Annotated in this window: 112 protein-coding genes and 1 other RNA gene (2 of these 113 running past the window's edge); 53 read left to right on the forward strand and 60 right to left on the reverse strand. The window is 36.7% G+C overall.

What is annotated here, in order from left to right:
• Positions 1–1,031, forward strand: partial view of a phosphoglycerate dehydrogenase gene (gene serA / locus SJY44_RS10145; protein WP_298925480.1) — the 3' portion only. 862 nt of this gene lie to the left of the window's left edge; the window shows 1,031 of its 1,893 coding nt (coding positions 863–1,893); its start codon lies beyond the left edge, outside the window; the stop codon is at positions 1,029–1,031.
• A gap of 221 nt (positions 1,032–1,252) precedes the next feature.
• Positions 1,253–2,086 (forward strand): type IV pili methyl-accepting chemotaxis transducer N-terminal domain-containing protein, encoded by an 834-nt coding sequence (locus tag SJY44_RS10150; protein ID WP_396589628.1) that lies wholly within the window; start codon positions 1,253–1,255, stop codon positions 2,084–2,086.
• On the opposite strand, the gene rlmH is transcribed toward SJY44_RS10150, so the two are convergent.
• Positions 2,052–2,525 carry a 23S rRNA (pseudouridine(1915)-N(3))-methyltransferase RlmH gene (gene rlmH / locus SJY44_RS10155; protein WP_298925486.1) on the reverse strand — a complete coding sequence of 158 codons (474 nt, stop codon included), beginning with the start codon at positions 2,523–2,525 and terminating at the stop codon, positions 2,052–2,054. The two genes, SJY44_RS10150 and rlmH, sit on opposite strands and share 35 nt — an antisense overlap.
• An 89-nt stretch (positions 2,526–2,614) precedes the next feature.
• Here rlmH and nadC point away from each other — a divergent pair, with 89 nt between their 5' ends.
• From nadC to priA, 4 genes are read left to right on the forward strand one after another with little or no spacing between them, the layout of a single operon-like run.
• Entirely contained in the window at positions 2,615–3,472 is an 858-nt protein-coding gene (gene nadC, locus SJY44_RS10160; RefSeq protein WP_396589629.1) for a carboxylating nicotinate-nucleotide diphosphorylase, read from the forward strand.
• Positions 3,472–4,449 carry a YihY/virulence factor BrkB family protein gene (locus tag SJY44_RS10165; protein WP_396589630.1) on the forward strand — a complete coding sequence of 326 codons (978 nt, stop codon included), beginning with the start codon at positions 3,472–3,474 and terminating at the stop codon, positions 4,447–4,449. Before nadC ends, SJY44_RS10165 begins: the two co-directional genes overlap by 1 nt.
• Complete coding sequence (locus SJY44_RS10170) at positions 4,427–4,876, forward strand: DUF2147 domain-containing protein (protein ID WP_298925493.1); 450 nt, start codon at positions 4,427–4,429, stop codon at positions 4,874–4,876. The genes SJY44_RS10165 and SJY44_RS10170 overlap by 23 nt, the downstream gene beginning before the upstream one ends.
• Positions 4,877–4,888: 12 nt before the next feature.
• Positions 4,889–7,345 (forward strand): primosomal protein N', encoded by a 2,457-nt coding sequence (gene priA, locus SJY44_RS10175; protein ID WP_396589631.1) that lies wholly within the window; start codon positions 4,889–4,891, stop codon positions 7,343–7,345.
• Here the strand turns inward: priA and SJY44_RS10180 are convergent, their stop codons facing one another.
• Positions 7,346–8,038, reverse strand: a complete 693-nt coding sequence (locus tag SJY44_RS10180; RefSeq protein WP_147744139.1) for a LytTR family DNA-binding domain-containing protein — start codon at positions 8,036–8,038, stop codon at positions 7,346–7,348.
• A gap of 236 nt (positions 8,039–8,274) precedes the next feature.
• On the opposite strand from SJY44_RS10180, the gene rpsF reads away from it, so the two are divergent.
• From rpsF to SJY44_RS10205, 5 genes are all read left to right on the forward strand, one after another.
• Positions 8,275–8,613, forward strand: coding sequence for a 30S ribosomal protein S6 (gene rpsF / locus SJY44_RS10185; RefSeq protein WP_055392374.1), 339 nt, complete (start codon positions 8,275–8,277; stop codon positions 8,611–8,613).
• Positions 8,614–8,617: 4 nt separating this feature from the next.
• Positions 8,618–8,914 (forward strand): 30S ribosomal protein S18, encoded by a 297-nt coding sequence (gene rpsR, locus SJY44_RS10190; protein WP_055392375.1) that lies wholly within the window; start codon positions 8,618–8,620, stop codon positions 8,912–8,914.
• A gap of 13 nt (positions 8,915–8,927) precedes the next feature.
• Positions 8,928–9,380 (forward strand): 50S ribosomal protein L9, encoded by a 453-nt coding sequence (gene rplI / locus SJY44_RS10195; RefSeq protein WP_396589632.1) that lies wholly within the window; start codon positions 8,928–8,930, stop codon positions 9,378–9,380.
• 98 nt (positions 9,381–9,478) lie between these two features.
• The gene (locus SJY44_RS10200; RefSeq protein ID WP_396589633.1) at positions 9,479–12,640 is read left to right on the forward strand and encodes a carboxypeptidase regulatory-like domain-containing protein; all 3,162 of its coding nucleotides are present in this window, start codon (positions 9,479–9,481) and stop codon (positions 12,638–12,640) included.
• Positions 12,641–12,785: 145 nt separating this feature from the next.
• Positions 12,786–13,256, forward strand: coding sequence for a DUF6495 family protein (locus tag SJY44_RS10205; protein ID WP_396592089.1), 471 nt, complete (start codon positions 12,786–12,788; stop codon positions 13,254–13,256).
• Positions 13,257–13,358: 102 nt separating this feature from the next.
• On the opposite strand, the gene SJY44_RS10210 is transcribed toward SJY44_RS10205, so the two are convergent.
• Entirely contained in the window at positions 13,359–13,997 is a 639-nt protein-coding gene (locus SJY44_RS10210) for a hypothetical protein (protein ID WP_396589634.1), read from the reverse strand.
• Between the two features lie 318 nt (positions 13,998–14,315).
• Between SJY44_RS10210 and hisS the strand changes: the two genes are divergently transcribed.
• Positions 14,316–15,698 (forward strand): histidine--tRNA ligase, encoded by a 1,383-nt coding sequence (gene hisS / locus SJY44_RS10215; protein WP_396589635.1) that lies wholly within the window; start codon positions 14,316–14,318, stop codon positions 15,696–15,698.
• 48 nt (positions 15,699–15,746) lie between these two features.
• Here hisS and SJY44_RS10220 read toward each other — a convergent pair whose 3' ends face one another.
• Together SJY44_RS10220 and SJY44_RS10225 are read right to left on the reverse strand one after the other, a co-directional pair.
• Positions 15,747–16,298: an NUDIX domain-containing protein gene (locus SJY44_RS10220; RefSeq protein ID WP_396589636.1), complete on the reverse strand. Its 552-nt coding sequence runs from the start codon at positions 16,296–16,298 to the stop codon at positions 15,747–15,749.
• Positions 16,299–16,439: 141 nt separating this feature from the next.
• Positions 16,440–17,528: a M42 family metallopeptidase gene (locus SJY44_RS10225; protein WP_396589637.1), complete on the reverse strand. Its 1,089-nt coding sequence runs from the start codon at positions 17,526–17,528 to the stop codon at positions 16,440–16,442.
• A 102-nt stretch (positions 17,529–17,630) separates the two neighbouring features.
• On the opposite strand from SJY44_RS10225, the gene SJY44_RS10230 reads away from it, so the two are divergent.
• Positions 17,631–18,311, forward strand: coding sequence for a DUF4294 domain-containing protein (locus SJY44_RS10230; RefSeq protein ID WP_298925526.1), 681 nt, complete (start codon positions 17,631–17,633; stop codon positions 18,309–18,311).
• Here the strand turns inward: SJY44_RS10230 and SJY44_RS10235 are convergent.
• Positions 18,308–18,541, reverse strand: a complete 234-nt coding sequence (locus tag SJY44_RS10235) for a DUF6095 family protein (RefSeq protein WP_298925529.1) — start codon at positions 18,539–18,541, stop codon at positions 18,308–18,310. The two genes, SJY44_RS10230 and SJY44_RS10235, sit on opposite strands and share 4 nt — an antisense overlap.
• Positions 18,542–18,600: 59 nt before the next feature.
• On the opposite strand from SJY44_RS10235, the gene SJY44_RS10240 reads away from it, so the two are divergent.
• A complete protein-coding gene (locus tag SJY44_RS10240) occupies positions 18,601–19,923 on the forward strand; it encodes a GntP family permease (RefSeq protein WP_396589638.1) in 1,323 nt (440 codons plus the stop codon).
• 18 nt (positions 19,924–19,941) lie between these two features.
• On the opposite strand, the gene SJY44_RS10245 is transcribed toward SJY44_RS10240, so the two are convergent.
• From SJY44_RS10245 to SJY44_RS10295, 11 genes are all read right to left on the reverse strand, one after another.
• Entirely contained in the window at positions 19,942–22,341 is a 2,400-nt protein-coding gene (locus SJY44_RS10245; RefSeq protein WP_396589639.1) for a carboxypeptidase-like regulatory domain-containing protein, read from the reverse strand.
• A 53-nt stretch (positions 22,342–22,394) separates the two neighbouring features.
• Complete coding sequence (locus SJY44_RS10250) at positions 22,395–23,204, reverse strand: DUF4249 family protein (RefSeq protein ID WP_396589640.1); 810 nt, start codon at positions 23,202–23,204, stop codon at positions 22,395–22,397.
• Between the two features lie 90 nt (positions 23,205–23,294).
• Entirely contained in the window at positions 23,295–25,517 is a 2,223-nt protein-coding gene (locus SJY44_RS10255) for an NADP-dependent isocitrate dehydrogenase (protein ID WP_396589641.1), read from the reverse strand.
• Between the two features lie 628 nt (positions 25,518–26,145).
• Positions 26,146–26,496, reverse strand: a complete 351-nt coding sequence (gene rplS, locus SJY44_RS10260; protein ID WP_147744152.1) for a 50S ribosomal protein L19 — start codon at positions 26,494–26,496, stop codon at positions 26,146–26,148.
• A gap of 126 nt (positions 26,497–26,622) precedes the next feature.
• The gene (locus tag SJY44_RS10265; RefSeq protein WP_298925549.1) at positions 26,623–26,946 is read right to left on the reverse strand and encodes a hypothetical protein; all 324 of its coding nucleotides are present in this window, start codon (positions 26,944–26,946) and stop codon (positions 26,623–26,625) included.
• 1 nt (position 26,947) lies between these two features.
• Positions 26,948–27,622, reverse strand: a complete 675-nt coding sequence (gene trmD, locus SJY44_RS10270) for a tRNA (guanosine(37)-N1)-methyltransferase TrmD (protein ID WP_298925552.1) — start codon at positions 27,620–27,622, stop codon at positions 26,948–26,950.
• A 31-nt stretch (positions 27,623–27,653) separates the two neighbouring features.
• A complete protein-coding gene (locus SJY44_RS10275) occupies positions 27,654–28,103 on the reverse strand; it encodes a GNAT family N-acetyltransferase (protein ID WP_396589642.1) in 450 nt (149 codons plus the stop codon).
• A 13-nt stretch (positions 28,104–28,116) separates the two neighbouring features.
• Complete coding sequence (locus tag SJY44_RS10280; RefSeq protein WP_396589643.1) at positions 28,117–30,534, reverse strand: TonB-dependent receptor domain-containing protein; 2,418 nt, start codon at positions 30,532–30,534, stop codon at positions 28,117–28,119.
• 155 nt (positions 30,535–30,689) lie between these two features.
• Positions 30,690–31,295 carry a tRNA (guanine-N1)-methyltransferase gene (locus SJY44_RS10285; RefSeq protein WP_298925561.1) on the reverse strand — a complete coding sequence of 202 codons (606 nt, stop codon included), beginning with the start codon at positions 31,293–31,295 and terminating at the stop codon, positions 30,690–30,692.
• A 109-nt stretch (positions 31,296–31,404) separates the two neighbouring features.
• On the reverse strand, positions 31,405–32,853 hold the full coding sequence (locus SJY44_RS10290) for a glyceraldehyde-3-phosphate dehydrogenase (protein WP_298925564.1): 1,449 nt from the start codon (positions 32,851–32,853) through the stop codon (positions 31,405–31,407).
• Positions 32,854–32,983: 130 nt separating this feature from the next.
• Positions 32,984–34,375 (reverse strand): S1C family serine protease, encoded by a 1,392-nt coding sequence (locus SJY44_RS10295; protein WP_396589644.1) that lies wholly within the window; start codon positions 34,373–34,375, stop codon positions 32,984–32,986.
• 133 nt (positions 34,376–34,508) lie between these two features.
• On the opposite strand from SJY44_RS10295, the gene dapF reads away from it, so the two are divergent.
• The 4 genes from dapF (at position 34,509) to SJY44_RS10315 (ending at position 37,646) form a co-directional block, all read left to right on the forward strand.
• On the forward strand, positions 34,509–35,282 hold the full coding sequence (gene dapF, locus SJY44_RS10300) for a diaminopimelate epimerase (protein ID WP_396589645.1): 774 nt from the start codon (positions 34,509–34,511) through the stop codon (positions 35,280–35,282).
• On the forward strand, positions 35,276–35,809 hold the full coding sequence (locus tag SJY44_RS10305) for a GNAT family N-acetyltransferase (RefSeq protein WP_396589646.1): 534 nt from the start codon (positions 35,276–35,278) through the stop codon (positions 35,807–35,809). Before dapF ends, SJY44_RS10305 begins: the two co-directional genes overlap by 7 nt.
• Positions 35,799–36,842 carry an endolytic transglycosylase MltG gene (gene mltG, locus SJY44_RS10310; protein ID WP_396589647.1) on the forward strand — a complete coding sequence of 348 codons (1,044 nt, stop codon included), beginning with the start codon at positions 35,799–35,801 and terminating at the stop codon, positions 36,840–36,842. The genes SJY44_RS10305 and mltG overlap by 11 nt, the downstream gene beginning before the upstream one ends.
• Before the next feature lie 159 nt (positions 36,843–37,001).
• On the forward strand, positions 37,002–37,646 hold the full coding sequence (locus SJY44_RS10315) for a hypothetical protein (RefSeq protein WP_396589648.1): 645 nt from the start codon (positions 37,002–37,004) through the stop codon (positions 37,644–37,646).
• A gap of 50 nt (positions 37,647–37,696) precedes the next feature.
• Here the strand turns inward: SJY44_RS10315 and SJY44_RS10320 are convergent, their stop codons facing one another.
• From SJY44_RS10320 to dnaA, 3 genes are read right to left on the reverse strand one after another with little or no spacing between them, the layout of a single operon-like run.
• Positions 37,697–38,425, reverse strand: coding sequence for an SAM-dependent methyltransferase (locus tag SJY44_RS10320; protein ID WP_396589649.1), 729 nt, complete (start codon positions 38,423–38,425; stop codon positions 37,697–37,699).
• Between the two features lie 4 nt (positions 38,426–38,429).
• Entirely contained in the window at positions 38,430–38,882 is a 453-nt protein-coding gene (locus SJY44_RS10325) for a low molecular weight protein-tyrosine-phosphatase (RefSeq protein WP_396589650.1), read from the reverse strand.
• Positions 38,883–38,895: 13 nt separating this feature from the next.
• On the reverse strand, positions 38,896–40,320 hold the full coding sequence (gene dnaA, locus SJY44_RS10330; protein WP_298925589.1) for a chromosomal replication initiator protein DnaA: 1,425 nt from the start codon (positions 40,318–40,320) through the stop codon (positions 38,896–38,898).
• Positions 40,321–40,525: 205 nt separating this feature from the next.
• Between dnaA and SJY44_RS10335 the strand changes: the two genes are divergently transcribed.
• Positions 40,526–40,924 (forward strand): thioesterase family protein, encoded by a 399-nt coding sequence (locus SJY44_RS10335; RefSeq protein ID WP_298925592.1) that lies wholly within the window; start codon positions 40,526–40,528, stop codon positions 40,922–40,924.
• On the opposite strand, the gene SJY44_RS10340 is transcribed toward SJY44_RS10335, so the two are convergent.
• From SJY44_RS10340 to ribD, 4 genes are read right to left on the reverse strand one after another with little or no spacing between them, the layout of a single operon-like run.
• The gene (locus SJY44_RS10340) at positions 40,921–41,532 is read right to left on the reverse strand and encodes an IMPACT family protein (protein ID WP_396589651.1); all 612 of its coding nucleotides are present in this window, start codon (positions 41,530–41,532) and stop codon (positions 40,921–40,923) included. The genes SJY44_RS10335 and SJY44_RS10340 overlap by 4 nt on opposite strands.
• Positions 41,532–42,395, reverse strand: coding sequence for an EamA family transporter (locus SJY44_RS10345; RefSeq protein ID WP_396589652.1), 864 nt, complete (start codon positions 42,393–42,395; stop codon positions 41,532–41,534). The genes SJY44_RS10340 and SJY44_RS10345 overlap by 1 nt, the downstream gene beginning before the upstream one ends.
• Positions 42,395–42,997 (reverse strand): HAD family hydrolase, encoded by a 603-nt coding sequence (locus SJY44_RS10350; RefSeq protein ID WP_396589653.1) that lies wholly within the window; start codon positions 42,995–42,997, stop codon positions 42,395–42,397. Before SJY44_RS10350 ends, SJY44_RS10345 begins: the two co-directional genes overlap by 1 nt.
• Positions 42,990–44,042 carry a bifunctional diaminohydroxyphosphoribosylaminopyrimidine deaminase/5-amino-6-(5-phosphoribosylamino)uracil reductase RibD gene (gene ribD, locus SJY44_RS10355; RefSeq protein ID WP_396589654.1) on the reverse strand — a complete coding sequence of 351 codons (1,053 nt, stop codon included), beginning with the start codon at positions 44,040–44,042 and terminating at the stop codon, positions 42,990–42,992. The genes SJY44_RS10350 and ribD overlap by 8 nt, the downstream gene beginning before the upstream one ends.
• Before the next feature lie 29 nt (positions 44,043–44,071).
• Between ribD and SJY44_RS10360 the strand changes: the two genes are divergently transcribed.
• The 5 genes from SJY44_RS10360 to SJY44_RS10380 are packed head-to-tail and all read left to right on the forward strand — an operon-like array spanning position 44,072 to position 48,293.
• A complete protein-coding gene (locus SJY44_RS10360) occupies positions 44,072–44,557 on the forward strand; it encodes a GNAT family N-acetyltransferase (RefSeq protein WP_396589655.1) in 486 nt (161 codons plus the stop codon).
• Between the two features lies 1 nt (position 44,558).
• Positions 44,559–45,413: a peptide chain release factor N(5)-glutamine methyltransferase gene (gene prmC, locus SJY44_RS10365; RefSeq protein WP_396589656.1), complete on the forward strand. Its 855-nt coding sequence runs from the start codon at positions 44,559–44,561 to the stop codon at positions 45,411–45,413.
• A gap of 1 nt (position 45,414) precedes the next feature.
• Positions 45,415–45,996, forward strand: coding sequence for a TIGR00730 family Rossman fold protein (locus SJY44_RS10370; RefSeq protein WP_298925613.1), 582 nt, complete (start codon positions 45,415–45,417; stop codon positions 45,994–45,996).
• The gene (gene ligA / locus SJY44_RS10375) at positions 45,997–47,994 is read left to right on the forward strand and encodes an NAD-dependent DNA ligase LigA (RefSeq protein ID WP_396589657.1); all 1,998 of its coding nucleotides are present in this window, start codon (positions 45,997–45,999) and stop codon (positions 47,992–47,994) included.
• Entirely contained in the window at positions 47,994–48,293 is a 300-nt protein-coding gene (locus SJY44_RS10380; RefSeq protein ID WP_396589658.1) for a hypothetical protein, read from the forward strand. The genes ligA and SJY44_RS10380 overlap by 1 nt, the downstream gene beginning before the upstream one ends.
• Here the strand turns inward: SJY44_RS10380 and SJY44_RS10385 are convergent.
• The 3 genes from SJY44_RS10385 to SJY44_RS10395 form a co-directional block, all read right to left on the reverse strand.
• On the reverse strand, positions 48,290–49,804 hold the full coding sequence (locus tag SJY44_RS10385; protein ID WP_396589659.1) for a ComEC/Rec2 family competence protein: 1,515 nt from the start codon (positions 49,802–49,804) through the stop codon (positions 48,290–48,292). The genes SJY44_RS10380 and SJY44_RS10385 overlap by 4 nt on opposite strands.
• A 191-nt stretch (positions 49,805–49,995) precedes the next feature.
• Positions 49,996–50,907 (reverse strand): bifunctional metallophosphatase/5'-nucleotidase, encoded by a 912-nt coding sequence (locus tag SJY44_RS10390; RefSeq protein ID WP_396589660.1) that lies wholly within the window; start codon positions 50,905–50,907, stop codon positions 49,996–49,998.
• Positions 50,908–51,675 carry a 5'-nucleotidase C-terminal domain-containing protein gene (locus SJY44_RS10395; protein WP_396589661.1) on the reverse strand — a complete coding sequence of 256 codons (768 nt, stop codon included), beginning with the start codon at positions 51,673–51,675 and terminating at the stop codon, positions 50,908–50,910.
• 62 nt (positions 51,676–51,737) lie between these two features.
• Between SJY44_RS10395 and SJY44_RS10400 the strand changes: the two genes are divergently transcribed.
• The 13 genes from SJY44_RS10400 (at position 51,738) to SJY44_RS10460 (ending at position 64,121) form a co-directional block, all read left to right on the forward strand.
• Positions 51,738–52,271 (forward strand): DUF6913 domain-containing protein, encoded by a 534-nt coding sequence (locus SJY44_RS10400; protein ID WP_298925630.1) that lies wholly within the window; start codon positions 51,738–51,740, stop codon positions 52,269–52,271.
• Positions 52,271–53,161 carry a 4-hydroxy-tetrahydrodipicolinate synthase gene (gene dapA / locus SJY44_RS10405; protein ID WP_396589662.1) on the forward strand — a complete coding sequence of 297 codons (891 nt, stop codon included), beginning with the start codon at positions 52,271–52,273 and terminating at the stop codon, positions 53,159–53,161. The genes SJY44_RS10400 and dapA overlap by 1 nt, the downstream gene beginning before the upstream one ends.
• A 106-nt stretch (positions 53,162–53,267) precedes the next feature.
• Positions 53,268–54,095 carry an outer membrane protein assembly factor BamD gene (locus tag SJY44_RS10410; protein ID WP_298925637.1) on the forward strand — a complete coding sequence of 276 codons (828 nt, stop codon included), beginning with the start codon at positions 53,268–53,270 and terminating at the stop codon, positions 54,093–54,095.
• Positions 54,096–54,115: 20 nt separating this feature from the next.
• Positions 54,116–54,442: a DNA-directed RNA polymerase subunit omega gene (locus SJY44_RS10415; protein WP_298925640.1), complete on the forward strand. Its 327-nt coding sequence runs from the start codon at positions 54,116–54,118 to the stop codon at positions 54,440–54,442.
• Between the two features lie 3 nt (positions 54,443–54,445).
• On the forward strand, positions 54,446–55,651 hold the full coding sequence (gene coaBC, locus SJY44_RS10420) for a bifunctional phosphopantothenoylcysteine decarboxylase/phosphopantothenate--cysteine ligase CoaBC (RefSeq protein WP_396589663.1): 1,206 nt from the start codon (positions 54,446–54,448) through the stop codon (positions 55,649–55,651).
• Complete coding sequence (locus SJY44_RS10425) at positions 55,644–56,534, forward strand: DUF4835 family protein (protein WP_396589664.1); 891 nt, start codon at positions 55,644–55,646, stop codon at positions 56,532–56,534. The genes coaBC and SJY44_RS10425 overlap by 8 nt, the downstream gene beginning before the upstream one ends.
• A gap of 46 nt (positions 56,535–56,580) precedes the next feature.
• On the forward strand, positions 56,581–58,233 hold the full coding sequence (gene recN / locus SJY44_RS10430) for a DNA repair protein RecN (protein WP_396589665.1): 1,653 nt from the start codon (positions 56,581–56,583) through the stop codon (positions 58,231–58,233).
• Positions 58,234–58,323: 90 nt separating this feature from the next.
• Complete coding sequence (locus SJY44_RS10435) at positions 58,324–59,136, forward strand: enoyl-ACP reductase (protein WP_396589666.1); 813 nt, start codon at positions 58,324–58,326, stop codon at positions 59,134–59,136.
• Positions 59,137–59,191: 55 nt separating this feature from the next.
• On the forward strand, positions 59,192–60,199 hold the full coding sequence (locus SJY44_RS10440) for a glycosyltransferase (RefSeq protein ID WP_396589667.1): 1,008 nt from the start codon (positions 59,192–59,194) through the stop codon (positions 60,197–60,199).
• 3 nt (positions 60,200–60,202) lie between these two features.
• Positions 60,203–61,159: a hypothetical protein gene (locus SJY44_RS10445; protein ID WP_396589668.1), complete on the forward strand. Its 957-nt coding sequence runs from the start codon at positions 60,203–60,205 to the stop codon at positions 61,157–61,159.
• Positions 61,156–61,743, forward strand: coding sequence for a dephospho-CoA kinase (gene coaE / locus SJY44_RS10450; RefSeq protein ID WP_299167289.1), 588 nt, complete (start codon positions 61,156–61,158; stop codon positions 61,741–61,743). Before SJY44_RS10445 ends, coaE begins: the two co-directional genes overlap by 4 nt.
• A 77-nt stretch (positions 61,744–61,820) precedes the next feature.
• A complete protein-coding gene (locus SJY44_RS10455; RefSeq protein WP_298925665.1) occupies positions 61,821–63,401 on the forward strand; it encodes a HAMP domain-containing sensor histidine kinase in 1,581 nt (526 codons plus the stop codon).
• Positions 63,402–63,407: 6 nt separating this feature from the next.
• A complete protein-coding gene (locus SJY44_RS10460) occupies positions 63,408–64,121 on the forward strand; it encodes a response regulator transcription factor (protein WP_298925668.1) in 714 nt (237 codons plus the stop codon).
• 52 nt (positions 64,122–64,173) lie between these two features.
• Here SJY44_RS10460 and SJY44_RS10465 read toward each other — a convergent pair whose 3' ends face one another.
• The 10 genes from SJY44_RS10465 to SJY44_RS10510 all read right to left on the reverse strand — a co-directional run bounded on the left by SJY44_RS10465 (position 64,174) and on the right by SJY44_RS10510 (position 75,286).
• On the reverse strand, positions 64,174–65,511 hold the full coding sequence (locus SJY44_RS10465) for a GntP family permease (protein WP_396589669.1): 1,338 nt from the start codon (positions 65,509–65,511) through the stop codon (positions 64,174–64,176).
• 174 nt (positions 65,512–65,685) lie between these two features.
• Positions 65,686–67,734 carry a M13 family metallopeptidase gene (locus SJY44_RS10470; RefSeq protein ID WP_396589670.1) on the reverse strand — a complete coding sequence of 683 codons (2,049 nt, stop codon included), beginning with the start codon at positions 67,732–67,734 and terminating at the stop codon, positions 65,686–65,688.
• Positions 67,735–67,866: 132 nt separating this feature from the next.
• Positions 67,867–68,370 carry a gluconokinase gene (locus SJY44_RS10475; protein ID WP_396589671.1) on the reverse strand — a complete coding sequence of 168 codons (504 nt, stop codon included), beginning with the start codon at positions 68,368–68,370 and terminating at the stop codon, positions 67,867–67,869.
• On the reverse strand, positions 68,363–69,286 hold the full coding sequence (miaA, locus tag SJY44_RS10480) for a tRNA (adenosine(37)-N6)-dimethylallyltransferase MiaA (RefSeq protein ID WP_396589672.1): 924 nt from the start codon (positions 69,284–69,286) through the stop codon (positions 68,363–68,365). The genes SJY44_RS10475 and miaA overlap by 8 nt, the downstream gene beginning before the upstream one ends.
• A complete protein-coding gene (locus SJY44_RS10485) occupies positions 69,283–70,122 on the reverse strand; it encodes an ion transporter (protein WP_298925679.1) in 840 nt (279 codons plus the stop codon). The genes miaA and SJY44_RS10485 overlap by 4 nt, the downstream gene beginning before the upstream one ends.
• Entirely contained in the window at positions 70,119–71,480 is a 1,362-nt protein-coding gene (locus tag SJY44_RS10490; RefSeq protein WP_396589673.1) for an exonuclease domain-containing protein, read from the reverse strand. Before SJY44_RS10490 ends, SJY44_RS10485 begins: the two co-directional genes overlap by 4 nt.
• Before the next feature lie 23 nt (positions 71,481–71,503).
• Entirely contained in the window at positions 71,504–72,163 is a 660-nt protein-coding gene (locus SJY44_RS10495) for a YggS family pyridoxal phosphate-dependent enzyme (protein WP_396589674.1), read from the reverse strand.
• A 23-nt stretch (positions 72,164–72,186) separates the two neighbouring features.
• Entirely contained in the window at positions 72,187–73,422 is a 1,236-nt protein-coding gene (locus tag SJY44_RS10500) for a DUF1015 domain-containing protein (RefSeq protein WP_298925688.1), read from the reverse strand.
• 6 nt (positions 73,423–73,428) lie between these two features.
• A complete protein-coding gene (locus SJY44_RS10505) occupies positions 73,429–74,316 on the reverse strand; it encodes a 3-hydroxyacyl-CoA dehydrogenase family protein (RefSeq protein WP_396589675.1) in 888 nt (295 codons plus the stop codon).
• A gap of 4 nt (positions 74,317–74,320) precedes the next feature.
• Positions 74,321–75,286, reverse strand: a complete 966-nt coding sequence (locus SJY44_RS10510) for a Gfo/Idh/MocA family protein (RefSeq protein WP_396589676.1) — start codon at positions 75,284–75,286, stop codon at positions 74,321–74,323.
• A gap of 115 nt (positions 75,287–75,401) precedes the next feature.
• Between SJY44_RS10510 and SJY44_RS10515 the strand changes: the two genes are divergently transcribed.
• Complete coding sequence (locus tag SJY44_RS10515; RefSeq protein WP_396589677.1) at positions 75,402–76,043, forward strand: protein-L-isoaspartate(D-aspartate) O-methyltransferase; 642 nt, start codon at positions 75,402–75,404, stop codon at positions 76,041–76,043.
• A 38-nt stretch (positions 76,044–76,081) separates the two neighbouring features.
• Positions 76,082–76,486 (forward strand): hypothetical protein, encoded by a 405-nt coding sequence (locus tag SJY44_RS10520; RefSeq protein WP_298925697.1) that lies wholly within the window; start codon positions 76,082–76,084, stop codon positions 76,484–76,486.
• 56 nt (positions 76,487–76,542) lie between these two features.
• Here the strand turns inward: SJY44_RS10520 and smpB are convergent, their stop codons facing one another.
• Positions 76,543–77,004: an SsrA-binding protein SmpB gene (gene smpB, locus SJY44_RS10525; protein ID WP_298925700.1), complete on the reverse strand. Its 462-nt coding sequence runs from the start codon at positions 77,002–77,004 to the stop codon at positions 76,543–76,545.
• Positions 77,005–77,084: 80 nt separating this feature from the next.
• Between smpB and SJY44_RS10530 the strand changes: the two genes are divergently transcribed.
• A complete protein-coding gene (locus SJY44_RS10530; RefSeq protein ID WP_396589678.1) occupies positions 77,085–77,828 on the forward strand; it encodes a DUF6503 family protein in 744 nt (247 codons plus the stop codon).
• On the opposite strand, the gene SJY44_RS10535 is transcribed toward SJY44_RS10530, so the two are convergent.
• Positions 77,825–78,358 carry a phosphoglycerate mutase family protein gene (locus SJY44_RS10535; protein WP_298925706.1) on the reverse strand — a complete coding sequence of 178 codons (534 nt, stop codon included), beginning with the start codon at positions 78,356–78,358 and terminating at the stop codon, positions 77,825–77,827. The genes SJY44_RS10530 and SJY44_RS10535 overlap by 4 nt on opposite strands.
• Positions 78,359–78,433: 75 nt before the next feature.
• Between SJY44_RS10535 and SJY44_RS10540 the strand changes: the two genes are divergently transcribed.
• A complete protein-coding gene (locus tag SJY44_RS10540; protein WP_396589679.1) occupies positions 78,434–79,921 on the forward strand; it encodes a PorP/SprF family type IX secretion system membrane protein in 1,488 nt (495 codons plus the stop codon).
• Between the two features lie 9 nt (positions 79,922–79,930).
• Here the strand turns inward: SJY44_RS10540 and SJY44_RS10545 are convergent, their stop codons facing one another.
• The gene (locus SJY44_RS10545; RefSeq protein WP_396589680.1) at positions 79,931–80,527 is read right to left on the reverse strand and encodes a TetR/AcrR family transcriptional regulator; all 597 of its coding nucleotides are present in this window, start codon (positions 80,525–80,527) and stop codon (positions 79,931–79,933) included.
• A gap of 122 nt (positions 80,528–80,649) precedes the next feature.
• Positions 80,650–83,250: an ATP-dependent chaperone ClpB gene (clpB, locus tag SJY44_RS10550; RefSeq protein ID WP_396589681.1), complete on the reverse strand. Its 2,601-nt coding sequence runs from the start codon at positions 83,248–83,250 to the stop codon at positions 80,650–80,652.
• 147 nt (positions 83,251–83,397) lie between these two features.
• Here clpB and ytxJ point away from each other — a divergent pair, with 147 nt between their 5' ends.
• Positions 83,398–83,787, forward strand: a complete 390-nt coding sequence (ytxJ, locus tag SJY44_RS10555) for a bacillithiol system redox-active protein YtxJ (RefSeq protein ID WP_298925718.1) — start codon at positions 83,398–83,400, stop codon at positions 83,785–83,787.
• A gap of 90 nt (positions 83,788–83,877) precedes the next feature.
• On the opposite strand, the gene SJY44_RS10560 is transcribed toward ytxJ, so the two are convergent.
• Positions 83,878–85,083: a hypothetical protein gene (locus SJY44_RS10560; RefSeq protein WP_298925721.1), complete on the reverse strand. Its 1,206-nt coding sequence runs from the start codon at positions 85,081–85,083 to the stop codon at positions 83,878–83,880.
• 248 nt (positions 85,084–85,331) lie between these two features.
• Here SJY44_RS10560 and glyA point away from each other — a divergent pair, with 248 nt between their 5' ends.
• Positions 85,332–86,606: a serine hydroxymethyltransferase gene (gene glyA / locus SJY44_RS10565; RefSeq protein WP_298925724.1), complete on the forward strand. Its 1,275-nt coding sequence runs from the start codon at positions 85,332–85,334 to the stop codon at positions 86,604–86,606.
• A gap of 45 nt (positions 86,607–86,651) precedes the next feature.
• On the opposite strand, the gene SJY44_RS10570 is transcribed toward glyA, so the two are convergent.
• The 8 genes from SJY44_RS10570 to SJY44_RS10605 form a co-directional block, all read right to left on the reverse strand.
• On the reverse strand, positions 86,652–87,308 hold the full coding sequence (locus tag SJY44_RS10570) for a hypothetical protein (RefSeq protein WP_298925726.1): 657 nt from the start codon (positions 87,306–87,308) through the stop codon (positions 86,652–86,654).
• Between the two features lie 175 nt (positions 87,309–87,483).
• Entirely contained in the window at positions 87,484–88,152 is a 669-nt protein-coding gene (locus SJY44_RS10575; protein ID WP_298925729.1) for a histidine kinase, read from the reverse strand.
• A 24-nt stretch (positions 88,153–88,176) separates the two neighbouring features.
• Positions 88,177–90,198: a sensor histidine kinase gene (locus tag SJY44_RS10580; RefSeq protein WP_396589682.1), complete on the reverse strand. Its 2,022-nt coding sequence runs from the start codon at positions 90,196–90,198 to the stop codon at positions 88,177–88,179.
• Positions 90,199–90,624: 426 nt separating this feature from the next.
• On the reverse strand, positions 90,625–90,783 hold the full coding sequence (locus tag SJY44_RS10585; protein ID WP_298925735.1) for a hypothetical protein: 159 nt from the start codon (positions 90,781–90,783) through the stop codon (positions 90,625–90,627).
• 139 nt (positions 90,784–90,922) lie between these two features.
• A complete protein-coding gene (locus SJY44_RS10590; protein WP_298925738.1) occupies positions 90,923–91,657 on the reverse strand; it encodes a LytTR family DNA-binding domain-containing protein in 735 nt (244 codons plus the stop codon).
• A 129-nt stretch (positions 91,658–91,786) separates the two neighbouring features.
• The gene (locus SJY44_RS10595) at positions 91,787–93,343 is read right to left on the reverse strand and encodes a hypothetical protein (RefSeq protein WP_396589683.1); all 1,557 of its coding nucleotides are present in this window, start codon (positions 93,341–93,343) and stop codon (positions 91,787–91,789) included.
• The gene (locus tag SJY44_RS10600) at positions 93,340–93,735 is read right to left on the reverse strand and encodes an acyl-CoA thioesterase (protein WP_396589684.1); all 396 of its coding nucleotides are present in this window, start codon (positions 93,733–93,735) and stop codon (positions 93,340–93,342) included. The genes SJY44_RS10595 and SJY44_RS10600 overlap by 4 nt, the downstream gene beginning before the upstream one ends.
• Positions 93,735–94,784 (reverse strand): glutaminyl-peptide cyclotransferase, encoded by a 1,050-nt coding sequence (locus SJY44_RS10605; RefSeq protein WP_396589685.1) that lies wholly within the window; start codon positions 94,782–94,784, stop codon positions 93,735–93,737. Before SJY44_RS10605 ends, SJY44_RS10600 begins: the two co-directional genes overlap by 1 nt.
• Before the next feature lie 96 nt (positions 94,785–94,880).
• Here SJY44_RS10605 and ffs point away from each other — a divergent pair.
• From ffs to fsa, 4 genes are all read left to right on the forward strand, one after another.
• An RNA gene (gene ffs, locus SJY44_RS10610) (signal recognition particle sRNA small type) lies at positions 94,881–94,979 on the forward strand.
• A gap of 59 nt (positions 94,980–95,038) precedes the next feature.
• The gene (locus tag SJY44_RS10615) at positions 95,039–95,848 is read left to right on the forward strand and encodes an SDR family oxidoreductase (protein ID WP_396589686.1); all 810 of its coding nucleotides are present in this window, start codon (positions 95,039–95,041) and stop codon (positions 95,846–95,848) included.
• 33 nt (positions 95,849–95,881) lie between these two features.
• Complete coding sequence (locus tag SJY44_RS10620; protein ID WP_396589687.1) at positions 95,882–96,298, forward strand: hypothetical protein; 417 nt, start codon at positions 95,882–95,884, stop codon at positions 96,296–96,298.
• A 108-nt stretch (positions 96,299–96,406) separates the two neighbouring features.
• Positions 96,407–97,063 (forward strand): fructose-6-phosphate aldolase, encoded by a 657-nt coding sequence (gene fsa, locus SJY44_RS10625; protein WP_298925755.1) that lies wholly within the window; start codon positions 96,407–96,409, stop codon positions 97,061–97,063.
• Positions 97,064–97,119: 56 nt separating this feature from the next.
• On the opposite strand, the gene SJY44_RS10630 is transcribed toward fsa, so the two are convergent.
• Positions 97,120–98,508: a transaldolase gene (locus SJY44_RS10630; RefSeq protein WP_298925758.1), complete on the reverse strand. Its 1,389-nt coding sequence runs from the start codon at positions 98,506–98,508 to the stop codon at positions 97,120–97,122.
• Positions 98,509–98,678: 170 nt separating this feature from the next.
• Between SJY44_RS10630 and SJY44_RS10635 the strand changes: the two genes are divergently transcribed.
• A complete protein-coding gene (locus tag SJY44_RS10635; protein WP_396589688.1) occupies positions 98,679–100,310 on the forward strand; it encodes an ABC-F family ATP-binding cassette domain-containing protein in 1,632 nt (543 codons plus the stop codon).
• On the opposite strand, the gene SJY44_RS10640 is transcribed toward SJY44_RS10635, so the two are convergent.
• Entirely contained in the window at positions 100,307–101,026 is a 720-nt protein-coding gene (locus SJY44_RS10640) for a hypothetical protein (protein ID WP_396592090.1), read from the reverse strand. The genes SJY44_RS10635 and SJY44_RS10640 overlap by 4 nt on opposite strands.
• A 224-nt stretch (positions 101,027–101,250) precedes the next feature.
• On the opposite strand from SJY44_RS10640, the gene SJY44_RS10645 reads away from it, so the two are divergent.
• Positions 101,251–101,790, forward strand: coding sequence for a fasciclin domain-containing protein (locus tag SJY44_RS10645; protein WP_396589689.1), 540 nt, complete (start codon positions 101,251–101,253; stop codon positions 101,788–101,790).
• Positions 101,791–101,793: 3 nt separating this feature from the next.
• Here SJY44_RS10645 and pheT read toward each other — a convergent pair whose 3' ends face one another.
• Positions 101,794–104,217: a phenylalanine--tRNA ligase subunit beta gene (gene pheT, locus SJY44_RS10650; protein ID WP_396589690.1), complete on the reverse strand. Its 2,424-nt coding sequence runs from the start codon at positions 104,215–104,217 to the stop codon at positions 101,794–101,796.
• A 127-nt stretch (positions 104,218–104,344) separates the two neighbouring features.
• On the opposite strand from pheT, the gene SJY44_RS10655 reads away from it, so the two are divergent.
• Positions 104,345–105,583, forward strand: coding sequence for a peroxiredoxin family protein (locus SJY44_RS10655; RefSeq protein ID WP_396589691.1), 1,239 nt, complete (start codon positions 104,345–104,347; stop codon positions 105,581–105,583).
• Here SJY44_RS10655 and leuB read toward each other — a convergent pair.
• Together leuB and SJY44_RS10665 are read right to left on the reverse strand one after the other, a co-directional pair.
• The gene (leuB, locus tag SJY44_RS10660) at positions 105,576–106,694 is read right to left on the reverse strand and encodes a 3-isopropylmalate dehydrogenase (RefSeq protein ID WP_396589692.1); all 1,119 of its coding nucleotides are present in this window, start codon (positions 106,692–106,694) and stop codon (positions 105,576–105,578) included. The two genes, SJY44_RS10655 and leuB, sit on opposite strands and share 8 nt — an antisense overlap.
• A gap of 35 nt (positions 106,695–106,729) precedes the next feature.
• Complete coding sequence (locus tag SJY44_RS10665; protein WP_298925778.1) at positions 106,730–107,902, reverse strand: 2-isopropylmalate synthase; 1,173 nt, start codon at positions 107,900–107,902, stop codon at positions 106,730–106,732.
• Between the two features lie 146 nt (positions 107,903–108,048).
• On the opposite strand from SJY44_RS10665, the gene SJY44_RS10670 reads away from it, so the two are divergent.
• Complete coding sequence (locus tag SJY44_RS10670; RefSeq protein WP_396589693.1) at positions 108,049–109,593, forward strand: hypothetical protein; 1,545 nt, start codon at positions 108,049–108,051, stop codon at positions 109,591–109,593.
• Here the strand turns inward: SJY44_RS10670 and SJY44_RS10675 are convergent, their stop codons facing one another.
• Both SJY44_RS10675 and panB read right to left on the reverse strand, forming a co-directional pair.
• Positions 109,594–110,295: an RluA family pseudouridine synthase gene (locus SJY44_RS10675; protein ID WP_396589694.1), complete on the reverse strand. Its 702-nt coding sequence runs from the start codon at positions 110,293–110,295 to the stop codon at positions 109,594–109,596.
• Between the two features lie 5 nt (positions 110,296–110,300).
• The gene (gene panB / locus SJY44_RS10680) at positions 110,301–111,119 is read right to left on the reverse strand and encodes a 3-methyl-2-oxobutanoate hydroxymethyltransferase (protein WP_396589695.1); all 819 of its coding nucleotides are present in this window, start codon (positions 111,117–111,119) and stop codon (positions 110,301–110,303) included.
• Positions 111,120–111,189: 70 nt separating this feature from the next.
• Here panB and SJY44_RS10685 point away from each other — a divergent pair, with 70 nt between their 5' ends.
• Both SJY44_RS10685 and SJY44_RS10690 read left to right on the forward strand, forming a co-directional pair.
• Positions 111,190–111,666 (forward strand): nuclear transport factor 2 family protein, encoded by a 477-nt coding sequence (locus SJY44_RS10685; RefSeq protein WP_396589696.1) that lies wholly within the window; start codon positions 111,190–111,192, stop codon positions 111,664–111,666.
• 90 nt (positions 111,667–111,756) lie between these two features.
• A complete protein-coding gene (locus SJY44_RS10690; RefSeq protein ID WP_396589697.1) occupies positions 111,757–112,626 on the forward strand; it encodes a hypothetical protein in 870 nt (289 codons plus the stop codon).
• A gap of 154 nt (positions 112,627–112,780) precedes the next feature.
• Here the strand turns inward: SJY44_RS10690 and SJY44_RS10695 are convergent, their stop codons facing one another.
• The 3 genes in view from SJY44_RS10695 to SJY44_RS10705 are tightly spaced (at most 42 nt apart) and all read right to left on the reverse strand, a layout consistent with a single transcriptional unit that may run on beyond the window.
• A complete protein-coding gene (locus tag SJY44_RS10695) occupies positions 112,781–113,440 on the reverse strand; it encodes an SCO family protein (RefSeq protein ID WP_396589698.1) in 660 nt (219 codons plus the stop codon).
• Positions 113,441–113,443: 3 nt separating this feature from the next.
• Positions 113,444–115,174: a hypothetical protein gene (locus tag SJY44_RS10700; RefSeq protein ID WP_396589699.1), complete on the reverse strand. Its 1,731-nt coding sequence runs from the start codon at positions 115,172–115,174 to the stop codon at positions 113,444–113,446.
• Between the two features lie 42 nt (positions 115,175–115,216).
• Positions 115,217–115,343, reverse strand: partial view of a tetratricopeptide repeat protein gene (locus SJY44_RS10705; protein WP_396589700.1) — the end only. 1,556 nt of this gene lie beyond the right edge of the window; the window shows 127 of its 1,683 coding nt (coding positions 1,557–1,683); the start codon falls outside the window, past its right edge; it ends in the stop codon at positions 115,217–115,219.

Below are 115,343 nucleotides of genomic sequence, written 5' to 3' on the forward strand. Positions count from 1 at the left end.
CCCAAAAGGTATTGGATGCAGCCAATAAACTGTTGGTAGTAGGTGCTTTTTGTATAGGAACCACCCAAATAGATCTGGAGTACAGTAAGCAGAAAGGAGTTGTTGTGTTCAATGCTCCCTATAGCAACACGCGATCGGTTGTAGAATTGGCCATCGGCCATATTATTATGCTTATGCGTAATGTTTTTACAAGAAGTTCAGAAATCCATAACGGTACTTGGAATAAAACTGCGGCAAACTCAAGAGAAGTTAGAGGTAAAAACTTAGGAATTGTAGGTTATGGCAATATAGGTAAGCAAATGTCCATTTTAGCCGAGGCTATAGGTATGCGTGTTTATTATTACGATGTAGCCGATAAACTGCCGTTGGGAAATGTGATTAAATGCGACACTCTAGAAGATTTGCTTTCTGTTTCTGATGTGGTGACCTTGCATATTGATGATAATAAAACTAACAAAGGATTTATTGGAGAGAGGGAGGTCAACCAGATGAGAGATGGAGCTATGTTGATTAACCTATCCAGAGGGTTTGTGGTTGATATTGATGCACTTGCCAATGCGCTGAAAAGTGGAAAATTAGGAGGAGCAGCTGTAGATGTTTATCCTGAAGAGCCTAGAAGCAATGGAAATTTTGAAACCGCACTCCAAGGACTACCTAACGTAATTCTTACCCCACATGTTGGCGGAAGCACAGAAGAAGCACAACGAGATATTGCGGATTTTGTGCCAAATAAGATTATGGCATACATTAACTCCGGAAATACAGTAGATGCAGTAAACTTTCCTAATATTAGATTGCCAAAACATACCAATGCACACCGTTTTCTACATATTCATAAAAATGTCCCAGGAATAATGGCAAAAATCAGTGAGGTATTGGCCAAATATGAAATGAATATTACGGGGCAATATCTATCTACCGATGATAAGGTAGGGTATGTAATTACCGATTTGGACAAGGAATACAACAAGGAAGTTGTAAAGGCTCTTAAGAATGTGGAAAACACTATAAAGTTTAGAGTGTTGTATTAGTTTGTTTTAGTACTGACATAATACGGTTGTTCACATTCTGAAACTTCTGTTTCACAACATTTTTCTAACACACCCATTTTTTCGATTTAAATTGTAGGTAAATTCTTATGTAAAATTTTACCTGAATGAATATTGGGAAAATCAAAATATTTAAAAAGGGATTTCGGGCCTATTACCTGTTAGTGATTTCAATTGTTTTTTTGACAATCGTTATACAATCCATGACCCAGTACTCATTAAATAAACAGAGGTCCACTGCTCTAATTGTAAACCTGGCAGGAAAGCAGCGAATGCTAAGTCAACGATTGCTCAATGAGTTGTACTCATGTAGATATCACAATTGTGACTATGCAGAAATGAAGCTTACTTTGACCAGGTTGTATCAAATGAATGGGTTTCTTCAAGAAGGAAACGTGGGTTTGAAATTAGAAACTTTAAATGACCCGGAAATCCTTAAGGAATTTAGAAGGTTGGAACCCCATTTGGAATGGTTGTATAGTGAACTAAAGGATTTCCAAAACTTTAAAAATGTTTCCTTTAATGATGTTAGATATCGAGTAGATCGGTTTTTGTTTATAATGGATGGAATTGTGAATCAGTTCCAGAAAAAAGCAGAAAAAGACATTCGCACCATGATGATTATAGAACTAGAGCTTGCCATATTTTCTATTGTCATTATACTTTTTGAGATATTTTTTATTGTAAATCCTATCATTAATAGAATACTTGACCAAAAGAAAAAACTTTCAGAAATAGCTTGGCATCAATCCCATGTGTTTAATTCCCATATGAAGAACATTGCAGACCTTCAATATGTTTTAAAAGTGGAAAAAAAACCAGAAAGACAGAGAGAGATTTACGGATTTATTGGACAAGAATTAAACCACCTAAAAAAGGTTTCCCAAAACATGGTTAAATCGTTGGAAGAAACCGTAGAAGACCCTAAACCGTATGATTTAATGATTAGGAAAGTAGAAGGCTTTTTGGAAAAGTATAAACTAATGGGGACAGAGAAAACACTTATTGATGATGATAAGGTTCATTCCGTAAAATAGTAAAGCCCCTATAGAGCTGTTCTATTAAAAACAAACGTACCATTTGATGAGAAAACGTCATCTTGGATAAACTTATTTTTTCATTGCTTCTTTGGTATATGGCATCGCTAAAACCATAGGGGCCTCCAATTACCAAAACGAGATTTTTTAGTCCGCTGTTCATTTTTTTCTGTAGAAACTGAGAAAACTCCACAGATGTAAATTGCTTTCCCTTTTCATCTAAAATGGCCAGTGTATCAGCAGGTTGTAAATGATTAAGAATCAAAGCGCCTTCTTTCTCTTTTTGTAAAACCTCAGAAAGGTTTTTACTGTTTTTGATATCAGGAATTACCAAAAACTGAAATTTTACATAATGTTTTAGTCGCTTCTCATAAATAGCTATAAGTTTGGAGAGTTCGGAGCTATCTGTTTTGCCAATGGCAATTAACGTAATTTGCATTGTCAAAATTAATTTTTTCAAATTAAACAATAGCAACGGACAATAGACAGACTGATGTTTTTATTATTTTCGTTAAAACCCCAGCAGTAATGATTACCCAGGATCAATTCCAAAAAGAAATAGCACTTATTATAACAAATGCCATTCGTGAAGATGTTGGCGATGGTGATCATAGTTCGCTGGCTTGTATTCCCAATTCCGGAACAGGGAAAGCCAAATTATTGGTCAAGGATGAAGGCATCATTGGAGGTATTGAGTTTGCGAAACAAGTGTTTGAATACGTAGACCCAAATTTAAAAATTGAAACACGTATTGCAGACGGTACCCCCGTAAAGTATGGAGACATTGCTTTTTACGTTTCAGGGAGTACCCAGAGTATTCTTAAGGCAGAAAGATTAGTGTTGAATGCCATGCAACGCATGAGTGCCATTGCTACAAAAACCAAGAGCTACGTTCAACTTCTAGATGGAACAAGCACTAAAATTTTGGATACTAGAAAAACTACTCCTGGGATTAGGGCCCTTGAGAAATGGGCTGTTAAGATTGGAGGAGGGGAGAATCATAGGTTTGCTTTATATGATATGATTATGCTTAAGGATAACCATATAGATTTTGCGGGAGGAATAACACAGGCTATACAAAAGACACGACAATACTTATTGGATACCAACAGAGACTTGAAAATTATTGTGGAGGCAAGAAATTTGGAGGAAGTCGAAGAAATACTTCAATCTGAAGGAGTCTATAGAATTCTATTGGATAATTTTGATTATGAGGATACCAAGAAAGCGGTAGCACTAATCGGAGACCGTTGTCTTACGGAATCTTCAGGAGGAATAAATGAAAATACAATAAGACATTATGCCGAATGCGGTGTGGATTATATCTCTTCGGGAGCATTGACCCATTCCGTCCACAATATGGATTTAAGCCTAAAAGCAGTTTAATGTCGACAGCTATAGAAGAAAGGTTAGAAAAGATTCCAATTATTAATTGGCTGGTTCGGTTGTTGAAAAACATAAAATTAAAGGCATTTGAAGGACTTTCTTTTTACGATTTGATGGAAATGTATGTGTTGGGGGTTGTAAAAGGAACCTTGTCCAGCAGAGCAAGTTCCATAGCATTCAGTTTGTTTATGGCCCTTTTTCCATTACTGATATTCTTGGTTACACTTTTACCTTTTATTATCCCTTATGCAAGTGTTGGCAATGAAAATTTTGACGCACAATTTTTACTCTTTTTAGAGTCTTTTTTGCCATCTGCAACGAGTGATTACTTTGGGGATATTTATCAACAAATAAAAGACCAAAAGCGTGGAGGATTGTTATCTTCTACCTTTTTGATTTCTATTTTTTTGGTTGCTAATGGGGTAAATGCAATTTTTGGGGGCTTTGAGAATTCATATCACGTGGAGCTTACCAGAAACTTTTTCAGACAATATTTGTATGCTTTTATGGTTGGATTAATTCTTTCCATTTTACTGGTCATCGGAGCGGTGACATTTGTGTATTTCGAGTTTTATATAGTGGAATATACTAGCGAGTATTTAGGAAAGAAACTTGGATATGATATTGAAAAAAGTGACACGATAGGAATTCAGGTGACCAAAATTTTGTTCTTCATGCTGCTTTCCTATCTTACAACGGCCATTCTCTATTACTTTGGTACGGCAGAAGGAAGAAAGGCAAAATTCTTTTCGGCAGGAGCACTTATGACTACTTTATTATTTGTACTGACTTCCTATCTTTTTGGGGTGTATGTAGAAAAGTTCGCCAGATATAACGAGTTTTATGGAGCGTTGGGAGGACTATTGATTTTAATGGTGTTTATTTGGTTAAATTCTAATATTTTGTTGCTTGGGTTTGAATTGAATGCAACACTTAATTCCTTAAAGAAAAAACATGAAAAACAGCTTAAGGCTTAATAAATGTGCAGTGCTTATTTGTTTGCTGATAGTTCAAGCCTCATGGTCTCAAACTGTATTTGGGAAATGGAGGACTATTGATGATCGCAATGGAATTACCAAAGCAATTGTTGAGGTTTATGAAGAAAATGGACTATTACAAGCTAAAGTTCTTAAAGTTGTTGAAAAAGGGAAAGAAAATGCACGCTGTGTTAAATGTAAAGGAGAATTAAAAGATAAGCCTGTTAATGGGATGAAAATCATGTACGATTTTAAAAGAAACAACAAAGGGGAGTATAGAGGTAACAAGCTTTTTGACCCTGAACAAGCAATGACCTTTAGAGGCAGGGTTTGGTTAGACCCCAAAGATACAAATAGATTGAAGGTGAGGGGATATTTAGCTTTTTTATACAGAACCCAAACCTGGCATAGACTAGTGGAAGAATAGAAGATCAATTGTATGCCCTATTTTTTAGATGTTGTCCTGCCAATACCTTTAGAAAGACTTTTTACATATAGTATTTCTGAACAGGAAGCTGATTTTTTAAAGCCCGGCATGCGGGTCGCCGTTCCCTTTGGTAAATCAAAAATATACACTGCCCTAGCTTATAATATTCACAGCAATGCCCCTTTGGCTTATGATGCTAAGGAAATCTACCAGATTCTGGATGAACAACCTTTGGTAAATAAATTCCAACTAAAGCATTGGGAATGGATTGCACAATACTATATGTGTACTCTTGGAGAAGTAGTTCGCAGTGCTCTGCCAAGTGCATTTTTACTGGAAAGTGAAACTTTGGTATTGCTAAATAAAAACGCATTGGTAGATGAATTAGGGTTGAAGGATGATGAATTCTTGGTTTATGAAGCGCTGCAACATCAAACTGCTTTAAAAATTGGAGAGATAAGCGGTATAGTTGATAAAAAGAACGTATTGCCACTTGTAAATAGATTAGTTCAAAAAGGGGTGGTTTTGCAAAAAGAAGAGCTTTACGAACAATACGTGCCCAAGTTGGTTAGGTATGTAAAGCTTGGAGAAGAATACCATGATGAAACAAAACTTGAAGAACTTTTACGCAACCTATCAAGAGCGCCAAAGCAGAGTCAAGTAGTTCTATCGCTTTTTCAGTTGCAGGCAAAAAGTAAAAAGCCAATACCCATTGCTGATTTAGAAAAAGAAAGTGGCAGTTCTAGAGCTGTCATTAAAGCACTCATTGATAAATCAGTTCTTGAAGAATACCATATTAGAACGGACAGGGTTCAATTTGGTGAAGAATCTAAGACAGTAGAGACAATTTCTTTAAATCCATATCAAACAAAAGCTTTAGAAGCTATCAACAAAAGTTTTAGTGAGAATAAGGTTGCTTTGCTACATGGTGTTACCTCTTCAGGAAAGACGGAAGTTTACATCAAACTAATAGAGCAATCCCTTGAACAGGGTAAGCAAGCGCTGTACTTACTGCCCGAAATAGCCTTGACCTCCCAATTAATAGGAAGATTGCGTGCCTACTTTGGAAATAAAGTTTCTGTGTATCATTCAAAATACAGCATTCATGAGCGTGTTGAGGTATGGAACAATGTAAAGGACAATTCTGATAAAGCACAAATTGTAATAGGGGCGAGGTCATCCCTGTACTTACCATTTTCGAACTTGGGGTTAGTGGTTGTGGATGAGGAACATGAGAATTCTTTTAAACAATTTGACCCGGCTCCCAGATACCATGCCCGGGATGCCGCGATTGTTTTAACGTCTTTCCACGAAGCTCATTGCGTTTTGGGATCTGCAACTCCTAGCATAGAAAGTATGGATAATGCTAAAAAAGGAAAATACGGATATACCAATATTCAGTATAGGTATGGGGATGTTTTAATGCCAGATATTACATTGGTTGACATTAAGGAAGCAACCCGGAAAAAACGTATGAAAGGTCATTTTTCGGAAACCTTGTTCAATGCAGTTGCTGAGGCCTTGGAAGAAGGAGAGCAGGTAATCCTATTTCAGAATAGGAGGGGTTTTGCACCAATTATTGAATGTACTACTTGCGGTAATGTAACCCAATGTCCTAATTGTGATGTTAGTCTTACGTATCACCAGCACAGAAATCAATTGCGTTGTCATTATTGCGGGTACCATATGGCCTTGCAGCAAGGTTGTTTGGCTTGCGGAAGCCCTACTTTGGATAAAAAGGGATTTGGAACGGAGCAAATTCAAGAAGAATTGAAGCTACTTTTTCCACAGGCAAATGTGGGCAGAATGGATTTGGATACCACTCGCGGAAAATATGCATATGAAAAAATAATTACAGCTTTTGAACAACAGGAGATGGATATTCTTGTGGGAACACAGATGGTTACAAAGGGGCTGGATTTTAGAAATGTAAGTTTGGTAGGCATTATGAATGCAGACTCATTGTTAAATTTTCCTGACTATCGAGCTCATGAAAGGAGTTTTCAAATGTTGACCCAAGTTGCGGGTAGGGCAGGGAGAACAAAGAAAAGAGGAAAAGTGTTGATACAGACCTATAATCCTTACCATCAAATATTGCAGCAGGTTACTACAAACAATTATGATAAAATGTTTGAGGAACAGTTTTATGAAAGGGAGCAATTCAAGTATCCGCCTTTGGTTCGGATTATTAAACTAACGCTAAAAGATAAAGATTACAACAAATTGAATGAGGCCTCGCAATGGTTTGCCAGTTCATTACAGAATGTATTGGGACAACAAATTTTGGGCCCGGAATATCCACCCGTGGCTAGAATACGTAGAGACTACTTAAAAAACATCCTTATTAAGACATCTAGAGCCCAATCAATTTCACAAACAAAAAATAGCATTAAAAGAATTGAAAAATCTTTTAATGCTATTTCAAAGTATAAAAGTGTAAGACTGGTCTACAACGTGGACCACATATAATTATACGTTAGCAAGTGCTTCTGCTAATTCTGTCTTTTTATTTCTACTTAAAGGAATCTGTCTGCCCCCAACTTCAACATTCTTACTGTTGAATTTTTCAATCTTTTCCAGATTCACTATGTAGGATTTATGGATTCTTAGAAACTTTTCTGCAGGTAATTGCTGCTCAAAAGATTTCATAGTGGAAAGAATTACAATATTGGCTTCATCTGTAACCAATTTAATATAATCTCCCAATGCTTCGATCCATTTAATGTCGTTTAAAATAACCTTACGTTTTTTAAGGTTACTTTTTACAAAAATATGTTCTTCATCTTCATCAACCCTATTTATTTGTTCGTACTTGGCGACAGCTCTTTTTACAGAAGACTCAAATCGTGCCAATGTAATAGGTTTGTGAAGGTAATCGGTTACATCGTAATCAAAAGCCTTCAATGCATAGTCTGGCTTTCCAGTGATCAGAATAACCTGAGGAGGGTTCTCCAATGCCTCTAATAGGTCAAAACCACTAATGATTGGCATCTCAACATCTAGAAAGATTAAATCGATGTCATGGTTCTTAAGACCGTTCTTAGCTTCAATAGCATTACTATATTCGGCTACAAGAGCAAGATGAGGGTGATTGTTGACTAATTTGGCAACAGCCATCCGTTGCATTGAGGAGTCGTCTACAATTATACTTTTTAATTTCATAGAATGGGGTGATTTGTAGGGTTTTAAATCATCGGCAAATTACATAAAAAAGGCGTTTAACGGCAACAAAAGATGTAAACATGGTCTATTTTGTTGTGTATATTACCATATACGTCATGTAGGTCTGCTTGGTTCATTTATGTTAATAACTATTAATGTTTAAACGAAGATTTTATGCTTTTCTTGCGGGAAGAAGTAATTATTACTAATTTTGCGCTCCTTTAAAAACATAATATATGAACCATTACGAAACTGTTTTCATTTTAAATCCCGTTCTGTCTGAAACACAGATAGAGGAAACAGTTAAGAAATTTGAAGATTTCTTAATTAAGAATGGTGGCAAAATGGTCTCCAAAGAAAACTGGGGACTTAAAAAATTAGCCTATCCCATTCAACACAAGAAAAGTGGTTTTTACCACTTATTTGAATTCACCGTTCCTGGTGAAGTAATTTCTCCTTACGAGCTAGAATTTAGAAGAGATGAGCGCATTATGCGTTTTCTAACGGTTAAGTTAGACAAGCACGCTATTTCTTGGGCAGAAAGAAGAAGAACTAAATTAAAAGCAAAGGCATAGGGTTATGGCATCGATAGAACAACAAGCAAAATCAAAAAAAGATGGGGAAATCAGGTATTTGACCCCATTGAACATTGAGACCAATAAGCAAAAGAAGTATTGTAGGTTTAAAAAATCAGGTATTAAATACATTGATTATAAGGATCCAGACTTTTTAATGAAGTTGGTAAATGAGCAAGGTAAATTGCTTCCTAGAAGACTTACAGGTACATCTTTAAAGTACCAAAGAAAGGTAGCGCAAGCTGTTAAGCGTGCGCGCCATTTAGCTTTAATGCCGTATGTTGGCGATATGTTGAAATAAAAAATACTGAAGAATGGAACTTATTCTAAGAGAAGATATACAGGATTTGGGTTTTAAGGACGATGTCGTAACAGTAAAAAACGGTTACGGAAGAAACTACCTTATTCCCAAAGGTTTGGCTGCTTTGGCCACACCATCTGCAAAAAAGGTTTTAGCAGAAAACCTAAAGCAGAGAGCGCACAAAGAAAAGAAAGTTATTGATGAAGCCAATAAGAAGGCAGAAGCTATAAAACAATTAGAAATCAGAATTCCTGCAAAGGTAGGAGCTGGTGACAAATTGTTCGGTTCTGTTAACAATATTGATTTGGCCGCTGCTTTAGATAAGGCAGGTCATCAAATAGATAGAAAGTTTATAAACATCCAAGGAGGAACAGTAAAAAGAGTTGGGCCATATGATGCTCAAATCAGACTTCATAGAGAAGTGATTGTTGATTTTCCTTTTGAAGTAATCGCTGAAGCTAAGTAAATACTAAGTTTCGGTTAATAACTTGTTAAGAGCTATGCGTGCATAGCTCTTTTTTTTGTCCTATGTTTGTAGATACTCAAAAAACTAACTCACTCATTATGAAGAAAATTTTACCTCTTGGAATACTATTTTTCATGGTATTCACTTCAGCCTTTTCCCAAGTCACTACATCAAACATCAGAGGTACTGTTGTTGATGATCAACAAGCACCATTATTAGGGGCTAACATTGTAGCTGTTCATACACCTACAGGTACGCGTTACGGAGCTATTACTAACGAGGAAGGTAGATTTAACCTACTTAACCTTAGAGTTGGAGGACCGTATGAGGTGACCATCTCATACGTCGGATTTAAAAATAGTGTTAGAAATGATGTATTTCTTTCATTAGGTAAGACATTTAATTACAACACTGCATTGGTTTCAGATAGCCAAGCTTTAGATGAAGTAATAGTAGTATCTGACCAGACAGGAACTTTTGGTAGTGATAGAACAGGGGCCGAAACAAGTGTTGGGCGACGGGAGTTGACAAGATTACCAACGATTTCAAGGTCTACGAATGATTTTACAAGATTGGAACCAACGGCAAGCGGAGGATCTTTTGGAGGTAGAAATGATCAATTCAATAACTTTTCATTAGATGGTGCCATCTTTAATAACCCTTTTGGGTTAGATGCAGCACAACCGGGGGGTCAAACCAATGCAACCCCTATTTCTATTGATGCAATTGACCAAATACAAGTAAGTACAGCTCCTTATGATGTTACTCAATCTGGGTTTACAGGGGCTTCAGTAAATGCAGTTACTAAAAGTGGTACTAATGAGTTTTATGGAACTGTTTATGGTTTCTTTAGAAATGATGATTTAACGGGAGGTAAGATAAATGGTGACGATGTCTTTAAAACCGGTTTGGAACAAAAGCAGTACGGATTTAGTATTGGCGGTCCAATAGTTAAAAACAAACTTTTCTTTTTCATGAATTTTGAAAAAGATGACCTTACCTCTTTAGGAACAGATGGTTTTGTTCCTAACACGGGCACTGGAGCTGCTAATGAGTCAAGAGTATCACAATCAGATTTTGATTTGGTTGATGGATTGCTAAGGCAAGTTGTTGTAGGCCAAGACGGACAAGGCAATGATATTTTCTATGATCCGGGAAGAATTACAGGATTCAACTTTGACCAAGAATCAACAAAAGGTATTTTAAAACTGGATTGGAACATTAATGACAACAACCGCCTGGCTGTTATATATAATTTTTTAGATGCTTCAAGAGGCATACCTGCCAACCGTAATGCCATACAGTTTAGGGGACCAGATTTAGCCACTTTACAGTTTGAAAATGCAGGATATGAAATAAACAACAGAATTCAATCCGTTCAAATAGAATTAAACTCTACCCTATCCAATAATGCTACAAATAAACTTCAAATAGGATATACGCATTTTGATGATTTTAGAAATCCATTTTCTACGCCAGCACCAAGTATCACAATTCTGGATGCAGCTGGAACTTCAAGCTATATTATTGCCGGACATGAGCCTTTTTCCATTAACAATAGATTGGATCAAAAGGTATTCCAGATTACTGACAATCTAAACTTTTTTAAAGGAGACCATACCTATACCGTTGGTTTTTCTTTCGAAAAATTCCAATTTGATAACTCTTTTAACTTAGGAGTTTATGGAGCGCAGGGAGTGTTTTTCCCAACGGGAACTATTACCGATTTTCCCGATTTCGCAAGCTCTGGACAGTTACAAGCGGCATTTGATTCTGCCATTGCTGCAAATGCAGAATTTAATAGAAATGGACCTGGTGTAGCAGGAGGTTGGGCCTTGGCAGAGACCAATGTGGGTCAGCTTTCATTTTATGCTCAAGATCAATGGGACATTACCGATAATTTTAAGTTGACGTATGGAATTCGTTTTGATAAGCCATTGTTTTTTGATACATCGGAAAAAGCACAAGATGTTATTGATCGTAACTGTTGTTATAGCCCAACAACTGAATACACAGATCCATCAACTGGAGAAACTGCATTTTTCGATTCTACCCAAATGCCTTCAAACGATTGGTTAATTTCTCCTAGAGTTGGATTCAATTGGGATGTTAATGGAGACGCTTCCTTACAAGTAAGGGGTGGTTCAGGAGTGTTTACTGGTCGTTTTCCATTCGTTTGGTTAGGGAACCAAGTAGCTAATCCAAATTTCTTTTTCTACACAGTTGTAGATCCTGACTTTAAGTTTCCACAGGTATGGAGAACTAATATTGGCGCTGACAAACGTTTTGAGAATGGTATTGTAGCCACACTAGATGTATCTTATACAAAGGATATTAATGGTATACATGTGCAAAATTGGGGATTAGCCGCCCCATCCAGCACGCTTAATACCACATTTGACCAAAGAGCTTTTTACACAGATGCTGACAAGTCACCTAACTCTGCCTATGTATTTACAAACTCAGATGAGAATGGACGCATTTGGAATATTGCAGGAAAAGTTCAGAAAACTTGGGATGATGGTTTATATGCGCAATTAGGCTACAGCTTTTTAGATGCCAAGAGTGTAAACTCAATAGATGCCGAAATTACCAGTGATGCTTATAATGGTAATGCAGTAGTGGGTAATTCCAATACAGCGGTCTTGTCTAATGCTAGATATGGAGATAAGCACAGGTTTATTGGAGTTATCTCCAAGTCATTCAAAACGGGAACAACAATATCCACCTTTTTTGAATATGCAAAAGGAGGTCGTTACAATTATGTGTATGGAGGAAATATAAATGGAGATGATATTGGAGGAAACGGTGATGGATTCCAAAATGATTTACTTTACATTCCTACCGCTTCAGAAATTGGCCAAATGAATTTTAGTGATCCAGCACAAGCTCAGGCTTTTGAAACATTTATTCAACAGGATGATTATTTAAGTGATAATCGTGGGGAGTATGCAGACCGTTATGCTGCCTTGGCGCCGTGGAGAAGTACTTGGGATGTTAAGATTTTGCAAGACATTAAGTTGACTGATAAAAACAAATTTCAATTGAGTTTGGATATTTTAAACCTGGGCAACCTTATCAATTCTAATTGGGGCGTTGTGGAAATTCCAACCTTTAATCAACTATTGGGAGTTTCTGTGGACGACACCAACACACCAACATATACATTTGATCCCAATCTAACGAGTACTTTTGCTGCTAATACAGCTGAAGTCTCTAGATGGAGAGCTCAAGTAGGGGTAAGGTATATTTTCAATTAAAAAGAAATAATTTATAGTATAAAAGGCTACGCGAAAGCGTGGCCTTTTTTTATTTTTGCCGAATTAAATGAGCCGATTGGATTTTTTATTTTTCTCAAAAGTTTTTGAGCGAATTACATCTGACAGCGAAAATAGACATTACCAGATGAAATATGCACGATTGACACAGCAGCAATTGGAAGAATTGCACCCAGAGTTTATAAATTTTTTAGCAACACAATCCATCACTGGTGAAGAATGGACAGCTCTGAAAAAGGAAAAGCCAGAAGTTGCAGAAGATGAGTTGGATGTATTCAGCGACTTAATTTGGGAAGGAGTATTATCTAAGGTAGAATATCTGGAAAATATTTCTGAACTGCAGATGCATTTGTTTCACTTAACAGAAAAAGAAATGAAACTACTTTCTGTAAAGGTGATGAACCCAGAAATCGATCTGCGTACAGAAATAGGATTTAATTGGTTCAAACGCAATTTTCAGTCCGACTTTGTGGAGTATTTAACAGCCTCCAAGGCCTATTCTGATGATAAAAACCTAGATAAGTTTAATCTAATTCAGCAAGGAGCCGCAATTACCAAGGGGGACTTATATAAATGGTTTGACCAGATAATGGAATAATTGCTAAAGCACTACTTCCAAAAATATAAAAAAGGGTCTCCTATTAAGAGACCCTAATTTGATGAATAATCATCATATCAGCAATATATGCCAATTTCTTGATTAGTCTATGTCAAAGTACTTCACCACTTCATGATAGTTACTAACGTCAACATTAGCTGCTTTAAGAGATGCTAATGCATCTACTGGAGCTTTAACTTGTTGACCGCCGCCGCCATCGCCTACAGAACTGGACTGTTCAATAAGCACAAGGTGAATCTCGGCAAAATCATCTGTCCAACCAACTCCATTGTATTCGAAAAACGTAGCTCTTGCATCGCTAAAAGCAACTCCAAAACTGTACAGAAAGGCTCCATCGGTATAAGGCCCTGGTATTGGAATGTATAAATCGCTCGCCGTTTTTGCATAGGTTAAAATAGCATGGGTATCCAAAACCTCTGGGGTCAGTTCTGCCAGTAAAGAGGAAAACTGAGCATTAAAAACTACCGGATTTGCACCATTTCCCGGTTCCAAAGAAGTGTCGATGATAAGTCGTCTAACATTAGCATTGCCATCAACTCCGTTGGTACCATCAGTACCATCAGTACCATCAGTACCATCAATACCATTTGTTCCGGCAGCCCCGGCAGGTCCAGTTGCTCCATCTAACCCATCTGTTCCATCTTCTCCATCTGAGCAAGAAGTAATTAGGGCCATGGAAGTTGCTATCAGGCCCAGCATAAAAATTCGTTGTAATTTCATAATTTAAATTTTTTTGTTAAATTTTTTATTTACTGATTGGCACAAATGTATTGGAGCAGTGTACGATAAAAGAGACATAATTGACGTATGGTTCTTTTGAATTGACCACTTCGCTATATGTTCTAACGGATTTATAATTGAAAGGTTTTTTCTTGTTAACATTTAACCTTTTAATTAATTCAATAGAGATTATTATCTGCTATACATTGCTTTTAACCGTTGGATCTAACTATGAATGGATTTAAATACAACTTTACCCTTTCTAATTCACTCCATAAATTTGGCAAACCCACTATATTTGCACGAGAATTTTAATACATGGCAAAAAAACCATCCATACCAAAGGGAACCCGTGATTTTTCACCAATAGAAGTCGCTAGGCGCAATTACATTATCCAAACCATCAAAAAGCATTTTGAGATTTATGGCTTTCAACCTATAGAGACCCCTTCTTTTGAAAATTCCGAGACCCTGATGGGAAAATACGGAGATGAGGGTGACCGATTGATTTTTAAAATTCTAAACTCGGGAGATTTCATTTCAAAAGTGGATGATGTCACGTATAGCTCAAAAAACTCATCCTCTTTACTTCCAAAGATTTCAGAAAAAGCGCTCAGATACGACCTTACGGTCCCTTTTGCACGTTATGTGGTCATGCACCAAAATGAATTGGATTTTCCTTTTAAGCGCTATCAAATCCAGCCTGTTTGGCGAGCAGACCGCCCACAAAAAGGGCGCTTTAGAGAGTTCTATCAATGTGATGCCGATGTGGTAGGGTCAAATTCCTTATTGCAAGAGGTAGAATTGGTACAATTGTATGATGCCGTTTTTACAGATTTGAAACTTGAAGGAAGCATCATCAAACTAAACAATAGAAAAATATTATCAGGAATTGCCGAAGTCATTGGAGCAAAACACTTGTTGGTTGACTTTACGGTGGCTCTTGATAAATTAGATAAGATAGGAGAGGAGAAGGTTAAAGGAGAAATGCAAGCCAAGGGAATTTCAGAAGTAGCTATAGCAAAGGCAGCTCCGTTGTTTGCCATGTCGGGTTCCAGTTTAGAACAATTGGCGAAACTAAAATTGCTATTGACGGAATCTGAAATTGGAATGCACGGCGTGTCTGAATTGGAGGAAATTATCCATACGGTTGAAGAAATTGGTTTAAAGACTGCGAACTTGCAAGTTGATGTTACCTTGGCACGTGGGCTTAACTATTACACAGGAGCAATTTTTGAAGTAAGTGCGCCAGAAGGAGTACATATGGGCTCTATTGGTGGAGGTGGCCGTTATGATGATCTTACAGGTATTTTTGGCCTAAAAGATGTCAGCGGAATCGGTATTTCCTTTGGATTGGACAGGATTTACTTGGTTTTGGAAGAATTAGGACTTTTCCCAGAACGTTTAGACCAGTCCATTGATGTGCTATGCATCAATTTTGGAGAGAAAGAAGGTTTGGCTTCTTTAAAACTGGTAGGGAAACTCAGGGAAAAAGGTATTAAGGCTGAAGTGTACCCCACATCGACCAAAATGCAAAAACAGATGAAGTATGCCAACAACCGTAAAGTACCTTATGTAGTATTGATTGGGGAGCAAGAACTTTCAAATCAGGAGTTTGTGGTAAAAAACATGGATACGGGACAGCAAGAGACCTATTCACTAAATAAACCTGAAGCTTTTGTATTGTCACTTCGAGCGTAGTCGAGAAGTATGTTCTAAATAGGTCTCGACTCCGCTCGACCTGACAGCTTATAGGGTTGTTATTTTCTCAATCTCACCAATAATCTTTTTATAGTATGAAGTAGAATGGGGCACAAACCCATCTAAATCCTCATGATTTACTTTTGATTTAAAATCAGCTAGTTGAAACAGGGCTAAATCTTCGACCTCACTTTCTTGTTTGTTTAGATTTGAAATGGGAATTTTTAGTTCACACAAAAAAGTGTGATGGAATTCATTATCCATAAGGACATGGGAATGTTTTTGCATAGATTTAAAAATTCCAATTTTATCTAAATCAGCAGGTGAAATTTGTAAACCTATTTCCTCCTCAACTTCTCGTATCGCTGCTTCGATAGTATTTTCTCCAGCTCCAATATGACCAGCTACCGAAACATCCCAAAGCAATGGAAATGTTTTTTTGTCCTTACCTCGTTTCTGAAATAGGACTTTTCCGTCCGAAGTATAAAACCAGATATGTGCAGTAGGATGGAACAGACCTTTTAGGTGCGCTTCAGATTTTAAACAGGTTTGCTCTGTATGATTTCCACTTTCATCTAGAATGTCTACAAGCTCATCCATAATCAAATTTAAGACCTATTGTCGCATCGAGCGTAGTTGAGATGTATTGAGTGTGTATGTTTAGAAAGTTCCTCCCTTCGACAGTCTCAGTGTGACAAACCTACAGACTCAAGATGACATCTGAAAACAGGCAGTTACCCTCTAATCAAAATAACTAAAGCTTTCCCCGTCTTTTATGGTCAATAGCGTTTCATATATCAATCGGATAACGTTCTCTACGTCATCTTTGTGCACCGTTTCAACTGTGGTATGCATATATCTAAGCGGAAGTGAAATTAAAGCAGAAGCTACACCTCCATTGCTGTAGGCAAAGGCGTCCGTGTCCGTTCCGGTGTAGCGAGAAGACGCCAGACGTTGAAAAGGTATTTTTTTAGCTTCAGCAGTCTCAATGATGCGTTCTCTGAGTTTGTTTTGTACCGCCGGTGCATAAGAAATTACTGGTCCTGAACCCATAGCTGTCTCACCTTCCTTCTTTTTATCAATCATTGGGGTAGTGGTGTCATGACAAACATCGGTAACAATTGCAATATTGGGTTTTATGGTCTGCGTGATCATTTCTGCACCACGCAGCCCTATTTCTTCTTGAACAGAGTTGGTAATATACAGTCCAAAAGGCAATTTCTTTTTGTTCTCATGCAGCAAACGTGCTACTTCAGCAATCATAAAACCTCCAGCACGGTTATCTATAGCTCGACAAACAAATTTGTTTTTGTTCAAAACCTGAAATTCATCTGGGTAAGTGATTACACAGCCTACGTGTACACCCATTTTTTCAACCTCTTCCTTGTCCTTGGCACCTATGTCAATAAAGATGTTATCTAGTTTTGGCGGTTCTTCTTTGCTTCTATTTCTTGTATGGATGGCAGGCCAACCAAAAACACCTTTTACAATACCGTTTTTGGTATGGATATTTACCCATTTGGAAGGCGCAATTTGGTGATCGCTACCTCCATTTCTTATAACATATAGCAAACCATTATCTGTGATGTAATTTACATACCATGAAATTTCATCAGAATGTCCCTCAATTACAACTTTAAACTTCGCATCAGGGTTTATAACTCCAACAGCTGTGCCGTAAGTGTCGGTAATAAAATCATCTACATAAGGCTTCAAATAATCCATCCAAATTTTTTGCCCTTCCCACTCGTAACCCGTTGGAGAGGCATTATTTAGATATTTTTCAAAGAATTTAAGAGACTTAGCTGTAATGATTTTTGAAGCTGCCATGTATATATTTTAGTCCACAAACATAACAATATTCACTTTTATTTAATAGCCAAATCCTAGGTTTATCCTTAATTTTGGCAGGACTTATGTTAAATGGTTCTAATGTTTCGTTACAACTTGGTTATCGTTTTTTTATTGATCTCTGGTTCAAGCTTTTCCCAAGAAGTTGCTAAAGATTCGATTGCAGACTACTATGTTAGGTTTGAAGGTGATTCTATTCTCTATAGTTCCATTGAGCTTGATGAGGTCTTTATTTTTGGTAGACTGGAATTTGCTGATAGAAAAGAAAAACTCAGATACTATATTCTCCGTAGAAAAACTTTAAAAGTATATCCATATGCTAAACTTGCGGCGGAACGCCTAGTTGAACTCAATGATAGCTTGACTAAAATCAAAAGGAAAAGACACAAAAAGAAATACACTAAGGAAGTTCAGAAATATATTGAAGGCGAGTTTTCAGACAAGCTTAAAAAGTTGACCAGAACTGAAGGACAGATTCTGATTAAGTTGATTTATCGTCAAACGGGTAAAACGGCCTTCAACTTGGTCAAGGAGCTTAGGAATGGCTGGCGTGCGTTTTGGTACAATACTACTGCCAAGGCTTTTAAAATCAGTATAAAAGAAGAGTTTCACCCAGAGAGAATGCATGAAGATTATCTAATTGAAGATATTTTGCAACGTGCTTTTGCAGCTAACAAACTAGAACGTCAAGAATCTGTTTTGGACTATGACTATGCGCAGCTGAGCAATAAGTGGAAAAATAATCCAACCAAAAAGAACTAGTCCTTAGATTTCTTTCCAAAAAGTGCTTCCATAAAAGTCTTAATGGTATAAAAACCGAAGCCAATTGCTGTTATGGCCAATACTAAACCTACAATTAAAACTGGGATATAGGCAACATGTTCTTGGTTCTTAAAAGCTTGATAGATAACTAAAGGCGCTAAGAACATTAACCCCACTGTAAACCCAACATATTTGAGTCCTTTTACCAAAAGATCTTTATCCGTTCTCATAATATACTAAAGTAGGAATATTACAGTATATTTAATTGCTGTCCTTTAAAAAAATACGAATGGAATTATTGGTGCTTGTTGTAGTTGTATTGTTCATCATCATTGCTACTGTTAAATTTAAGATGCACCCCATTTTTTCATTGACCATGGCTACCATTGCTACTGGATTTCTTCTTGGACTTTCTCCAAAGGATATTATGGCAACCATAGGAGACGGTTTTGGAAAAACCCTTTCAGGAATTGGGCTTGTTATTGCTTTTGGAACAGTGATAGGTATTTATCTGGAAAAGACTGGAAGTACCAAAGTACTTGCAAACGCTGTATTAAAATTAGTTGGACTAAAACACTCTCCTCTGGCAATGAATCTTGCAGGTTATATTGTTTCTATTCCAGTTTTTTGTGATTCAGGATTTATTATTCTCTCTTCCTTAAACAAGGCCATTAGCAAGAAAACAGGCATACCTGTTATGGTTTTTGCCATTTCATTGGCCACTGGGCTTTATGCTGCACATGTATTTGTACCTCCTACTCCTGGGCCATTAGCTGCTGCAGCTATATTGGAAGCGGATTTAGGAATGGTTTTGGTCTTAGGGTTGTTAATATCCATCCCAGTGTCTTTAACGGGTTATGTATGGGCCAGGTTTATTGGAAAATCATTGAAAGAAGAAGTAAAAGAGGAAACAAACATACCAGAGGAAGAAGACCAAGATTATGGTATTAAACCTATACAGGCTTTTTTACCACTTTTGGCTCCTATTTGCTTAATTGCAATGAAATCAGTAGTTAATTATCCAACATATCCTTTGGGGAAGAATACTGTATTTCAAGTTTTTGATTTTTTAGGGAACCCAATAATTGCTCTGATGGTAGGTGTATTTTTTGCTTTTATGTTAGGAAGAAAAATACCTAGCAAACAAAAAGAAGGATGGGTCACTGAAGCTTTTAAACAAGCCGGATTGATAGTTTTAATAACTGGAGCGGGGGGTGCTTTCGGCGCCATATTGCGCACGATTGATATTGCATCCATAATCAATCTTGAATCCAGTTCTGGTATTGGAGGTCTTCTAATCTCATTTACCATTGCCATGGTATTAAAAACTGCTCAGGGTTCTTCTACCGTTGCCATAATAACTACATCAGCCATAATAGCGCCCTTATTGGAAACGTTTGGACTATTTTCAATTACAGATAAAGCTTTTGCCGTGCTGGCAATAGGAGCGGGTGCAATGACGGTATCCCATATTAATGATAGCTATTTTTGGGTTGTATCACAGTTTTCAAACATCAATGTAAAAACCGCTTTAAGAGGTCATACTTTAGGAACACTATTTCAAGGAGTTGTGGGAATACTTATGATTTTGATATTGTATCAAATTCTGTGATATTAAAAGATAGCAACTTTAAAATTTGAAATTATAGGTTACCGCTGGAATAATTCCAAAAATTGACGTTCGTGTTGCTTCATTTCTGCCATTATCTTCGTTTTCACTAAAGTTTATAGAAGCGGCATTCATGCGGTTGTAAGCATTATAAATACTAAAAACCCATTCAGATTGTACTTTTTTTCTAGAATTTTTTCGTGGAGTTAAAGTGGCCGAGATATCCAATCTGTGATAAGCAGGGAGACGTTCTTCATTTCGTGGACCGTAGAAAGGAATTGTAAGCCCTTGAAATTCAAATTGTCCAATTGGGTAGTTGGTAGGTTGCCCTGTTTGGAATATGAAGTTTGCATTAAAATTCCATTTCTCATTCAAATCATAACTGCCAAACAAAGAAATATCATGAGTTTTGTCGTAAGGTGTATTGTACCATTCTCCGTTATTGATTCCAGTTTCTAAAGAAGATATTCCATTGTTTGGAGATGAAGTTCTGCCTGGAGTACGTTGCTCAGATTTTGATAATGTATACGCCAGCCAACCTTTAAAGCGACCTTCATTTTTTCTTAGCAAAAGTTCCAATCCATATGCGCGTGCTTCGCCATTCAAAATCACTTGTTCAATAGCGTTATTAGCAATTAGATCAGCTCCATCTATATAGTCAATTCTATTTTGAATATCCTTATAAAATACTTCGGTTTCAAAAGAATACTCACCATCTTTTATATTTTGAAAGTATCCAACGGCATATTGATCGAGCAATTGAGGTTCAACAAATGGACCACTGGGAGTCCATACATCAAGAGGAGTAGGGGAGTTGGTATTGGAAAGGAGGTGTAAATATTGTGCAAGACGGGTATAGCTGGCTTTAACTGAACTTTTTCCATTAAAATTATACGAAAGCGATATTCTAGGCTCTAAATTGGTAAATTTCTCTAAACTGCTGCTTCTGTCAGCACTAATAGTGTCAATGGGCGTTCCTTCTCTATAGATTAATAGGGAAGGGTCAAAAATAACAGCGTTGTCATTTTGGTATACAAAAAACTCGTCTTGGCCAAGCCTATTAAAATGACTGACTCTTAGCCCGTAATTCAAGCTAAGTCTATCCGTTACTTTGTGCTCTATGTCAATATATGCGGCTGCTTCGTTTGCATACTTTTTGGTTAGCTGATCTTCAACTATCCCTGAATCTTCTCTATTGGGTTTAATTTTACCAGGATTAAATACGTAGTAAATATTGTTTACACCGTAGTTTACTTGAAACTTGTCGTTTAGATAATGCTTCAAATCATATTTTAAATTGAAGTTTTGAATACCTGAGTCCCATTCAAATCCAACAAAATCGAGCTCTAGTCCATAGAAGTAATCAGAATAGATAACAGATAAATTTGAAAAAAGTTTATCTGAAAACAAATGGTTCCATCTAAAATTCCCCACTGCGTTTCCATAGGTATTTACGAAGCTATCATTTATGCTGAACAGGTCACGACCAAAATACCCCGACAGGAAAATATTATTTCGGTCATTTATTTTATGGTTGAACTTTGTGTTTAAGTCATAGAAATATGCTTTGTTGTTTATATCGAATAGTGGTAAGAACAGATGGGCGTAGGATGCTCTTCCCCCTACCAAAAAAGATGTTTTATCTTTTACAATTGGACCTTCTACCAATAATCTGCTGGCTACTGCTCCAATTCCTCCATTTACTTTTACTTCCTTACTATTTCCTTCTTTCTGAAAAATCTCCAAAACGGATGATACTCTTCCTCCATACCTGGCAGGAATCCCGCCTTTGAATAATTTCACATCTTTTATGGCATCAGGGTTAAAAACAGAAAAGAGCCCAAACAAATGGGATGAGTTAAACACCGTGGCCTCATCCAATAAAATGAGATTTTGGTCCGCCGCTCCACCTCTCACATTGAATCCTGATGATGCTTCGCCGGCATTGGATACGCCGGGCAGCAAAAGCAAAGATTTTATTACATCAGCCTCCCCCAATACGACTGGAATCTGTTTTATTGTCTTTACAGCTAATGTATTAACGCTCATCTGAGGTTTACGAATATCCAGTCTCTCTGCGTTATCAGTAATCACTACTTCTTCCAACTGTTCCATTTTTTCAGTTAGACTAAAATCTCTTTTGATACTTGCATTTAAGATTATGGACTCTGAAATTTCTTGAAACCCCAAATAACTAACAATGATATTGTATTCTCCTTCTGGTAAGGTTATGGAATAAAAACCATATTCGTTTGTGGTCACGCCAGTTTTTAAATCGGGAAATATAATGGTGACGCCAATTAGGGTTTCGTTACTACTGGCTTCGGAAATAGTGCCACTGAAGGTGAATTTTTTTTGTGCTTGTAAAGAACCACAGATTATAAATAGTGCAAAGAAAACTAGAATATGTCTTTTTGGCATTTTACGTTTTTAAATATTGTTTGGGACTACACTAATTGACCTGTTATTTTGTTTCATTCTACCGTTAATAGTTTGGTGTCAAACTCACTGAGAGCAAAATAGCCAAATGGAAAGTCATTTGGGTTTGTTGTATTGACGATATTGCCTCTTACCGTAGCTGGAGGCACTGCAAAAGGACCGCCACCATCTTCTCCCGATTGCGCCAGTGCAAGATTTGCATATGTTGCAAAATTCTTATCAATTCCAAAAAGTGTGATGGCAAGCAGATCACCGGGTTCAACATCCTCATAGAAATAGGAAAATGTTATATCACTATCTTCAAAAAATTCATCTTCAACAACCAAGAAATTATCAAAACCAAAAGAAAACAAGTAATAATTGCGTTCGTCAGGGATATCTGTGAACCTGATCATCACTTCTGTTTCTTCTTCTTCATCAAACAAAAAACCATCCCCTTGCTCAACATCATCAATAATGGGAGATCTATTCAATTGTTGAGTAGCTGTAAATGTTTCTCCGCTATAATTTACTACAAGGGTGTAATCTCTATTAAATTCCAAATCAGGAAAACCCGTTCTAAACACACCTGGCTCGCTTTCCAATATGGAAAATGACTGGCCTGTTTCTTCATCAATAATCTCAACAGAGGCATTTTCTGCAGGAGGTAGTTCTTCTTGAAGGAAAGGTGCGGTAAGGGTTAGTTTTATTTGACCAACGGTTAAAGGGTCGCCATTATTTTCACTAAAACCTATTAGGGCATCTATAACCAATTTGGGTTCAGAAGTTGGTAAATCTATATCTACTACTTCCTCACAACCAACAAATAGAAAAATGGTTAGGATATGGTATATGTAATGTTTCAAGCTATTTTAATTGAAGTACGAAAGTCTAAAATAGACAATCATTAATTCAAATAATACGGTTTAACAGTTTCTTAATCCTAAAACTTGAAATTATGCTATGGTATTCAAGATTTTGTTGAATGTTTCGCTCGGACGCATTGCTTTAGAGGCCAGATTGGTATCTGGTAAATAATAACCGCCAATATTAACAGCAGAACCTTGTGCATCTATCAATTCTTGAGCAATCTGGCTTTCATTTGATTTTAATGCTTCAAAGATATTGGTAAATACAACTTTCAACTCTTCATTTTCATTCTGAGCCGCTAAGTGTTCAGCCCAATACAATGTCAAGTAAAAATGACTTCCTCGGGTATCCAATTCGTTTACTTTTCTTGAAGGGGATTTGTTGTTATCCAAGAACTTTTCGGTTGCTTTGTCCAAAGCTTCAGCAAGGACCAAGGCTTTTTTGTTTTCATTCTTTTCTCCATAATATTCCAAAGAAACTCCAAGCGCCAAAAATTCACCGAGGGAATCCCATCTTAAGTGTCCTTCTTCCAAAAACTGCTCCACATGTTTTGGCGCTGATCCGCCAGCACCGGTTTCAAATAATCCGCCTCCATTCATTAAAGGAACTATGGACAACATTTTGGCACTGGTGCCTACCTCAAGAATTGGGAATAAATCCGTAAGATAGTCACGCAAAACATTTCCTGATACCGAGATGGTATCTTTTCCTGCTTTGATGCGCTCTAAGGTAAATTGTGTAGCTTCTATTGGAGATAGAATCCGTATATCTAGCCCTTGAGTGTCATGGTGTGTAAGATATTCGTTGACTTTGGTAATTAATTCAGCATCATGAGCTCTATTCTTGTCTAACCAAAATATAGCTGGGACATTTGTTGCCCTTGCTCTTGATACGGCTAGTTTTACCCAATCTTGTATCGAGGCATCTTTCACCTGGCACATTCTCCAAATATCCCCTTGTTCAACATTATGCTGAATCAAGGTTTCATTATTAGATGAATTTACAACTCTAACTGTACCTATTTTTTGGATTTCGAACGTCTTGTCATGTGAGCCATATTCTTCTGCTTTTTGAGCCATAAGACCTACATTGGGCACCGTACCCATAGTAGTTGGGTCAAAAGCTCCATGTTCTTTACAAAAATCTATTGTGGCCTGATAGATACCTGCATAACTGCTATCTGGAATGACGGCTTTGGTATCTTGAAGTTTTCCATGCTTGTCCCACATTTTGCCAGAGTTCCTAATCATTGCTGGCATTGAAGCATCAATAATGATATCACTGGGAACATTAAGGTTGGTAATTCCTTTATCAGAATTCACCATGGCCAAATCTGGTCCATTTGCTATCGCTTCACTTATGGCGTTTTCAATTTCTTTACGCTCATCCGACGGTAACTCCTCTAATTTGCCAAGAAGACTTTCCAATCCATTATTGGCATTTACTCCCAGCGCTTCAAAAGTAGCTTGGTACTTCTCAAATAAATCTGAAAAATATGTTTTAAGTGCATGACCAAAAATAATTGGGTCGGAAACCTTCATCATGGTCGCTTTAAAATGTAACGAAAGTAAAAGGTCATCTTTTTTTGCTTCTGCAACTTCTTTTTTAAGAAAACTGACCAATGCATTTTTGCTCATTACCGTGGCATCAATAACTTCATCCTTTTGAAGTGGTACACTTTCTTTAAGAACGGTTACTGCTCCATCTGAATCAACCAATTCAATACGGACATCACCTGCAGACTTTATTGTCAACGATTTTTCGTTGTTTTTAAAATCCCCTTCGGCCATGGTAGCTACATGAGTTTTGGACTGAGAAGACCATTCCCCCATACTATGTGGGTTTTTTTTAGCGTAATTTTTAATTGCTTTTGGGGCTCTTCTATCTGAATTCCCTTCACGAAGGACTGGGTTTACAGCGCTCCCCTTTATTTTGTCATACCTGGATTTAATGGATTTTTCCTCCTCATTCTGGGGCTCATCAGGATAACTGGGTAGTTTGTACCCTTTTTGTTGTAATTCTTCAATGGCTTCTTTTAGCTGCGGTATGGAAGCACTTATGTTAGGTAACTTGATAATATTTGCCTCTGGAGTTTTTGCCAAATCACCCAATTGAGCCAAATCATCAGCTATTTTTTGTTCTTCACTTAAAAATTCTGGAAACACAGCTGCAATTCTCCCTGCAAGAGAGATGTCTTTGGTCTCAATGGTAATGTTGGCAGTTTCTGTGAATGCTTTTACAATTGGTAAAAAGGATAATGTAGCCAAGGCAGGCGCTTCGTCAGTCTTTGTGTAAAAAATCTTAGCCATCTAGGTGTTTTTATTTGAGCGGAGCAAATATACAATTTATGGCTGTTGCGATAGTAAGCGATTATGCTAAAAGTGTTTGATTTTGGAAAGAATAGATAAAACAAAAGCCATATCTATGTGTGAACATCGATATGGCTTTCTGAAAAGAACTAAAAGATTTTATTTTGTGTTGCCACAAAATTGCAACCATTGATTGCATCCGTTGCTCTTTTGACGTTTACTCAACACTATGTTTCCAATTTTTCAACTAAACAACATTTGTGCAAAGTGGTCCAATAGTTTCCTAAATCTTATCAAAACAGAAAATTGCTCTCCTGTCCGCACATAAAATTTATTATTTCTCTTTAAGGTCTGCCTAAGCTTTCCAGAATTCGAAATTCCTTTTGTGATCAGTAGTGTTACCAATTAAAAGGGAAACATCAGTTTTAAAGAACGTCAACTCTAAAATAGAAATTAGAATTTGATATAATCTCCTTCATATTTCTTCTACTAAAGTATAATAAAGTTGCAGATAACCAAATTTTGTAATGGATTAAAAATCAACAATGTATGAACTATGGTTATTAACAATTGTTCATAAAAAAAGCACCTATTTAGGTGCTTTGATTTATTGCTTTGCGATTTAAGGTTACCCTCTAATCTCTTTAATACGTGCCTTTTTACCAGTAAGTCCTCTAAAATAGAAGATTCTAGATCTACGTACCTTACCTTTTTTATTGACTTCTACTCTTTGAAGTGCAGGCATGTTGATCGGGAAAATTCTTTCTACGCCAACCGTACCAGACATTTTTCTAATTGTGAAAGTTTCTGTAGCGCCAGTTCCTCTACGTTGGATTACAACTCCTTTAAAGAACTGCGTACGTGTTTTTTCACCTTCCTTAATTTCATAATATACAGTGATGGTGTCACCAGATGAGAATTTTGGAAAATCTTTTTTTGGAACAAATTCGTCTTCAACAAATTTTATTAAGGATTCCATTTTGTATTTTTTTTAAACGTTTGACAAGATCAACTTTCACGAGTTTCGTCAGAGGTTGATTTTGAGATTGCAAAAATAGTGCAATATTTATAAATAGCAAGGTGTTTTTTACTTTTTAAAAAGCGGTTATTGAACCTTGTTTTTTTTTAAATACTTTGTGGCGTATAGAATGAGTCCCAGAGCAAAAAGAATGTATGGTATAACACCTATAATACTAGTGATTTTAGTAGCCTGTACCAAGGATTCGGTACCGTTGTAGGCTGCAACCTTATTCCATATAATGCTGCCTGCAGAAAACAACAGGGTTAAAATGCTTGCAATCAACATTAAAATAGTCGCACTATTTTTCTGCTTGACTACCATAACAATGCAGGCGATTATCACGATTAAATGCGCAATTCCATTTAACAAACCGCTAATTATAAAATGTATATATTGGTTGGTTTCCATATTACTTTAATAAATCTGGTCTTAGTTTAGTTGTTCGCTCCATTGCTTGTTCTTCCCGCCACTTTTCAATCTTTGGAAAATCTCCACTTAACAAAATTTCTGGAACCTTTAAACCTTTGTAGTCTGAGGGCCTGGTGTAAACTGGTGGTGCCAATAAATTATCTTGAAAAGAATCTGTAAGTGCGGAGGTCTCATCATTTAAGACTCCTGGAAGGAGCCTGATAATTGAGTCGCACAAAACTGCTGCAGCCAATTCTCCACCTGAAAGCACATAATCCCCAATAGAGATTTCCCTGGTAATGAACAAATCACGTACTCTTTGGTCCACTCCTTTGTAATGACCACATAGAATGATGAGGTTTTTTTTGAGGGAAACCTCATTAGAAATACCTTGATTTAATGTGTCCCCGTCAGGTGTCATGTAAATGACATCATCATACTCCCTTTCTTTTTTTAGCTTGGAGATACACTTATCTATAGGCTCTACCATCAACACCATTCCTGCCCCGCCACCAAATTGGTAGTCATCAACTTGTTTATAGTTACCAAGAGAATAATCCCTAAGGTTATGAAAATGAACTTCCACCAAATTTTTCTCAATGGCTCGCTTTAAAATTGAAGCTTCAAAAGGGCTTTTTAATAATTCTGGTAAAACTGTAATTATGTCTATCCGCATGGCTTGTAAAGAAAGTTGTCAAAGATAGCGGTTAATTTATGTTGGTATTCTTCCAGAAGTAGTGGAAGTAGTCTTCATCTTTCTCCCAACCCATTCGTTCATATAGTTTTTGGGCAGGGTTGTTGGTTGCTGTCTCCAGTGCCAACCCTTTAAATCCTTGCTTTTGGCAAAAGGACTTGGCGTGGTCCAGTAATGCTTCACCCGTTCCTTTTTTTCGAAACTCTGGTGAAACAAACAAATCATTCAATATATAAAAGGGTTGAAGCGATACAGATGAGAATGTTTTAAAAAGCTGCGTAAACCCAACAGGGTCGTCGTTCTCCAACGCCAAAAAAATCACTGTCTCATTATTAAAAAAACGTTCTTTAATAAAAGAGCGAGAGGCATCAAAATCTGATGATTGTTCATAGAACACCCGATATGCATCAAACAAGGGTACAATAAGCTCTAAATCTGATAAGCTAGCATTTTTAATCTCCATAAGACAAATGTAATTAATTCACTCTTCTGCGTTCATCTTCAGAACCGGTTCCTCTTTGTCTGGAGGACTTTAGTTTGTCATTTCCAAAGCTTCTTGAATAGGTTAGGAGGAAGGTTCTATTACTAAAGTCAAAGGTGTTTTCGGTGTTCAGATTTTGTTCCGGTATTTGAGTTCTACCGGTAAATTCAAAGGAATCCCACACATCATTTATAGCAAATCTCAGTGTCCCCCATTTGTCACCAAGTTTTTTTTGAAAGCCTATGTTCATTCCAAAAACAGGATCAAACTTCCTTATTCCAAATAGGCTGGCCCCAAAGTAGTTCATATTAATTTCTGAACTGAAACTTTTGGTAATGGTAAACGAATTGGAACTGTTTGCTCTAAAGGTATTCTGTTCAAAACTGAATGGGGAATCTTGTAGTACCGCGCTTACTTGGGTGTTTAGATATATGAAGTTATTCTGCATTTTCCACCAATTAGTTATGGTTATTGGGAGTCCCAAAGTCACCGTAAACAATTTGGTCTGATCATTATTTGCTGCTTCAAAAAATAGCCTTCCCGTGGCTTCATCAAAACGTTCCTGAAAACCAGATATAGATTCTTCTTCCACAGAATATTGAAAAGAAAGAAGAAATGATTTGTAAGTGGTATCAAATTTTATTGAGTTGGATGTTGCTGGTTGTAAGGCTGAATTCCCAGACAGAAAGGTGGTGGGGTCTATAAAAATAACAAAGGGCGCCAAATTATTAAATGTTGGCCGAGTAATACGTTTTGAATAGGATAGATTGAAACCTAACGTATCGTTTACAGCATGGGAAATGAATACACTTGGAAAAAAGTTTCCAAAATTTCGATCTACAACGCGACCGTCTGTTTCTGTGTCCAATTCAGAATCCGTATGCTCGTATCTAAGACCAAGTTTTAAACTTGTTTTCTCTGTCAGTTTGTAATCAATGGAAGTGTAGGCAGCAAGTATTTGCTCATTAAGGATGCTTTGGTTGGTCAATGTTGGGTCTTCTATAAAACTTTGCCCATCGAAAGTAGCAACGGAAACATCATTTTTAAAATCTGAAATCACTGCCTTTACACCTGTTTCCAATTTCAAACCTTCACTTAATTGATTGCTGTAATCTGCCTTACCAACAACTATGTTAATAGGAGTTGTTTTGTCGCTAAGTGTGAGTTCTTCTCGAAGGAAGTTATTATCCCCATCAAAAAAACTATTAGTATAGTCCGTTGGGTTTTCATCGTAATAGTGCAGATAATCTAAATCCACACTTACAAACTCATTATCTGTAAAGTTATGCTTCAGGTTGATGTTTGAATTAAAATGCTGCCATTGATTTCGTTCTGTGTTTAAAAGTTGTACAAAGGAAAAAGGCACGCCATTTTCGGTTTCTCTGCTATCATTGACCGCATCCATGGTCCATTTGTTATCATAAGCACCAACTAGGACTCCCAAAACTGTTTTGTCCGAAGCTTGATAATCTAAACCTAATCTTACATTGTGATTGCGTTGTACTGGGTCGCGGTCAGATACCGTGGCTAAATCAACGAGATTGTCTTGTTCATTTGTGAAAACTCTGGAAAAAGCAAATAGTTGTCCTTGAGAATCTCTTAGGAAAGAATAATTCCCAAAAAGATTTATCTTGTTTTTTCTGTAATTGAAGCTGATATTATCTGAGGTGGTGGTCCCATTGCCTATTCCTCCAGAGATTGAATAGGTGCCATTTAACCCCAAATCGGTTCTTTTCTTAAGTACAATATTGATAAAGCCCGCATTGCCTTCTGCATCAAAATTTGCTGGTGGAGTAGTAATTAACTCAATACTTTCAATATTGTCCGAGCTCATACCTTCAAGCAACTGAACAATACTTTCTTGGGGCATATAGCTTATTTTCCCATCGATCATAACAACAACACCGTTTTTTCCAGCAAGGGATATAGCACTGTTTTGTCTGTCTACAATTACCCCGGGAGAGCGTTCTAAAACTTCTAAAGCGGAACTACCTGCTGATACAATACTGTTTTCCACATTGATTACCATTCGGTCAATTTTCTGAACAAAAATTGGCTTGGTAGTCTGCACAATCACTTCATCTAACTCAACACCCTCATTTAAGATTAGTGTTTGAATTGTAAAATCGGTATTTTTTTGATAGACGAAAACCGTAGTAGATTTAGTTGAGAAACCAACCATACTAGCTGTTACAATATAATTTCCTGAATTTGCCCCTTCAAACTTAAATACTCCATTATCATTGGTAATTGCTCCTTTTACTAATGTGGAATCTGATGCGGTTTGTAATAATACGTTGGCAAAGGGAAGACCTTCACCATTACCATCGACTATTATTCCATTTATTTCTTGAGCTTTTACAAAAATGCAAATAAGAAACAATGGGATAAAAGTCAGTTTTCTTTTGTCCATGTTTTTTTGATTGATGATTAACTATTGAGCAATAGTTGGCAAATGCAAAAAGTGAGATTTTGGGTGGGAAATGGAACTAATTGATTGATTGTAAATCCCTATTCTTGAGGGAATTTAATCAAAAAAGCTTCCAAAAAGGAAGCTTTAACAATTATTTATTTTTTATTCTTGTTCAGTTCATCTTGGAGCTGACGGCTAATTTTTTGTTCGCGTTCTAATGCCCTTCTTCTATGATCTTCATATTCTCTTTCCACATCAGCTAGAGCCGTTTTGGCCTGATGCGTTAAAAAATTGCTATTTCTAAACCTATAAATAAAGAACAGCAAAAACAGCAATAGACCAAAAATTATAGACCATAAAATAAAGTTATAAGTCCCTTTACTGACCAAAGCCCCAAAAAACGACATGCTGTCCTTCTCCTCTGTGACATTTTTTAAATTATTTGTGGTCTCCTGAAGTTTAGCATTAAGACCATCTATCTCCGATTTATTGCTAGCAATGGTAGCGGATAAATCTTTTATAGACGTATTGGCGTTGTTGACAGAATCGAATATGCTCGTTTTTATCTTATTAAGATCCGTTAAACGTATAACTTCATATCTAATACCATTGGCCCTATAGTTACCAGATTTCCTTTCCAATTCTTGGAATTGACCTACAAGGGTTTCGTCGTTATTAGAATTAGAATTTTGTTCTTGTGCTAAAAGTGAAAAAGAAGCTGTTAGTAAAGCAAGGGTGAAAAAAACTTGTAATCGTTTCATGGTCAATATTCTTATTAATTTAGATTAAGGGTAGGGCGAAATTACACCAATAAACTAAAAATCAAAAGAAAAACATTTTCAAGGGTTATATCTATTTAAATTTTTGGGTCTAATAGTAGGTATAGCGTCTTACTTTGGCGATGTACTTTGCAAGTCTAATTACCTGATGGGAATATCCATATTCATTATCATACCATATGTAAAGCACTATACTTTTTCCGTCAGCAGATACCAAAGTGGCCTTGCTGTCATAAATTGATGGGGCAGAAGCTCCAACAATATCAGAAGATACAAGTTCATTGCTAAGGGAGTATTGTATTTGTTCCACTAAATCACCTTCCAGGGCGTACTTCTTTAAAATGGTATTGATGCTCTCTTTAGAGGTTTTATTCTTTACCTCAAGGTTCAAAATTGCTAGGGAGCCATTGGGAACGGGAACACGGATAGCGTTGGATGTTAATTTTCCTTTTAAAGACGGTAATGCTTTGGCCACTGCCGCACCAGCTCCAGTTTCCGTAATAACCATATTTAGTGCCGCGGCACGTCCTCTTCGGTATTTGCTATGCATATTATCTACCAAATTTTGGTCATTGGTATATGCGTGAATAGTTTCTAAATGCCCCTTTTTAATTCCAAGCGAATCTTCAATAACTTTTAAAATAGGGGTAATTGCGTTTGTGGTGCATGACGCAGCGGAGTAGATTTTGGTCTTGTCAGGGTCAAACTTATTATGGTTTACTCCGTGTACAATATTTGGAACTTCTTTTCCAGGAGCGGTAAGTAAAACTCTATTGGCCCCTTTGGCTTCCAAATGTCTTGAAAGTGCTGTTTTATCTCTAAAAGCACCTGTATTGTCTATAATTAATGCGTTATAGATGCCATACTTTGTGTAATCTATGTCTTCAGGTTTTGCAGCATTGATAAACCTAACCGTTGTGCCGTTTATAACAAGGGCTTTATTTTCCGCGTCAACATCTACCGTCCCCTTAAATTGACCATGTACAGAATCTGTTTTTAATAGAGCTGCTCTTTTTTCCAATATCTCTTGAGTTGCCTCACCTCTCACAACAACAGCTCTAAGCCTTAATTGGCTACCTCTGCCGGTTTTTGCCATAAGCTCCCGGGCAACCAATCTTCCAATTCTTCCAAAACCATAAAGAACCACATCTTTTGGTTTAATTTCTTTTGAAGACTGGGCATCTTTGAGCTTTTCTATAACAAAAGCCTTTACATTGAGATGAGTATTATCATCTGAGTGATATTCATAGGTAAGCTTTCCAATATCTAGTTTGGCAGGTGGTAAATTGATGTCGTTTATGGCGCGAAGAATCTCAACAGAATCAAAGATCGAGATGGGTTTTTGAACAAATTCACCCGCATATTCATGTAAATTGATGATATCACTTACATTTTTATCAATGATTTGATTTTTGAAAAGGACAACTTCAATGGCCTTATCGTACCAAAGATCACTAATGATTTTAATGAACTCTGTTGTTGCTTTTCTTCTATCGGATTGGAAAGCAAGTTCTTTTTCGTAAGACTTAATATCGCTCATAGATTCTGGTTGAATTATTGTTTTTAAATTCTCGGCAAAATTAGATATTTCAAACGTTTTCGTAAAGGATTTAGTGAATAAAAAAAGCACCTTAAGAAAGGCGCTTTTTTTGATGCTTTTTCAATACTTTTTATTGAAGGATAAGACGTTCTTTTTCTCCTTTTTCATTAATCATGGTAAAGCTTGTTCTGCCATATTTGGAAATTTCACTAAAAAGTGTTTTGGCATCATCGATATCTTTGATTTCCTTGTCGTCAACCTCAGTGATCACTTTGTTTTTTAGATTATACCTGCCATAACCTTCTGGCACGTCAATGATTTTAACCCCTTGCTTTACTCCAAATGCCTTTTTATCTTCTTTGGATAGGTTTCTAACCAGAAACCCAGTATTAGGCAAGATTATAGTTTGTTGTTTTTTGAGTGTTACTCTTTTGGAAACTCTTTTACCATCTCGATCTACAACTACCTCAATTACATCCCCTGGTCTTTTAGAAGAAAGGTATCCAGTTAGTTCAGAGAATTTCCTAACTAATATGTCGTCAACTTGTTTAATGACATCTCCAGTCTGCAGTCCGGCTTCTTCGGCCCCAGAATCTTCGCTAACTTGTGAGATATATACCCCTTCTATTTCGTTCAATCCGAGTTCCATTGCTTCTCTGGAGTTTATATTGGCTGCTGAGATACCCAATCGGCCACGTTGTACATTCCCAAATTCCATGATATCCTCGATGACTTTTTTTGCTATGTTGCTAGGTACTGCAAAAGAATATCCCACATAAGATCCTGTCTGAGATGTAATTGCTGTATTTATTCCAATCAGGTCTCCATTGGTATTTACCAGGGCGCCTCCACTATTTCCTGGGTTAACCGCTGCATCTGTTTGTATAAAGGATTGGTTTCTTCCTAATGATCTGGCTTTTGCGCTTACAATTCCCGCGGTTACTGTAGAAGTAAGGCTAAAGGGATTCCCTACTGCAAGGACCCATTCACCAATTTTGGCATTATCGGAATCACCAAAAGCCAAATAGGGTAACGGCTTGTCCACATTTATCTTTAAAAGAGCTATGTCCGAATCCGCATCCGCCCCAATAACTTCAGCTTCATAAGTCCTTTTATTGTTTAAAGTAATCTCCAATTGACTAGCCTGTGCTATCACATGATTATTGGTGACTATAAAACCGTCTGGTGAGATGATAACTCCGGATCCTGTACCAATTTGGGGAGTTTGCTTGCGTTCAGATCCATAAAAGAAGTCAGCAAGGTTATTTGAACTTTTGTTGATTGTTAAGTTTTTAACATGTACCACGGCGTTTACCGTTTTTTCCGCCGCAATGGTAAAATCAATTTCGTTGATTCCAGCTCCTTTTGCAGAAGTAGATAAGGTGCTTGTGCTCAAGAATGGAGTTTCTTGATCTGCAGCAACCCATTTATACGTGTCTTTTTCAAAAAATAATTTATAGGCTCCTAAAGTAATTGCGCCTGCAAATAGCGATACAATAAACAAACTGGCTATTCTCTTCATAATTCAATAATAATTTAACATTAAGCTTTAACAAAATTAGGTGAATTCAGTTTTAGCTTGATTAGTTTAACTCGTTTTTAACTACAAAAAATTCCTTAAAGAATACTCTATATTTGTTCCTTTGCAAGCAATTATGGTACTACAATTTTTCAAATATCAAGGTACGGGCAATGATTTTGTGGTTATTGATAATAGACAAGAGCTTTTCCCCAAAAACAATACCAAATTGATTGCCAAACTATGTGACAGGAGGTTTGGTATTGGCGCAGATGGACTTATTTTACTGGAAAATGATGTAGAATCTGATTTCAAAATGGTTTATTTTAATTCTGATGCAAGCCAAAGTATGTGTGGCAATGGCGGTAGATGTGCAGTGGCTTTTGCAAAATACTTGGGTATTATAGTTTCCGAGACCACCTTCAATGCTATTGACGGTTTACACTTTGCAAGTATCGAAGGAGATATTGTAAATCTCAAGATGAACAATGTAAAAGAAGTAAAAGAAAAACCCTTGTATAGCTTTTTGGATACAGGTTCTCCTCATCACGTGCAATTGGTTGAAAATTTAAATGATTTGAATGTGCAGATTGAAGGTGCGAAATTGCGCTATGGTCTTTATGGGGAATCTGGGAGTAATATTAACTTCGTGAAACAATCGGATAAGGACACTTTTGATGTAAGAACGTACGAGCGAGGGGTTGAGGATGAGACATTGTCATGTGGAACGGGAGTTACAGCGGTTGCTCTGGCAATGCACAAACAAGGAAAAACAGAATCCAACAGCGTAAATGTTAATACTCAAGGAGGCGTACTTACAATCAATTTTGCACAACAAAATGGATCGTATACTGATATTTTTTTAAAAGGACCTGCTAAACAAGTATATAAAGGAGAGATCGAATGCTAAGCTTAAAAGGGGCGCAAATTTATTTAAGGGCTTTAGAGCCAAAAGATTTGGACTTTCTTTACCAATTGGAAAACGATACCTCCATATGGGAGATTAGCGGTACGTTAAAACCTTATTCAAAAAAAGTGCTCCAGCTCTATTTAGAAAATACACATAGAGACATTTACGATGTAAAACAACTGCGATTGTGCATATGTAATCATAGTGATGACTGCATTGGTTTAATAGATTTATTTGATTTTGATCCCAAAAATAGAAGAGCAGGAATAGGCATTGTGATTACAAAGACAGAAGATAGAAATAAAGGGGTGGGCGCGGAAGCGATTTCACTTCTATGCGATTATGCCTTTTCAATCCTTGACCTTCACCAACTATATGCTAATATTCTGGAAGAAAACAAATCCAGCATTCATCTATTTGAAAAACTTGGTTTTGATAAAATAGGAGTGAAAAAGGAATGGATCAGAACCAATAGTGGTTTTAAAAATGAAATAATTTTCCAAAAAATAAATTCCAATGTATCTTAAAAAAGTACTTTGGGCAGCCGCCCTTCTAGGACTCTTAATCTTTGGTTTTATAGCCTATCAGATTTATAGCGCTATTTTTAGCCCAAACACCCAGTTTAATAATGACGAAGCTTTTGTTTACATACCTTCAGACGCTACTTTTTCAGAAGTAAAATCAAATTTAGATCCTTTATTAAAAGATATATCAACATTTGAAGCGGTAGCAGAACGCAAAGGGTATGTTGCCAATGTTAAAGGTGGAAAGTTCTCTATTAGGAAGGGAATGAATAATAATGATATCATTAACTCTCTTCGCAGCAATAATATTCCAGTGAAAGTATCATTTAACAATCAAGAATCCTTGGGTGCGTTGGCAGGTAGGATATCCGAGCAAATTGAAGCAGATAGCCTTTCACTGTTACAAGCTTTTAACGACAGGGAATTTCTTAGTGAATCCAATTTCAATGATGACTCAAAATTGGGAATGTACATTCCTAACACCTATGAATTCTTTTGGAATACAAGTGCCGAAAGCTTTAGAGATAGGATGTTGAAGGAGCATCAGAGGTTTTGGAGCAAAAATCGATTGGAAAAAGCTAAAAAACTTAATCTTTCTCCTTCCCAAGTCACTTCTTTGGCGGCCATAGTTCAGAAAGAAACCGTAAAAGCTGAGGAGCGCCCTAGAGTAGCAGGGGTTTACCTTAATAGGATAAAAAAAGGAATATTGCTTCAAGCGGACCCTACCGTAATCTTTGCCATTAAGAAGGAAACTGGTAATTACGATACCATTATTAAACGAGTTCTGTATAGAGATTTGGAAATGGACTCCCCATACAATACATATAAGTATAGCGGAATTCCTCCAGGGCCGATTACTATGCCGGATATTGCTTCCGTAGAAGCGGTTTTAAACTCTGAAAAACACGATTATCTATATTTTGTAGCGGATGTTTCCAACTTTGGATACCATATGTTTGCCAAATCTTTGGCACAACATAACCGAAATAAACAGCAATATATCCGATGGCTTGATTCTCAAAAAGTACGTAGATAACACTCCTTATCGTTTATTTTCAGCGCTTTAACGTAATTTGGGCTTCATTTAAGAAAAACTTAAGAGCTTTATAAGTGTTAAAGTAAAGTCTCCCCCTATATTTGCCGATCAAATTTAATTTCTCTGCTTTAGAGCATTGAAATCTTAAATATGTGAGTTATGAAAAGATGGATAGGTTTTGTTTTGCATCTTGCCATGATTGTAATTTTGACAAGTTTTGGTACATATACTGTAACCAAAAAGATGGACTATAAAGTTCCTGATTCGTTAAAAGTGAAAACGAACTTTGAGCCATTGGTTCTTCAAGATTCAATTAAGGCTTTTGAAGACGCTTTGATTGCCCCTCCTTTTTTAGGGAATGCTTATAATGGCTTTAAAGAGGCTCTGGCCTTTAAGGAGTCACAAGGAAGATATGGAGTGGTCAACACTTTTGGATATCTTGGAAAATACCAATTTGGATTAGGTACTTTAAATTTGATGGGAGTATATGATTCCAAAGAATTTTTAAATGACGCTGCACTTCAAGAAAGAACATTTGAAACCAATATTGCACGTAACAAATGGATTTTAAGAAGAGACATTAAGCGTTTTAATGGAAAGCGCATAAGAGGAGTTCAAATTACAGAGTCGGGTATTTTGGCCGCGGCACATTTGGCAGGAGCAGGAAATGTAAAGAAGTATTTACGTTCTTATGGAAAGAATGATGTAGCAGATGCATATGGAACTAGTATCTCTTATTATATTAAGAGGTTTGCAGGATATGATATTTCTGAGATTGAGCAAAAGAGAAACGCAAAAGTTTAGATACTTTTTTTAGTATGATTTATAAAAGCCAGGATTTAATTCTGGCTTTTTTATGCCTGAATGATAAATATGGTGGGTCTTTTGTTTAAATCAACATTGATTTCACTCCACTCATGAGCGATTTTAGTTTGTATAAACTCTGTTGGCAGAGTAATGTCGCAAGCAATACATAGTCGGGTGCTCTTATGTAATACTCTTGTTAATTCTTTTAAAAGCTTATCGTTTCTATAAGGGGTTTCCATAAATATCTGCGATTGTCCTTTCTCTCTAGAAATCCGCTCTAAATTTTTAATCATTGCTTTGCGTTCTGCGGCATCTATTGGCAAATAGCCGTTAAAAGCAAAGTTTTGTCCATTCATACCACTGGACATCATCGCCATAAGAATAGAAGAAGGACCTACCAAAGGAACAACTTGTATTCTTTTCTCATGGGCAACCTTAATTACATCAGCACCTGGATCTGCAATTCCTGGGCAGCCCGCTTCTGATAAAATACCCACATTAAACCCATGGATGCAAGGATCTAAATAGGTAGGAATTACTGCAGGATCTGTGAATTTGTTTAAAGGTTGAATATGTAAGCTCGGTTGTGATTTACTGGGGCTGACCTTTTTTATGAAATGACGTGCTGTCTTTTCATTTTCAACAATATAGTGGTCGGTATTTTCAATAGTCCTCTTTATGGAAATAGGAAGCACTTCCAAGGGAGCACTGTCTCCCAAAGTTGTTGGAATCAAGTAAATTTTACCTAAAACAAGACCCGGTTTTACTTCTTCCATTTATTTAGTTTAATTTTTTAACAATTGCTTCGCAAGCGCTGTTAATCATTTGGTAGACTTCCTCAAAGCCATCAACTCCACCGTAATAGGGGTCGGGCACCTCATTAAAGCCCAGATCCAACTCATCCAATAACAATCTAACCTTTTTTTCATCTTTTTTAGTATTGGCCAGACTTAAAATATTTATAAAATTGCTCTCATCCATGGCATAGATCAAATCAAACTTCTCAAAATCATTCTTTGAAAATTGCCTACACTTTTGAGTGCTGATATCGATTCCGTGTTTTTTTGCCACAGCAACGGACCTTTTATCCGGCGGGTTGCCAACATGATATCCTGCAGTCCCAGAGGAATCCACAAGCACGGTATTAGAATCAACTTTGGATTTTAATATGCCTTCGGCCAAAGGTGATCTGCAGATGTTTCCCAAGCAGACCATTAAAACTTTGGTTTTCATCAAGCTAAAAAGATTAAGAGAATTTTTTGCTCAGGTCTTCAATATATTTTCTGAACTGTTTATCGGTCTCAGCAAGATTATCAACTGTTTTACAAGCATGCAATACGGTAGCATGGTCTCGTTTTCCAATCTGGGAGCCGATACTGGCAAGGGAAGCTTTTGTAAATTTTTTGGCAAAGAACATAGCCAATTGCCTAGCCTGAACAATATGGCGTTTTCTAGTTTTGGATTGCAATGTTGCAACGTCCATTTCAAAATAGTCAGAAACCACTTTTTGAATATAATCAATAGAGACTTCTCGTTTAGTGTTTTTGACAAACTTCTCTACCACTTGTTGAGCTAGTTCTAGAGTAATCTCACGTTTGTTAAAAGAGGATTGTGCTATTAATGAAATTATAGCACCTTCCAGTTCCCTGATATTCGATTTTATGTTCTTTGCAACATGATCGACTATGTCATCTGGCATTTCTACCCCATCACGGTACAATTTGTTCTTTAAAATAGATATTCTGGTTTCAAAATCAGGACTTTGAAGCTCGGCAGAAAGTCCCCATTTAAAGCGAGATAATAATCGTTGTTCAATATCTTGCATATCTACAGGTGCCTTATCTGATGTAAGGATAACCTGCTTTCCGTTTTGGTGCAAGTGATTGAATATATGGAAGAAAACGTCTTGAGTTCCAGATTTACCAGACAAGAATTGTACATCATCAATAATGAGCACATCTATTAGCTGATAAAAATGAATAAAATCGTTCCTAGTATTCTTTTTTACGGATTCAATATACTGCTGTGTAAATTTTTCAGCAGAAATATATAGTACAGTCTTTTCAGGGTACTTGTCTTTGATTTCAACTCCAATGGCATGCGCCAAATGTGTTTTACCTAGACCAACACCTCCAAAAACCAACAATGGATTAAAAGAAGTACCGCCAGGTTTATTGGCAACCGCCATCCCGGCAGACCTTGCAAGCCTGTTAGAATCACCTTCCAAGAAATTCTCGAAATTGTAATTCGGATTTAATTGGGATTCAATCTTTATATTTCGAATACCTGGAATCACAAATGGATTCTTCAGCTCAGGACTCTTTGAAGTAATTGGCACATCTAATTCTTGAGGGCCAACAGCAGTACGATTAGAACTTGGAATCTGTTCTGTGAACGGTTCTTTATTACCGTACTTATTTTCCATTTTGATGATGTAAATAAGTTTTGCGTTACTTCCTAGTTCCTTGGTAAGAGCCACTTTTAAAAGTTTAACATAATGTTCCTCCAACCACTCATAAAAGAATTTACTGGGTACTTGTATGCTAAGTGCTTTCTCTGTTAACTTGATAGGCTTTATAGGCTCAAACCAAGTTTTGAATGCCTGCGGTTGGATATTATCCTTGATAAAAGCCAAACAGTTGTTCCATACGGAATTTGCAGTAACACTCATAAAAGTTTTTTCCTTAGTTTTTGTTGGTTAGCTTTAAAGCTTTAGACTAAACATCTAAGGGGAATTAGATGCTTATTGGATGCGACAAATATGTGAACAAATCTTTGAAAAAAAAAATGATTTTGTGGTTGAATATTCTATTTTTTTTTCGCATGTTTCATTATTGTTAACCAAGCCTCTAAATATATAATTTTTCAGTTAATATATGAGATTAAATTCATTTTCTTTTAGGGTCCGTTATGGAGAAACTGACCAAATGGGTGTCGTGTACCATGGCAACTATGCACAATACCTAGAGATGGGTAGGGTGGAGTGGTTAAGAGCTTTAGGTATTAGTTATAGGAGCATGGAGGAAAATGGAATCATCCTACCTGTAATTTCCTTACAAATAGATTATAAAAAATCTGCGCTTTATGATGATTTACTTACGGTAGAAACTAGTATTCGTAAAAGGCCTTTAGTTAAGATTGAGTTTGACTACAAAGTCTATAATGAAGCTAGAGATTTACTGGTCGAAGCAAATACCGTTTTGGCTTTTATGGATAAGAAAACGAATAGACCTATAAAATGCCCTGATTACATTTTGGAAAAACTAGATTTTTAACCCTTTGTTTTAATTGCAACATGTTGCATCTCTTCAAAGAGTTGTTTGGTTTGAGCTGCTTCACTCTCCCTAACCGAAATAAGTAGAGAACATTTCAGTTCCATTTGTTGTGAAACAATGGTAATTCCTTTTTGTTTAATTGAGCGCATTACCTTATCCATTTCTGGGTAATCGAAATGCAATTGAAAGTGGGATTCTATTGTTTTTTCAATGATAACCGCATTTTCCAAAGCCATTTGAGCAGTTGCACGATACGCTTGGATAAGCCCGCCAACCCCTAATTTAGTGCCACCAAAAATTCGGACAACCGCAATTAAAACATTGGTGACGTCAAAAGACTGAATTTGTCCATGAATTGGCATTCCTGCCGAGTTGTTTGGTTCGCCGTCATCATTGGCTCTATAGCTATGTGTCTTTTCGCCCAGTTGCCACGCATAGCATACATGATTGGCCGTATGGTGTTTCTTTCGCAATGATTCAATTATAGGTTTTACATCATCTTCTGAACAAATCGGAAATGCATAGCCGAAAAATTTACTTTTTCTATCCTTAAATAGAACTTCTGGAGAAGATTCTCTTATAGTTTTATAAATATCTTCTTCGTTCATTAAAACAAGGCTACTAGCATTATACTAACAATGGCCAAGGCTATGCCTCCCCAGTTTTTTAGACTTAGTTTCTCCTTGAAGATAAGAATTCCCAGAAGGGTTGAGAGCATTACAATTGCGACATTGTTGAGTGTGAAAATAGCTGCACTATCAAACCCTTCGTTTTGAAGTGCTCGTATCAAAAAGAAAATGGAAAAATAATTGGGGACTCCAAGTACAATACCTCCAATAATGTTTCTGAAATTTATTTTCAAAGGTTTTTTTACTGCCTTTATACCAATAAAAACAAATCCTGTAAGTGCTGCAAAACCAAAAATCATAGCTGAAAAAATAGCAACTTCTTTAGGGTCTAAATGATTTTCCTGAAAATATTTCATGCTGATGTCTATGATGCCTGAACCTAAGAAAACAAGCAACGGCAACAACAAGGCCTTTTTTGAAAGTGCAATTGATTTTTCCTTCATCGAAGCAAAATAAACGGCTGCCAACGCCAATAGAATTCCAATAATTTGAAATACGGATAATGATTCCTTGTAAAAAATAACTCCAAAGATCACGGGCATTACTAAAGACATCTTTGTGGCAACAGAAGCTACAGAAACACCCGCAACTTGTGAAGCTTTGGCCATGAGATTGAATACTAGTATAAAAAAGACTCCCAAAGCCAAGGTTCCTAAAAACCATGATTTGTTTGCAATCTCATTAAAATTTATATCGCCCTCATATAGTAACATGCCAACCACACATGCAACTACATAATTGGTAATAATCGCATAAAGTGTTTGGATTTTGTATACATCAAACAATTTAAAAATGACAAAAATTAAACTGGAACAAAGAACACTCAGTGCAAGGTTCAACATTATAAATAAGATTTTAATTGGGTAATGTCTTCCTTGCCTACTTGCAGGTTCCAAACATTTATGCCAATACTGGCTGCGGAGTCTGTATTTTCAAGAGTATCGTCTACAAACAAAGTTTCAGAAGCAACTAAATTGTTTTCTTTCAATACAAACTCATAGATTTCTGCATCTGGTTTTCGCATACCCATTTCATAAGAGAGGTAAAACACTTCAAAAGCATTTTTAAACCGATTGAACTTTTCCATTCCCATTTGCTGTTTTACATATTCAATATGAATATCATTTGTGTTGCTCAGAAGAAAAAGTCTATAACTGTTTTGTGCGGCCAAAGTTTCTACAAATTCCAATCTATTATCAGGAAACTCTAACAGGATTGCATTCCATGCATGTATTAAATCTTTCTCAGTAGCTGTGGGAAAATGTTCTGAAACCTGATTCAGGAAAGCACGGGAACCCATAGAACCCTTTTCATACTCCTTAAATAAAGTATCCAAATCTGGAGTTAGGTTTTTAAAACCGAACTTTTCCATGGCTTTGGGTGTTGCTGATTTATCCAAATCAATAAAAATGTCTCCAAAGTCTAAAATAATGTTTTTAATCATTTACAAATATTGATAGCGTGTCAGATACAATAGGTTTTGCCTCTAATAGTCTTCCTGAAATTTTGGGCGAGTTAATCCCACTTTTAAATGTTGTTGGTCCCTTAAAAATTCGCGCTTCATCCCATAAATTCGCATCAATAAAGGTTTGAAGGGTTTTAGAGCCGCCTTCAATCAGTAAACTTGTAATGGAATGTTTGCAAAGGACTGAACAAATCTGTTGGGCAACAGATACAGAGAAATCAATCAATTCATAACCAACCCCATCCAAGTATTTAGATGAATCATCAATTTGAGTAAATACAATTGTTTTTATACTCTTGTCCAAAACATGAAAACCTGAAGGAATCTTCAAATCTTTATCCAAAACAACACGTACTGGGTGTTTTCCGTCCCAACTTCTTAGCGTTAGCTTTGGATTATCGGCCAAGACCGTATTGGTGCCAACCAAAATTGCTTGTTCCTCACTACGCCATTGATGAACCAGTTGTTTGGAGTACGAATTGGTAATCCATACGGGTTGCGGTTTCTTTTTTCTCAATATGTCATCTGGTGCAATAAAACCATCTTGGGTCTCGGCCCATTTTAAAATTATATAAGGGCGCTTTTTTTCTTGGAAACTTAAAAACCGTTTATGATGAATTCTACATTCTTCTTCAAGAATACCAACAGTCACTTTGCAGCCAGATGCTTTTAATTTTTCAATTCCTTTTCCTGCTACTTTATCATGAGGATCTTGAAGCCCTATAAAAACCTGTGAAATTTTGTGTTTAATAATTAAATTGGTACATGGTGGAGTTTTACCAAAATGGGAACATGGTTCTAATGATACATAAAGAGTGGCTTTGGAAAGTAGCTCCTTGTCTTTTACTGAGTTAATGGCGTTTACCTCCGCATGGGAACCACCATACGGACTGGTATAGCCCTCACCAATAATTTGATTATTGTGAACAATAACACTACCTACCATAGGATTTGGTGCTGTAGTTCCAAGCCCTTTTTTGCCTAGTTGAATGCACCGTAACATGTATTTTTCATGTATATTCACATCGCAAAAATAGAACAATAAAACACAATATGGGTGAGGCCATAATTAGGGAAATTACTCCAGATGATAATGCTCAGGTAACACAGGTAATTCGCAAAGTTTTGTTGGATTTTGGAGTGCCAAAAGTGGGCACGGCTTATGCAGACAAGGCATTGGATAATATGTATGAGACCTACAATGCTCCTAACGCAACTTACTTTGTGGTCGAGGATGATGGACAAATTATTGGTTGTGCAGGAATTGCACAATTGGATAATTATGAAGGCAATGTTTGCGAGTTGCAAAAAATGTATTTATTGGAAGAAGCAAGGGGCAGGGGCTTAGGCTCTAAAATGATTATGGTATGTTTGGAAAAAGCCAAAGAATATGGTTTTGAGCAGTGCTATTTAGAGACAATGCCATATATGGAAGCCGCCCAAAAACTATATAAAAAGAATGGTTTTGAATACATAGACGCTCCAATGGGGAATACAGGCCATTATTCATGCCCGGTTTGGATGCTTAAAAAACTGTAGTGTGCTTCTAAAAGAAATCAAGACTATTTTCCATCAAGAATTAGATGTTATTTATCCTAAAGAAGAAGTTGATGCTTTTTTTTATAGGTTGATAGAGCACTATTTGAAGCTCGATAGGTTTGTATTGGTGCTTCAACCTAATCTTGCAATAACAAAAGAAGAAGAACAACCAATTTTTGAAGCGTTAGCAGGGTTGAAGTTGGAAAAACCCTTGCAGTATATTTTGGGTACAGCTCATTTCATGGATTTAGAGATTAAAGTAAATGAAAACGTGCTGATTCCAAGGCCAGAAACTGAGGAATTGGTAGAATGGATTCTTGAGGAATGTCAAGTCAAGCCCAGTCGAGATCTTAAAATATTGGATATTGGTACAGGAAGCGGGTGTATTGCAATGGCCTTGGCAAAAGGTCTTCCAAATGCTAAGGTATATGCCTTGGATGTCTCAGAAGAAGCTTTGAAAGTTGCACAAGAAAATGCTGAATCTAACCAGGTTGAAATTGAGTTTATTCAAATGGACGTTTTAAACCCCAATAATCTTGAACTTAAGTTTGACATTATTGTTTCTAACCCGCCATACGTCAGGGAATTGGAAAAACATGAAATCAAGAACAATGTAAAAGCATATGAACCAAGCTTGGCACTTTTTGTTCCGGATGAAGATGCTTTGTTGTTTTACAGGGCCATCATTGCTTTTGCAGAAAAACACCTTTTAGAAAAAGGGCATTTGTATTTAGAAATCAATCAATATTTAGGAAAGGAGACCAAAGCACTTTTAGAAGCGCATAATTTTTCAGAAATTGAACTACGTAAAGATCTCTTTGGAAATGATAGAATGCTTAAAGGTAAACTAGATTGATATGGACAGTATTGCGGTTTTTTGTGGAAGCAGTGAAGGGAATGACTCTGATGTGATAAATGCGGCCTTTCAATTAGGTGAGCATTTAGCTACCAAGGACATCAGCTTGGTTTATGGTGGAGCCAAAGTAGGATTAATGGGTCAAGTGGCTGATGGTGTCCTAGCCCAAAACGGTAAGGCAATAGGTGTGATACCTGATTTCCTAAAACGAAAGGAAGTTTTTCATCCCAATATTACCGAATTGATCATAGTGGAAACCATGCACGAAAGAAAATTGAAAATGCACGAACTGTCCAATGGTTTTATTGCCCTTCCTGGAGGGTATGGTACTTTGGAAGAACTATTTGAAATCATAACCTGGGGACAACTCGGACTGCATCAAAAGCCTATTGGAATATTGAATGCAAAAGGTTTTTTTGATTCTATGCTTCAGTTTTTGGATACAATGGTGACCAATGGATTCTTAAAACAAGAAAATCGAGATATGCTATTGATTGAGGATACCCCAAAAAATCTTTTGGCAAAAATGAAAGCATATAAACCTACTGCGGTTCCAAAATGGATTGTAAAAGAACAAACATAGATGACCAATCAAGAAAAAATCACTGCCCTTAGGGATGAGCTAAGGGAACATAATTATAACTATTATGTCCAGGACAAGCCCACAATCTCTGATTATGAGTTTGATGTAAAGCTGAAGGAACTTCAGGAATTAGAGCAAGCCCATCCAGAGTTTTATGATGCTGCTTCGCCCACACTAAGGGTTGGGGGAGAGGTGACCAAAAATTTTGAAACCATTCAGCATGAACACCGGATGTATTCATTGGATAATTCCTATTCCAAAGAAGATTTAGAGGATTGGGAAAAGCGGATTCAGCGTATTCTAGGTGATGTTGAAGTTGAGTTTACCTGCGAACTAAAATATGATGGAGCTTCTATCAGTCTAACATACGAAGAAGGAGCGTTGGTTAAAGCCGTAACTAGAGGTGATGGTTTTCAAGGAGATAACGTCACAACCAACATCAAGACTATAAAATCGGTTCCGCTGCAATTGAAAGGAGATTACCCACCCAAGTTTGACATACGAGGCGAGATTATTTTGACCTTGGAAGGTTTTGCTAAAATGAACCAAGAACGTCTTGCTAATGGGGAAGAGGCATATATGAATCCCAGAAATACGGCTTCAGGGAGCCTAAAACTACAAGACAGTGCCTTGGTTGCCCAACGTCCTTTGGAATGTCTGTTGTATAGCATTACCGGAAAAGGTTTAAGTATATCCACTCAGTTTGAAGTTCTTGAAAAGGCACGTGCTTGGGGCTTTAAAGTGCCTACGGTGGCAAAAATGTGCAAGACTACAGATGAAGTCATGCAATTTGTGGAGCATTGGGATGTACACCGTCATGATTTGCCTTATGAAACGGATGGTGTAGTTATCAAAGTAAATAGTTTAAGGCATCAGGAAGAGTTGGGATATACAGCCAAGGCGCCGCGTTGGGCCATGGCATATAAGTTTAAGGCAGAGCAGGTTTCTACAGTGCTACATGAAATTACGTATCAGGTAGGGAGAACGGGAGCTATTACTCCCGTGGCAAATTTAGAACCAGTTTTGCTGGCCGGCACTACTGTAAAACGTGCCTCTTTGCACAATGCAGATCAGATAGAAAAATTGGATATTAGGGTGGGTGATACCGTTTTTGTTGAAAAAGGAGGAGAAATCATTCCAAAGATTATAGCGGTGGACTTTACCAAACGCCCTTCGGATTCTGTTGTTACCAAATACATTCAGCATTGCCCGGAATGCAATACGGAATTGATTCGAAAAGAAGGAGAAGCACAACATTTTTGCCCAAATGATACTGGTTGTCCAACTCAGATAACGGGTCGTATCCAACATTTTATTTCTCGAAAAGCAATGGATATTGAAGGTTTGGGCGGGGAAACCGTAGAATTACTTTTTAAAGAAGGATTGATAGCGAATTATGCAGATTTATACACCTTAACTAAAGAGCAAGTCATGCCATTGGAGCGCATGGCAGAAAAATCTGCAGAGAATTTGGTCCATGGAGTTGCAGCTTCTGTAGTAATTCCTTTTGAACGTGTACTGTTTGGTTTAGGAATACGGTATGTAGGGGAAACGGTAGCCAAAAAGTTGGCAAAGGCCTATAAGAACATAGATGCCTTAATTGCCGCAACCGAAGAAGAATTGGTAACTGTAGATGAGATAGGGACCCGTATTGCTGAAAGTGTCGTGCAGTTTTTTGGAGAATCCTCTAATGTTGAAATTATAGAACGGTTAAAATCCTATGGATTGCAGTTTTCACTATCTGAAGAACAATTGGAAAATCAATCTGAAAAATTAAAGGGACAAACCTTTGTGGTTTCCGGTGTTTTTGAATCCCTAGGAAGAACTGAACTCAAAAAATTAATAGAGGATAACGGGGGCAAGGTAGCTTCTTCCATTTCCTCCAAAACCACTTTCTTGGTAGCAGGCGCCAATATGGGACCAAGCAAGAAAACGAAGGCTGAAGGCTTAGGGGTGCCAATTATTTCTGAACAAGAGTTTTTAGAAAAGTTAGGCTGATGGTACCAGAAACTCTTGAAGCGTTTAAAGATACTCTGGTTAAAGCTACTCCCTCTGTGGATTGGTCCCAAGCATTACAATCAATTTGGTGGGCAGCTAAGGGGAATTGGAATGCTTCTCATGATATTGCCCAAGATTTACACACAAAAATGGGCAGTCGAATTCATGCATATTTACATAGGTTGGAAGGAGACGATTGGAATGCGGGGTATTGGTACAGGCAAGCTAATGTGCCTTTTCCTAAATGTAGTCTTGAAGGGGAATTACAAAAACTGATAGAGTCTGTTTTAGAACACTAAGATTTTCGCACAAACCGCTGCTCTTGTGTGTCAAAAGCAAACTTATAAATATCATATTTGCCGCCACGGCCATCTTTTTCCAGTTTTTGGGCCACAATCATTTGTTCTCCATCACTACGAAGACTTATCATTCCGTAACGGGTAAGGTAGGAATTGATCTCTTTGTATTTCTTCACCATTTCTTCTTTTAAATCTTTTAGTTTTGCCTGATTAGCTGGAGTATCCACAAAATTTGCCAAAAAGTCATCATGCTCGGTCTTGACTTCTTCCCACTTTTGATATTTTTTCACCAACTCAGGAATGGTGGTTGAGGAGAAATCTTTGTTGGAACGAGCGAGTTCGGTACTAAAAATCAAAGGTTTTTTGCTATATCCTGTCTTTCCTATGGCTCCTAGAGTGTCCGGTCTGGGGTGACTGTAATTTTCGTTGTCACCGCTAGAAATTACTGTGCCCAGGGCATTTATATTTTCCAAAAACTCATAACTGAACAAATGACTACCGTGGTGGCAGGCCTTGGCAATATCTGCTTGTAAGGTGGCTTTGGCATTGGCGCCAAGTTTATGATTAATGTATTCTCCTGCTTCTTCGTTAATGTCCCCACCTAGCATCACCCGTAAATGTTTATACTTCAACATCAGTAAAATAGAGTGTCCATTCTTTGTTTTTCCATTGTCCTTTAAAAATGGCAGCACTTGTTTTCCATCCTTCTGAGAAATAATTGGAGCGATCACATTTAATGAAAGTTCATTGTCACCACCATTACCTAACAAAAAACCGGTACTGTCATTTAGGGCCTCAAAATCTGGTTGAGGTTGTTGCGCCAGGGACAAGGCCATGGTCTCTGGATATTGTGACCCCGTACCAGAAGAGTTTTGTGGGTCGTTCAAGATTGACTTCATAGCGGCATCCGTCAGTTCTAATGACAGTAAATATTTTTCACCATCTGAAAGCTCATCAACCTTGCCCAACTGAGTATTCCAACCTTTAGAATTATCAACAGGGCGATGTACAACGCCGCTATGATAGATTTTATCGAACTCAATAGCGGGTTCTTCAAAAATATCAGCAAAACCTAAATAATGATCATTATCTGGATGGCTGACTATGCCCTTAAACTTCATTGGTAAACTAGTATTTTTATCCAGATTGAAGCGCCAGTAGAGATACCGGTACATATTGTCGCCTTTGCCTGCATCAATTAAATAATGTTTATCGTCTGGAGTGACCATATGGCAACCATCTCCTTGGCCAATATCTATAAAATTGACTTCAAGGATACGTTCTTTTTGAATGTTTTCAATAGAAATCCAACCCCTTCTATTCCTGGAAAAAACTAATACACGGTCATTGACCACTTCCGTATCTAAAATAGTGATGTAATCTCCAAAGAGCAGATGTTGTACCCATTTTGATGAAGTTTCGCTTTCAAGAATTTTGGCATCTGGAAATCCTGCATAGGTAAACTTTCTAGATCCGTTAGTATTAAAAAAGGTATCATCTAATTGTGGCATGATTTTTTGATTTGATTTTACTGGTTAGGTATAGAAAAGGATGCTCTTCAATATAAGAAATTTCCTATATTAAGACTTGAGTAGATGTAAAACAGGTATTAAATTATGTGTGGATGATTTGATTTAGAGGGTGAATCGTTTCTAAAATCTAAAAAAATATTTAGAAAGTATCATAAACCTGGCCATGAGCTTTACACAGAAATGCTTACTCCATTTGCAGAAGTATTTTTCTGCCCATCAAAATAAAAATCAATACGGCCTAGATTAATACCGAAGGCTCCAACTTGGTTCACCAATACGGAATCTCCATTTTTATTAATACGGACATCTGGTTTATCCAAAAAAGTGTGGGTGTGTCCACCGATTATCAAATTTGTATAATGAGTACTTTGGGCAAGTTTTGTGTCTGAAGGCCTTTCGGGTCGGTCATAATCATAGCCTAGATGGGACAGACAAACTATAAGGTCACAGTTTTCTTCTTCTTTGAGCTTGCGTTCCATGTCCAAAGCAATTTCGAAGGGGTTTAGATATTTGGTCTCTTTGTATAGCCTTTTGGTTACCAAACCGTCTAAGGCAATGCCAATACCATAAACACCAATTTTTATTCCATCCACTGCATAAATTTTGTAAGGCTTAACAAAACCTTCCATTACAGTGTTGGTAAAGTCGTAATTAGCGGATAATAATTCAAACTTGGCGTGCGGGACCTGTGCTAATAATCCATCAACGCCATTATCAAAATCATGATTGCCTATGGTTGCCGCATCATAATTAAGCTTACTCATCAATTTAAACTCCAACTCACCTCCGTAGAAATTAAAGTAGGGAGTACCTTGAAAAATATCTCCAGCATCAAAAAGTAAGGTATTCGGATTTTCATTTCTGATATTGTCCACCAATGTGGCCCTTCTGGCCACTCCTCCTAAATTGGCATATGAAGAATGCGAGCTGGGAAAGGGATCAATGTGACTATGCACATCATTAGTGTGTAAAATGGTAATGTGTCTGCTATTAAGGCTGGAACACGAATTTAAACCAAGACCCCCAAGGCTTATTAAAGCTGAAGTCGCTGCCGTATTTGTTAAAAAATCTCTTCGTTTCATTTAATCAAGTTGAATAAATCTATCATCCACTTCAGCCTTTACACTGTCTACTTTTTTAAAATGGTCTATAATGGCATTACGTAAAAGATAACCTGTGTCTGTGGTAGAAATTATATCATTAAAAAAGCCTATACTAGGCCCACCCTGTACTAGATAATCAGATGTAGCAACATAATAGTTTCTTGTTTCATCAAAAGGACTGCCCTGTATGGTTACAGATTCCAAAGCACCTTTTTTGTCCAAAACAATCTGCAAGCCTGAAATGGGGTGTGCACGGTCTGCTGTCGACAAAAAGGTAATAAGTTCCCTTACAGCGGTACCGCTAAGCTCAACTACAGAAATGTAGTTTTCAAACGGCATAACTTCATATGCATTTCTTGCGGTTACATTCCCTTTGGAGATAATGGAACGTATTCCTCCTCTGTTAAGAACTACAAAATCCAGTTCTTTATGCATTTTGGATTTAAAAATTGGGTGGGTTTCTTGAAAAACAATATCTGCCATTAAGTTCCCCATAGAAGTATTGCGATTGCCATCATCCAACAAAAGGGAATTGGGCACATAGGCCAAGGTGCTATCCAAAACTTCATCTATCCTATTTTTAAAAGGAGCGACAAAATTTTCTATAGAATCGACCGCTTTGAAAGAAGTATCGATTTTTATTTGTTTTCCAGCAACCTTTGAGAGCCCCCCTTTTTCTTGGTTACAAGACAGTAAAAAACAAAAAGTTATAAATACAACAATTTGTTTTAATTTTAAATAATTCACGTAGTTATCTTTGTTAAGTAATCTTGGTAGAATAATTACCTTTGTAAAAATGCATAAAAAATATGTTTTTAAAAGGGCTCCAAGATAAATTTAAAGTTAAATCGGGTCTTAAATTTTTACAGGAGGAAATGGAAAAACCTCCTATGACCGTAGATAGGGAGAAAGGAATTACCAGCATTGGTTGTATAGTTGATGTTGATAATTTTCAGAACGCAGAGATATTTTATGATCTTATTGATGAGTTTTCTCTTAGGCCCAATGCCATAAAAATCATTGGATATAAAAGGGAATACGATAAAAATTCACCTTATGCTATCCAGATTTTTTCTGATAAGGATTTAGGTTGGAAAGGGATAATTGAAAACGGGTATGTGTTGGAATTTTTAGGCAGGGAATACGATTTGTTGATCAATTATTACGAAGAAGACAATTTGATGATGAAATTGTTATCTGTTAAAACCCCTGCAAGACTCAAAGTAGGTTTTGGAGCATTAGATCCAAAAATCAACGATTTAATTTTAAATACTCCTTTTAAAGACTTTAAAGTTTTTAAGGGTGAATTAAAAAAGTATTTGAAAGTATTAAAAGAATTGTAATGGAACAGTTAATGGGTACGGGTGTTGCTTTGGTAACCCCATTTAATAAAGATTTTTCTATTGACGTAAGTGCGCTTGAACAAATTGTTGAGCATTGCATTAATGGAGGTATTGATTATTTGGTCGCCTTGGGCACAACAGGTGAATCAGTTACCCTTTCCAAGACAGATAAACAATTGGTAATAGACACTATTATTAAAACAAATGCAGGTAGATTGCCATTGGTTTTAGGTGTAGGGGGGAATAATACGGCCGCTGTCATTGAAGATCTTACTACTCTAGATTTATCCGAGTTTGAAGCGATATTATCAGTTTCACCATATTACAATAAACCAACCCAAGAAGGAATTTACCAGCATTTTAGAGCTATTGCCGAAAAATCTCCAAAGCCAATCATCTTATATAACGTTCCCTCTAGAACTGGCAGTAATATGCTGCCTGAGACTACATTGCGTTTGGCCAATGATATTCCCAATATTGTTGCTATCAAAGAAGCATCGGGTGATATGAATCAAATTGACCATATCATTAAGGGAAAACCTGAAGATTTTTTAGTGATTTCTGGTGATGATTTTAATGCACTTCCTATAGTTTTGGCAGGAGGAGCCGGGGTGATATCAGTTTTGGGGCAGGGGTTGCCCAATATGTTTTCTGAAATGATAAGACTTGGAAGACAAGGCAATTCGGATGATGCATACGAAATTCACCATGCTTTATTACCCATTATGGAGATGATTTTTGAAGAAGGTAACCCAGCCGGCATCAAAAGTATTTTTGAGTCTCTTGGACTTTGTAAAGCATCTGTAAGACTGCCTTTGGTGGAAGCCACGATACATTTGAAAAGCAGAATATCCAGCTTTTTGAAATCATTGGACAAAGTTCACGCTTAAAGTTCGTTAAATGTTCGCTAAAACCTTAGCGAATGGAGAATGCTGCAGTTATTTTTGGAATTTAAATCTATTTTTTAAATCCGTTGATTATCACTAATTTTGCAAAATGTTTTTGAAAATGAAGTCGATTCTCCCTATTCTCTTTGTTGCCGTTTTTCTTTCTTCATGTAGCGAGTACCAAAAGGTGCTTAAAAATGAAGATGTTAAAGCCAAATATGACTTGGCTCAAAAATACTATGATGCTGAAGACTACAAAAGGTCAAAAAGGTTGTACGAGCAAATAGCACCAAAATATGTAGGCAAACCGCAAGGGGAAAGAGTGATGTTCTTTTTTGCGAACACGTATTTTAAAACCGAGGACTATTATCTTTCAGGTTATCAGTTTGAGCGTTTTATTAAGTCCTACCCAAAGAGTGATAAGATTCAAGAAGCTTCCTTTTTAGGGGCACAGAGTTATTATGAACTCTCGCCAGAATATTCCTTAGATCAAACAGATACGGACAAGGCGTTGGCAAAATTGCAGACCTTTATCAATACGTATCCAGAATCGGAATATTTTGAAGAAGCCAATGCAATGGCTAAAGAATTGACAACAAAAAAGGAAAAGAAGCAAATAGAAGTAGCTAAACAGTTTAATAAATTAGGACAGTTTAATTACCCGATCCTAGTTTCGGCAATGACAGCTCTAGATAATTTTATTTCTGACAATCCCGGTTCTGTCTATAGAGAGGAAGCCTTGTACTATCGTATTGAGGCAGCAACCAGTTTAGCCATTAACAGTACGCAGAATAGAAAGAAAGAACGTTTGGAAGACGCTCAGAATGCATACAATACTTTAATGCGCTACTTTCCAGAATCACAATTTAAAAAGAAAGCGGACAATCTATCCATCAAAATTCAAAAGGAATTAAGCGAATATTCCAGTTCCAAATAAATAGTTTAAATAAGCAGTATATGCAAGATTTGAAAAATACAAAAGCTCCTGTTTCTACAGTTACTCACGATAGAAACGAATTTGACGTTAAGACTGAAAACATTTATGAAGCAATTTCAATTGCTTCAAAACGAGCAATTCAGATCAATTCAGAGATAAAGAAAGAATTGTTGGAAAAGTTGGAAGAGTTTGCAACCTACAGTGACAGTTTAGAAGAAGTCTTTGAAAACAAGGAGCAGATAGAGGTTTCTAAATTCTATGAAAAATTGCCAAAGCCTCATGCATTGGCAGTTATGGAATGGTTAGAAGACAAGATTTATTACAGAAACACAGAAAAAGACGCTTAAGAAGTGCTTAGCGGTAAACACATCCTTTTGGGCATTACCGGGGGAATTGCCGCATATAAGACCACATTTCTTATTAGGCTACTGATAAAAGCTGGTGCTAAGGTCAAAGTTATTATGACTGAAAGTGCCAGCTCTTTTGTTTCCCCTCTTACCCTGTCTACCTTGTCCAAAAGCCCCGTGCTTACAGATTTTGTTAATCAAGAGGATGGTAGTATATCCTGGAATAATCATGTAGAGCTTGGACTTTGGGCAGATATTATGATTATTGCACCTGCAACGGCAAATACACTGTCTAAAATGGCTAATGGCACTTGTGATAATCTACTATTGGCAACGTATTTATCAGCAAAATGTCCTGTCTATTTTGCCCCTGCTATGGATTTGGATATGTACAAACATCCATCTACAGCTGAGTCTTTTAAAAAATTAAAATCCTTCGGAAATATTATAATACCAGCTGAATCTGGAGAGTTGGCCAGTGGTCTACATGGAGAAGGGCGCATGGCCGAACCTGAAGCTATTGTGGAGTTTATCCAAATGGATTTGGCAAAAGGACTTCCTTTAAGTGGAAAAAAAGTTTTGATTACCGCCGGGCCAACGCATGAAGCCATTGACCCAGTTCGGTTTTTAGGAAATCGTTCCTCAGGCACCATGGGTTTTGAACTTGCAAAAAGAGCTGCCAATTTGGGAGCTGAAGTAATTTTAGTTTCAGGCCCTACAAACCTGGATGTTAGCCATAGTCGAATCAATTTGATAAGGATTACCTCTGCACAAGAAATGTATGATGCATGTCATTTACATTACAATAAAACCGATGTTGCAATATGCGCGGCGGCAGTTGCCGATTATCGCCCAAAGCACGTTGCAGAGGAAAAAATGAAAAAGAAAGAAGGCGATTTACAAATTGAACTGGAAAGAAACCCGGACATTCTTCTTTCATTAGGCGAAAAAAAGATGAATCAATTTTTGGTGGGCTTTGCTCTGGAAACTGAAAATGAGCTTGAAAATGCCAAAGGAAAACTACAGCGCAAGAATTTAGATGCCATCGTTTTGAACTCTCTAAAAGATGACGGAGCCGGTTTTGGTGGCAATACCAATAAAATTACTTTCATTGATAAGAATTTGGATATAAAAACGTTTGATTTGAAGACGAAGTCAGATGTAGCTTCAGATATTTGGGAAGAAATTACCTCCAGAATTCATGCGTAGAATTTTATTGATCACTTTTTTGCTATCATTATCGCAAGTAACTTTTGCGCAAGAATTAAATTGCACTGTTACGGTCAACTCTGATCAGGTAAGCCAAACAAATCAGCAGATTTTTAGAACCTTGGAACGTTCACTAAGTGATTTTGTGAACAAAAGTAAATGGACGAACAGGGTTTATAAGGAAAATGAACGGATCAGCGCTAGAATGTTTATCACCGTAACACAGTATGAATCGGACAGGTTTGAAGCCAATATTCAGATTCAATCTTCAAGAACTGTTTTTAACACTTCATATGAAAGCCCAGTTTTTAATTATAAGGACGATGCTTTCAATTTTCAATATCAGGAATTTCAACCTTTGGTATTAAACGAAAACGTATTTGAGTCCAATTTAATAGGGGTGATATCCTATTACGTATACATTATTTTGGGATTAGATGCCGATACTTTTTCATTGGAAGGCGGTGACGATTTGTTTAGAAAAGCGCAGAATATTGTAACACAGGCACAAGGTTCAAACTTTTCTGGATGGAACCAAGAAACGGGACAGCGTACACGTTTTGAGTTGATTGATAATTTACTCAGTAATTCCTTTAGAGAATATCGCATAGCTATGTACAATTACCATAGAAAAGGGTTGGATATTCTTGGAGACAATAATAGTACCGGAAAACAGGTGATTGCAGGTAGCATGCGTTTGTTCGAAACCTTGATCAAGCGTAGACCAAATGCATTTTTGATTCAAACATTTTTTGATGCCAAGTCTGAGGAGATTAGAAATATCTTTTCGGATGGCCCCAAAGTGGATATCATTAAACTCAAGGAAACCCTTAACCGAGTGGCGCCATTTTACTCCAGTACCTGGAACGAGATAAAATACTAGCCCATTTCTCCAAAGAGATTTATCTTTACAACGTAAATCTTCAGCATTGCTAACAAATCTTTCTATTCAAAATTATGCACTAATAGATGATGTAAACGTTTCGTTTACGTCTGGCTTTACCACAATAACTGGTGAAACCGGAGCTGGTAAATCTATATTATTGGGTGGACTTTCTCTAGTTTTGGGAAAGCGAGCGGATTTATCGTCACTTAAAAATCAAGCGAATAAATGCATCATTGAAGCTGAGTTTGACATTTCAAAATATCAATTGAAAGCTTTTTTTGAAGTCAATGATTTGGATTATGAGGATAATACCATTCTAAGACGAGAAATTCTACCTAGCGGTAAATCAAGAGCATTTGTAAATGATTCTCCTGTAAACCTTGATATTCTAAAGGGATTGGGGGAACGATTGGTCGATGTGCATTCCCAACATCAAACCTTAAGATTGACGGAAAATGATTTTCAACTTAAGGTAGTGGATGCTCTCGCTGAAAATGGTGAGAATATAAAAGTTTACAAAACACATTTAGAAGAATATAGAAAGACTTCAAAAGAGTTGGAAGATTTAGTGGATTTCCAATCCAGTTCCAACAAGGAGCACGATTATAACAGTTTTTTGCTAAAAGAGTTAGAAGCAGCCCCATTAAAAGAAGGTATTCAAGAAGAATTAGAAGCCGAATTTGAGCAATTGAACAATGTTGAGCAAATAATGGAACAGTTATCACAAGGGCATCAATTGTTGAATGATGAACAAATAGGTGTTTTAGGAAAATTGGCCGATTTGAAGCGGGCTTTTCAAAGTTTGTCTGATTTTGGAACGTCATATTCGGCATTGAACGAACGTGTGCAATCCATTTTTATTGAAGCCGATGATATAGCCAATGAGCTGGAACAAATAAAGGACCGAGTGGAGGCAAACCCAGCAAGATTGGAAATTGTAAATGGACAATTGCAACAATTGTACGATTTACAGAAAAAACATCATGTAGGCTCAGTGGTTGAACTTATTTCGCTAAGGAACGAACTGTCTATCCAAGTTGATGCCGTTGAAAATATTGAATCAAAAATTAAGGAAAAAGAAGTAGAGGTTTCTAAAACAGAGAAACAGATAGAAGGATGGGCAACCAAGATCAGGAATGCCAGAAATGGGGTAATTCCAAGATTGAAAAGTATGCTTCAAGAAAGCTTGTATTCTCTTGGCATGCCTTCGGCAACTTTTAAAATCGAAGCAAACCCTTCTACAACTTTTAAATCTAATGGAAAGGACGACCTTGTTTTCTTGTTTTCTGCAAACAAGGGCTCAGATTACGGTGAATTGAAAAAAGTAGCATCAGGAGGGGAGTTATCCCGTATTATGCTGACCATAAAATCTATTTTGGCAGAATACGAACAGTTGCCTACCATGATGTTTGATGAAATTGATACAGGCGTTTCTGGAGAAATTTCTAACCGTATGGGAGAGATTATGCAACAAATGAGTAAGACCATGCAAGTGTTCTCTATTACGCACTTACCGCAAGTAGCATCAAAGGGACAACAACAGTTTAAAGTATTTAAGGAAGAACGAGAAGGAAGCACAAGTACTCAAATGAAAAGACTAAATGCAGATGAACGAATTAACGAACTTGCCGAAATGTTAGGAGGTAAGTCTGTATCAGAATCTGCTTTGGCTCACGCTAAGCAATTATTGCAATAAAAGAGTCCCTATTTTAATCAGATTAATCAAAGCAGCAAAACTCGATAAGAATAAATATCTTTGTCGCAAAACCAACTATAGATATATAATATGGCATACAATCTTTTAAAAGGTAAAAAAGGAATCATTTTTGGCGCTTTGGATGAGAATTCCATTGCATGGAAAACGGCAGAACGTGTTCATGAAGAAGGCGGAACTTTTGTATTGACCAATGCACCTATAGCAATGCGTATGGGGCAAATTAAGGAATTGGCCACAAAGACAAATTCTGAAATTATTCCTGCGGATGCTACGAATGAAGAAGATTTGCAAAATTTGGTAACCCAGGCAATGGAGATTTTGGGTGGAAAACTGGATTTTGTGCTACACTCTATAGGAATGTCTGTCAATGTTAGAAAAGGAAGGGCATATACAGATGAAAAATATGATTTTACTGCAAAAGGATGGGATGTTTCCGCACTTTCTTTCCATAAGGTCATGCAGTCTTTGTACAAATCTGACGCCATGAACGAATGGGGTAGTATTGTTGCCTTAACTTATATGGCGGCGCAAAGGACTTTTCCTGATTACAATGACATGGCAGATAATAAAGCTTATCTAGAATCTGTAGCAAGAAGTTTTGGATACTTCTTTGGAAAAGAAAAGAAGGTGAGAGTGAATACAATTTCTCAATCACCAACACCGACTACTGCAGGACAAGGAGTAAAAGGATTTGATGGTTTTATCAGCTATGCTGAGAAAATGTCCCCACTAGGTAATGCTTCCGCAGCAGATTGTGCTGACTATACGGTGAGTCTTTTTTCTGATTTGACAAAGAAGGTAACCATGCAGAATTTGTTCCACGATGGAGGGTTTTCCAACACTGGAGTAAGCCAAGAGGTTATTGATGAGTTTACAAAGTAATTAATATATATAGTTATAAAAGCCATCCTTTTTGGGGTGGCTTTTGTGTTTTTAGATGAATGCAATTTTATCCATAATCGTTCCCGTATATAACAGACCTGAAGAAATTCAAGAGTTATTGGAAAGTCTTGTAGAGCAAGATTTTAAAGAGAGTTATGAAATTGTTATTGTAGAAGATGGCTCCATAAAAAGTTCTGAAGAAGTTGTGAAAAACTTTCAGGAGAGCCTTCAAATTTCTTATTACTTTAAAGAAAATACAGGTCCAGGGGATTCCAGAAATTATGGGATGCAAAATGCAAAGGGCAATTATTACATTATTCTAGATTCTGATTGTATTCTTCCCAAACAGTACCTGAGTGAGGTCAAAAAGGAACTGCAAACAGATTTTGTTCACTGTTTTGGTGGACCAGATGCAGCACATGAGTCATTCACTACGGTTCAAAAAGCGATAAACTATGTGATGACTTCGTTTTTTACAACAGGAGGTATTAGAGGAGGAGGTAAATCGGTCGGAAAGTTTCAACCCCGTAGCTTCAATATGGGAATTTCAAAAGAAGCTTTTAGTAAAGCAGGCGGGTTTGGTCAAATCCACCCGGGCGAAGACCCAGATTTAACCTTTAGAATATGGAAAGCAGGATATGCCACCAGATTGTTTCCAAAAGCATTTGTTTATCATAAAAGACGGATAGACTGGAACAAATTCTATATTCAGGTCAATAAATTTGGCATGGTAAGGCCAATTTTAAACAAATGGCACAAAGGAACAGCAAAGTTGACCTATTGGTTTCCAACGCTTTTTATACTAGGATTGTTCGCATCAGTTTTGATGGCACTGGGGGGAATCATTTTGCCCTTAGCGATAGTTATAGCATACTTTTTGCTATTGTTTTTAGATGCATCAATTAAAAATAAAAGCATCAAAGTGGCTTTGTTGGCAATTTTTGCGGCATTAACGCAGTTTACAGGATATGGGATTGGTTTTTTAAAATCCACAATCTTGGTTAATTTTAGCAAGAAGGAACCTGAAACATTGTTTCCTAAACTGTTTTTTAAAAAAAAGTAATAGGTGTTCAAAAAAGCATTTAGTGGATTTAACAAGAGGAAAGTAAAAGTATTCTTCCTCTTTTTGATATGTTCATTTCTTGCCTGGTTTTTGAGCAATTTGTCCGAGCCTTACGAGTCTAGGGCCAACTTCAATTTGAATTATAAGAATTTGCCGGATACCTTGTTGTTAGGCAATAATGCTGTCAATTCCATTGAAGCAAAGCTAAGGACCAGTGGCTTCAAATTTCTCTATTACAACTTTGTAAATAAACGGGTAGAAGTAGACCTGTCCCAAGTGGTGAATAACAATGGAAACTACGTTTTACCGGAAGATGTTTTAAAAAAACAAATGGAACTCCAGCTTTCTCAAAGCATTTCCTTGATTGATTTGGACAGGGACGAACTTATTGTGGACCTTTACCAAGTTGCGACCAAGGAGGTTTCAATCAAAGCAAATTTAGACGTACAGTTTCAACAAAATTATATTTTGGAAGGCGACCCAATTATTACTCCGAATGTAGTTTTGGTGAAAGGGCCTAAAAGTGAAATAGACACGTTAAATACCATTTACACATCAAAAATAACTTTAGGAGATGTTTCTTCTGATTTCTCAAAGGACGTTTTGTTGGTTTTCCCTAAAAACCTATCCAATAGTATCTTTTCAATAAATAGGGCTAACGTTTCCGGAAAAGTGGTAAAGTTTTCTGAGAGGGTTTTCGATATTCAAATTCGGGTATTCAATTTCCCTAGTGGTTATCAGGTCAATACATTTCCAAATTCCGTATCTGTACTTTGTAAAGCCACCATTGAACAGTTGAAGTCAATAACGGCGGAAGATTTTGAGGTTATTGCAGATTACAAACAGCTAAATGGTTCAAATAACAACATGTTATTTTTAGAAATTACGCGGAAACCTGAAAACGTCCATGGCGTCAGGTTGCTTGAAAATAAAGTTAACTTTGTTCTGGAACAAAAATGATTGTTGTTGGTCTAACAGGAGGTATAGGAAGTGGCAAGAGCACCGTTTCAGGCATGTTTAAAGATTTAGGGGTGCCAGTGTACGATTCTGATTCAGAAGCAAAACGCTTAATGACCACTTCAGCTGAGTTAAAAAAGGCAATTATAGAGTTGCTTGGAAAAAGAGCCTATGATGGTAAAACTTTAAATAGAAGTTTTATTGCAAACCAGATTTTTGAAAACCCTGAAACACTTCAAAAGTTAAACAAAATCGTCCATCCTGCTGTAAGAACAGATTTTTTAGAATGGACAGAAATTCAAGAAGCGCCATACGTAATTCAGGAGACCGCCCTTATTTTTGAAAATGAAGCTCAAGAAAACTACGACTATGTAATTTTGGTGACGGCACCAGAAGATCTTCGCTTGCAAAGAGTAATGGAAAGGGATGAGGCAAGTAAGGAAGAAGTATTGAATCGCATGAGAAACCAAATGAGCGATGACAAAAAAGTAGCTCTCTCCAATTTTTGCATTGACAATATTAATTTGGAAATCACTAAAAAAAGGGTTGCAGAACTTCATCAAAGACTTGTAAGACAAGCAGATTGACCAATAATTTTAACATTTTTGTTAAGGTTAGGTTAAACGGTCAAAGGCCTAAATGTTAAATTTCTAATTTTACCCCGATGAACAAGAAGCTATTCGTTCTTCTCGTCATTCTTATGAGTTTATCCCTTACGGGGATAATTTTTGTTCAAGTGTATTGGATAAGAACATCAGTGAACGACAAGGAGGAGCAATTCTCAAGAACGGTTACAGACATACTGGATAAAGTTGCCAGCAGGGTGGAGAAGAGGGAGATGAAGGATTATTCAGATCGTTTGGCTTCATTGGTAGACAGCATTGGACAACCTAAAACCACTCAGTTCAGAAATTTTTTGTTTGTTGATAGAGATTTAAATTCAGATGAGATTCTCTTTTATTCACATGGAATTCTAGAGGAAGATTACAATATAACATCAACGTTCTTTGATAATTTAGGTGGGGAGGATACCACTACGATTAAAAACTTTACAAGCAAGCGCACCAAGGCCGTCTTTAAAGAAGAATATGGGCTGGATGGCAAAAGCTACAGTCTAACGCCTATTCAAAAGGCCGAAAAGATAGGAGGACTATCTAAAATTGATAAGGCAGCTTGGGAAGATGTTTTTATGGAATATGCCAAAAGTAGGCCAATACATAAAAGGGTATCCAAACAAGAATTAGAATTATTGTTAACTCAGGAATTAGGTAATAGAAACATAGATATAGATTACGAATATGGAGTGTACAGCCAAGGTTATCCGACCAAGGTGAAATCCAAGAAATTCAAGTTTTCTGAATCTAAGATGTACAAGGCTCCAATTTTTAAGGATAGTGAAGGAAACACTAGCTTTTCGCTATTGCTGACCTTTCCGACGATGAAGAAGTTTCTTTTTCAGTCTATAATGAGCATGGCGTTGTTATCCTTGATTTTTACATTGGTGATTATGATTGCCTATTCCAGTGCAATCTATCAATTGATAAAACAGAAGCAGATATCTGAGATAAAAACAGATTTCATAAACAATATGACCCATGAGTTTAAGACTCCAATTGCAACAATAAATCTTGCGGTGGAAGCTATCCGAAATCCGAAAACGATAGACGATCAGGAAAAAGTATTGCGGTATTTGGGTATGATAAGGGACGAGAACAAACGTATGCATGCGCAGGTTGAAAATGTGCTTAGAATATCCAAATTGGAAAAAAACCAATTAGATATCCGTAAGGATAGGGTTGATGTCCATGACATAATAGTGGATGCTATAGCTCATATAGAATTAATTGTAGAAGATAGGGGAGGATATGTAAAATCGAATTTAGATGCTGAGAGGTCAGAAGTTCTAGCTAATGATGTACACTTTACCAATGTTATGGTAAATATTCTTGACAATGCTGTAAAGTATTCAACAGAACCCCCAAAAATTGATGTTTTTACCGAAGTGGTTAAAAACAGTATAATTATTAAAGTAAAGGACCATGGTGCTGGAATGAGCAAGGCGGTGCTTAAAAGAGTTTTTGAAAAATTTTACCGGGAACATACCGGAGACATACATAATGTAAAAGGCCATGGATTAGGGTTGGCTTACGTAAAACGAATTATAGAAGATCATCAAGGTGAAGTTTATGCAGAAAGTGAAAAGGGAAAAGGAAGTACTTTCTTTATAAAACTGCCTTTAATTTAGAAAACTATGGAGATAGAGAAAAAGAAAATACTATTGGTGGAGGATGATCCCAATTTTGGGATTGTATTAAAGGATTATTTATCTATGAACGATTTTGATGTTGTTCTGGCTAAAAATGGAATGGAAGGTTTTGAAAAATTCAAAAAGGATAATTACGATGTCTGTATTTTGGATGTAATGATGCCTTATAAAGATGGGTTTACCCTTGCTAGGGAAATAAGAGAAAAAAACGAGAATGTCCCTATCATTTTCCTAACTGCAAAAACCATGAAGGAAGATGTTCTTAAAGGGTACAAAGCAGGAGCTGATGATTATTTAAACAAGCCTTTTGATTCTGAAGTGTTATTGATGAAGCTTAAAGCAATACTTCAAAGAAAGGCATCTAGCACATTGGCAGACAGTAAGCAATTTGAATTTGAAGTAGGTAACTTCCATTTAAATTCAAAACTTAGGTTCTTAAAATATATGGATGAAGAACCTGTAAAACTTTCTCCTAAAGAGAATGAATTGCTAAGGTTACTTGCATTGCATGAAAATGATTTAATGCCCAGAGAATTGGCTTTGACCAAAATATGGAGAGACGATAACTATTTTACGTCTAGAAGTATGGATGTATATATTGCCAAATTAAGAAAGTACTTAAAGCGTGATGACGTTGTGGAAATCCTAAACATTCATGGTGAAGGGTTTAGATTGGTTGTCAAAGCAGAAAATCAATAAGAGCTATCTCTTTTGAATATAAATATGAAACCACCTTTTTTAGGTGGTTTTTTTATACAAAAAAGTAAAGGATAGATACGGTAAAGATTCCTACAAAGGCAAGAATCGTGGTCATCATGGTCCAAGATTTAAAGGTTTGCTTTTCTGTAATACCTAAATATTGGCCTACCAGCCAAAAGCCGCTATCGTTTACATGAGAAAAGATACTGGCTCCAGAAGCAATGGCAATTACCATGCATGCAAGCTCTATAGGGCTTAACGCTGCATTTATAAGTAAAGGGGAGACTAATCCAGCAGCTGTTATCATAGCTACCGTAGAAGAGCCTTGAACAATTCTAACAATTGCAGCGCTTATAAAAGCAAAGGCCAAAACAGGAAAACCAGCATTACTCAAGGAAGTTGCCAATAATTCACCAGCACCGGTATTTGTCAATACTTGCTTAAAAACACCCCCTGCACCGGTAAGCAAGATAATGGTACCTGCCGGAGCCAAGGATTTACTGGTGATATCAAAAAGTTGTTGTTTGGTAAATCCTTTTCTGATTCCAAAAAAATACCACGCTAAAATGTTTGCAATAATTAAAGCTGAAAAGGGATGGCCCACTAAAGCTATTCCATTCAAAACAGTTTTATTGGTTATCCCCAATGCACCTGTTGATGCGATAGTATTGAAGAGGATAAGAATAATGGGGAAAGCAATGATTAGTAAAGTTTGCCCAATTGGAGGTAATATAGGAGGATCAACACTATTAACTAGTTTTGGAGCTTCCACAAATATCTTTTTTGATATATAACGACCAAATAACAGCCCGGCAATCAACGCAGTTGGGATACCGGCCAAAAAACCGACCAAAATAACCCATCCCAAATCAGCTCCAATAATGTCGGCAACGGCAATAGGACCTGGAGTAGGGGGAATAAAAGCATGCGTTATGGCCAACCCTGCCAGCAAAGGTATTGCGTACAACAAAAGTGATTTTCCCGTTTTGCGCTGTAAAGCATAGATCATGGGAACAAGAATGATAAATGCTACATCAAAGAAAACGGGTATTGCGATTAAAAACCCAGAAATGACCATAGCGGATGGCGCCTTTTTTAACCCAAATTTGGATACCATAAAATCCGCAATGGTTTTTGCCCCTCCAGAAGCTTCTAAAATACCGCCGAACATAGCACCCAGCCCTACTACTGTGGCCACAAAGCCTAGGGTGTTGCCCATTCCATCTTGAACAGTTTTAATGATTTCATTTGCATCTAAACCAGCAATAAGTCCAACGGTTATACTACCTATAAGAAGTGCTATAAAAGCATTGATGCGTAGTTTTAAAATCAAAAATAATAGTGCTGCTATACCAGCAACAACGGCTAGTAACAAGTTGGTAGTAATCATAAAATTGTTGGATTATGGTATGTTATGGTAAAACGTATTGAAGTCAAATATAAGTAATTTGTCAAATGCACTTTGAAACAAAAAAAAGGGATAACGTACGCTATATAACAATAGTTATCACAAAAAAAAGGGTACCCAACATGGATACCCTTTGTAGTAAATTTCACGAAAGATTTACCAGATATGAACTCTCTCTTCTACTGGCAAAAACATTTTATCACCTTCTTTAATGTCAAAAGCATCATAGAACTCTTGAATATTGAGTAGGGGTTGTATAGCCCTCACTTGACCTGGAGAGTGTGGGTCGGTTTTAATTTGAGTTTGTAACGCCTCATCTCTTGCTTTAGTTCTCCACACCGTTGCCCAAGACATAAAGAAACGCTGTTCCGGAGTGAAACCATCCAGGTTTTCAGGTCGTCCATTTTCAGCAAAATACCTTTGCAGACCATCGTATGCGCCAAGAACACCACCTAAATCCCCTATATTTTCGCCTAAAGTAAATTTTCCGTTCACGGCAACCCCTGGTAAAACTTCTACTTTGTCATATTGGGCAGCTAGTGCATCTGCTCTTTCTGTAAAAGCCGCTAAGTCTTCTTCTGCCCACCAATTTTTCAGGTTTCCATCCGCATCAAAACGAGACCCAGAGTCGTCAAAGGCGTGGGAAATCTCATGACCAATAATAGCACCAATTCCACCATAGTTCACAGCTTCGTCTGCAGTATAATTATAGAAAGGAGGTTGTAAAATGGCCGCTGGAAAAACAATCTCATTGTTCACTGAACTAAAGTATGCATTCACTGTTTGAGGAGACATTCCCCATTCACTTTTATCAACGGGTTCTCCAATATCTGAAAAGTTGTCTTCGCGCTGCCATTTATTCACAGCCGTCATATTATCGAAATAAGTTTTGTTAGCTGATATTGTCATTGTGGAATAATCTACCCAATCGTCTGGATAGGCTATCTTAATGGTAAACTTATCTAATTTTTCAATGGCTTTTAGCTTAGTTGAATCACTCATCCAGTCCAATTTTTGAATTCTGGATTTGTATGCTTCAATAATGTTTATAATCATTTTTTCAGCTTTGACCTTTGCTTCGGGAGGAAATTTGGCATCTACATACAATTGTCCCAATGCATCACCAACAGAATTATTTACAACCCCTAAGGCGCGTTCATCGGCTGCACGCTGTTTTTCGGCACCTCTTAGGTATTTACTGTAAAACTCCCAACTTGCACGTTCAATTTCAGTGGTGAGCCTTCTTGCTGAATTATTAAAAGTGCTCCAACGAACAAGAGTTTTCAAATCACTAATTGGTGTATTCTTTAGAAAACCATCAAGTGCTTTTGTGTACTCGAGTTGTGCAACGATAATAGTATCAAAGGCCTTTGTAGCTCCAAAGTCCTTTAGCATTTTATTGATGTCGATACTGCTCAACATGGCATCTACTTCAGCAATAGTCCTTGGGTTGTTATAGTTACGAGCATCCCTTCTTTGAACCTTGTCTAACCTTGGTTCCGCAAGCTTAGTTTCCAATTCCAGTATTTTGTCTGCTGAAACTGCCGCGTCGGCCTCACTGTCTCCTAACATTTGGAGCATCTTGGTTATATGTTTTTTGTATTCATCACGGATTTCTATGGACTTCTCATCTTCATCCAAATAATAATCGCTATCCGGAAGCCCTAAATTACCAGTACCCATATAAACGGCATTCATGGAACTGTTGCTTAAATCTGCTTGTACCCCAACACCGATCAGCGGTGATGAAACGGAAAGATTAGTAGTAAATATAGTTTGAAGATCTAATAGATTTTCAACATTTGCAATGGCATCAAGCGCAGGTTGCAAGGGAGTAATGCCCGCTTGATCTCTTGACACAGTATCCAGTTTTGTATTGAAAATAGCCAATGCTTTAGCTTGATCAGTATCTTCTGCATATGTTGATTTTTCTTTTGCCTCGGAGATAATTTCCAAGACATCTAAATCCGTAGATTTCCGTAATACGTAAAACCCGCCCCATATAGGACGGTCATCTGGAATCTCCGTGTTTTTCATCCAATTACCATTTACAAAGTTGTAGAAGTCTTCTTTTGGATTAACAGAGGTATCCATGTTTTCCAAAACAATACCTGGTATTTTCTCTACTTCAGCGGTTGGTTTTGATTTTTCCACGCAACTGGAAAATGCAATGATGGACGCTGCCAAAAAATAGCCTTTTTTCATTTTTCGATTTTTTAAATTAATTAGTCAAGCGTTTGACGCCAAAATCTCGAATTTGTTACGTACAATTTTCATATTTATTGGAAATTGTAATTGGTATACAGATGTTTATGAAAAGTGAGGCTGAAAAAGGCTTTATGATCTCCGTTTTAACTGGCCCAAGATTTCTACGACCATATCTTCCGGATTATTAGAAATTGAAATAGTTATAGCTTTTGTAGGTGCTTCAAGTGTATTAAATTGAGATTGAAGAAGTGCTAGGGGCATAAAATGCCCTTTTCTACTTTCTAGCCTAGATTTAATAAGTTCAAAGGTGCCTTCTAAATGAATAAACCCAAGATGATTTTCCATTCCTTCCAAAAGTATATCCCTGTAACTTTCTTTTAGTGCAGAGCAGGCAATTATAGCACCTGTAGATTTATGCTCTTGTGCCAACGCATTGAGTTTTATAAGCCATCCCTTTCTATCATCATCATTTAGTGGGTTCCCCGCCTCCATTTTTTCTATGTTCTCTTTTGGGTGAAAATCATCTCCATCAAAAAAAGGAATCTCCAATGTGTTGGATAATAGTTTGCCAATGGTGGACTTTCCAGTTCCAGATACGCCCATTATTATATATACCTTTTGAAAACTAGGCATTAGGATGTGTTTTAAGTTCTTCGGTTATTTTTTCAAGTATAATCTTAGGTTCGGCGTTGTAATCCAGCCAAAAAATATCTTTGTTTTTTCTTAGCCAAGTGAGTTGTCTTTTTGCAAACCGCCTTGTGTTCTTTTTTATTTCTGAAATAGCAAAGTCAAGAGTGAAGTGCCCATCAAGATATTCAAAAAGTTCTTTGTAACCCACGGTTTGCAAAGCATTGAGATCCTTGTGGGAATACAGTTTTTTTGCTTCGTCCAATAGCCCAGTTTCCATCATTAAGTCCACACGCTTATTGATGCGGTCGTAGATTATCTCCCTATCTGCTTGGATGCCAACATAGAAAGAATTGAAGTTTCTCTTTTCTTTTTTTTGATTTAAAAATGAAGAATAAGGTTTATTTGCAGTGATGCAAACTTCCAAGGCTCGAACTATTCTATGGGGATTATGTATATCCACCAAATGATAATATTTTGGATCTTGGACCAGCAGTTCTTCTTGTAAAGACTGTAAACCTTCTTTTTCAAGTCTTTGATTTAGTGAGTTGCGCAGTTTTGGGTCTATTTCAGGAAATTCATCTAATCCATTTACTACGGCATCAACATAAAGGCCACTTCCTCCAACCATAACAACATAATCCTTGTCTTGAAAGAGTTTTTCTATTTGGGCAATGGCTTCTTTTTCAAAATCACCGACTGAATAGGGTTCAAAAATGCTTTTTTGTTGAACAAAATGGTGAGGGATAGCTTGCATCTCTTCTTTTGATGGCACAGCGGTACCAATACTCATTTCTTTGAAAAACTGGCGAGAATCCGCAGAGATGATTTCGGTTTTAAAGTGTTCTGCAAGGGTAATTGCTAATCTGGTCTTTCCAATTGCGGTAGGCCCCACCACTGAGATCAAAGTTTTAGAACTCATAGCACATCTCCACAGTTATAGCAGTTTAGAGCATCATCCCGATGACCTTCTGCTGTGCAACTTGGACAAGCCTGTGTATTGGTATGGACTAAACTGTCTCCTTTTTCACCCCTCTTGTGCCTTGAGAATTCCACGGTTACAATCCCCGTTGGTACAGCAATGATTCCATAACCCAAAACCATGATGATAGTGGCTAAAAACTGTCCTAAATTGGTTTGCGGGGCAATATCCCCGTAGCCTACGGTGGTCAATGTTACTATGGTCCAATAGATACTTCTGGGAATACTGGTAAAACCAGCCTCATCACTTTCAATAAGGTACATGATGGTCCCCATGATAACGGAAAGAATCAAAACAACATAGATAAACACAGCGATCTTGGCTCTACTGGCTTTTAAGGCTGATTTTAGTTGAGATGCTTCCCCCATAAACTTTACAAGCTTAAGTATTCTAAAAATCCGTAGAAGACGGAAAGCTCTAACTGCTAAAAGTACTTGCGAACCAGCAAAAATATAGGAGAGATAAAGCGGGATAGTGGATACAAAATCAATAATACCATAGAGGCTAAACACATATTTCCATGGTTTTTTAATGCTGATGAGTCTTGCAATGTATTCCAAGGTAAAAAAAATGGTGACTACCCACTCCAAAGTCAATAGAATCTTGTGGTAATGTATGTCTACTTCCTTTATGCTCTCTAGCATCACAAGAATTACACTAAGCACGATTAGGACAAAGAGGACAATGTCAAAAAACTTTCCTAACGGCGTGTCAGCTTCATAAATGATTTCATGAAGTGTGTTTTTCCAACCAGAATGTATTTTATGCTCTTTCAAAGGGCGGGAGTTAATTCTAAAACCTTGAGTTTGTTATTTTTTCTCAAATAAGATTCAATAATAAAAGAGGTGTTTTCGTCGCTTGAAATTGGGGTTATAATGGATTCTAAGATATGAATATTATTTATTTGGTGATTAAGCTCTACATATCCGAAACCTTTTAGAGCCCCATTTTTAATTAAGATAAGACTGCGCTCTCCAATTTCCCTACCTTGGTCCAATAGTGCTACGCTCTTGTCAACAACGCTATACTTATAAAATGCTGCCTCTATTTTTTGGTTGTATTCGAAAGTATTCTCAATATCTGTACACCCTTCCATACATCCATTTTTAGCATGTTCACAAATTACATCAAGCCCTAAGGATGTTGGGCATAGTTCAAACTCAGCACTTATTTTGTTTAGAAAACTTTTCGCTGATGGAACACCATTAAAACCAATCTTTTGCTCCTTCTGAAATTTGTTTTGCACAATATCCAAAGTAATATGGGGAGTTCCATTTTTGGAAAAATTAATTACGTGAGAAAAGAGTTTCTTCTTTGTGATTGTATTGTGTTTGGGTTTTGTTTGTTTTAGTTCTTGATATTCTTTTAAAATAGCAACCAGTTCACCACCGGTAAGCTCGTAACTTACCTTTTTGGTCTCTTTCTGTAGCTTTCTCGCCAACTGTCCAACGTTTGTGAAATGTTGGTTTACCCGTCGTTTAATATCTTTTGTTTTTCCAAGAAAGATGATTTCCCCATCCTTATCATGCATATAATACACACCTGTTTTCGATGGTAAATCCGAGATGATATCTAGCTGTGTTGGTGAGAGTTCTCCTTGGGATTCTTCTCGAATCACTTCTTTGATAATCGTTTTTTCTGAATCTTTATCCAGCAGAAGCTTGAATAGTTTTAGAGTCGCTATTGCATCGCCATTTGCCCTGTGGCGATCACTCATGGGAATTCCCAAAGAACGTACTAGTTTGCCAAGACTATGGGATTCTGCATCTGGAAGCAATTTTTTTGAGAGGTCAACAGTGCATAATGTCTTCCGTTGAAAATCGTAGCCCAACCTTCTAAATTCTGTCCGAAGTATTCTGTAATCAAATTGGGCGTTATGCGCAACAATAACGGCACCATCGGTAATTTCTATAATACGTTTTGCTACTTCATGAAACTTTGGTGCGGAACGTAACATCTTGTTGTTTATCCCTGTAAGTTTAACCACGAATGGTTGTATTTCCCGTTCTGGATTTATTAAACCAATAAATTTGTCCACTACTTTATGGCCATCAAACTTGTGGATTGCAATCTCCATGATACCTTCCTCATTGTATTTTCCTCCGGTGCTTTCGATATCGAGTATGACGTACATGAAAAATGCTGAAAAAATATGAATTATGAATAGTTACGGGCTCCAAAGATACTACTTCCAATTCGCACCATAGTACTTCCCTCTTCAATGGCAATGCCATAATCACCACTCATACCCATTGAAAGTACAGTGATATCAGGTAGTTTTTGCTTTAGGTTATCAAAGATAGATTTTAAAGAGGCGAATTCTTTTCTAACCTGTTCTTGATCTTGAGTAAACGTAGCCATACCCATTAAACCTTCTATTCTAATATTTTCCAGCGCAGCAAATTCTTCAGAATTGAGCATGGCATCCAGTTCTAATGTGTCCAATCCAAATTTAGTTTCCTCTTCAGCGATGTGCATTTGTAGTAAACAAGGAATTACACGATCATGTTTTTTAGCTTGTTTATTGATTTCCAGAAGCAATCTAAAACTATCCACTCCGTGAACCAATGAAACAAATTCTGCCATATACTTTACTTTATTTCGCTGTACATGGCCAATCATGTGCCATTGAATGTCTTTGGGCAGGGTCTCCCATTTCTGGGTCATTTCTTGGATTTTGTTTTCCCCAAAAACCCGTTGTCCAGCTTCATAAGCTTCTAAAATGGCTTCATTGGGTTTGGTTTTAGAAACCGCGACAAGAGTTACTTCCTTAGAAAGTTTTTCCTTTATAGCGATAAGATTATTTTTTATTGACATTCGATTTTAGTATTCAATTCCGTTCAAAATTCATAAATGGACAAGCCGCTTCTCAGTTTAGGTTCTATATAGGTGCTTTTTGGCGGCATCACCAGTCCTGCGTCTGCAATGGCCTTAATTTCAGTCATATTAATGGGCACAAGACTGAATCCCACTGCAAATTCTCCCCTGTCAATACTATCTTTCATTTTAATGACATTGTGCTTTCCGTAGCCATAGGAGATACGTTTGTCATTCCGAAGGTCATGAATCCCTAAGATGGGTTCTAAAATGGTCTTGTACAGAATCTGAGTATCTAATTCACTCAAAGCATCAGTGAAATCATACACTTTTTTTCTTAAGTAGAGCGAGTAAAACTCACCATCCAAATACATGCTAAAATGATGTTTCTGAGTAGGTTTGTACAATCCATCATCTTTCTTTTCAATCCTGAAATAAGTATCTAGCTTAATCAAAAACTCATTTTTAGAATAGCCATTTAAGTCTTTGACCATTCTATTAAATTCATAGATTCTGATTTCTGATTCTGGAATAAGGTAAGCCATAAAAAAGTTATAGGCTTCTTCACCCGTATGGGAGGTATTGTCAGCCTTCATTTTTTCTGCCAATAGATTGGACGAAGCGCTTCTGTGATGGCCGTCTGCAATATAAAGAGCATTTATTTTAGCAAACTCGGTTTGGAGTTCTTCAATGGTTTCTTTATCCACTATTTTCCAAAGCTTGTGGCTTATTTTGTCTGTTGTGGTAAAATTGTATTGCGGTTCTTGCTCGGTTTCGTTTTTTAAGAGCGTGCTTATTGACTCGTTTTTAGCATAGGTCATTAGCACAGGTTCTGCATTGAACCCTACAGTATTTAAATAGTTTGCGAAGAGTTTTTCTCTATGTTGGATGGTGTCTTCGTGTTTTTTAATAATATCGTTCTGATAGTCCAATACACTACAGGCACAAAAAAGTCCCAAAGTTTTAAAGTTTCCTTTTGTTATCTGGTAGAGGTAAAAAGAAGCTTCTTTGTCTTTTTGGAAGATATTCTCTTCTAAAAACTCTAAATATCTGTTATGAACGAGTTTAAATCGTTCCTTACCTGCAACACTTTTATGGAACTTAAATCCGGGGTTTATGATGTGCAGAAAAGAAAAAGGATTAAACTTTAGTTGTGATTTCAATTCCTCCTTGGAATATTCTTCATAAGAGCGGGAAGCTACAAAAGAAGCCTTATCCTTTGTTGGGCGAATAGCCTTAAATGGCTTTACACGGGCCATTTTTAATTAATTAAATTGTGTTGAAACTTTTTCGGCCTTTCTAGATTCAGAGTAATCATAAAATCCTTCACCGGACTTTATGCCCAATTTACCAGCCGTCACCATGTTCACCAAAAGCGGACAAGGCGCATATTTAGGATTTTTGAAACCATCATACATTACATTCAAAATAGAAAGACAAACATCTAAACCAATAAAGTCTGCCAATTGCAATGGTCCCATTGGGTGTGCCATACCCAATTTCATGACAGTATCAATTTCACTGACTCCGGCCACACCATTATACAGGGTTTCAATGGCTTCATTAATCATTGGCATAAGAATCCTATTGGCCACAAAACCAGGATAATCATTCACTTCGGTTGGAGTCTTGCCCAAGTTGGCAGACAATTCCATAATAGTCTTTGTCACTTCATCAGAAGTACTATAACCCCGTATAATTTCTACCAATTTCATTATTGGTACTGGATTCATAAAATGCATTCCAATCACCTTCTCAGGTCTATTTGTAGCCGCTGCAATTTGTGTTATGGATATTGAAGAAGTATTTGTGGCCAAAATGGTTTTTTCATCGCAAACCTCATCCAAATCCTTAAAAATCTTCAGTTTAATGTTTAGGTTCTCCGTAGCGGCCTCAATCACTAAATCCGTATTTATAACACCTTCTTTTACATTAGTAAATGTTGAAATGTTGTTAAGCGTACTTTCTTTATCCTTTTCTCCTATAGAAGCTTTGGCGAGCATACGGTCCAAATTCTTGGTAATTGTTGCTAAACCTTTTTCTAAAGAGGCTTGTGCAATATCAATAAGATGCACTTGAAATCCATTTTGCGCAAAAACATGAGCAATTCCATTACCCATGGTACCTGCACCAATTACTGCAATAGTCTTCATTGAATTATTCTTTAAACGATTCTATAATTTGAAGGGCTACACGTAAGGCCTGTGTTCCTTGTGCTAAAGTTACTACTGGGTCTGTGTTGTTGTTGATTGCATCTGCAAAGGTCTCCAGCTCATCTAAAATGGCATTATTGGATTCAATATCTGGGTTTTCAAAATAGATTTGCTTTTTCTCACCTTCCGCATTCTGCAAAACCATGTCAAAATCTCCAGGTTTCTCAGGAGCGTCTTTCATTTTCACGACTTCTACTTTCTTTTCCAAAAAATCTACGGAGATATAGGCATCCTGCTGGAAGAATCGAGACTTGCGCATGTTTTTAAGTGAAATCCTGCTTGAGGTAAGATTGGCTACACAGCCGTTCTCAAATTCTATTCTGGCGTTGGCAATATCCGGTGATTTGCTTATTACGGAAACCCCACTGGCATTTATTTGTTTTACTGGAGATTTCACTACACTCAAAATAACGTCTATATCATGAATCATTAAATCCAAGACAACGGGGACGTCTGTTCCTCTAGGGTTAAACTCTGCCAACCTATGGGTTTCAATGAACATGGGAGTTTCAATATTGTCCTTTACAGCCAAAAACGCGGGGTTAAATCGTTCCACATGTCCAACTTGCCCCTTTATATTATGCTTACTGGCTAATTTCAACAATTCTTCAGCCTCTTTAAAAGTATTGGTAATGGGTTTTTCAATAAAAATATGCTTCCCTTTTTCAATGGCCTTTTTAGCACAATCAAAATGAGAAAGAGTGGGAGTGACGATATCAACTACATCTACTGCATCAAAAAGAGTATTGATATTTTCAAAATATGAATACCCAAATTCATCAGCTACTTTTTTTGCATTGATTTCATCTGGATCATAAAATCCTACAAGTTCATAGTTGCTGGATTCGTTTAAGAGCCTGAGGTGAATTTTACCCAAATGTCCCGCACCAAGGACACCAACTTTTAGCATACGTACTGTTTTTGTCAAAAATAAGGATATGGTATCACTCTTCCATAAAAATAAGAAGTCAACTAACTATAAAATTCGTAGAGAACTTTATAAATTCGTGTACCAGACCAAAAACATGAAAGATACTTTAAAGCATAGGGGTATGCGGAACAAGTTGGCAGAAGTATTGTCAGCTAAAGGAATACAGGATTCAAAAGTTTTAGATGCGATAAAGACAATACCACGACACTTGTTTTTAGATAGTAGTTTTGAAGACCATGCTTATCAAGACAAAGCATTTCCCATTGGGGCGGAACAAACCATTTCGCAGCCATATACCGTGGCTTTTCAAACCGAATTACTTAATATAAAATCTAATGACTCTATTTTGGAAATTGGTACGGGCAGTGGGTATCAAACCGCAGTTCTACTCCACTTGAGAGCCAAAGTATACACCATAGAAAGACAGCAGGAACTTTTTAAGAAAACTAAACTGTTTTTCAGCAAAATGAATTATAGACCAAAAAAAGTGATTTTTGGAGATGGGTACAAGGGGTTGCCAGAGGAAGCTCCTTTTGATGGGATTATTGTGACGGCAGGTGCTCCGGAAGTCCCAAAACCGTTAATGTCCCAGTTGAAAGTAGGAGGGCGTTTGGTTATTCCTGTTGGGATTGAAGAGCAAATTATGACACTTTTTACAAGAAAATCTGAAAAAGAATTTGAAAAACAGGAATTGGGTTCTTTTCGATTTGTGCCATTGCTAGAGAACAAAAACTAACTTTATTTCTGTTGTTATAATTTTTTTAAGCTCCGAATATGAACTTAGTACTGAGAAAATCTTTTTTATTGACTTTAGTTTATTTAATTAATGTTGGATGTGGCGATGATGATATGTCCAAAGATGAAGACAGTGTTTTAAAAAATGTTTCAGTGGAAATAATTTTTTTCGAGTTTATAGCGGATACCGGTAACAATTCTAACAGATTACGTTACGAAATAAAGTTTGTCAATCCAAACAATATAAATGTAAGAGGTTTTCATGCAATAACTACAAATGCTGATGGGCTTATCACGACTCAAGTGTCTTCCACTAACTCTCCATGCACCGAAATTGAAGCGAGCTCTGAGTGCACGATTAGTTATGATGAAGAGAGTTCACTTGATTTAGGTACAATAAATTTTATTGAGTTGGTATCTGCCGAATATACTTTAGCGGAATGACGCTATAATCCAAAAAGTAGACATCTTGAATGTTATATGTTTTTGTGTTAAAACTTCTATGAATTAAAGCTTTTCTTTATTCTTGATAAATCACGTTTGTTGTCTCGATCTTTCATGGTTTCACGCTTGTCGTACAATTTTTTACCCTTAGCCAGACCAATATTTATTTTGGCCAAGCCTCTATCGTTGATAAAAAGATTAAGTGGAATTATAGTGAGTCCTGATGTGGAAACTTCTTTGTGTAATTTTTTCAGCTCTTTTTTATTAAGCAACAACTTCCGCTCCGCTTTTGGCATATGGTTGTAATGGCCACCATGGCTATATTCGTCAACCTGCATGTTTATAACAAAAAGTTCCCCTCTGTCATTAAATTCACAAAAACTTTGAGATACTGAAGCCTTGCCTAAACGGATAGATTTTATTTCAGTGCCACCTAAAACAATGCCAGCGGTATAAGTGTCCAGAATTTCATAATCGAACCTGGCCCGTTTGTTTTTTATGTTGATATTTTTCTGCATTGTTGACAAAAATAGAAACTCTTATCCAAGAAAATTGTAATGTTACAATAGATTTTACGATTATCAATAAAACCGAACTAATGAAAAGATTTTTTGTTATAGCCTTATTGTTTTTATCTGTTGCTTGTAAAGAGAAGCCCAAAACGAATTTTACCGCTCAAGAAATTGTGGATAAATCCATAGAAGACAGTGGTGGTAGTCTTTACGATAATCATGGAACATCGTTTTTGTTTAGGGATAGAAAATACATTTCTGAAAGTATAGGAGGAAGGAAGGTATTAAAGCGAATTTCTTTTTTGGATTCTGTGACCATAACAGATGTTAAAACCAACACTGCTTTTAAGCGTTACATGAACGACACAATCGTAAATATATCTGATTCCATCGCAAATAGATATGCCAATTCTGTTAACTCTGTACATTATTTTGCTAGACTTCCTTTTGGTTTAAATGACAAAGCGGTAAGTAAAGAGCTTTTAGGGGAAGAAACGATAAAGGGAAAAAATTACTACAAGATCAAAGTCACCTTTGATCAAAATAACGGAGGTGAGGATTTTGATGATGTGTATGTATACTGGTATAATACGGAAACATTTAAACCTGACTATTTAGCGTATGATTTTCATGTAAATGGTGGAGGGCAACGTTTTCGTGAAGCTTATAATGAACGCTATGTTAATGGTATTCGTTTTGTGGATTACAATAATTATAAGGCTAAAACAAAAGAGACTTCTGTTTTTGAAACAGGAAATTTATTTGAAAAAGGAGAATTAGAGTTACTCTCTAAGATAGAACTTTCAGAAATAGAGGTTACTAAAAATTAGTCCATTTTCAGACGAATATCAGTTGCCACTCCATCAATGATTCTAACAATGAAAAGGCTGCTGTTGTCACGGTCATCCATATAATCATACTTTTCAATTCCCAACATATTGTTTACAAAGGTTGGAGTGGAATGACTATGACCAACGACCAACACATTAAGTCCTTCGTTTGAAGCTTTAAAGGCCTCAACATCCACAGATTTTGGGTCATAGTATTGAACATCAATATCTTTCTTTACAGAGGTTGGTGCAGCAGTCATTGAGGTGCGCTCATAATTGGTAGAGTATATCACATCCAAACCAATAGGGTCAAAAACTTCGGCCCAATGTATGGCCCTACCTAAACCATCTTGATTTAGCTCAGGGTCGTTGTTTTCAGGATCAGTTCTATCCTTTTCTGCATGTCTTATAAAATAGAAAGTGGAAACCACTGCTTCTTTGGTATTTTCCATATCTTTATTGGAGTCATTGCAGCTAATACTTCCAACAATAAAAATTGTAATTGCAATTATAAGTTTGGTTGTTCTCATGATTACTATTCTAAAGGTCCCTCTTGCGTTATATTTATGATATTTAAATGTAACATTTAATTTTCATTTTCTTGTATGCTTAAGTCCTTGGTTTGTTTTCTATTGTTTTTAATGACCATATTTAGTTGGTCGCAGGAGAGGACGCTTCCTCCAGATATTAGGCAACATAACCTTACCCAATTCAATGCAAACCTATTCAATGCATCTTATGCAACAGATTGGAACAACCCAAATTCTTTTTCTATTTGGACACGTTGGCAGTGGCAAACAGTAGATGGAGACCCAACCAGCATATTTGCCAACTATACCCATCAACTTAATCAAAGGTCAGCATTGGGAATTGGCTTTTTGCAACATAATACAGGAACATTTGTAGATATTGGAGCAAATATTAATTATGCGTACACTTTTTTGTTTGACGATAATATTAAACTGACAGTTGGAGCTAACCTTTTTGGGTTTCAACAAAAATTAGCAGATGATCGTTTTGTTCCAGATCCTGATATTGATTTACCACAATTAGAGAACACCAACGAATTTATTATTCTTTTTTCTCCAGGAGTGATATTACAAGTAAACCAATTCAACCTAGGTTTGGCCGTGGAAAATGCATTGGATTTTAATTTTTCTGAGAGTGGGGGAAGTGAGGATTTAAGAATATTAACGGGAACTTTAAGTAATGATTTCCCTGTGACAATATTTTCAGGTGAGGGCAACAGTTTTATAAGACCAATAGTTTATGTGAGAGCAATACCAAATGAAGACACCCAATTTGGAATCAATGGGCTGTTTTCAACCTCTAAATTCTGGGTACAGGGAGGTTACAATAGTTTCTATGGAGTTTCTGGAGGGTTAGGGGCAACCTTTGCAAAACAGTTTTCTATTGGTGGATTATTGGAATTTGGCACGGATACCTCTTTAAGTGATGAAGACCCTACTTTTGAGTTGATTGCTTCGTATCATTTTGGGAAAACAGATAGTCGTAAAAAAGTTATTGGTTTTGATGTAGAAAAAGATGATGCATTGGCTTTGGAACGGATTAAGGCCGAAGATGAGAAGCAAAGGCGTAAGGAACTTGAGGAAAAAACAGCCATCGAACAGGAAAGACTAAAAAAAGAACAAACAGCGGATACCAAAAAAGAGCAGGAACTTTTAACTAAGCAACAATTTGAAAAAGATTCCATTGCTAAAGTCCAATTAGCAGTCTTAAAATTGCAAGAAGAACAAAAAAGACGGGATAGTATTGCTGAACTTCAAGAAGCACAAAATGTTCAAGTGAGGCCAAACGAAAAATATGAGGAAGTAGCAAACGCAGAAGGTTTAGAACCAGGATTTTATCTTATTGCCAATGTTTTTGGTACAAAGAAGTATTATGAAAACTTCATGTTGACCCTTAGGAAAAAAGGATTAGACCCAAAATCGTTCTACAGAAGTCAAAATAAATACAACTATGTGTATTTGGAGCGCTACAATAGCATGAACGAAGCCCGTAATGCTAGAGACAGTAAATTTTTTGGAAAATACCCCGATAAAATTTGGATTTTCAGGGTTAGAGGGAAATGATAATGCAGGCTATTTTTTTATTTCCTTTTGCACCAGCTGTTCTAAATAGGCAATGGTGTTTACAAGATATTTTCTATCCCTTGTCATGGTTGACATGGCTATTGCTCCTTGAAGCATGGTAAACAATTGTTTGGCAAATTGTAGCGGTGGAACGGGTAAATAGATTTCTCCTTGTTTTATACCATTTTCTAAAACCAGTGCTATTTTGCCTTCTATTTCTTTAATGGTCTCCTTAACAGCTGCTGAGAGTTGATTGTTGTTGTTTTGTGCATCTACCCCAACATTGAGAATTGGACATCCGCCAAAGGGTAGTGTAAAAACATCATATTGTCTATAGAAACGTATTAGAGAAAAAAGCTTGTCCAGTGAATTACCTTCTACGTTCAATTTTTCATCAACAACAGACAAAAGATGGTTGCGGTTATATTCAAAAGCGGATAATGCCAGTGCTTCCTTGTTTTCAAAATTGCCATAAATGGCACCTTTGGTAAGTCCGGTTGCTTCAGTAAGGTCGCTCATACTGGTACCCACATATCCAAATTTATTAAAAATAGGTGCAACAGTCTCTATAATATATGCTGTGGTACGTTCTGCTTTTTTGGTCATAGTGGTTCTGGCTGATACGTGGCTGTTGCTAATATATAAAAAACATATACTGTATGGTATTTTAAAAAAGCAAATGCCCTCACTTTTAACAAAATAAGGGCATTAATAAGTTGAAAATTAGATTATTTCACCAATTCATTTTGATTTCTAAAGACAAGTTGCTCGTCAAATGAATCAAGAAGGACAATACTTTCAGCTTTTATCTTACCTGAAAGCAATTCTTTGGACAAATTGTTCAAGACCTCTTTTTGGATCAGTCTTTTTACAGGTCTTGCCCCAAATTGGGGATCATATCCTTTTTCTGCCAGGTAATCAATGGCCTCTTCTGTGGCATCCAAGGTAATATGTTGCTTGGAAACCATTTTTTTCAATTGTTCTAATTGTAATCCAACAATCTCTCTAATATTGGATTTATCCAGCGGAGTAAACATAATGATATCATCTATCCTGTTTAAAAACTCAGGACGAATTGTTTTTCGCAATAACCCCATGACCTCAACGCGTGCGGCACTAGCTGCACTTTCCACATCAACCACATCTTCAAACTTTTCTTGGATTATTTGACTACCCATATTACTTGTCATGATAATAATGGAGTTCTTAAAGTCAGCAACACGGCCTTTATTATCTGTCAATCTACCTTCATCTAAAACCTGCAGAAGAATGTTGAACGTGTCTGGATGCGCTTTTTCAATTTCATCTAAGAGCACTACAGAATAAGGTTTCCTTCTTACGGCTTCTGTCAGTTGACCACCTTCATCATAGCCAACATATCCAGGAGGTGCACCCACCAATCTGCTTATAGAATGGCGCTCTTGATATTCACTCATATCTATACGCGTTATTGCATTCTCATCATCAAACAAATAGGCTGCTAGCGTTTTTGCCAACTCGGTTTTCCCAACTCCAGTGTTTCCTAAAAATAGGAAAGAACCAATGGGCTTTTTTACATCTTGTAAACCTGCTCTACTTCTTCTAATGGCATCAGATACGGCAACTATTGCTTCTTCTTGACCCACAACGCGTTTATGCAAAACATCTTCTAATTGTAAAAGCTTTTCACGTTCGCTTTGCAACATTTTAGTCACTGGAATACCAGTCCATTTGGCTACTACCTCTGCTATATCCTCATTGGTCACCTCTTCTTTAATGAGTGTTCCAGCACTTTGCTGATTGGCCAATTCATCTTGCAATTGTTCCAGTTTTTCTTGGGATTCTTTTATTTTCCCATAGCGTAGCTCTGCTACTTTGCCATAGTCTCCATTACGCTCAGCACGTTCCGCTTCCAGTTTAAAGTTTTCAATATCCTGTTTGGTTTTCTGTATGTTGTCCACAACCGTCTTTTCGCTTTCCCATTTAGCAAAAACTTCGTTTCGCTCTTCCTTGATATTGGCAAGTTCTAGGTTTAAACTTTGCAGCTTGGCTTTGTCATTCTCGCGCTTTATGGCTTCAATCTCAATTTCCAACTGCATAATTTTTCTGTCCAGCACATCTAACTCTTCTGGCTTGGAATTGATTTCCATCCTTAGTTTAGAGGCAGCTTCGTCCATAAGGTCAATTGCCTTATCTGGTAGAAAACGATTTGTGATGTAACGTTGTGAAAGTTCTACGGCAGAAATTACCGCTTCATCTTTGATACGCACTTTATGATGCGCTTCATATTTTTCCTTAATACCTCTTAGTATAGAAATGGCACTCTCTGTATCAGGTTCATCTATCACCACTTTTTGGAACCTACGCTCCAGCGCTTTGTCTTTCTCAAAGTACTTTTGATATTCATCCAAAGTGGTTGCACCAATAGCTCTAAGTTCACCTCGCGCTAATGCTGGCTTTAGAATATTGGCGGCATCCATGGCTCCTTGACCGCCACCGGCACCTACAAGGGTGTGTATCTCATCTATAAAGAGTACTATATCTCCATCTGAAGAAGTAACTTCTTTGATTACAGATTTTAAACGCTCTTCAAATTCACCCTTGTATTTTGCCCCAGCAATGAGCGCTCCCATATCCAAAGAATAAATGGTCTTGTTCTTTAGGTTTTCAGGAATGTCCCCTTGCACTATTCTGTGGGCCAATCCTTCGGCAATTGCGGTTTTACCAACTCCTGGTTCACCAACTAGCATAGGGTTGTTCTTTGTTCTTCTTGATAGAATCTGTAAAACCCTTCTAATTTCCTCATCCCTTCCAATTACCGGATCAAGCTTGCCACTGTCTGCAAGTTGATTTAGGTTCTTTGCGTATTTATCCAGCGAATTGTAAGTGTCTTCAGCACTTTGCGAGGTCACTTTTCCACCTTTTCGCAATTCTTGAATAGCTGCGTTCAAGTCTTTTTCCGTTACCCTTTGGTCTTTTAGAATTTGCGATATTTTACTCTTGGATTTGAAAATAGCAAGCAGTAGATGTTCTATCGACACAAATTCATCATCTTGCTTTTTTGCAATAATACTCGCTTCATTCAAGGCTTTTCCTGCTTCTCTTGAAAGCATTATTTCTCCTCCAGATACCTTAGAGAAACTTTCTAATTCCTTTTCAAGGATTTGGTTGAGAAGTGCTGTATTGACATTTAGTTTTTTTAGAATAAATGGCAATACATTTTCGTCTACTTCGGAGATAGCCTTAAATAGATGTTCGTTTTCTATCTGTTGATGTCCAAGCTCTTGGGCAAGCTGCTGTGCTTGCTGTATGGCTTCTTGTGATTTTATAGTATAATTGTTGAAATTCATTTTCAATTGTTTTTATTTCTAACAATTCAACAACCTTACCATTGAGGAGATACAGTCAAAATGTCGCTAAAAGCCTGAAAACAAAGGACATTTCGTCAGTTTTGTAAGCTTTTTGTTCTTAATCGACATAACTATTAAATTTGTGACATGGGAATATTTGATAGTGTATTTGGAAAGAAAGATGATTCGGTAAGAGAGGAAAAACAAATTCCTTGGATTCCTTTGGTGTCGGTTGGGCAATTAGATGAAATTGCTGAAAAATCCAAAACACAAACGCAACTTATTTTTAAGCATTCAACTACTTGCGGTATTAGTCGAATGGTACTGAACATGTTCACAGGATCTTATTCTCTTGGAGAAGAGCATGATATTTACTTTTTAGACCTACATGCCCATAGAGATGTCTCAAATGAGGTGCAATACAAGTTTCAGGTCATGCATCAATCTCCACAACTTTTGATTATTAAAAATGGAGAAGTAACATACCATACTTCACATGGAGCCATTGCCGATACTGATTTGGCCCAACATGTTTAAGGAAAGGGTATGGTTGGTTCGAGCGCAGTCGAGAACTTTATGGAATGAATTTATCCGGTGTTGCCCAACTCCGCTCGCTTCAACCTAGAATTAATCGTTATAATGATTCCTGGCAATAAACTGATTTTGGGTAAGGATTGATTTCAACCTTGCCTTTAGATCTTCACCAGCGTCATATACCATTTGTTCATTGCTGGGAAATGGCACTGACCTAATATCCAACAAAGGAATCAAATCTATATCTAAAGCTCTTTTATCTCCTTTGTAATTTGCATATATATGTTCAAAAACAAACTCACTAGATAGGGGGTAAGAGTTAATTTCCTGTCCATTAGATAAATCCGTAAGACTTACTTTTGCTCCAATTTGAGCTGCTTTAAACTGTGTAAACTGATAAAAGTTACAACGTACTGTTCTAAACTTGTCTACTTTAATCTGGTCGCCCAAACTATCTTTTACAGCATTCCCTTGCTCATCTAATAGGAACTCATAACCGTCCTTAATCTGTCTTTCTTTTACGATTTGCTTTTCGTTTACACGTTCTGGTGAAATGTTTATTTCCCTAAAGTTTACATTCAATGCATAATCGTATTTAACGTTAGACAATGGGTTTGCATGGTACTCAGTCCAAAAATCGTTAATTCCAAAGGCATTGAAATCCAACAACTCATCTTCCAGACGCTCTGGAATGATTTGTTCTGTTTCATTTCCGATTTCTACTTTCACATAGTCCAATCCTTTAGTATAGGCCTGATCCATCTTGGCAACGGTCTCCTTATATCCAGGATTAATATCTTGCAGATACTTCAATTCGTTATATGCAGACCTGTAATCTACCTTTTCACGAGCGGATGTCAACAAGCCTGATGCATTATTGTACAAATAGTTTGATAACTCATTTTTGGTTGCAAGAATATTTGAGTCATAATTGGCAAATCCAAAAGAAGCATTTCTTCCCTCATCTTTTACAAACAATGGTAGAAGCGGTCTAATGCGCTGTTGAAGGCTTTTTAACTTCAAATATTTATTGTAAATAGCTTCCAGATTGGCTGGATTTCCATCTCGTTGTAAAAAGACGATTTCCTCTTCCTCACGTTGAGCATTCTTTTCAAAAGCATCTTCAAGCATTAGAATATAAGCTTGGTTGCCTTTTTTTGTCTTGTTTTCTGCCAAGTTTTTAATGGCCTTGTTCATAGCGGAAACATAGTTGCCACTATTTAAAGCTTCTTGGGTTTTCTTTACTCCGCCACAGGCTGCAAGTAAAGTCAATATACTAATGAGTAATAGTTTTTTCATGGCTTTTGATTTTATCGGTTTTCATATGGTTTTCAACAGCCGTGCCAAAAACCTACATTCTATTAACGAAAAAGGACAAACGGTAGTATAATATCGATAAAAGACATAAAAAAAATATTTTTAGAGCAGTTTTAGAATTCCTTCATTATTGTTAATTGTTGTTTGATAAAATCAATTTTTACAACATTTTTTTTCGATTTAATTAGCTATTCTATTCGTAATTTTAGCACTTCTTAATTTGAAAACAAATGCAAAGAGACCACGAGATTTTTGAACTGATAGCCCAGGAGGAAGAACGTCAGATAGAAGGTATAGAACTTATAGCTTCTGAGAATTTTACCAGTCCCCAAGTTATGGAGGCCGCAGGCTCAGTTTTAACAAATAAATACGCTGAAGGCTATCCTGGGAAACGTTATTACGGTGGTTGTGAGGTAGTTGATGAGGTAGAGCAATTGGCTATTGACCGTGCCAAAGAACTTTTTGGCGCAGTATATGCCAACGTTCAACCACATTCTGGTTCTCAAGCAAATGCGGCGGTATACCATGCTTGTTTAAAGCCTGGGGATACCATTCTAGGTTTTGATTTGTCACATGGAGGTCATTTAACCCATGGCTCCCCGGTAAATTTCTCTGGTAGATTATACAATCCTGTTTTTTATGGGGTAGATAAAGAGACGGGAACTTTAAATTACGATAAGATTCAAGAGATTGCGACTAAAGAGCAACCTAAATTGATTATAGCAGGAGCATCAGCATATTCTCGAGATATGGACTTTAAGCGATTTAGAGAAATTGCAGATAGTGTAAATGCCATATTGCTTGCAGATATCTCGCACCCGGCAGGATTGATTGCCAAAGGTATTATGAACGACCCTATTCCTCATTGTCATATTGTTACTACAACTACACATAAAACTTTAAGAGGCCCTAGAGGAGGTTTAATCTTAATGGGAGAGAATTTTGAAAACCCTTTTGGCATTCGTCTTAAAAACGGAAATCTGCGTAAAATGTCTGGGTTATTGGATTTGGCTGTTTTTCCAGGAAATCAAGGTGGCCCATTGGAGCATATTATAGCTGCCAAGGCAATTGCCTTTGGTGAAGCACTTTCTGATGACTTCTTACATTATATGTTACAGGTAAAGAAAAATGCAGATGCTATGGCAAAAGCATTCGTGAAAAGAGATTATAAGGTTATCTCTGATGGAACAGATAATCATATGATGTTGATTGACCTTAGAAACAAGAACATAACAGGAAAAGACGCCGAGAAAGCTTTAGAGGGGGCTGCTATTACAGCCAACAAAAATATGGTGCCTTTTGATGATCAATCTCCTTTTATCACTTCTGGAATTAGATTTGGAACCCCTGCAATTACTACTCGAGGCCTAAAAGAAGCGGATATGGAAACCATAGTAGGCTTTATAGATGAGGTTATAACGAATCCAGGGAATGAGGAACATCTTGAGCAAATAAGAAAAAAGGTCAATGACTTAATGAAGTCAAGACCTTTATTTAACGCTTAGAAACTGCGGGATGTACTTAGGTTAAGCCTAAGGTTTAAAAATAGTTTAATCCAATAGGAAAAAATCTTCTTTACGAAGTTGTTTTGTTTTGAGATTGTACACGATTACGTCATGTTGTAAATCGTCGTCAAAATATAGGCCCCAATACTCAAAATAACCTTTTTTGCTTTTTTCCAAAGCTAAAACACTTCGCGTGTGATCTTCAAAAACGGGAACGAAAATCTCATATGGCATTTCTGTTAATCCCTTGGTGAGATACACAAAATGCGCACTTGTTTTGAATATTATTGCGGCCAATTGTTCGGGGATACTATACTCACTGATTCTAGAAACGACAATAGAAGTATCCCTAAAGTGTAAAGAAAGTTCAGCGATGTCAATTGAATTGTTGTTATCATCACTCAGCTTTTGAAAAGCTGCATCAAATGAAGGTATACGTTTTTCACCTTCTACATCGCACGAAAAACCTCCCCAATTTCCTTTGTTAAAATGATGAAGACTTTCTGTAAGCCCAAAATTACAATATAAGTTCAGAATTAAATCGGTCTTCCCATTACTAGTATGGTAGTGGCATTGTACTTTTACCTCTGCATAAAAATCTTTTTCCAAGACTTTAATAAAATCGTCCAGCCCATCAGCGGTGACAAAAGCTTTTAGGCCATCAAGAGGGAAATTCGGATTGACTTTTTTCTGGAATGGCATACTCAACGGATTGCATAGTTGTTCTAAATCAAAGTTAAAGCGAATCTTTTTTTTTGGATTGAAGGAAAACCTTAAAAATTCTGGGGGTTTTCTCCTATTTGAGTCTTTTTTATGGCAAAAAAGCTGAAAAGTGGCCAAAATCTGACTAAAAACAGCTCTATAGGTGCGCTGGGAATTATATAAAACCTCTGTTTTTTGCGGCTAAAATCAAGGCAAGGTCATTCTCATTCTCGGTACCGAAAAGTGATTTCAAATGACGCTTTCTATTTTCAATAGAAGAAGGAGATAGCCTTATGTAATGTTCCAAATCTTTGTTTTTGGTGCCTATGGAAAGATGGTATAATATCTTTTTGTCTTTTTCATCCAAACTAATATCATTGGTCATTTTCTTTCTAATGGCAGAAAGCGCTTTGGATGAATAATATGGAGGATTTAATGTAATGGTCTTAACGGCATCTTCCAATGTTTTTGGGTCTATATCTGTTTTTACCAAATACCCGTCTGGGTCAACAGTTTTAAGAATGCTGTTTATTCTATAGTTATCACTAAAAGAGGACATGAAGGCAATCTTGGTTTCTGGCACCAATTTACGGGCCAAAACCCCTAAATCTTCTCCAGTATGAGGTTGGTCCTCATTGGGCGGAAACAATTGTACATCTAAAAACAAAATGTCATACTTAAACGAATTCACAGAATCCTCAATAAGTTTTCTGCCCATTTCATAGGTATTGGCGGTATCAACAATAATACTATGACCTTCAAAGACAATGCGCTCAAGGATAAACTTGTACCCAAGCATGGTCATCTCATGATCATCTATCGCTAATATTCGTAGTGTCTTCATACCGGGTTGATTTAAAATTTAAGATTAGACATTCAATACTTCTTTACGCGCTACAGTGCCATTTAGATTATCTAATCTTATATAATTGCTAGGTAATGAAACGGTAACGGTTGTTCCTTTACCTTTTTTACTGTTAATATCTAATGTACCTTTTACTTTTTTAACTCTTGATACCACATTTCGCAAGCCAATACCGCGTTTTCCTTTGTTTATATCAAAACCAACACCATCATCTGTAATCGTCAATTTTAGTACATGATCTTCTGTACTGAAATTTATTTTAGCATTTTCACACTTTGCATGTTTAACGCAGTTTTGCAGCGATTCCTGGACAATTCTGTAGGCGTTGATTTTTATATCGCCCTCCAAATCATCCCAATCTACATTTTCGTCATAAGTAAAAGAACAGGTAATCCCTGAAGATTCACTTATGGTGCTTATAAGGTCATCCAGAGATACAATAAAGTTATAAAATTTTTGATAAGAAGCATCACTAAGTTCGTGCGAAATCGTTCTTATTTCCTCTTCCAATTCTCTTAGTTTTTCAATAAGACTGGCTCTTTGTTCCACCGATGCTTCGTCGTCTTTATCATTTAATCCACTAAGAATCAATCTAATGCCTAGCATTTGACCTAAAATCCCATCATGTAGTTCTTCTGATACACGTTTTTGCTCCAGTTGTTTGCCTTCCTCAAACTTACCCTGTTGCGAAAGCATTAGGTTGTAAATCTCTTGATTGCTCTCTTGTTGTTTTTGTTGAAATTTTAGCCTGTTGTTGCTTATACGCTGCCAGATAATGGTAAAAAGCGCAATTCCTAGAAGTATAAGTCCCAATACGACCCCAATCCATATCTGTTTTTGGCGAGCCAACGACTCGTTTTCTTGAATTACCTCATCTGTTTCTAAACGGATACGCGCAAATTTATCACGGATGGCCCGTTCCTCATCTTTTATTTTTTCACTTAACTCATAGTACTCATTGGAATAGGCGACAGCATTTTCACTATCTAAATGAGTTAATAATCGGAGCACCTTTAAATGTTGATCGTTGTTAGAAGTTTCTTTTGCCAATATCATTGATTCTTTTGCATATTTTCTGGCATTTGTGGTATCTCCTTGATAAACTAAAAGCTCTGCAAAATACTGTTTGGCCCTCGCTTGATCGACGGAAAAACCAATGCTATCGTTTATACCAATAGACTTGGTCAGCAAGTTGTTAGCCTCAACAACGTTTCTTCTGCCTTTGAATATTGCATAACCTTGGCTGGCCAAAACTGTGGAGTATAGTAAGGGATTTTCTCTTCTTAAGTTTTTATCCGTATAAAGTTCGATATAATTTTTTTCTGCTTTTGAATATTCTTTATTTATCAGGAATCCATTTGCTATATTGTTTCTATTTTCCCAAAAATATACTTGCTTATTATTAGATTTGAATTTGTCAATATAAGAGCCAGCTTTAGTGTAATATTCTAAAGATTTTTCAGAATTATTCATACCACCGGCTATAATCCCCAATATATTATTACAATTATAAATTCTCTTGTAATCTTTCAAATTTTCAAAAATCCTCAGTGCTTCGGTAATATTCACTTCTGCTCCCAAGTAATCCTTAAAATAGTCTTGGATTCTCCCCATACTATATAATATTCTACCTCTTAATGAAAGTGATGTTGAGTCAACCGGTAAATTATTAAAACTTTTGTTTGCCTTTTTATAATGAAAATAAGCGCTGTCCATAACACCGTAAGACTTAAAAAAAGATGCCAAATCCCAATGGGATTCTCCGAGAGCCTTGTATATTTTATCTTTGTTGGATAAATCCAAAACTTGTTGATTCATCTTTCTAAATTTGATTGAATCTTGTAGTTTTTTATACGCCAAAGAAATTCTGGAAAGATGATCTAAACGGACGGTATCATTAGAAAGCTGATTAGCTTTTTTTGATGCTTTCTCTAAGTACTGCTTCCTTTGATTTAGATGAAGTTGTGCACTATCTCGAGCTATATTGATCCAGCTGTTTATTACTTCGGATTCTGGAGTAATCATAGTTTCTCCATTTGTGGATTGCTTTCCACAGCAACAGAAAAGAATAGAAAGTAGTATTAAACACTTGTTTTTCAAATTAATGCGTAAAAAAGTAGGTAATAATTTATTTTCTTTTACTACAAGGTAAAAAAAAAGCCCCAGACCAGATAAGATTTGAGGCTATGTTTCAAGATTGTCAGAATTTATAGTTCTCGATCATCATCAAGAGCGGATTTCAAAATAGGGAAACTATTTTTTGAAATAAAATCTCCAACATTGTTTTGCTTGAGAAATGTTTCATTAGTTTTTAAAATTGTCACATCATTTAAATTGGAGGAATCTTTATGATTGGAACCTTTAGTACAAGATAGTATACAAAGGCAAACATGTATTACGACAATTTTAGATAGAAACCTTCTCATCTAATTATAATAAACATTTTTATTGTTATCTGTCATCATCTTGAGCAGAATCTCCTCCAGTTGCATCCTGATCCTCTAATTCAGCCATTAGGTTTTCTGTTTCTTGTACATCAGTTTCTGCTTCGCAAGAAAACATTCCAAAAGTCATTACTGCAATTGCCAAAATACTTAGCGTCTTTTTCATAATATTAGGTTTTAAGGTTAGAACTTTAGGTTCATGGCAGCAAGATATCCAGCACAAGTGTGTAGCTGCACAATGCCACAAATGTTTTAGTATTTGTAGCAGTTCTATTAGAATTCTATGAAAAACTGTGAGAATTAACTTAATTAAGGGCCTTAATGGACGCTTTGGAGAGCATTTCTTTCAAAGTATCTACCTTTCCTTTATAGGTCTTGGAGAATGGCAGCTCTTGTTCGTTCTCATTGCGTAAGGTGCAAATGGATTTACCGTAATTAATACGCGAGACATACCGGCTATTTAAAATATAGCTTTGGTGAATTCGAATAAAACTTTCAGGAAGCTTTTCCTCAAATGACTTTAAAGTTTTAAAAGCACTTACCACATTGCCATCTCTCATGAAAAAGTCCGTAGCGTTGTTGTCGGACTTTAGATACAAAATGTCATTGGTGTCTAAATAGTGATAATCATTATAGGTTTTTAGACAGATCGTGGAGGGCATATTTTGTTTAGGATGCATTTTGCGTAAACGCATTACACTCTTGCGAACGTCAAATTCGTTGTGGGGGAGAATCCAATAATCAAAAAAACCACTTTTAATGGCATTATAGGCGTACTTTTTTGTTGTTGAAAAACCAATTACAATTGGAAGTTTCTGCATGAATTGGTTTAGCTCCGTTATCATTTGAAAGTAAGCCATGCCATCTTCAACCAGATTTACAAAAACCACATCTGGTGTAAATTTTAAAATGGTGTTTAACCCTTCTTCTGGATTTTGGGCAGTACCCATACAAGTGAAATCACCATACTCTTGCAAATAAAGTTGCAATTGCAGCTTTGTAGTAGCGTTAGAATCTATTATAGCGTAAGTATAGTCCATTTGTAAAGTACTGGGTGCAAGTTACTAACGTGTGAAAAGAACTCATTGCAGTTTTCCCTTAAAAAAACTAGGGATTTCCCGTAAAATCAATGGTTTTTTGTTAAATAACAGCGGACTTTCCCTAAAAGGTTAATTGTTCACAACATTTTCGTAAGCCCCAAGATCAGGGTTTTGGGTTCTATCTATCCCTAAAATGTCTGTTGGAATTAGAGGGATGACATTAGGGTCGGCGATGTCCAAAGCAGCGGAATTCATCCCTATTTGAAATTGATTTTCAAAAGGTGCTGTAAAATCTGCATCTTGGTTAAAGATTATATTCTGATATAACCCTACATCTTCAAAATTGTATAAAGGATTGTCTGTAAATTGATTGTTTGAATCATTGAACCGTAAGAGACAATTTTTAAAACTAAAATTAAAAGCCGCATTGGTATCTTGTTGTAACGAAAGTTCAATGGATTGGGTACCATCAATTATGCAGTTGATGAAATCTGCATTTTCCAAATCTCTGAGAACGATTTCCCCTGCAGCAGATTGCATAAAGTTATCTAGTGCTAGGGTTACTCCAGAACGGAAGCCATTGTTCCAATAATTGGCTAAAGTGCAATGTGTAAAACTGTATTTTCCGCCAGAGTTCCCATGGAATGAAACATTACCAGCACCACCCAGCACCGTGTTTTCAGCAACTATATTTGCTTTAGTGGCCCAAAGGTTACTATCTAAACTATTATAAACCTGTGAGTTCCTTAATGATAGGGTAGGAGTGGCCAAGACATTGTCGCCATCCACTCGCAGCCCAACTGTTGCATTTTTTAGTGTGAGGTAAGAAATACTATTATTAATGCTTCCTTCCCTTAACCAAATGGTTCCCCACTGTCCGGGTTCTGAAGCATAAGATGATTCTAGGCGATCACCCTCAAAAACAACTTCATTTTCCAATAGTTCTTGGTCTTCACTCAAAAGTCCATTTACCTGCATGGAAGCACCTGAGTTTACCAAAAGTCCGGAGTTTTTATGAAAATGTACACGAGCGCCTGCTTCAATGGATAAGACGTTGCCATCTGACACCGCCGCATACCCGTAAATCACATAGGGCTTTTCATTGGTAAAGAGCAGTTCATCTGGTTCTAGAAGAAAGCCTTCAATTCTGATCTCATTCCCTTCTTCATCCAGACCAAGTACTATGGTCTCCTTGGTGCCATTTGGCAATTCTCTTGGATACAAAAAGACAGCATCTTTTACCAAAGTAACCAATGGTATTTCCTGAGTATTGGCGCCATTGCCAAAAAGGATATCATCGGTATATAAAAACTCGTTTTCAAAGGTTTGGGCAACGTCAAAAGTTGTTTCAATAAAGACAAAAAGACTATCCTTGGCCAATAATGGTACATCATTGAATTCTTTTCCTGCCAGGCCATCAACATTAAGCCTATAACTGCTGTTCTGCCCACTTTCCAATCCAATAAAGGGGATTAGAATATCATCATTGCTTCTATTGTATACTTTTAAGGTATAAGTACTGCTTCCAATATTAGTGAAAATGGTATCCAAGAAAACGGTGTCTTTGGAAAACTCTAGATTACCGGTGCTAGGGGCATAGTCAAAATCTTTGCGGCAAGAGCTCCATGAAATTGCAAGAGCAAGCCCTAAAACTATCGCGATTAATTTTGCATACCAACGGTTCACACTTTAATGAATAAATTTTGAATCGATTCTGGAACGCGTTTTGGTCTAAACGTTTTAGCGTCCAAAAGGCACCATTCTGTAGAAGCGTTAACTAAAAGTTGCCCTGTTTTATTGTTTCTTATCTCCACAACTCTTATGGATAATGGCCCCTTTGTGTTTTTTATATAGGTGGTCACTTCAATAGGGTCGTTTAGCTTTGCAGGCTTTGCATAGTTGATATTGTGGCTTTTAACTACCCAGACAATCTCATTTCTAATAGCTTCATCCACAACTTCTAACCAATGGTTTTTTGATATTTCTAGAATCCATTCAATATACCTTATGTTGTTTACATGGTTAAGGTCATCAAGATCTTCTTTTACAACCTTAAAGGTTTCTTTGTAGTGCTGCATTAGCTTTTTTTGCGGATTTTCACCTCGAAAAGCTTATTCCAATTTTTGCCCGTTACAAAAAAAGTTTCTCTTTCTTTATTGTAAGCAACGCCGTTGAGAACAGAATTGCCCTCATCCCATTGAGGGCCTTTATCCACTTTGTTTTTTAGGCCTCCAAAATTTATGACACCTTCAATGGCGCCTGAGGTCGCATCAATAATCATCATGCTTTCCTTTTGGTAAACATTCGCATAAATTTTTCCATCTACATATTCCAGCTCATTGGCCATATTAAATATTGATTTGTTGGTCACGGTTTCTATATAGCCTTGTTCCTCAAGGGTAGTGGGGTCCAAAAACCATATTTTTTCCGTTCCATCGCTTTTGTACAATCGCTTTCCATCATTACAAAGGCCCCAGCCTTCGCGACTTTCACCGTAACTGAAATTTTGGATTTTCGCTAAGTTTGATGGGTTGTAAACATAGCCTAGTCCACTTTGCCAAGTCAGTTGGTATAGCTTATCATTCAGGAGGGTGATGCCTTCTCCAAATACGGTTTTGTCCAAATCTATTTTTTGAAGAATTTCCCCTGTTTCAAAATTTACTTTCCTTATTGTAGAAGCTCCTTTCTTTCCTGTACTTTCATAAAGAACCCCATTATAGAATTCTAGCCCTTGGGTGTAAGCCGTTGGATCATGAGAGTAGGTGTTAACAATCTCATAAGTATAAACTTCTGGCGCTTTTTCAGCCAAGAGTTTAATCTTTTTTTGAATTTCTACAGTCTGATTTTCAATACCAATCTTTGCGGTCAACACTTTATTTCCCAGAGTAGGTAGGTCTAGTTTTAACTTTCCATTGGTTAATTGTAATTCTCGACCATCAATAAAATAAACCGGATCTGTTATTTCAATGTTCTTTTTGTTTTTGATGGCAACCCCAACTTCTTGGTTTTGTTGAAACTTATTTTTATTTCCTTCAAGTTGAATACCAAAGAGTTTGGCAGGGTCTTTATCTCCTCCGCAAGCCATAAAAAAGAGTAAGAATCCGTAGACTGATAGTAGCTTTGTCATAGTTATTAAAACGTGTTTCATATTAAACAAGCTTGGTCATCGAAATTAAGAATGTAATATGATTGCAGCAAATTTAAAAGGTCGTATATTTGCATTTGGCAAGTCCTACACGACCAGCTCCTGCAAAATCCCCCAGGGCGGGAACGCAGCAAGGGTATGTGGTCGTAGCGGTGCGATGTAGGTAGCTTGCCTTTTTTTGTTCCCTAAATTCTCTTGAATTTGGGACTATTATTTTACAATTTTAAACCGTGAAAATGGATAGAAAAGTTGTTTTAATAACCGGAGGTTCTTCTGGCATTGGCAAGTCTATAGGGACCTATTTAACTTCCAAAGATTTTAAAGTATACGGTACTACAAGAAATCTAAAAAACTATCCAGATTTTAATGCTTTTGAGCTTTTACAGTTAGATGTAAAGTTGCCTGACAGTATTGAAAAAGCTGTTTCCGAAATTATTTCTAAAGAAGGAAGACTGGATGTTTTGGTCAACAATGCTGGAGTTGGTATTACAGGACCTATTGAAGAAACACCTCATGAAGAAATACAGAATGTTTTTGATATAAATTTTCATGGCCCAGTACATGTTATGAAAGCTGTTTTGCCGCAGATGCGGAAGCAAGGCGGGGGAAAAGTTATCAATATAACCTCCATTGCAGGATACATGGGTTTGCCGTTTAGGGGATATTATTCGGCATCAAAAGGAGCATTGGGGTTAATTACGGAAGCTTTACGGATGGAAGTCAAGGATTTTGGGATTTCCATTACTAATCTTGCTCCGGGTGATTTTGCCACTAACATTGCAGCTGGAAGGTACCATTCACCAGTTGTAGATGGTTCTCCTTACCAAGAGGTTTACCAAAAATCATTGGATTTAATGAATGAACATGTTGATGCTGGTGGTGATCCAATACAGGTTGCGGAGAAAATTTATGCAATAATTCAAAAAGAAAATCCGAAAGTACATTACCCGGTAGGTGAATTTATGCAAAGACTTTCGCTCTTTCTAAAGAAAATTTTACCGGACAAAATATACGAGAAACTTCTTCTCAATCATTACAAGTTATAAAGTGATGGCATGTTTTTTGATAAATGAAGAAACATGAAACAATCAAAAAGAACAATCGGAATTTTTGCAGTTATCGCAGCATCGTTTTTCTATGGCTGTGATGAAATTTATGAATGCATTTTTAATATTGAGCCTGAAATCCATAACAAACAATTGCTTATTGGTTTTGTTGGAGAAAGGTACTCGGATATTGTAACTGCTGAGATAAGTAATGAGGTAAACGATAACGACTATGATTATTTTTTTGATATTATAGGAGAACTTCCGCCAGGAATTTTTTATGATATCAATCGACGATCAGTAGAATTTTTTGGAACGCCAGAAGACACTGGCACGTATAGGTTTAGGGTAGAATTATTTGTTGAGTCCTATGATTTTGATGGTTTCGACGGCAGTCCAACATGTTCAGATTCCACAGTAAGAGAATTTACAATACAAGTTGTTGAATAATTTCACTTTTGGTTGGTTATTTTTTTGATTAAATATTGAAGTCAGGGCTTCTTATTGTTGTAAATTCGCAACTAATCCTATAGATAACTTAAAAACAGCACAATACGAATGAAATTTTTTATTGATACAGCCAATCTTGATCAAATCTCAGAAGCACAACAACTAGGGGTTTTGGATGGTGTAACTACCAATCCATCCTTAATGGCCAAAGAAGGAATTACTGGAAAAGAAAGCATCCTAAAGCATTATGTTGACATTTGTAACATTGTTGATGGAGATGTTTCTGCTGAAGTAGTTTCTACTGATTTTGATGGCATGGTGAAAGAAGGGGAGGAGCTAGCCAAGTTGCACGAGCAAATAGTTGTTAAGGTTCCCATGATCAAAGATGGAGTAAAGGCATTAAAATATTTTTCAGATAAAGGAATCAGAACTAACTGTACCCTGGTTTTTTCAGCAGGACAAGCGTTGTTGGCAGCTAAAGCCGGAGCTACATATGTATCTCCTTTCTTAGGACGTTTAGATGATATCTCTACAGATGGCCTAAACCTAATAGCTGAAATAAGACTTATTTATGATAACTACGGATTTGAAACCCAAATCCTTGCAGCGTCAATTCGCCACACTATGCATGTAATTGATTGTGCAAAAATCGGTTCTGATGTTATGACGGGACCGCTTTCTTCAATAGAAGGTCTTTTAAAACATCCACTTACAGACATTGGTTTGGAAAAATTCTTGGCGGACTATCGTAAAGGCAACGGATAAACAAAGAAAAAAGATTTAGGAAGCCCCAAAAACATTTGTTTTTGGGGCTTTTTTATTTAGAAGGAAGTATACAGATTTGCAAAGGCATCAACAATTACCGTGTCTTTGGCAATAACACATTTGTTTAAGCCATTTATGATCATCGCGGTTTGTATTTCTTTAAAATCCTCTCCACGAAATTGAGTGCTTTTATCAAGACGGTATTCTTCAATCATGCTTAACCACTGCGGATAACTCGTCCTTAAATTAATACCTACAAAATTGTGATCTGGGTATTTTACTTTTAATCTAGAAACATGATTGGTCACATTTCTAAAATGCCTTTTTTGGGAAGCGGCCCAAAAATAAAAGACGGTTTTTTTATCCTTACTGATTTCTTTTAAAGAAACCTTGTTCTGGTTTACATCAGTAACAATTAAATCTGGAAGAGTACTACTTGGTTGTAAATTTTGAATGCCCTGGTAAAGATGAGTAATTTCTTCTTTGTGTTCTTCATTGGAAGATAACGAACGAAACTTATCAATAAAAATCTGACATTCCATGTTTGTGGAGTTACGTTCTTTTAGCAAATAATCCATAGCTATATTTCTAAACAGAATATCCCTGAGCTCCGTTTCTTTAACCAAACTGTCAACAAGACTGAGCTTATGCTTGTTAAAATGTAAATGATTGTTAACCGCTGCTTTGTTTGCTGTCCCACAATTTTTCATGCAAGCCATATAGGACAAGTTGCCGAAGTGGTACTTCATAAAATCGAAATAGGGCCTAAAATATGTTAAATCCCTACTATTTAAATCTAAGGTTTTTCTATAGTCATAAAAGCCATCTTCTAAATCATGGATGGTTTCTTCACCAGTTTTTTTCTTGTGGTAGAAAGGATATTTCTCTTTATGGATGTAACTATTATAATCAATTGATGCTTTGGCTATGGACAATACTTTATTTGTTAATTGATTATCTTGAACCAGTTCTTCCAGATGTTTTATCTTCAAAAGTCTTAAAGAATCAATTCTTTTATTGAAGGCCGCAGGATCAAGCTTGTAGTAGTTGTGTATTAAAGATTCTTCATTTTCGTAAGCAAGGAACGTTTCAATCAAAAAATTGTTGATTTCACTTCCTTGACCAGAAAAGACAAGAGATTCATCAAACTCCATTGTATTTAGCCTTACAAGAATACTATCACCTTCTTGAAGATATAAATATTGTAGTTCTGGACTGTGGTCAAAATGGTAAAGACCCTCTTCAATTCCTTGTAGATTAAAAGCAAAACGATTGCCCTCATCCAACTTGACAGAGTCTATATAACTATCGTTTCTATAAAGAACAACATAGTCGCTAGTGGGGTTAACAATTTCACCTCCAAAAAAAACGGAAGGGCATCCACCTGATTTTTCAGAACACGCCAAAGTAGAAAGAAGAGAGAGGCCGAGTAAAAATCTTATCATATAAAGCTAACCATATGTTTGATCATCAAAATTAAGTATACCATATAATGAACCTTGTTAATGGCTAGTTAAATGTTGTAAAACACTGTAATTGTGTAGCTTAATAATGTGTTTTTAAATTAGTAATAAGGGTCGGTTTTAGCTATTTTTGCAAAAAAAATAATAGTTGCATGTTATCAGTATCTAATTTGTCTGTTCAGTTTGGAAAAAGGGTTTTGTTTGATGAAGTAAATGTGACCTTTACTCATGGAAATTGCTATGGTATTATTGGTGCCAATGGCGCCGGGAAATCCACATTTTTAAAAATTATAGCTGGGCAAATAGACGCCACTTCTGGGAATGTACATTTGGAACCAGGAAAACGGATGTCCATCTTGGAGCAGAACCATAATGCCTATGATAAAGTTCCCGTTTTGGAGACGGTTGTTATGGGTAACAAACCTTTGTTCTCTATTAAAAAGGAGATAGATGCCCTGTATGCAGACTATACCGATGAGAATGCCGAGAAAATAGGCGAGCTCCAAGTTCAGTTTGAAGAAATGAATGGTTGGAATGCCGATAGCAATGCTGCGGCGCTTTTGTCCAACTTAGGGATAAGCGAAGAGTTACATTACACCAATATGGCAGATATGGACTCAAAATTAAAGGTGCGGGTTCTTTTAGCCCAAGCCTTATTTGGTAATCCGGATCTATTGGTCATGGATGAGCCCACAAACGACTTGGATTATGAGACGATAAGTTGGTTAGAGAACTTCTTGGCCAATTATGAAAACACTGTAATCGTTGTATCTCACGATAGGCACTTTTTGGATGCAGTCTGTACTAACATCGCGGATATAGATTTTGGTAAAGTCAATCTTTTTTCTGGAAACTATACATTCTGGTACGAAAGCAGTCAGTTGGCTGCTCGCCAACGTGCGCAACAAAACAAAAAGTCTGAGGACAAAGCAAAGGAGCTCCAAGAGTTTATAATGCGATTTAGCGCAAACGTTGCCAAGAGCAAACAAGCTACATCGCGTAAAAAAATGTTGAGTAAACTTAAAATTGAGGATATTAAACCTTCAAGTAGAAGATACCCAGCTATTATTTTTGAACGCGAACGCGAAGCTGGAGATCAAATCTTGAATATAGAAAAACTCTCTGCTACTTCAGAAGATGGAGATTTACTGTTTCAAGATATCAATATCAACCTTGCTAAAGGGGATAAGGTTGCCATAATTTCCAAAGATTCAAGGGCAACATCGGCTTTTTATGATATTATCAACGGAAAAATAAAGGCTGACAGTGGATCCTATCAATGGGGTATAACCACAACGCATTCCTATTTGCCCGCTGATAATGATTCATATTTTAAAAGCAACATGAACTTGGTGGACTGGCTTCGGCAATGGACAAAAACAGAAGAAGAAAGAGAAGAAGTTTATGTGAGAGGCTTCTTAGGAAAGATGTTGTTTAGCGGCGAAGAGGCACTAAAGAAAAGTACAGTGTTGTCCGGTGGGGAAAAAGTACGTTGTATGTTGAGTAGAATGATGCTATTGCGCGCAAATGTGTTGCTTTTAGATGAGCCTACAAACCACTTGGACCTAGAGAGTATTACTGCATTCAACAATTCTTTAAAGAACTTTAAGGGCACTGTTTTACTTACTACTCATGATCATGAGTTTGTGCACACTGTAGCTAATAGGATTATTGAATTGACTCCTAAAGGTGCAATTGACCGCTACTCGACTTTTGATGACTACATGTCAGATAAGTCAATTAAAGAGCAGCGGGAAAAAATGTATGCTTTAGCAACGGTTTAAGCATTAAAATACTTACTGTTCCAAATAGCTGGGTTGAAATTTTTGCCTAGAGCAAAACCATAAAAAATAACAACTGAGGCTATACATTTGAACATAAAAAAGAAGATAATCAAAAACTCTCCTGTGGAATTGTTTTTTGAAAAAAGACCATTTGGAACCATAAGGGCAACCAGATAGCTTATCAAGAAAACAAAAAAGGTGAGATTGACAATGTTCTTAAATGGCCAAACCAACAATTTACGAAGTGGGTGAAGGTCATTGCCCCATTTATCAATAAGATAGAAATAGTCATTTCCAATTGGCGCAAAAAGCAATGGGTCATCTTTATCTTCTAATTTAAAAAGCTTAGAGGGTGCCATAATCTTAAACCCCTTTATTTCAATATTATGGAGGTTCTCCAAATCTTTAATTTTAGAAGTAGTTTTTTTAGGGATTTTTCCTTTGAAATACCTACCATCTAAAAAACGAAGTCGGTAATCAATACAGATTTCCTTTATTTGATTTATATGATAAATACGATTTGTCTCTAACAAGTCAAAATCAAAATCATTACTGCCAGAAGGATTTTTTGAAACAAGAACTACATCAATATTGGTCTCTTTTTCTATATTTTGAGATAAAATACGCTGTACTTCTTCAAGAATTTGAAGCTCTTTTTTTTGTTTATTTCGGCGAAGGTGAAGTTCGCGCTCAATATCCGTGTTTTTAAACATCATGTCCTTTTTTCTTAGCAATCCCTTCAAAGTTAGTGATTTGTGTTTTTGATTTTGAGAACTACAAAAAACCAAAATGTTAACATTGTGTTAAATTCGATGACGGTATTCAAAAAAAAACGCAATTTCCTTAAAAAGATGTAACTTATCGGAGATTTTGGCATTTAAACGTCTAAACATACTTTTAAAGCATATTAATTAAGGTAGTCCCAAAGATTAGAACATCTATGAAACCCCCATTCAAGAAAATCCTACTTGGTCTATGTTTTGCCCTTTCTGTAGTTGCTTATGCACAGGAGACCAGCTCATCAGAAACTAAATCAATTACACAGAATACAATTGAATCTGATCATCACAAAATTCTTTTTGCAGCTGTAAAAGCTACTGAAATGGAAGATATTTTGGATAAATCAGGACCTTTTACTGTTTTTGCACCTTCTGATGCTGCTTTTAGAAAGTTTTCCAATTCCAAAATGGAAAAATTAATGAATTCTAATGATAAGAGTGAACTAAAATCATTGGTTGGTTATCATATTGTTGCGGGTAATTTATCTGCTTCCAATATTCTACGTGCAATGTGTCGCGGAAATGGAAAGGCTAGCTTTACTACAATACAAGGGAAGAAGTTAAGTGCCCATATGGTTGGGTATGATATTGTACTTACAGACCCCGTTGGAAACACTGCTAGAATAACGTTAGCGGACGTTAATCAAAAAAATGGTGTTATACATGAAATTGATAGTGTAATACTACCAACTAGGATGTAGCAATCAGCGTAGTTCCGCTCCCAATTCTTTTTGATATTTAGACAATAGTTTTGACATCAATTTATCAATCTGTTTATCTGTCAATGTTTTTTTCTCATCCAATAGTGTAAAACTGACCGCATAGGATTTCTTTCCTTTGGGTAATTTATCACCTTTATAAACATCAAATAGATTTACATTCTTGAGAAGCGTTTTTTCTGTGCTCCATGCAAGGTCGTAAACCTGCTGAAAAGTTGCGCTTTCATCCAATTGCAACGCAAAATCACGAGTGACCTCTGGAAACTTTGGTATTTCTTTGAATAGCATGTTCCCTGTATTTATAGACTTTAGAATAGCATCCCAATCAAAATCAGCATAAAACACATCTTGTTTCAAATCAAATTCCTTCAGCATTGCTTTGCTAACTAATCCATAGGTTCCAAGTTCCTTGCCATTTAAGCTACAGCTTAGTCCTTCGGAATAAGAGTCATCACTATAGGGTTTCGTATCAACATTTTTAAGACCTAATCTTGTAAAAATGGTTTCCACAATGCCTTTCAAAAAGAAAAAGTCTGTTTTTTTGGAAGCCAATGCCCAGCTGTTTTCTGAGCGATTCCCAGAAACAAAAATTGACAAATGCTGTCTTTCTAGATTCTTCTTACCATTTTTATGGTAGGTCTTGCCAAATTCAAATAGTTTTAAATCTGCCTTTTGCCTATTGTTATTGTAACTGACAGTTTGAAGTCCTGAAAACAACATTGATGTTCTTAGAACAGATAGATCTGAACTTAAAGGGTTCAACATCTTAACAGCTTTTTTATCCAAGGCCTCTAAGACGTTTTGAGTGTCCGCTGCCACAAGGCTATTGGTCATTATTTCATAAAAACCTTGTGAAGCAAGCATGTTGCCCACAATATCTTGAATTCTATAGTTTTCAAATCTTGAGGTTTGGGCTATGGATGCAGTGAGTTTTTCTTTATAGTCTATATTATTATAACCAAAAACCCTTAAAATTTCTTCAATTACATCTACCTCGCGTTCCACATCCACTCTGTAGGTTGGAATAGTTAAACCAAGGCCAGATTCTGTAACGTTGTTAACCTTAATCTCCAGTGAAGCAAGAATAGATTTAATAGAATCTCTTGGAATCTCTTGCCCAATTAATGAATTGATTTTATCAAAAGTTAAAAAAACTTGTCTTTCTTGTGCTTTCTTCGGGTATAAATCAACTACTTCTGAACTTATGTCTCCACCAGCAATTTCTCGTATTAAGAGCGCTGCTCTTTTTAGAGCATACTCCGTAATATTAATGTCTATTCCGCGCTCAAACCGGAAAGATGCATCTGTGTTTAAACCATGTCTTTTTGCCGTTTTTCTAATGGAAACAGAATCAAAATAGGCACTTTCCAAAAATATAGAAGAAGTATGTTCTGTAACACCGGAATAGACTCCACCAAAAACCCCTGCAATACACATTGGTTTCTCCGCATCACAAATCATAAGATCTTCTTCGTGAAGTTCACGCTCCACATCATCTAGAGTTCTGAATTTTGTTCCAGCGGGTAAAGTTTTTACTTCAATTTTTCCTCCTTTAATTTTTGCAGCATCAAATGCATGTAATGGTTGGCCCAGTTCATGAAGTACATAGTTGGTAATATCTACTATATTGTTGATAGGAGATAGACCTATGGCCTTTAAACGGTTCTTTAACCAATCAGGGGATTGTTGAACAATGATATTGCTAATAGTTACACCGCAATATCTAGGTGCCAGTTGAATATCCTCAACTTCAACATCTATTTTAAGAGATCTGTTGTCAATGGAAAAGTTACTTGTGGATGGAGTAACCAATTCTTTCTGGATTTCTTGTTGCTCCAATCCAGCTTTTAAATCCCTGGCAACTCCAAAATGGCTCATGGCATCAGTACGGTTGGGTGTAAGTCCAATTTCAAAAACCTCATCATTCTCAATTTCAAATACTTTTGAACATAATGTACCCGGTTTTAAAGTATCACTTAAAACCATTATTCCATCATGACTCTCTCCTAAACCTAGTTCATCTTCCGCGCAGATCATACCTTGACTTTCCTCGCCTCTGATCTTACCCTTTTTAATTTTCCAGGCCTCACCTTCCTTAGTGTACAATGTTGTGCCAATTGTAGCGACGGGAACTTTTTGTCCAGCGGCTACATTAGGTGCGCCACAAACAATTTGCAAAGGAGTTTTTTCCCCAACATCTACAGTGGTTAATTTAAGTCTATCAGCGTTCGGATGTTTGTCACATGTAAGCACATGCCCAACAACAACATTTTGTAACCCTCCTTTAACCGATTCAAAGCTAGAAATGCCCTCGACCTCAAGACCTAAGTCTGTCAATAGCTCTCCTGTTTTTTGAGCATTCCAGTCAATTTGCAAAAATTGCTTTAACCAGTTGTAAGAAATCTTCATACCCCAATTTTAAAGTGGACAAATATAAAACAATAGGGTAACAGATTCAATGTAAATTATTGTATACAATGGTGATATTATAACTTTTGGGTCGTATTTTAGATTTTTAGGATAAATCTTTCAAATTATGAACAGAATTTGGTTTTTATTTATTGGCATAATAGTACTATTTACATCTTGTGAAACTAAAAAAATAGAACTGGCCGAAGGGGATTGGTTGGCTAAACTGGATGTTTCTCCAAATGAGGTGTTACCTTTTAATTTTTCATTAGCGAAAAATGAAGATGGATCTTATAGCATGGAAATGTATAATGCAGATGAAGTGGTAACTGTTGATGAAATTGAGATATGGAATGACTCCATACGCATTAAAATGCCAATTTATGAAGGATTTATTGCAGGTACTTTTTCTGAAAATGAGATTAATGGCAGTTTTATCAAAGAAAGCTTGAACAGGATTGTTCCTTTTAGCGCAAAGCATGGAAAACAAGATAGGTTTGATCAGAAAACTGAACCAAATATTAATATTTCTGGAATTTGGGAGGTCAATTTTGATGTGGGAACCGACAATGAATACCCGGCTAAGGGAATTTTTATGCAAAATGACAATGTGTTAAAAGGCACTTTTAGGACAAAAACAGGGGACTATAGGTATTTAGATGGAATTGTATCCGGTGATACCCTTAAACTTTCCACCTTTGATGGCGCCCATGCTTTCTTGTTTACGGCAAAAGTATCGGATAGCACATTGAATGGTTATTTCTATTCTGGAAACCATTCCGTTGAAAAATTTGTTGGCAAACGCAATGAAGCCTTTGAGCTACCCGACGCTAACACATTAACTTTCTTAAAAGAAGGTTATGATGGATTCGATTTTTCATTTCCAAATGAAACAGGCGGTATGGTAAGCTTGTCGGACCCTCAATTTAAAGATAAAGTGGTTTTGGTACAGATTATGGGTACATGGTGTCCCAATTGCTTAGACGAGACAAAATTTTATGTCGATTATTTAAACAAAAACCCAGATTTGGATGTTGAATTTGTAGCATTGGCATTTGAATATGCAAAAACAGAGGAAAAAGCATGGAACGGTATTGAAAGACTTAAAAATAGAGTAGGAGTGGAGTATCCCATTCTGTTAGCACAATACGGAACCTCTGACAAGCAAAAAGCAAACGAAAAATTACCCATGTTAAATCATGTATTGTCTTATCCAACAACTATTTATATTGATAAAAAAGGTGAGGTACATAAAATACATACAGGATTTAACGGACCTGCCACGGGTGAAAAGCATGAAGCGTTTAAAAAGGAGTTTGACGAGACGATCAACCTACTTACTACAGCAAGTATGGAGACTAAATAATTGTTGATTTCCCTAAATCAATATTCTCGTCATTCATGTTAATATCATCATCGATATCTACAATGTTATTTGCGATAAAGTCACCAACTTGATTGGTGCCATACTGGCTCTTTTGATTTAAGTCTGGAGTCACTATTCCTTTTTTTAGAGACTTGTCAACGGCTTCTCTTACGGCCATGGCCTCTTCAAAAAGCCCAAAATGCTCTAATAACATCGCTGCAGAAAGAATTGAGGCAACTGGGTTGGCAATATCTTTGCCTTTTGCCTGCGGATATGACCCATGAATAGGCTCGAACAAAGCACTTTCATCACCAATAGATGCGGAGGCCAAAAGTCCAATAGAACCACCAATTACACTTCCTTCATCAGAAAGAATATCACCAAACATATTTTCAGTCAATATAACGTCAAATTGGCTTGGGTTTAGAATGATTTGCATCGCTGCATTGTCAACAAATAGAAAATCTAGAGTAACTTCAGGGTAACTTTGTCCAATTTTGGTAACGACTTTGCGCCATAACCTAGAAGACTCCAAAACATTTGCTTTGTCTACCAAGGTGAGTTTATTCCTTCTGTTTTTAGCAGCTTTGAAGGCTAGGTGTGCAATCCTACTAATTTCTTTTTCAGAATACTCGCAAAGGTCGGAAGCTACTGTACCTTCATCATTTATTTTTTTCTCCCCAAAATAGATTCCGCCAGTCAACTCTCTATAAATGGTAAAATCGGTCCCAGAAATAATTTCTTTTTTTAGGGGAGAATTTTCGATTAAGGTCGGAAAAACCTTGACAGGTCTAATATTTGTGTATAGGCCAAGCTCTTTCCGTAATTTTAAAAGTCCTTGTTCTGGCCTAACTTTGGCATTTGGATTGTTGTCGTATTTTGGGTCCCCAATGGCTCCAAATAGCACTGCATTTGCTTCTCTACATAGTTTTAGAGTGTTATCGGGTAGTGAGCTTCCCTTTTTATCAATTGCGATGGCCCCAACAAGAGCTTCTTTGTAGATAAAGTTATGATTAAAGGTTTCTTCAACCGCTTGAAGACATTTAACAGCTTGGGCCAATACTTCTGGTCCTATACCATCTCCAGGTAGCAATGCTATATTCAGATTCATGTAATGGTAGTTTGAAGTTTAAAGGAAGAGGGCAATCAAGCCAAACTTTCAATAGTAATGTTGCTGGTTTCGATAATTTGATGAATATCCTCATCAACTATCTCCTTTTTGACATCTGCAAATTTCAGAAAGTTTTCATAGACCACATCCAATTGTAGTTTAGTAAGTTCATACCCAACATTTTTTGCGCGATACGCTAATGCCGCACGACCACTTCTAGCTGTTAATACAATAGAAGATTCACTGACACCAACATCTTTTGGATCCATAATTTCATATGTCTCTCGTTGTTTAATCACCCCATCTTGGTGTATGCCTGAGCTGTGGGCAAAAGCATTAGAACCAACTATTGCTTTGTTTGGTTGTACCGGCATCCCCATTTTTTGAGACACCATCTGGCTGGTATCTAAAAGGAGTGTACTATTAACACCAGTATCTAAATTTAGATATGGATGCTGTCTTAAAATCATTACTACTTCCTCTAAAGAAGTATTTCCTGCGCGCTCTCCAATACCATTAATGGTACATTCAATTTGTCTTGCACCATTAATTACACCGGCAATTGAATTTGCGGTAGCCAAGCCCAAATCATTGTGGCAGTGACAAGAAAGAATTGCTTTATCTATGCCAGTAACATTCTCTTTCAGGTATTTCATTTTTGCTCCATATTCTTCAGGCAAACAATACCCGGTTGTATCTGGAATATTTAGCACTGTGGCACCCGCTTTAATAACAGCTTCACAAACTTGCGCTAAAAAATCATTGTCGGTTCGTCCCGCATCTTCGGCATAAAACTCAACATCTTCCACAAAAGTTTTAGCATAGGCAACGGCATCCACAGCACGTTCAATTATTTTCTCACGAGTTGTGTTGAATTTGTATTTAATATGAGAATCCGAAGTGCCAATTCCTGTATGGATTCTTGGTCTTTTTGCAATTTTAATGGCTTCAGCCGCAACTTCAATATCTTTTTTAACCGCTCGGGTCAATCCACATACAGTCGCATTTTTCACTAATTTGGCAATTTCATGAACAGACTGAAAATCTCCAGGGCTTGAGATAGGAAAACCGGCCTCAATAATATCCACTCCCAACTCATCTAGACGTTCGGCAATGACCAATTTTTGTTTTGTATCTAATTTACAACCAGGAACCTGTTCTCCGTCCCTGAGTGTAGTATCAAAAATTTGTACCTTATCTTTAGTCATTATTTTAGTCAGTTTTATCTAAGCTATACGAAGATATGGTAGGAGTAATCAAGAACTAAAAAATGATAAAAATCATTACAACGTTAAATTGTATTTCATATTATTCAAACAGCTGAAATACAGTAATTTAAATTATATTTTTTACGATGACAAATGCCCATAGAGACACCTTATTTGTGTTGATAAAGTCGCTTTCTAAATCAGAAAAGCGTCAGTTTAAGCTGTATGTGGGTAGACTGGGGGTAAATACTGATGCCAAATTTTTGGCACTTTTCAATTTGTTGGATAAAATGCGGATGTATGATGAGCGTCAGATTTTGGAAAGTGGTATTGTTAAAAAAGCACAGCTTTCCAACTTGAAAGCACATCTATACAAACAAATATTGGTAAGCCTGAGGTTAAATCCTGTAAACCAAAATATACGAGTTCAAATACGGGAACAATTGGATTTTGCAACTATTCTCTATCAAAAAGGACTTTACAAACAAAGCTTAAAAATTTTGGATAAGGCCAAGAATTTGGCCATTGAAAATGAAGAGAAAAATGTAGCCTATGAAATTGTAGAGCTGGAAAAAATAATTGAGACCCAATACATAACAAGAAGTATTCCGGATAGAGCTGATGAACTTTCTGTGCAAGCAAAACAACTTTCAGCACATAATGTAATGACCAGTAAACTTTCTAATCTTTCCTTGCAGTTGTATGGGATGATGTTGAAAGTTGGTTATGTACGTAGTGACGAGGACCTGCGGAACGTACAGGACTATTTTGAAGCACATTTGCCATCATACAATCTTGAGGATTTAGGTTTTCGTGAAAAATTATGGCTTTACAAAGCCCATTTGTGGTATAGTTTTTTGATCCAAGATTTTTTGTCTTCCTATAAGTATGCTAGTAAATGGGTGGACCTTTTTTATGAGAATGAAGAGATGATCGCCTTGAATCCGGTATTCTTTTTAAAAGGAAACCATTACCTCTTGGAATCTCAATTTTTTGTAAAATATGGTTCACAATTTAAGGAAACCTTGGAGAGAATGGAAGCACAGGTGCATAGTCCTAAGTTTCCACAAAACGATAATATTACCTCATTGGCCTTTTTGTACATTAACTCCAACAAATTAAACCTGCATTTTTTGGAGGGCACATTTGATAAGGGATTGTATTTGGTCAATATTGTTGAATATGGAATTAAAAAGCATAGGGATAGGATTGATGAGCATCATATCATGTTATTATATTATAAAATAGCGTGCTTGTATTTTGGAAATGGCGACAACAAAAATTGCATTGTCTACTTAAAGAAAATTATCTCCAACAAAAACTTAAAAATGCGCGAAGATTTAATGTGCTTTGCCAGGGTCTTGAGCCTCGTTGCACATTATGAGGCAGGAATGGACTATCATTTAGAAGTGCAACTTAAAAGCACGTACAAGTTCTTGTTGAAAATGAATGACTTACATGCTGTTCAAAAAGAGATGATCAAGTTCTTGCGTAGCCTTGGAGATATTTATCCAAGCGAGCTTAGAAACGAATTTCAAAAGCTATATAATGAGCTGAAGAAATATGAAAATCACCCGTATGAGAAAAGAGCTTTTTTGTATTTGGATATTCTTTCATGGTTGGAAAGTCACCTACAAAATAAGCCAGTGGGTCAGATCATACGAGAGAAGGCAATGGCCATTACTCGTTAGTTAAAGGCATGCATTCCAAACAGGGTCATCAGGTGGCTTTGCTACAAATTTTATTGATTCTTTTTTCACAGGATGTTCAAATTCTAAACTTCTGGCATGCAAATGAATGCCACCATCTTTATTGCTTCTATCCGCACCATATTTCAGATCTCCTTTTATAAAACAGCCCATGGTAGCAAGCTGAGCTCTAATTTGATGATGTCTGCCCGTTTTTAAATCAATCTCCAAAAGGAAATAACTATTCAATTTTTTCAGAACCCTATATTCCAGAATAGCCTTTTTACTATTGGCAATCTCTTTTTTATATGCATATGATTTGTTTTGCTTTGGATTGCGAACCAACCAATGCGTTAAAACTCCACTTTCATTTTCTGGAGCCTTTTTTACCACTGCCCAATATGCTTTCTTGGTCTTCCCTTCAGCAAACAGCTTATTTAAACGGGGTAGTGCTTTAGAAGTTTTGGCAAATAGGACAATACCAGAAGTAGGCCTATCCAATCTATGTACAACGCCCAAATAAACATTACCTGGCTTATTATATTTCTCTTTAAGAGATTGTTTTACAACTTCACTTAACGGAACATCACCAGTTTTATCACCTTGAACAATATCACCGGATCTTTTGTTGACCACAATAAGATGATTGTCTTCGTGTAGAATATCAAGATTAGAAGGGCTTGAATGAATGGTTTTATCTGTCAAAGGAATTAGTATTGTTCTTCTTCATTAGGAAAATCCTTGCTTTTTACATCACCCACATATTGAGATATGGCAGTGCTCATTTCTTCATACAGGTTCATATATCTACGAAGAAAACGAGGGTTGAATTCATGGGTCATTCCTAAAAGATCATGCACTACCAAAACCTGTCCATCTACACCATTTCCTGCTCCAATACCAATTATGGGAATAGAAACGCTTTCTGCTACTTCTTTGGCCAATTTTGCCGGAATTTTTTCAAGAACAATCCCAAAACAACCTAATTTCTCTAACATTTTGGCATCCTCTTTTAGTTTCTGAGCTTCTTGTTCCTCCTTGGCCCTTACGGTGTAGGTGCCAAATTTGTATATGGATTGAGGAGTAAGCCCCAAATGTCCCATGACGGGGATACCGGCTCCTATGATTCGTTTTACAGATTCCTTTATTTCACTGCCACCTTCTACTTTTACAGCATGTGCTCCACTTTCTTTCATGATTCTGATAGCGGAACGCAGTGCTTCTTTAGAATCACTCTGATAGCTTCCAAAAGGAATATCAACAACTACCAAAGCTCTTTTTGCGGCTCTTACTACAGAACTAGCATGATAAATCATCTGGTCCAAAGTAATGGGCAAAGTGGTTTCATGCCCAGCTATTACATTACTAGCAGAATCACCTACCAAAATAACATCTACATTGGCAGCATCCACAATTTTTGCCATGGAATAATCATAGGAGGTGAGCATGGAAATTTTCTCACCGTTTTGTTTCATTTCGATCAGGGATTTTACTGTGACCCTTTTGTACTCTTTTTTGGCAACTGACATTTGGTTTGCTTTTGATGGCTAAATGTAAGCAGATTTGTTTAATTTGGGTTCTAATCAAAAAACTAGAAAAATGAAAAAATCAATCTTCTTGGTCATACTTATCACTTTTATTAAAGTGAATGCGCAAGGTCCAAATGCTTCAGAATATGACAAGCAAGCAGTTAAGGATGTTGTGGAAACTTTTTTTGATGGTTTTCATAAACAAGATTCCATGATTATCAAAAGTACACTGGCTAATGATGTAGTGCTTCAAACTACAGCAAGGAACAAGCAAGGAAAAACGCTGTTCAAGACAGAAAAAATTAAAAAACTGATAACATCCATAACCAGCATTCCTGATAGTATAAGTTTTGAAGAAAAATTGACCTCATTTTCAATCCAAGTGGATAGAACGATGGCTAACGCTTGGGTAGGTTATGAATTTTGGTTGAATGACAAGTTTAGTCATTGTGGCATAAATTCTTTTCAGCTTATCAATTTTGATGGGGAATGGAAGATTATTTATCTAATCGATACAAGGGGTAAGGCAGGTTGTCTTGAAGAATAGCTCAAAAAAATAAAAATTGTCTCTTTTCGGTTCAAACGCAATATTAATCCCTAATTTAAGTTTGAAAAAGATACTGATCAAGTGACGATTATGAATTATAGATTGCTCTTTTTGGTTTATCTTTTTATACTTAACCTTAGTTGTAAGAAAAATGATGAAAAACAGCTGGTTTTGCTAGCTGAAACCCAAAAAGAAAAGATTCAAGAAAAGCCAAGAACACTCTATTTACCTGATTTCGGCCTTTACTTAAATAATTGGCCCCAAAATTGGGTATTAGCCAACCATGGTAATGGATGTCAAACGGGTAGTAACAGTGTCAGTTTTATTTTTGGTACTGCCTATGAAACAGAAGGTATTTTAGAAATAGAGACAATTGGCGATTTAGGTGAAGATTATTTTTCAACTTTTGAGTTAAAGCAACGTAGTCTTTGGGGTGATAAAAAAAGAGTTGACCTCGATTTGGAAACTGTCGACGGGGGCAAAGTGAGGCTTAAATTTCTAAACCTTAACAAAAGGCATGAAAAATGGGCTGTTGAAAATGTGGCCTTTTTACCTCCTTTTGAAGATGTAATCATAGATGAAGTTACTTTTCCAAGTTTTCCAATATACGGCCCGCAAAAACAACAACGAATCAGCGTAATTTTTGATTTTAATATACTATCCTCTACCCGTGATTATCAAATGACCTTCCAAAATCAAACCTCTAGACTTGGTGTTAGTTGCTCCTTGCGAAATGAAATTAAAGGGAATGTGGAAACATCAATAGGGAAATCAAGTAAAAGGTTTGGTATTGGAGATATTATTTACATTGATGCCAAAGAAGAAAATGTAAGTTGGAAAGTGGTGCAAGAAAAAGGAAAATTGGTTGTTTTTGAAAAAGAGCATGGAAAGACAAAGACGCTTTATGAAATTCCAATTTCTGAAGACTATGATTTTACGTTTTACGCCAATGCAGAATAGTAATCAGTAAAATACCTGCCCCTATCTATCTATTAATTGTTTAAGTAATGCCCTAAGATTCGCTACCGGCTTAATCCTACAAATAAAAATCAAGAACGTTTTCAAAATATCTTTTGTATTATCTTTTAAATAGCGGTTTAAAAAGGTTAAATGATTAATTCGATAAAATATTAATATCATCAATTAATCGAAGGATTTCATCATTGTTGGTTCCATCATAAACTCCTCGTATTTGTTTGGTCTTGTCCACTAGTATAAAATTGGGGGTATGGATAAAATCCTGCAAACCGCCATCACCTTGGTCTACAACGGCAAAATAACTTTTACGGGCCAAATTGTATATGTGCTTTTTGTCGCCTGTTGTGATGTTCCATTTTGAATCTATGACCCCTTTGTTATTGGCATATTTTCTTAGAACAGGAACACTATCCATTTCTGGTGTAACAGACATGGATAAAAACATGACATCATCATTATTCAAGAAAACCTGTTGCAATTTTTCCATATTGTTTGACATAATGGGGCAGATACTTGGGCAGCGGGTAAAAAAGAAATCAGTTACATAAATCTTATTATCATAATCCTGCTGCGTAATAAGCTCTCCATTCTGGTTTGTCAATTTAAAGTCGGCGACGATATGATGATTTTCAACATTCTGCAGACTAACATCCACTAATTCTGGGTTGAAATCTTTAGGGCCAAAAACGGGCAATTCTGAATTTTCTTGAAAAATTAAATAAACAACAACCAAAACACCAATAGCAATAAAGGCCACTGGTAGTTTTGATTGTCCGAATTTTTTAAGCAATGTCATTTATTATAGGATTGACGTTTCAATTTCAATATCTGAATGCTCCCAGGCCTTATCAAATTCTTGTTTTATGGCCTCTGCTTCATCCACTTTTCCTTGAGCTTTCAAACTGTTGTGCAAACCCATTAATGACCATCCATTTTGTCTAAGCACATCCAAATCTTCTTTGTATATTTTTTCTGCCTCCTCATACTTTTTGGCTTTCATTAATATAGCTCCTAAGTTTTGCCTTGTTGGTATATGCCATGCCGCTGGTTCCGTGTAGGTAAGACCATCTTCAAATTCTACAGCATTTTCAAGGTGTTTTATTGCTTTGGAAGTGTCACCGTTCAATGCAGCCAATTCCCCAGCTACAACTTCATACGCTATATTGGCGGAATGAATTGATGCATTGTTGGCGGTAGCTACCAAATCTGCCAATTCTGGATCATTTTTCAATGTTTCAATCGCATCCAATTCTTCTTGGGCTTCTTTACTGTTTCCTTTACGGATAAAGGCAATTCCTCTAGCGTAATGCCGTATCAAATTCAAATGTTTAATTTCTGGGTTAGGTGCGGGTATGGTCAAAATTTCATTCCATTTACCAAATCTAGTGTATGCCAACATTGGGGTAGCGGCAAAATCCTGTAGAAAAGGCATGGTTACAAATTCGCCAACAGGCACTTTTTCAGCAGTTTTTTTAGCGGCATCAATGGCAATATCACTATCACCAAGTAAGCTAGCTGCAGACCATAGAAAATGAATGTTATGGGGATAATACCCTAAAGGATATAACCCTTGCGAATAACATTGCGAGATATAGTCCTCATCCGCCAGAATTGCTGCTTGATTGGCAGTTACTGCATCCAAATAACGCCCAACCCGAATGTAAATATGTGATGGCATATGCACAATGTGTCCCGCGGCTGGCATTAACCCTCCTAACTTGTCAGCACTTGCAACTGCTAAATCTGGTTTTGGGAGTTCAACCATATGAATATAATAATGGTGCGCTCCGGGGTTGTTTGGATTTATTTCCATGGCTTTTTCAAGTGCTGCTTTAGCCTCAGCGATGTTTGGAGAAGGATTCCCTTCTTCATCCCAATAATTCCATGGTACAGTATTCATAACTGAAGCTGCATAAAGAATTTGTACATCTGCGTCCTCTGGAAATTCTTCTAGCACTTCGGCCATAGCATTCATATATGCTGTATTTAGCTCCTCTATATCTTTGGTCAAATCTTCACTATATCTTGAGGTCAAAGCATTTATTAAAGCTTTTTCTTTGGGTGTGGCGCTAGTTATTAAATTTTTGGCCTTGGCCATAGCCTCATTCGTTTTTATTTTTCGATCATCCAGCGGCACAGGGTCATTTATATTTGGACCCAATGCATAAGCCTGACCCCAAAAGGTCATCGCGGATTTTGGATCTAAACGAGAGGCTTCCATAAATGACCTATGGGCTTCGGCATGGTTAAAAGCGTAGGTGAGTTTTAATCCTTGATTAAAAAATGTTTGCGCTCTATCATTTTTGGTAGTGATTGCAAAACTCAAATCTCCCAAATTTTCAAAAAGAGGAGAAATCTGTTGTGTAGAATCCACTACCTCTAATAAATACTTGGTGGGTGTACATTTAATAAAGCTAAAAGACGCTTTCTGATAGTTTTTGGGTGTTCCCGTAGAATTGTTCTTGGTCAAAAAATGAATCGATACTAATACTCCTAACACTGTTACGGCCAGGCCTAATTTTGTTTTCATGATGTTCTTATTATAATGTGTTCTTAATACTTTGGATTAAAATCAGCTTGCATATTGTTGGACAAATGCTTTGGCCTCTTTTATTTCAGGTCGTTCACTATTAGAACTTTTGGTGAGTTCAATAAGTTGATTAAAATAATATATTGCTTTTTCATTATTATCTGATTTT

The sequence above is a fragment of the Allomuricauda sp. R78024 genome (assembly GCF_044596045.1).
Classification (GTDB): Bacteria; Bacteroidota; Bacteroidia; order Flavobacteriales; family Flavobacteriaceae; genus Flagellimonas.

Bases quoted from the DNA above. Each gene is read 5' to 3' on its own strand.
- SJY44_RS10150 (WP_396589628.1), top strand. From the start codon at position 1,253: ATGACCCAGTACTCATTAAATAAACAGAGGTCCACTGCTCTAATTGTA.
- rlmH (WP_298925486.1), bottom strand. From the start codon at position 2,525: ATGCAAATTACGTTAATTGCCATTGGCAAAACAGATAGCTCCGAACTC.
- nadC (WP_396589629.1), top strand. From the start codon at position 2,615: ATGATTACCCAGGATCAATTCCAAAAAGAAATAGCACTTATTATAACA.
- SJY44_RS10165 (WP_396589630.1), top strand. From the start codon at position 3,472: ATGTCGACAGCTATAGAAGAAAGGTTAGAAAAGATTCCAATTATTAAT.
- SJY44_RS10170 (WP_298925493.1), top strand. From the start codon at position 4,427: ATGAAAAACAGCTTAAGGCTTAATAAATGTGCAGTGCTTATTTGTTTG.
- priA (WP_396589631.1), top strand. From the start codon at position 4,889: ATGCCCTATTTTTTAGATGTTGTCCTGCCAATACCTTTAGAAAGACTT.
- SJY44_RS10180 (WP_147744139.1), bottom strand. From the start codon at position 8,038: ATGAAATTAAAAAGTATAATTGTAGACGACTCCTCAATGCAACGGATG.
- rpsF (WP_055392374.1), top strand. From the start codon at position 8,275: ATGAACCATTACGAAACTGTTTTCATTTTAAATCCCGTTCTGTCTGAA.
- rpsR (WP_055392375.1), top strand. From the start codon at position 8,618: ATGGCATCGATAGAACAACAAGCAAAATCAAAAAAAGATGGGGAAATC.
- rplI (WP_396589632.1), top strand. From the start codon at position 8,928: ATGGAACTTATTCTAAGAGAAGATATACAGGATTTGGGTTTTAAGGAC.
- SJY44_RS10200 (WP_396589633.1), top strand. From the start codon at position 9,479: ATGAAGAAAATTTTACCTCTTGGAATACTATTTTTCATGGTATTCACT.
- SJY44_RS10205 (WP_396592089.1), top strand. From the start codon at position 12,786: ATGAAATATGCACGATTGACACAGCAGCAATTGGAAGAATTGCACCCA.
- SJY44_RS10210 (WP_396589634.1), bottom strand. From the start codon at position 13,997: ATGAAATTACAACGAATTTTTATGCTGGGCCTGATAGCAACTTCCATG.
- hisS (WP_396589635.1), top strand. From the start codon at position 14,316: ATGGCAAAAAAACCATCCATACCAAAGGGAACCCGTGATTTTTCACCA.
- SJY44_RS10220 (WP_396589636.1), bottom strand. From the start codon at position 16,298: ATGGATGAGCTTGTAGACATTCTAGATGAAAGTGGAAATCATACAGAG.
- SJY44_RS10225 (WP_396589637.1), bottom strand. From the start codon at position 17,528: ATGGCAGCTTCAAAAATCATTACAGCTAAGTCTCTTAAATTCTTTGAA.
- SJY44_RS10230 (WP_298925526.1), top strand. From the start codon at position 17,631: ATGTTTCGTTACAACTTGGTTATCGTTTTTTTATTGATCTCTGGTTCA.
- SJY44_RS10235 (WP_298925529.1), bottom strand. From the start codon at position 18,541: ATGAGAACGGATAAAGATCTTTTGGTAAAAGGACTCAAATATGTTGGG.
- SJY44_RS10240 (WP_396589638.1), top strand. From the start codon at position 18,601: ATGGAATTATTGGTGCTTGTTGTAGTTGTATTGTTCATCATCATTGCT.
- SJY44_RS10245 (WP_396589639.1), bottom strand. From the start codon at position 22,341: ATGCCAAAAAGACATATTCTAGTTTTCTTTGCACTATTTATAATCTGT.
- SJY44_RS10255 (WP_396589641.1), bottom strand. From the start codon at position 25,517: ATGGCTAAGATTTTTTACACAAAGACTGACGAAGCGCCTGCCTTGGCT.
- rplS (WP_147744152.1), bottom strand. From the start codon at position 26,496: ATGGAATCCTTAATAAAATTTGTTGAAGACGAATTTGTTCCAAAAAAA.
- SJY44_RS10265 (WP_298925549.1), bottom strand. From the start codon at position 26,946: ATGGAAACCAACCAATATATACATTTTATAATTAGCGGTTTGTTAAAT.
- trmD (WP_298925552.1), bottom strand. From the start codon at position 27,622: ATGCGGATAGACATAATTACAGTTTTACCAGAATTATTAAAAAGCCCT.
- SJY44_RS10275 (WP_396589642.1), bottom strand. From the start codon at position 28,103: ATGGAGATTAAAAATGCTAGCTTATCAGATTTAGAGCTTATTGTACCC.
- SJY44_RS10280 (WP_396589643.1), bottom strand. From the start codon at position 30,534: ATGGACAAAAGAAAACTGACTTTTATCCCATTGTTTCTTATTTGCATT.
- SJY44_RS10285 (WP_298925561.1), bottom strand. From the start codon at position 31,295: ATGAAACGATTACAAGTTTTTTTCACCCTTGCTTTACTAACAGCTTCT.
- SJY44_RS10290 (WP_298925564.1), bottom strand. From the start codon at position 32,853: ATGAGCGATATTAAGTCTTACGAAAAAGAACTTGCTTTCCAATCCGAT.
- SJY44_RS10295 (WP_396589644.1), bottom strand. From the start codon at position 34,375: ATGAAGAGAATAGCCAGTTTGTTTATTGTATCGCTATTTGCAGGCGCA.
- dapF (WP_396589645.1), top strand. From the start codon at position 34,509: ATGGTACTACAATTTTTCAAATATCAAGGTACGGGCAATGATTTTGTG.
- SJY44_RS10305 (WP_396589646.1), top strand. From the start codon at position 35,276: ATGCTAAGCTTAAAAGGGGCGCAAATTTATTTAAGGGCTTTAGAGCCA.
- mltG (WP_396589647.1), top strand. From the start codon at position 35,799: ATGTATCTTAAAAAAGTACTTTGGGCAGCCGCCCTTCTAGGACTCTTA.
- SJY44_RS10315 (WP_396589648.1), top strand. From the start codon at position 37,002: ATGAAAAGATGGATAGGTTTTGTTTTGCATCTTGCCATGATTGTAATT.
- SJY44_RS10320 (WP_396589649.1), bottom strand. From the start codon at position 38,425: ATGGAAGAAGTAAAACCGGGTCTTGTTTTAGGTAAAATTTACTTGATT.
- SJY44_RS10325 (WP_396589650.1), bottom strand. From the start codon at position 38,882: ATGAAAACCAAAGTTTTAATGGTCTGCTTGGGAAACATCTGCAGATCA.
- dnaA (WP_298925589.1), bottom strand. From the start codon at position 40,320: ATGAGTGTTACTGCAAATTCCGTATGGAACAACTGTTTGGCTTTTATC.
- SJY44_RS10335 (WP_298925592.1), top strand. From the start codon at position 40,526: ATGAGATTAAATTCATTTTCTTTTAGGGTCCGTTATGGAGAAACTGAC.
- SJY44_RS10340 (WP_396589651.1), bottom strand. From the start codon at position 41,532: ATGAACGAAGAAGATATTTATAAAACTATAAGAGAATCTTCTCCAGAA.
- SJY44_RS10345 (WP_396589652.1), bottom strand. From the start codon at position 42,395: ATGTTGAACCTTGCACTGAGTGTTCTTTGTTCCAGTTTAATTTTTGTC.
- SJY44_RS10350 (WP_396589653.1), bottom strand. From the start codon at position 42,997: ATGATTAAAAACATTATTTTAGACTTTGGAGACATTTTTATTGATTTG.
- SJY44_RS10360 (WP_396589655.1), top strand. From the start codon at position 44,072: ATGGGTGAGGCCATAATTAGGGAAATTACTCCAGATGATAATGCTCAG.
- SJY44_RS10370 (WP_298925613.1), top strand. From the start codon at position 45,415: ATGGACAGTATTGCGGTTTTTTGTGGAAGCAGTGAAGGGAATGACTCT.
- ligA (WP_396589657.1), top strand. From the start codon at position 45,997: ATGACCAATCAAGAAAAAATCACTGCCCTTAGGGATGAGCTAAGGGAA.
- SJY44_RS10380 (WP_396589658.1), top strand. From the start codon at position 47,994: ATGGTACCAGAAACTCTTGAAGCGTTTAAAGATACTCTGGTTAAAGCT.
- SJY44_RS10385 (WP_396589659.1), bottom strand. From the start codon at position 49,804: ATGCCACAATTAGATGATACCTTTTTTAATACTAACGGATCTAGAAAG.
- SJY44_RS10390 (WP_396589660.1), bottom strand. From the start codon at position 50,907: ATGAAACGAAGAGATTTTTTAACAAATACGGCAGCGACTTCAGCTTTA.
- SJY44_RS10400 (WP_298925630.1), top strand. From the start codon at position 51,738: ATGTTTTTAAAAGGGCTCCAAGATAAATTTAAAGTTAAATCGGGTCTT.
- dapA (WP_396589662.1), top strand. From the start codon at position 52,271: ATGGAACAGTTAATGGGTACGGGTGTTGCTTTGGTAACCCCATTTAAT.
- SJY44_RS10410 (WP_298925637.1), top strand. From the start codon at position 53,268: ATGTTTTTGAAAATGAAGTCGATTCTCCCTATTCTCTTTGTTGCCGTT.
- SJY44_RS10415 (WP_298925640.1), top strand. From the start codon at position 54,116: ATGCAAGATTTGAAAAATACAAAAGCTCCTGTTTCTACAGTTACTCAC.
- SJY44_RS10425 (WP_396589664.1), top strand. From the start codon at position 55,644: ATGCGTAGAATTTTATTGATCACTTTTTTGCTATCATTATCGCAAGTA.
- SJY44_RS10435 (WP_396589666.1), top strand. From the start codon at position 58,324: ATGGCATACAATCTTTTAAAAGGTAAAAAAGGAATCATTTTTGGCGCT.
- SJY44_RS10440 (WP_396589667.1), top strand. From the start codon at position 59,192: ATGAATGCAATTTTATCCATAATCGTTCCCGTATATAACAGACCTGAA.
- coaE (WP_299167289.1), top strand. From the start codon at position 61,156: ATGATTGTTGTTGGTCTAACAGGAGGTATAGGAAGTGGCAAGAGCACC.
- SJY44_RS10455 (WP_298925665.1), top strand. From the start codon at position 61,821: ATGAACAAGAAGCTATTCGTTCTTCTCGTCATTCTTATGAGTTTATCC.
- SJY44_RS10460 (WP_298925668.1), top strand. From the start codon at position 63,408: ATGGAGATAGAGAAAAAGAAAATACTATTGGTGGAGGATGATCCCAAT.
- SJY44_RS10465 (WP_396589669.1), bottom strand. From the start codon at position 65,511: ATGATTACTACCAACTTGTTACTAGCCGTTGTTGCTGGTATAGCAGCA.
- SJY44_RS10470 (WP_396589670.1), bottom strand. From the start codon at position 67,734: ATGAAAAAAGGCTATTTTTTGGCAGCGTCCATCATTGCATTTTCCAGT.
- SJY44_RS10475 (WP_396589671.1), bottom strand. From the start codon at position 68,370: ATGCCTAGTTTTCAAAAGGTATATATAATAATGGGCGTATCTGGAACT.
- miaA (WP_396589672.1), bottom strand. From the start codon at position 69,286: ATGAGTTCTAAAACTTTGATCTCAGTGGTGGGGCCTACCGCAATTGGA.
- SJY44_RS10490 (WP_396589673.1), bottom strand. From the start codon at position 71,480: ATGTACGTCATACTCGATATCGAAAGCACCGGAGGAAAATACAATGAG.
- SJY44_RS10495 (WP_396589674.1), bottom strand. From the start codon at position 72,163: ATGTCAATAAAAAATAATCTTATCGCTATAAAGGAAAAACTTTCTAAG.
- SJY44_RS10500 (WP_298925688.1), bottom strand. From the start codon at position 73,422: ATGGCCCGTGTAAAGCCATTTAAGGCTATTCGCCCAACAAAGGATAAG.
- SJY44_RS10505 (WP_396589675.1), bottom strand. From the start codon at position 74,316: ATGAAGACTATTGCAGTAATTGGTGCAGGTACCATGGGTAATGGAATT.
- SJY44_RS10510 (WP_396589676.1), bottom strand. From the start codon at position 75,286: ATGCTAAAAGTTGGTGTCCTTGGTGCGGGACATTTGGGTAAAATTCAC.
- SJY44_RS10515 (WP_396589677.1), top strand. From the start codon at position 75,402: ATGAAAGATACTTTAAAGCATAGGGGTATGCGGAACAAGTTGGCAGAA.
- SJY44_RS10520 (WP_298925697.1), top strand. From the start codon at position 76,082: ATGAACTTAGTACTGAGAAAATCTTTTTTATTGACTTTAGTTTATTTA.
- smpB (WP_298925700.1), bottom strand. From the start codon at position 77,004: ATGCAGAAAAATATCAACATAAAAAACAAACGGGCCAGGTTCGATTAT.
- SJY44_RS10530 (WP_396589678.1), top strand. From the start codon at position 77,085: ATGAAAAGATTTTTTGTTATAGCCTTATTGTTTTTATCTGTTGCTTGT.
- SJY44_RS10535 (WP_298925706.1), bottom strand. From the start codon at position 78,358: ATGAGAACAACCAAACTTATAATTGCAATTACAATTTTTATTGTTGGA.
- SJY44_RS10540 (WP_396589679.1), top strand. From the start codon at position 78,434: ATGCTTAAGTCCTTGGTTTGTTTTCTATTGTTTTTAATGACCATATTT.
- SJY44_RS10545 (WP_396589680.1), bottom strand. From the start codon at position 80,527: ATGACCAAAAAAGCAGAACGTACCACAGCATATATTATAGAGACTGTT.
- clpB (WP_396589681.1), bottom strand. From the start codon at position 83,250: ATGAATTTCAACAATTATACTATAAAATCACAAGAAGCCATACAGCAA.
- ytxJ (WP_298925718.1), top strand. From the start codon at position 83,398: ATGGGAATATTTGATAGTGTATTTGGAAAGAAAGATGATTCGGTAAGA.
- SJY44_RS10560 (WP_298925721.1), bottom strand. From the start codon at position 85,083: ATGAAAAAACTATTACTCATTAGTATATTGACTTTACTTGCAGCCTGT.
- glyA (WP_298925724.1), top strand. From the start codon at position 85,332: ATGCAAAGAGACCACGAGATTTTTGAACTGATAGCCCAGGAGGAAGAA.
- SJY44_RS10570 (WP_298925726.1), bottom strand. From the start codon at position 87,308: ATGCCATTCCAGAAAAAAGTCAATCCGAATTTCCCTCTTGATGGCCTA.
- SJY44_RS10575 (WP_298925729.1), bottom strand. From the start codon at position 88,152: ATGAAGACACTACGAATATTAGCGATAGATGATCATGAGATGACCATG.
- SJY44_RS10580 (WP_396589682.1), bottom strand. From the start codon at position 90,198: ATGATTACTCCAGAATCCGAAGTAATAAACAGCTGGATCAATATAGCT.
- SJY44_RS10585 (WP_298925735.1), bottom strand. From the start codon at position 90,783: ATGAAAAAGACGCTAAGTATTTTGGCAATTGCAGTAATGACTTTTGGA.
- SJY44_RS10590 (WP_298925738.1), bottom strand. From the start codon at position 91,657: ATGGACTATACTTACGCTATAATAGATTCTAACGCTACTACAAAGCTG.
- SJY44_RS10600 (WP_396589684.1), bottom strand. From the start codon at position 93,735: ATGCAGCACTACAAAGAAACCTTTAAGGTTGTAAAAGAAGATCTTGAT.
- SJY44_RS10605 (WP_396589685.1), bottom strand. From the start codon at position 94,784: ATGACAAAGCTACTATCAGTCTACGGATTCTTACTCTTTTTTATGGCT.
- SJY44_RS10615 (WP_396589686.1), top strand. From the start codon at position 95,039: ATGGATAGAAAAGTTGTTTTAATAACCGGAGGTTCTTCTGGCATTGGC.
- SJY44_RS10620 (WP_396589687.1), top strand. From the start codon at position 95,882: ATGAAACAATCAAAAAGAACAATCGGAATTTTTGCAGTTATCGCAGCA.
- fsa (WP_298925755.1), top strand. From the start codon at position 96,407: ATGAAATTTTTTATTGATACAGCCAATCTTGATCAAATCTCAGAAGCA.
- SJY44_RS10630 (WP_298925758.1), bottom strand. From the start codon at position 98,508: ATGATAAGATTTTTACTCGGCCTCTCTCTTCTTTCTACTTTGGCGTGT.
- SJY44_RS10635 (WP_396589688.1), top strand. From the start codon at position 98,679: ATGTTATCAGTATCTAATTTGTCTGTTCAGTTTGGAAAAAGGGTTTTG.
- SJY44_RS10640 (WP_396592090.1), bottom strand. From the start codon at position 101,026: ATGATGTTTAAAAACACGGATATTGAGCGCGAACTTCACCTTCGCCGA.
- SJY44_RS10645 (WP_396589689.1), top strand. From the start codon at position 101,251: ATGAAACCCCCATTCAAGAAAATCCTACTTGGTCTATGTTTTGCCCTT.
- pheT (WP_396589690.1), bottom strand. From the start codon at position 104,217: ATGAAGATTTCTTACAACTGGTTAAAGCAATTTTTGCAAATTGACTGG.
- SJY44_RS10655 (WP_396589691.1), top strand. From the start codon at position 104,345: ATGAACAGAATTTGGTTTTTATTTATTGGCATAATAGTACTATTTACA.
- leuB (WP_396589692.1), bottom strand. From the start codon at position 106,694: ATGAATCTGAATATAGCATTGCTACCTGGAGATGGTATAGGACCAGAA.
- SJY44_RS10665 (WP_298925778.1), bottom strand. From the start codon at position 107,902: ATGACTAAAGATAAGGTACAAATTTTTGATACTACACTCAGGGACGGA.
- SJY44_RS10670 (WP_396589693.1), top strand. From the start codon at position 108,049: ATGACAAATGCCCATAGAGACACCTTATTTGTGTTGATAAAGTCGCTT.
- panB (WP_396589695.1), bottom strand. From the start codon at position 111,119: ATGTCAGTTGCCAAAAAAGAGTACAAAAGGGTCACAGTAAAATCCCTG.
- SJY44_RS10685 (WP_396589696.1), top strand. From the start codon at position 111,190: ATGAAAAAATCAATCTTCTTGGTCATACTTATCACTTTTATTAAAGTG.
- SJY44_RS10690 (WP_396589697.1), top strand. From the start codon at position 111,757: ATGAATTATAGATTGCTCTTTTTGGTTTATCTTTTTATACTTAACCTT.
- SJY44_RS10695 (WP_396589698.1), bottom strand. From the start codon at position 113,440: ATGACATTGCTTAAAAAATTCGGACAATCAAAACTACCAGTGGCCTTT.
- SJY44_RS10700 (WP_396589699.1), bottom strand. From the start codon at position 115,174: ATGAAAACAAAATTAGGCCTGGCCGTAACAGTGTTAGGAGTATTAGTA.